The 115,343-nt window shown below is 38.4% G+C and carries 94 protein-coding genes and 1 tRNA gene (1 of these 95 running past the window's edge); 49 read left to right on the top strand and 46 right to left on the bottom strand.

Features of this window, described 5'->3' with window-relative positions:
• The 4 genes in view from J0A69_RS20305 to J0A69_RS20290 are tightly spaced (at most 2 nt apart) and all read left to right on the top strand, a layout consistent with a single transcriptional unit that may run on beyond the window.
• A protein-coding gene (locus J0A69_RS20305) for a peptidase domain-containing ABC transporter (RefSeq protein ID WP_206588464.1) crosses the window boundary here: on the top strand, positions 1-695 show its final stretch. 1,492 nt of this gene lie to the left of the window's left edge; the window shows 695 of its 2,187 coding nt (coding positions 1,493-2,187); its start codon lies beyond the left edge, outside the window; it ends in the stop codon at positions 693-695.
• Positions 685-1,668, top strand: coding sequence for a hypothetical protein (locus tag J0A69_RS20300; protein ID WP_206588463.1), 984 nt, complete (start codon positions 685-687; stop codon positions 1,666-1,668). The genes J0A69_RS20305 and J0A69_RS20300 overlap by 11 nt, the downstream gene beginning before the upstream one ends.
• Complete coding sequence (locus J0A69_RS20295; protein ID WP_206588462.1) at positions 1,665-2,381, top strand: galactosyltransferase-related protein; 717 nt, start codon at positions 1,665-1,667, stop codon at positions 2,379-2,381. Before J0A69_RS20300 ends, J0A69_RS20295 begins: the two co-directional genes overlap by 4 nt.
• A gap of 2 nt (positions 2,382-2,383) precedes the next feature.
• Positions 2,384-3,070: a capsular polysaccharide synthesis protein gene (locus J0A69_RS20290; protein ID WP_206588461.1), complete on the top strand. Its 687-nt coding sequence runs from the start codon at positions 2,384-2,386 to the stop codon at positions 3,068-3,070.
• Between the two features lie 441 nt (positions 3,071-3,511).
• Here the strand turns inward: J0A69_RS20290 and J0A69_RS20285 are convergent, their stop codons facing one another.
• Positions 3,512-4,648, bottom strand: coding sequence for a 6-bladed beta-propeller (locus tag J0A69_RS20285; RefSeq protein WP_206588460.1), 1,137 nt, complete (start codon positions 4,646-4,648; stop codon positions 3,512-3,514).
• A 54-nt stretch (positions 4,649-4,702) separates the two neighbouring features.
• Positions 4,703-4,936 (bottom strand): hypothetical protein, encoded by a 234-nt coding sequence (locus J0A69_RS20280; RefSeq protein ID WP_206588459.1) that lies wholly within the window; start codon positions 4,934-4,936, stop codon positions 4,703-4,705.
• 868 nt (positions 4,937-5,804) lie between these two features.
• On the opposite strand from J0A69_RS20280, the gene J0A69_RS20275 reads away from it, so the two are divergent.
• From J0A69_RS20275 to J0A69_RS20225, 11 genes are all read left to right on the top strand, one after another.
• Positions 5,805-6,176: a hypothetical protein gene (locus J0A69_RS20275; protein WP_206588458.1), complete on the top strand. Its 372-nt coding sequence runs from the start codon at positions 5,805-5,807 to the stop codon at positions 6,174-6,176.
• 352 nt (positions 6,177-6,528) lie between these two features.
• Positions 6,529-6,900 carry an endonuclease domain-containing protein gene (locus J0A69_RS20270; protein WP_206588457.1) on the top strand — a complete coding sequence of 124 codons (372 nt, stop codon included), beginning with the start codon at positions 6,529-6,531 and terminating at the stop codon, positions 6,898-6,900.
• Between the two features lie 625 nt (positions 6,901-7,525).
• Positions 7,526-8,668: an esterase/lipase family protein gene (locus J0A69_RS20265; protein ID WP_206588456.1), complete on the top strand. Its 1,143-nt coding sequence runs from the start codon at positions 7,526-7,528 to the stop codon at positions 8,666-8,668.
• A gap of 266 nt (positions 8,669-8,934) precedes the next feature.
• A complete protein-coding gene (locus J0A69_RS20260) occupies positions 8,935-9,303 on the top strand; it encodes a hypothetical protein (RefSeq protein ID WP_206588455.1) in 369 nt (122 codons plus the stop codon).
• Between the two features lie 107 nt (positions 9,304-9,410).
• Positions 9,411-9,953 (top strand): hypothetical protein, encoded by a 543-nt coding sequence (locus J0A69_RS20255; RefSeq protein ID WP_206588454.1) that lies wholly within the window; start codon positions 9,411-9,413, stop codon positions 9,951-9,953.
• 174 nt (positions 9,954-10,127) lie between these two features.
• Positions 10,128-11,726, top strand: coding sequence for a hypothetical protein (locus J0A69_RS20250; RefSeq protein ID WP_206588453.1), 1,599 nt, complete (start codon positions 10,128-10,130; stop codon positions 11,724-11,726).
• Positions 11,727-11,947: 221 nt separating this feature from the next.
• A complete protein-coding gene (locus J0A69_RS20245; RefSeq protein ID WP_206588452.1) occupies positions 11,948-12,280 on the top strand; it encodes a hypothetical protein in 333 nt (110 codons plus the stop codon).
• A 547-nt stretch (positions 12,281-12,827) separates the two neighbouring features.
• The gene (locus tag J0A69_RS20240; protein ID WP_206588451.1) at positions 12,828-13,388 is read left to right on the top strand and encodes a hypothetical protein; all 561 of its coding nucleotides are present in this window, start codon (positions 12,828-12,830) and stop codon (positions 13,386-13,388) included.
• Positions 13,385-14,236 (top strand): hypothetical protein, encoded by an 852-nt coding sequence (locus J0A69_RS20235; protein WP_206588450.1) that lies wholly within the window; start codon positions 13,385-13,387, stop codon positions 14,234-14,236. Before J0A69_RS20240 ends, J0A69_RS20235 begins: the two co-directional genes overlap by 4 nt.
• A gap of 595 nt (positions 14,237-14,831) precedes the next feature.
• On the top strand, positions 14,832-15,617 hold the full coding sequence (locus tag J0A69_RS20230) for a hypothetical protein (protein WP_206588449.1): 786 nt from the start codon (positions 14,832-14,834) through the stop codon (positions 15,615-15,617).
• On the top strand, positions 15,614-16,720 hold the full coding sequence (locus J0A69_RS20225; protein ID WP_206588448.1) for a beta family protein: 1,107 nt from the start codon (positions 15,614-15,616) through the stop codon (positions 16,718-16,720). The genes J0A69_RS20230 and J0A69_RS20225 overlap by 4 nt, the downstream gene beginning before the upstream one ends.
• Here the strand turns inward: J0A69_RS20225 and J0A69_RS20220 are convergent.
• A complete protein-coding gene (locus J0A69_RS20220; RefSeq protein ID WP_262897734.1) occupies positions 16,687-17,442 on the bottom strand; it encodes a sce7726 family protein in 756 nt (251 codons plus the stop codon). The genes J0A69_RS20225 and J0A69_RS20220 overlap by 34 nt on opposite strands.
• 427 nt (positions 17,443-17,869) lie before the next feature.
• On the opposite strand from J0A69_RS20220, the gene J0A69_RS20215 reads away from it, so the two are divergent.
• From J0A69_RS20215 to J0A69_RS20205, 3 genes are all read left to right on the top strand, one after another.
• Complete coding sequence (locus J0A69_RS20215; protein WP_206588446.1) at positions 17,870-18,157, top strand: WYL domain-containing protein; 288 nt, start codon at positions 17,870-17,872, stop codon at positions 18,155-18,157.
• Positions 18,158-18,453: 296 nt separating this feature from the next.
• The gene (locus tag J0A69_RS20210) at positions 18,454-20,556 is read left to right on the top strand and encodes a hypothetical protein (RefSeq protein WP_206588445.1); all 2,103 of its coding nucleotides are present in this window, start codon (positions 18,454-18,456) and stop codon (positions 20,554-20,556) included.
• A gap of 302 nt (positions 20,557-20,858) precedes the next feature.
• A complete protein-coding gene (locus J0A69_RS20205) occupies positions 20,859-21,596 on the top strand; it encodes a hypothetical protein (RefSeq protein WP_206588444.1) in 738 nt (245 codons plus the stop codon).
• A gap of 39 nt (positions 21,597-21,635) precedes the next feature.
• Here the strand turns inward: J0A69_RS20205 and J0A69_RS20200 are convergent, their stop codons facing one another.
• Entirely contained in the window at positions 21,636-22,022 is a 387-nt protein-coding gene (locus J0A69_RS20200; RefSeq protein ID WP_206588443.1) for a helix-turn-helix domain-containing protein, read from the bottom strand.
• Positions 22,023-22,396: 374 nt separating this feature from the next.
• Here J0A69_RS20200 and J0A69_RS20195 point away from each other — a divergent pair, with 374 nt between their 5' ends.
• The 4 genes from J0A69_RS20195 to J0A69_RS20180 all read left to right on the top strand — a co-directional run bounded on the left by J0A69_RS20195 (position 22,397) and on the right by J0A69_RS20180 (position 29,467).
• The gene (locus tag J0A69_RS20195) at positions 22,397-22,609 is read left to right on the top strand and encodes a hypothetical protein (RefSeq protein ID WP_206588442.1); all 213 of its coding nucleotides are present in this window, start codon (positions 22,397-22,399) and stop codon (positions 22,607-22,609) included.
• Positions 22,610-23,026: 417 nt separating this feature from the next.
• Entirely contained in the window at positions 23,027-24,856 is a 1,830-nt protein-coding gene (locus tag J0A69_RS20190) for a TlpA family protein disulfide reductase (protein WP_206588441.1), read from the top strand.
• 1 nt (position 24,857) lies between these two features.
• Entirely contained in the window at positions 24,858-28,049 is a 3,192-nt protein-coding gene (locus tag J0A69_RS20185; RefSeq protein ID WP_206588440.1) for a SusC/RagA family TonB-linked outer membrane protein, read from the top strand.
• 101 nt (positions 28,050-28,150) lie between these two features.
• Entirely contained in the window at positions 28,151-29,467 is a 1,317-nt protein-coding gene (locus J0A69_RS20180; protein WP_206588439.1) for a RagB/SusD family nutrient uptake outer membrane protein, read from the top strand.
• 36 nt (positions 29,468-29,503) lie between these two features.
• Here J0A69_RS20180 and J0A69_RS20175 read toward each other — a convergent pair whose 3' ends face one another.
• Both J0A69_RS20175 and J0A69_RS20170 read right to left on the bottom strand, forming a co-directional pair.
• Positions 29,504-29,791, bottom strand: coding sequence for a hypothetical protein (locus J0A69_RS20175; RefSeq protein ID WP_206588438.1), 288 nt, complete (start codon positions 29,789-29,791; stop codon positions 29,504-29,506).
• Positions 29,792-31,590: 1,799 nt separating this feature from the next.
• Entirely contained in the window at positions 31,591-31,980 is a 390-nt protein-coding gene (locus J0A69_RS20170) for a MauE/DoxX family redox-associated membrane protein (RefSeq protein ID WP_206588437.1), read from the bottom strand.
• A gap of 435 nt (positions 31,981-32,415) precedes the next feature.
• Between J0A69_RS20170 and J0A69_RS20165 the strand changes: the two genes are divergently transcribed.
• The 3 genes from J0A69_RS20165 to J0A69_RS20155 all read left to right on the top strand — a co-directional run bounded on the left by J0A69_RS20165 (position 32,416) and on the right by J0A69_RS20155 (position 34,736).
• Positions 32,416-32,622 carry a hypothetical protein gene (locus tag J0A69_RS20165; protein WP_206588580.1) on the top strand — a complete coding sequence of 69 codons (207 nt, stop codon included), beginning with the start codon at positions 32,416-32,418 and terminating at the stop codon, positions 32,620-32,622.
• Between the two features lie 307 nt (positions 32,623-32,929).
• Positions 32,930-34,024, top strand: a complete 1,095-nt coding sequence (locus J0A69_RS20160; RefSeq protein WP_206588436.1) for a histidine kinase — start codon at positions 32,930-32,932, stop codon at positions 34,022-34,024.
• Positions 33,996-34,736 (top strand): LytR/AlgR family response regulator transcription factor, encoded by a 741-nt coding sequence (locus J0A69_RS20155; protein WP_206588435.1) that lies wholly within the window; start codon positions 33,996-33,998, stop codon positions 34,734-34,736. The genes J0A69_RS20160 and J0A69_RS20155 overlap by 29 nt, the downstream gene beginning before the upstream one ends.
• On the opposite strand, the gene J0A69_RS20150 is transcribed toward J0A69_RS20155, so the two are convergent.
• Complete coding sequence (locus tag J0A69_RS20150) at positions 34,730-37,261, bottom strand: thiopeptide-type bacteriocin biosynthesis protein (protein ID WP_206588434.1); 2,532 nt, start codon at positions 37,259-37,261, stop codon at positions 34,730-34,732. The two genes, J0A69_RS20155 and J0A69_RS20150, sit on opposite strands and share 7 nt — an antisense overlap.
• 342 nt (positions 37,262-37,603) lie before the next feature.
• Here J0A69_RS20150 and J0A69_RS20145 point away from each other — a divergent pair, with 342 nt between their 5' ends.
• The 7 genes from J0A69_RS20145 to J0A69_RS20115 all read left to right on the top strand — a co-directional run bounded on the left by J0A69_RS20145 (position 37,604) and on the right by J0A69_RS20115 (position 43,527).
• Positions 37,604-38,350 carry a hypothetical protein gene (locus J0A69_RS20145; RefSeq protein ID WP_206588433.1) on the top strand — a complete coding sequence of 249 codons (747 nt, stop codon included), beginning with the start codon at positions 37,604-37,606 and terminating at the stop codon, positions 38,348-38,350.
• A 3-nt stretch (positions 38,351-38,353) separates the two neighbouring features.
• A complete protein-coding gene (locus J0A69_RS20140; RefSeq protein WP_206588432.1) occupies positions 38,354-38,800 on the top strand; it encodes a DUF5675 family protein in 447 nt (148 codons plus the stop codon).
• Positions 38,800-38,991 carry a hypothetical protein gene (locus tag J0A69_RS20135; RefSeq protein WP_236033043.1) on the top strand — a complete coding sequence of 64 codons (192 nt, stop codon included), beginning with the start codon at positions 38,800-38,802 and terminating at the stop codon, positions 38,989-38,991. The genes J0A69_RS20140 and J0A69_RS20135 overlap by 1 nt, the downstream gene beginning before the upstream one ends.
• A gap of 482 nt (positions 38,992-39,473) precedes the next feature.
• A complete protein-coding gene (locus J0A69_RS20130) occupies positions 39,474-39,725 on the top strand; it encodes a hypothetical protein (protein WP_206588430.1) in 252 nt (83 codons plus the stop codon).
• A 169-nt stretch (positions 39,726-39,894) separates the two neighbouring features.
• Positions 39,895-41,364, top strand: a complete 1,470-nt coding sequence (locus J0A69_RS20125; RefSeq protein ID WP_206588429.1) for an NAD(P)H-hydrate dehydratase — start codon at positions 39,895-39,897, stop codon at positions 41,362-41,364.
• A 60-nt stretch (positions 41,365-41,424) separates the two neighbouring features.
• Positions 41,425-42,612: an MFS transporter gene (locus J0A69_RS20120; RefSeq protein ID WP_206588428.1), complete on the top strand. Its 1,188-nt coding sequence runs from the start codon at positions 41,425-41,427 to the stop codon at positions 42,610-42,612.
• A gap of 72 nt (positions 42,613-42,684) precedes the next feature.
• Complete coding sequence (locus tag J0A69_RS20115; protein ID WP_206588427.1) at positions 42,685-43,527, top strand: DUF3667 domain-containing protein; 843 nt, start codon at positions 42,685-42,687, stop codon at positions 43,525-43,527.
• Between the two features lie 44 nt (positions 43,528-43,571).
• On the opposite strand, the gene asnS is transcribed toward J0A69_RS20115, so the two are convergent.
• Positions 43,572-45,023 (bottom strand): asparagine--tRNA ligase, encoded by a 1,452-nt coding sequence (asnS, locus tag J0A69_RS20110; protein WP_206588426.1) that lies wholly within the window; start codon positions 45,021-45,023, stop codon positions 43,572-43,574.
• A 176-nt stretch (positions 45,024-45,199) separates the two neighbouring features.
• Between asnS and rpoN the strand changes: the two genes are divergently transcribed.
• Positions 45,200-46,654, top strand: coding sequence for an RNA polymerase factor sigma-54 (gene rpoN, locus J0A69_RS20105; protein ID WP_206588425.1), 1,455 nt, complete (start codon positions 45,200-45,202; stop codon positions 46,652-46,654).
• A complete protein-coding gene (locus J0A69_RS20100; protein WP_206588424.1) occupies positions 46,654-47,277 on the top strand; it encodes a PA-phosphatase in 624 nt (207 codons plus the stop codon). Before rpoN ends, J0A69_RS20100 begins: the two co-directional genes overlap by 1 nt.
• Before the next feature lie 70 nt (positions 47,278-47,347).
• Here J0A69_RS20100 and J0A69_RS20095 read toward each other — a convergent pair whose 3' ends face one another.
• Entirely contained in the window at positions 47,348-48,085 is a 738-nt protein-coding gene (locus J0A69_RS20095) for a porin family protein (protein ID WP_206588422.1), read from the bottom strand.
• A 179-nt stretch (positions 48,086-48,264) separates the two neighbouring features.
• Here J0A69_RS20095 and J0A69_RS20090 point away from each other — a divergent pair.
• Both J0A69_RS20090 and J0A69_RS20085 read left to right on the top strand, forming a co-directional pair.
• Positions 48,265-48,338 (top strand) — tRNA-Arg (locus J0A69_RS20090).
• 213 nt (positions 48,339-48,551) lie between these two features.
• Positions 48,552-48,800 carry a YgdI/YgdR family lipoprotein gene (locus tag J0A69_RS20085; RefSeq protein WP_206588421.1) on the top strand — a complete coding sequence of 83 codons (249 nt, stop codon included), beginning with the start codon at positions 48,552-48,554 and terminating at the stop codon, positions 48,798-48,800.
• Here J0A69_RS20085 and J0A69_RS20080 read toward each other — a convergent pair.
• The 6 genes from J0A69_RS20080 to J0A69_RS20055 all read right to left on the bottom strand — a co-directional run bounded on the left by J0A69_RS20080 (position 48,797) and on the right by J0A69_RS20055 (position 64,247).
• Positions 48,797-50,152 (bottom strand): glycoside hydrolase family 140 protein, encoded by a 1,356-nt coding sequence (locus J0A69_RS20080; protein ID WP_206588420.1) that lies wholly within the window; start codon positions 50,150-50,152, stop codon positions 48,797-48,799. The genes J0A69_RS20085 and J0A69_RS20080 overlap by 4 nt on opposite strands.
• 31 nt (positions 50,153-50,183) lie before the next feature.
• Positions 50,184-51,413 (bottom strand): MFS transporter, encoded by a 1,230-nt coding sequence (locus J0A69_RS20075; RefSeq protein ID WP_206588419.1) that lies wholly within the window; start codon positions 51,411-51,413, stop codon positions 50,184-50,186.
• A 121-nt stretch (positions 51,414-51,534) separates the two neighbouring features.
• Entirely contained in the window at positions 51,535-54,270 is a 2,736-nt protein-coding gene (locus J0A69_RS20070) for a hypothetical protein (protein WP_206588418.1), read from the bottom strand.
• Positions 54,271-54,383: 113 nt separating this feature from the next.
• Positions 54,384-57,830, bottom strand: a complete 3,447-nt coding sequence (locus tag J0A69_RS20065) for a T9SS type B sorting domain-containing protein (protein WP_206588417.1) — start codon at positions 57,828-57,830, stop codon at positions 54,384-54,386.
• 155 nt (positions 57,831-57,985) lie between these two features.
• Positions 57,986-58,738, bottom strand: coding sequence for a peroxide stress protein YaaA (gene yaaA, locus J0A69_RS20060; RefSeq protein ID WP_206588416.1), 753 nt, complete (start codon positions 58,736-58,738; stop codon positions 57,986-57,988).
• Position 58,739: 1 nt separating this feature from the next.
• Positions 58,740-64,247, bottom strand: coding sequence for a T9SS type B sorting domain-containing protein (locus J0A69_RS20055; protein WP_206588415.1), 5,508 nt, complete (start codon positions 64,245-64,247; stop codon positions 58,740-58,742).
• Positions 64,248-64,341: 94 nt separating this feature from the next.
• On the opposite strand from J0A69_RS20055, the gene J0A69_RS20050 reads away from it, so the two are divergent.
• Complete coding sequence (locus J0A69_RS20050; protein WP_394369897.1) at positions 64,342-65,376, top strand: PorP/SprF family type IX secretion system membrane protein; 1,035 nt, start codon at positions 64,342-64,344, stop codon at positions 65,374-65,376.
• A gap of 83 nt (positions 65,377-65,459) precedes the next feature.
• On the opposite strand, the gene J0A69_RS20045 is transcribed toward J0A69_RS20050, so the two are convergent.
• Positions 65,460-66,872: a Gfo/Idh/MocA family protein gene (locus J0A69_RS20045; RefSeq protein WP_206588413.1), complete on the bottom strand. Its 1,413-nt coding sequence runs from the start codon at positions 66,870-66,872 to the stop codon at positions 65,460-65,462.
• A 197-nt stretch (positions 66,873-67,069) separates the two neighbouring features.
• Between J0A69_RS20045 and J0A69_RS20040 the strand changes: the two genes are divergently transcribed.
• The 3 genes from J0A69_RS20040 (at position 67,070) to J0A69_RS20030 (ending at position 69,970) form a co-directional block, all read left to right on the top strand.
• On the top strand, positions 67,070-67,948 hold the full coding sequence (locus J0A69_RS20040) for a phytanoyl-CoA dioxygenase family protein (protein WP_206588412.1): 879 nt from the start codon (positions 67,070-67,072) through the stop codon (positions 67,946-67,948).
• Positions 67,949-68,012: 64 nt separating this feature from the next.
• On the top strand, positions 68,013-69,035 hold the full coding sequence (locus J0A69_RS20035; RefSeq protein ID WP_206588411.1) for a ThuA domain-containing protein: 1,023 nt from the start codon (positions 68,013-68,015) through the stop codon (positions 69,033-69,035).
• Between the two features lie 83 nt (positions 69,036-69,118).
• Positions 69,119-69,970 carry a sugar phosphate isomerase/epimerase family protein gene (locus J0A69_RS20030; protein WP_206588410.1) on the top strand — a complete coding sequence of 284 codons (852 nt, stop codon included), beginning with the start codon at positions 69,119-69,121 and terminating at the stop codon, positions 69,968-69,970.
• An 89-nt stretch (positions 69,971-70,059) separates the two neighbouring features.
• On the opposite strand, the gene J0A69_RS20025 is transcribed toward J0A69_RS20030, so the two are convergent.
• The 5 genes from J0A69_RS20025 to J0A69_RS20005 form a co-directional block, all read right to left on the bottom strand.
• Positions 70,060-70,530, bottom strand: coding sequence for a hypothetical protein (locus J0A69_RS20025; RefSeq protein WP_206588409.1), 471 nt, complete (start codon positions 70,528-70,530; stop codon positions 70,060-70,062).
• 70 nt (positions 70,531-70,600) lie between these two features.
• Positions 70,601-71,293, bottom strand: a complete 693-nt coding sequence (locus J0A69_RS20020; RefSeq protein ID WP_206588408.1) for a hypothetical protein — start codon at positions 71,291-71,293, stop codon at positions 70,601-70,603.
• 146 nt (positions 71,294-71,439) lie between these two features.
• Positions 71,440-72,750 (bottom strand): alpha/beta hydrolase family protein, encoded by a 1,311-nt coding sequence (locus J0A69_RS20015; protein ID WP_206588407.1) that lies wholly within the window; start codon positions 72,748-72,750, stop codon positions 71,440-71,442.
• A gap of 144 nt (positions 72,751-72,894) precedes the next feature.
• Positions 72,895-73,521, bottom strand: coding sequence for a response regulator (locus J0A69_RS20010; RefSeq protein ID WP_206588406.1), 627 nt, complete (start codon positions 73,519-73,521; stop codon positions 72,895-72,897).
• Between the two features lie 89 nt (positions 73,522-73,610).
• A complete protein-coding gene (locus J0A69_RS20005) occupies positions 73,611-75,605 on the bottom strand; it encodes a tetratricopeptide repeat-containing sensor histidine kinase (protein ID WP_206588405.1) in 1,995 nt (664 codons plus the stop codon).
• Positions 75,606-75,716: 111 nt separating this feature from the next.
• On the opposite strand from J0A69_RS20005, the gene J0A69_RS20000 reads away from it, so the two are divergent.
• The gene (locus J0A69_RS20000; RefSeq protein ID WP_206588404.1) at positions 75,717-76,718 is read left to right on the top strand and encodes a hypothetical protein; all 1,002 of its coding nucleotides are present in this window, start codon (positions 75,717-75,719) and stop codon (positions 76,716-76,718) included.
• 57 nt (positions 76,719-76,775) lie between these two features.
• Here the strand turns inward: J0A69_RS20000 and J0A69_RS19995 are convergent, their stop codons facing one another.
• From J0A69_RS19995 to J0A69_RS19975, 5 genes are all read right to left on the bottom strand, one after another.
• Positions 76,776-77,300, bottom strand: a complete 525-nt coding sequence (locus J0A69_RS19995; RefSeq protein ID WP_206588403.1) for a redoxin domain-containing protein — start codon at positions 77,298-77,300, stop codon at positions 76,776-76,778.
• Between the two features lie 353 nt (positions 77,301-77,653).
• On the bottom strand, positions 77,654-79,327 hold the full coding sequence (locus J0A69_RS19990) for an N-acyl-D-amino-acid deacylase family protein (RefSeq protein WP_206588402.1): 1,674 nt from the start codon (positions 79,325-79,327) through the stop codon (positions 77,654-77,656).
• A gap of 239 nt (positions 79,328-79,566) precedes the next feature.
• Positions 79,567-80,490 (bottom strand): alpha/beta fold hydrolase, encoded by a 924-nt coding sequence (locus J0A69_RS19985; protein WP_206588401.1) that lies wholly within the window; start codon positions 80,488-80,490, stop codon positions 79,567-79,569.
• Between the two features lie 107 nt (positions 80,491-80,597).
• Positions 80,598-81,533, bottom strand: a complete 936-nt coding sequence (locus J0A69_RS19980) for an FAD-dependent oxidoreductase (protein WP_206588400.1) — start codon at positions 81,531-81,533, stop codon at positions 80,598-80,600.
• 38 nt (positions 81,534-81,571) lie between these two features.
• On the bottom strand, positions 81,572-82,579 hold the full coding sequence (locus tag J0A69_RS19975; protein ID WP_206588399.1) for a metallophosphoesterase family protein: 1,008 nt from the start codon (positions 82,577-82,579) through the stop codon (positions 81,572-81,574).
• A 210-nt stretch (positions 82,580-82,789) separates the two neighbouring features.
• Here J0A69_RS19975 and J0A69_RS19970 point away from each other — a divergent pair, with 210 nt between their 5' ends.
• Together J0A69_RS19970 and J0A69_RS19965 are read left to right on the top strand one after the other, a co-directional pair.
• Complete coding sequence (locus tag J0A69_RS19970) at positions 82,790-83,554, top strand: cytochrome b/b6 domain-containing protein (protein WP_206588398.1); 765 nt, start codon at positions 82,790-82,792, stop codon at positions 83,552-83,554.
• Positions 83,555-83,556: 2 nt separating this feature from the next.
• Entirely contained in the window at positions 83,557-84,300 is a 744-nt protein-coding gene (locus J0A69_RS19965) for a molybdopterin-dependent oxidoreductase (RefSeq protein WP_206588397.1), read from the top strand.
• 53 nt (positions 84,301-84,353) lie between these two features.
• Here the strand turns inward: J0A69_RS19965 and J0A69_RS19960 are convergent, their stop codons facing one another.
• From J0A69_RS19960 to J0A69_RS19920, 9 genes are all read right to left on the bottom strand, one after another.
• Positions 84,354-85,781 (bottom strand): M20 family peptidase, encoded by a 1,428-nt coding sequence (locus J0A69_RS19960; protein ID WP_206588396.1) that lies wholly within the window; start codon positions 85,779-85,781, stop codon positions 84,354-84,356.
• Positions 85,782-85,876: 95 nt separating this feature from the next.
• Positions 85,877-86,824, bottom strand: coding sequence for an ornithine cyclodeaminase family protein (locus J0A69_RS19955; protein ID WP_206588395.1), 948 nt, complete (start codon positions 86,822-86,824; stop codon positions 85,877-85,879).
• 186 nt (positions 86,825-87,010) lie between these two features.
• Complete coding sequence (locus J0A69_RS19950) at positions 87,011-87,781, bottom strand: hypothetical protein (RefSeq protein ID WP_206588394.1); 771 nt, start codon at positions 87,779-87,781, stop codon at positions 87,011-87,013.
• Positions 87,782-87,797: 16 nt separating this feature from the next.
• Positions 87,798-88,544: a DUF6090 family protein gene (locus J0A69_RS19945; protein WP_206588393.1), complete on the bottom strand. Its 747-nt coding sequence runs from the start codon at positions 88,542-88,544 to the stop codon at positions 87,798-87,800.
• A 277-nt stretch (positions 88,545-88,821) separates the two neighbouring features.
• Positions 88,822-89,889: a sensor histidine kinase gene (locus tag J0A69_RS19940; RefSeq protein ID WP_206588392.1), complete on the bottom strand. Its 1,068-nt coding sequence runs from the start codon at positions 89,887-89,889 to the stop codon at positions 88,822-88,824.
• A gap of 361 nt (positions 89,890-90,250) precedes the next feature.
• Complete coding sequence (locus J0A69_RS19935; protein WP_206588391.1) at positions 90,251-91,330, bottom strand: alpha/beta hydrolase-fold protein; 1,080 nt, start codon at positions 91,328-91,330, stop codon at positions 90,251-90,253.
• Positions 91,331-91,649: 319 nt separating this feature from the next.
• A complete protein-coding gene (locus J0A69_RS19930; RefSeq protein WP_206588390.1) occupies positions 91,650-91,964 on the bottom strand; it encodes a hypothetical protein in 315 nt (104 codons plus the stop codon).
• A gap of 89 nt (positions 91,965-92,053) precedes the next feature.
• Positions 92,054-92,476, bottom strand: coding sequence for a hypothetical protein (locus J0A69_RS19925; RefSeq protein WP_206588389.1), 423 nt, complete (start codon positions 92,474-92,476; stop codon positions 92,054-92,056).
• A gap of 297 nt (positions 92,477-92,773) precedes the next feature.
• Complete coding sequence (locus tag J0A69_RS19920; RefSeq protein WP_236033055.1) at positions 92,774-93,565, bottom strand: sugar phosphate isomerase/epimerase family protein; 792 nt, start codon at positions 93,563-93,565, stop codon at positions 92,774-92,776.
• A 413-nt stretch (positions 93,566-93,978) separates the two neighbouring features.
• On the opposite strand from J0A69_RS19920, the gene J0A69_RS19915 reads away from it, so the two are divergent.
• The 4 genes from J0A69_RS19915 to J0A69_RS19900 all read left to right on the top strand — a co-directional run bounded on the left by J0A69_RS19915 (position 93,979) and on the right by J0A69_RS19900 (position 98,944).
• Positions 93,979-94,272: a hypothetical protein gene (locus tag J0A69_RS19915; protein WP_206588579.1), complete on the top strand. Its 294-nt coding sequence runs from the start codon at positions 93,979-93,981 to the stop codon at positions 94,270-94,272.
• A gap of 197 nt (positions 94,273-94,469) precedes the next feature.
• Entirely contained in the window at positions 94,470-95,381 is a 912-nt protein-coding gene (locus J0A69_RS19910) for a hypothetical protein (protein WP_206588388.1), read from the top strand.
• Positions 95,382-95,697: 316 nt separating this feature from the next.
• Positions 95,698-97,233: a DUF1593 domain-containing protein gene (locus J0A69_RS19905; protein WP_206588387.1), complete on the top strand. Its 1,536-nt coding sequence runs from the start codon at positions 95,698-95,700 to the stop codon at positions 97,231-97,233.
• A gap of 325 nt (positions 97,234-97,558) precedes the next feature.
• The gene (locus tag J0A69_RS19900; RefSeq protein WP_206588386.1) at positions 97,559-98,944 is read left to right on the top strand and encodes a sulfatase family protein; all 1,386 of its coding nucleotides are present in this window, start codon (positions 97,559-97,561) and stop codon (positions 98,942-98,944) included.
• A 125-nt stretch (positions 98,945-99,069) separates the two neighbouring features.
• Here J0A69_RS19900 and J0A69_RS19895 read toward each other — a convergent pair whose 3' ends face one another.
• The 5 genes from J0A69_RS19895 to J0A69_RS19875 all read right to left on the bottom strand — a co-directional run bounded on the left by J0A69_RS19895 (position 99,070) and on the right by J0A69_RS19875 (position 107,012).
• On the bottom strand, positions 99,070-100,650 hold the full coding sequence (locus tag J0A69_RS19895; protein WP_206588385.1) for a sulfatase-like hydrolase/transferase: 1,581 nt from the start codon (positions 100,648-100,650) through the stop codon (positions 99,070-99,072).
• 128 nt (positions 100,651-100,778) lie between these two features.
• Complete coding sequence (locus J0A69_RS19890) at positions 100,779-101,912, bottom strand: FG-GAP repeat domain-containing protein (RefSeq protein WP_206588384.1); 1,134 nt, start codon at positions 101,910-101,912, stop codon at positions 100,779-100,781.
• 239 nt (positions 101,913-102,151) lie between these two features.
• On the bottom strand, positions 102,152-105,304 hold the full coding sequence (locus J0A69_RS19885) for a PVC-type heme-binding CxxCH protein (RefSeq protein WP_206588383.1): 3,153 nt from the start codon (positions 105,302-105,304) through the stop codon (positions 102,152-102,154).
• A gap of 209 nt (positions 105,305-105,513) precedes the next feature.
• Positions 105,514-106,116: a DUF2911 domain-containing protein gene (locus J0A69_RS19880; protein ID WP_206588382.1), complete on the bottom strand. Its 603-nt coding sequence runs from the start codon at positions 106,114-106,116 to the stop codon at positions 105,514-105,516.
• 59 nt (positions 106,117-106,175) lie between these two features.
• Positions 106,176-107,012, bottom strand: a complete 837-nt coding sequence (locus J0A69_RS19875) for a sugar phosphate isomerase/epimerase family protein (protein WP_206588381.1) — start codon at positions 107,010-107,012, stop codon at positions 106,176-106,178.
• 181 nt (positions 107,013-107,193) lie between these two features.
• On the opposite strand from J0A69_RS19875, the gene J0A69_RS19870 reads away from it, so the two are divergent.
• Together J0A69_RS19870 and J0A69_RS19865 are read left to right on the top strand one after the other, a co-directional pair.
• Complete coding sequence (locus J0A69_RS19870; RefSeq protein ID WP_206588380.1) at positions 107,194-108,237, top strand: twin-arginine translocation signal domain-containing protein; 1,044 nt, start codon at positions 107,194-107,196, stop codon at positions 108,235-108,237.
• A gap of 28 nt (positions 108,238-108,265) precedes the next feature.
• On the top strand, positions 108,266-108,646 hold the full coding sequence (locus J0A69_RS19865) for a VOC family protein (protein WP_206588379.1): 381 nt from the start codon (positions 108,266-108,268) through the stop codon (positions 108,644-108,646).
• A gap of 44 nt (positions 108,647-108,690) precedes the next feature.
• On the opposite strand, the gene J0A69_RS19860 is transcribed toward J0A69_RS19865, so the two are convergent.
• The 6 genes from J0A69_RS19860 to rhaD form a co-directional block, all read right to left on the bottom strand.
• Positions 108,691-109,251 carry a LutC/YkgG family protein gene (locus J0A69_RS19860; RefSeq protein WP_206588378.1) on the bottom strand — a complete coding sequence of 187 codons (561 nt, stop codon included), beginning with the start codon at positions 109,249-109,251 and terminating at the stop codon, positions 108,691-108,693.
• Positions 109,248-110,606: a lactate utilization protein B gene (locus J0A69_RS19855; RefSeq protein ID WP_206588377.1), complete on the bottom strand. Its 1,359-nt coding sequence runs from the start codon at positions 110,604-110,606 to the stop codon at positions 109,248-109,250. The genes J0A69_RS19860 and J0A69_RS19855 overlap by 4 nt, the downstream gene beginning before the upstream one ends.
• The gene (locus J0A69_RS19850) at positions 110,603-111,346 is read right to left on the bottom strand and encodes a (Fe-S)-binding protein (RefSeq protein ID WP_206588376.1); all 744 of its coding nucleotides are present in this window, start codon (positions 111,344-111,346) and stop codon (positions 110,603-110,605) included. The genes J0A69_RS19855 and J0A69_RS19850 overlap by 4 nt, the downstream gene beginning before the upstream one ends.
• A gap of 78 nt (positions 111,347-111,424) precedes the next feature.
• Positions 111,425-112,765 carry an FGGY-family carbohydrate kinase gene (locus J0A69_RS19845; protein ID WP_206588375.1) on the bottom strand — a complete coding sequence of 447 codons (1,341 nt, stop codon included), beginning with the start codon at positions 112,763-112,765 and terminating at the stop codon, positions 111,425-111,427.
• Positions 112,766-112,803: 38 nt separating this feature from the next.
• On the bottom strand, positions 112,804-113,838 hold the full coding sequence (locus J0A69_RS19840) for a GntR family transcriptional regulator (protein ID WP_206588374.1): 1,035 nt from the start codon (positions 113,836-113,838) through the stop codon (positions 112,804-112,806).
• Between the two features lie 40 nt (positions 113,839-113,878).
• On the bottom strand, positions 113,879-115,343 hold a 1,465-nt coding region (rhaD, locus tag J0A69_RS19835), incomplete at its 5' end, for a bifunctional rhamnulose-1-phosphate aldolase/short-chain dehydrogenase (RefSeq protein WP_206588373.1).

Here is a 115,343-nt window from a genome sequence, read left to right as displayed (position 1 = left end):
CAATCGATAATGAATATGCCCTTTCAAATGTTAGTGTTAATATTCCTTCAAACAAAAAAATTGCTATAGTTGGTGAAAGTGGTTCTGGAAAATCTACATTTGTTAAACTGATGCTTGGTTTCTTTCAAAATTATGAGGGAGAAATTAATTTACTTGGTAATAATATTAAATCTTTAAAATTGTCATCCATTTACCAATATATTGGTGTAGTTAATCAAGATGGTCATATTTTCGAAGCTTCTTTGAAAGATAATATTGTTTTAAAAAGAGGAGAATCTTTTATAAAGGAGAAATTTGATAAGATATTAAGAATTATTGGTTTTTTTGAATTTGTTTATAGTTTAAACGAAAAGGAAAATACTATGTTGGGTAATTCTGGTTATAAATTGAGCGGGGGACAAAAACAAAGGATTCTAATTGCTAGATCTTTATATAATAATCCTAATATTATAATATTTGATGAAGCAACTTCTTCACTTGATTCTTTAAGTGAAGTGAATATTCTTTCTAATATTTATTCTAATTTCCCAAATATCTCTTTTATTTTTATAACTCATAAAGTTAATTTAATTAAGGACTTTGATATGATTTTGGTATTTAAAAATTCTGAATTAATCTCTTTTGGTACTCATAGCATTTTAATTGATACTTGTTCTTATTATAATAAATTGTATTTCTCCAATAATGATAATTGATTTAAAATCTAGTTCCTCTTTTGATACTTTATTGTCTAATAAATTAATGGACTTTGATAGCTTTAACTTTTACACTGGGATTGTTGGTGTAGGTTTATATTGTTTATCAGAAAAGAAATATGATGTTTTAGGGCTAGAATTTTTAACTGTTTTAGAAGATAAAATTAAGCAATCAAGTTTTTCCTATGATATTTATAATTCTAGTTTGAATGTTTCTATCTTATTTTCTAGATATTATAATAAATTAAATAATTTGTTTGATGTAGCTAATGTACTAGAAGAATTAGATCTTTTTTTTCTGAAAAAATATCTTCATTTCAATTCAGACTTTATAAATTTAGAAGAGTTAATTTTTGTTTTATCTTATTCTGTTCATCGCATTGAAAAATGTGTTGAATATTTAAATTTTTCATTTAAAGCATTGGTTCATTTATTTCTTAATCATTTATTCCATTATGTTGAAAATAATAAATTGAAAGAATACGAGTTTATGGCATTTAATAATTCTATTGTTGTAGTAAGATTTTTCCAATTGTTATTGAAAATTAGTTCATTTTCCGAGTTTCACAATAAAATTAAAATTATTCTTAAATATTGGATTTATAATAATAGTTTTTTTGTTCCTTTCAATTATAAAAGTGTTTTGTTTTTAAGAAATGTTTTTTTTAACTTTTCAAGTTTATTTAATGATGACATATTTTTATTATATTATAATAAATTAAAAGATTTTGATTTTTTAAACATTATTAACGTTAGTTCTGATAATTTGACTTTTAATAACGGAGTGGCTTGTGATTTAGATTTGCTTTTCCAGTTATATAATAATGAGTATTTTTCCAATAATAATTTTTTTAATTCAGAATTGAATGTGTTTAAAGAAAAGGATTTTTCATTAAGTAAGGATTTTAATGATTTTAGTTTTTATTTTGGTTTAAGTGGTTGGTTTTATGTTTATTCAAATATTGGTTTATGAAATATGATATGGTTTCTGTTCTTTTGATTTTGAAGCCTGATTCTTTTATTCGGGTAGAGAATTTTATTTGTGTTTTAAAATATCTTAAAAAGTATTTTTCTTTTAAGATTTATTTATACTATATTAGTTCTAGTGGTACCTGTTTTTTTAAAGATTTTATATCAGATTCTTGTAACGTTGTTATTTTCCAGGAATTTGATGATGTATTACATAGGACTTTTTATATTAATCATTTTATAGAAAATTGTACAACATCTCATCTTGCAATTTGGGATGTAGATGTCCTAATAGATCCAAGTCAAGTTAATTTTTCCCTTGAAAGATTGTTTAAGTTTGATTTAGATTTTGTATATCCTTATACCGGACCTTTTTATGATATATCATTTATAGTTCGAGATTTATTTCTTTCTAATTCCGATTTTTTAGTTTTAAAGAAATATGAAAGTACATATCAAATGCTCTTTGAGCCAAATCCAGTTGGAGGTGTGTTTTTTGCCAAAAGAGAGTCTTATATAAAAATTGGAATGGAAAATTTAGATTTTTATGGATGGGGTGTTGAAGATGGTTATCGATTTAATAAGATTAAAGAATTTTGTTTAAAGCTTTATAGAGAGTTTGGTCCTCTGTATCATTTAACTCATCCTACCTCTATTTCAAGTAGATCCCATTCGGAGTTTTCTTTGTTCTATAAAAATCTCATTCTAGAATCGTGATTGTGAAATCCTTTTGGCATGGTAAACAATTGTCTTCTATGCATTTGGCCTGCATTAACTCTTTTTTAAATCTTGATATTCAATATGAAATTTATACATACAGTGATATATCCAATATTCCTGATGGAGTTATTGTAAGTGATGCTAATGAAATTCTTAAGGAATCCTTTTTGTTTTATGATAGTAAAAATTCTTTAGCTTCTTTTTCTGATCTTTTTAGATATTCACTTTTATTTTTAAAAGGTGGGGTCTGGGTTGACATTGATTTTTATTGTCTTCCAAAATTTAAAACTTTATCCTTAGATTTTCCTTTTTTTGCAAGTGAAAAAACTCTTTCTGGAGATTTTATAATATCTAATTTTATTATTTATTTTTCTGCTGATCATCCAATCATGTTACATTTGGTCCAAAATTGCTTGAGAATGTTAAATGAGTTGGAAGTTATACCTTGGGGTGATTTCGGTTCAAATTTGATTTATAAAGTTTTGGATAATTATAATTTGGATTGTCATGTTTTTAATCCATTAAATTTTGCTCCTTTAAATTGGTTTGATTTATATGATTTTAATAATAAGATTAAAAATTTAAATTGGTCTAAATCATATGGCATTCACTTATGGAATGAAGTTTGGAGCAAAGAAAATATTTCTATTGAATCTTTTATTTCCAAATTAAATTCTGGTATCTAACCATTTTCTTTTATTTCATATTTTTTCCTTTAATATCATTCATTAATAAGTATTTTTATTTTATTAATTTTATACTAATATTTATATTAATAGATAATTGGTCTTTTCTTCTTTTTATTTAATATTTATTATTAATTTAATTGTATTTCCTATTTATTTTTCATGTAAATCAATCCTCTTTTTTTCAGCTTTCGGTACATGATGGGAGAATAGCTAGAAATATATAGTATTATCTTAATCAAAAAGTTTTATTTGGTCAACTTTTAAATTGTCTAGGACTATTTTAAATTGGATGTAAATTTCAATCTTAGGTGATTTTAAAAATATATCTGTAGTTGAATAAATTTTAAGTGAAATTGGAGTTACTTTTTTTTATAAAAAATATCTAGCATTTTTAAACTTTTTAAAATGTAAGTTTAATCTTAACTATAATTTGTAACATTATCTGATTTCTGCTTTGACTAAATAAAGGACATCTTTGTTTTCATCAATGTTGATCATATTGAAGATGTCTTTCATTAATCCAGTTTTTTCTGTGTCTGCATATGATTGAAATTTTTCAGGTCCAATAGGAAATAATAGTTCATTTTCATTTGATAATGAAAATGGTTCTTCTATGAATTTAAGAAATTCATTGTTTACACTTTTGCCGAGGACTATCGGTGAATAATTATCTTTTATGTTTATTAAAACAGACCTTATGTAGGCATCATATGTAAAATCCATAAAAATATATTCATCATTTTTAAGGAATTGACTTCCTCCAAACCGAATTCTATTTTCAGCTATAGGCATCATGCTGGTAAAATAATCGAAGTTTTCCCGATCTTCCTTTATAATATCTGATACGAATTCAAGTGTATATGTTAGGTCAAAATCATTGGTTTTAGCATTGAATTTGTAGATTTTATACCCAAAAGGATCACAATAATAGATGCCATCATTGGTCTTAGATAAAAACCCGGTGTACATAATAATTGAAGAAGATCTATTTGGGTCAAATGGGAAATATTCCTGAAGGAAGTTGCCATTTAAATCACATCGATAAACATTGAAATTAGTATCTGTAGGATTATTTGAAACATAAATCAAAAATTCCGAATCATTTATTATTTCAATTTTTTGGGGAAAGGCAACCAATTTTGTTTTGTTAATAAAATTTCCAGTTTCTATTTCATAAGAAAATAATGCTAAATCAGCTGGTGAAAAAAGAAAAATATTGTCTTTGATTATGAAAATATCATAAACCGATCCAAATTCGCCCGGACCTGAACCAAAATTCCCATAACTTTGTATGTAATTTCCATCCAAATCGTACCTTTCAACTTTAGTTGAAGTTTTATCAAGTACAAAATAGCCTAATTCGTTTTCTATTATTCTTGTCACCCCTAATAAAGGGCTGTTCGGATTTTTAAGAGAAATTACTGAGTTTATTTTAAATAATTCATCAATTTCCTCAGTGGGTCTTGGGATGTTTTTTAATAACTCAATTGGCTGATTATCAATTTCCTCTTTGGATTTAATTGAGCAATTTTGAAAAACCAGAATAATGATAATTACATTAAATATTTTTTTCATTTCTCTTGTTAAAAATTTTAGGGTGAATCAAAAGATCCACCCTAACTTATTTATTTAATCTCCTATAGAAGGTCCATCATATTCTACTCTTGTTCCATCTGGATGTGGACATTCATTGCTGATACAATCTGTCCAACCGAAATCACATCGATTTCCATTAGCCAAGACCATACCGTTGACATCAAGGGTTCTACATTCTACTCTTTTTTTAGTTCCCGCGTCTGCTGAAAGGGAAAAATAGAAAGAAAAAAGAGCAAATGAAAAAACTGAAATTAGGATTTTTTTCATTTTAAAATTATTTAAAGAATAAACTCATTTCAGGTTGAGTCTTTAACCTTAGAAAAAACCGGTATATTTTCTTTCAGTGATTATAGGTAAAAATATTTTTACTTCAAAAGTATTTATTAGGTTTTTAATTAAAATATTTTCATTTAATATTAATGCTTAGTTGAAATAATAGAAATAACTAAAAATAGAAATAAATTTTTCCGACTTAATCATATTTATTTACCTTAGTAAGGCAAGCTATCTTTTTGGAACAGCTGGTTGAATCATCGACAAATTTTGTTAATTGGTTTTACTAGGGCAGTCTGTGACAATATTCTAAAATAGGCTAAAATTTGTTTGTGAGATTAAGTGGTAAAAATATTCCATTTTTTGATTTTTCTAATTTCTGAATTCCCGACTTAAAAATTTATAAAAAAGAATAATTGATCAGCCTCTCTCAACTTCTGTTCATATGAGGAGAAAGACTGTCTTGGAGAATAGATCGTTATCTTTATGGATAGTTTGCTATAATGGATTAATCTATAGGATGTATTTATTAGGAAGCACAGCGATTCCGGAACCACCCACCATCTCCTTTTCTATCTTTGTTTTACTAAGTAAAAAGAAAATTGACTCATCTTTCAGAGGGGGAGGGAGGAGGTAAAAGCTAACTTTTATGCAATCCTTCCGGGCTTGAATCTGGAAACCCAACATATACCTTTTGATCAATAAAAGCATCAGTTGCCAGGGACAATCCCCTGTACTAAAGAGCCTGCCATGAGTAGCAGGGAATGAGGTCCAAATATACCCAGTAATAGGTGTTTTTTCTCTTTTCGGAGTTCCTGAACTTACAAAACAGTAAATCCAAAAACCACCAACATCCAATTCCTTGCAAAAGAAAGCCCTTCATTTACTCTTATTTACAGCTCTTTTTATTCTGATTGCCCAGCTTCAGGCTCAGGCAGTCTATATAACCAAGACAGGAGCAAAGTATCATAAGGAAACCTGCCGCTATGCGAAAACAGGCAGGGCTGCAACGCTTACAGAAGCTAAAAAGAAAGGATTAACAGCTTGCCTGGTCTGCAATCCAAGTGCTACAGATAATAAATCAGCTACACCAACCCCAGCAAAATCCAAGACTTCAGAAACCAACAAAGCCCAGAATTCTTCTTCTCAATGCATCGCAACAACTAAAGCCGGATCCAGATGCTACAGAAAAGCTGCATCAGGTAGTAAATATTGCTGGCAACATGTTGGATAGAAAGCGATATAACCAATTGCTCCCTATTACTTCGGGATTGGTATTGATATTATGGTGGAATTACAAATCCCATCCAGTGCCGAGAATATTGTGACTACACCCAGATGGGGGAAAACTAGCATATTAAAAACCTTATTCCTGTGGACCATTACAGTATTCAACTATATATTTTTATAGATTGAAGCAAAGCGATTTCGGGAGCAGTGGGAGCAGTTGAATTACAATTAAATCCATTTTCCCAATCGATTTGACTAAACTACGTACCTGTTTTTTTTCTTCTATTGAGTATTAATTTGACAAAAAATCTATTGTCAAAATACTTGACAATGGTTTTTTTGTCATTAGTTAAATTATGTCCTATTCATCCAATCTTTTCTACGGAGCCCCATCTACCACACTCCAAAAAGCCAAAGAGCTAAGAAAAACTCTTACACCAGCCGAGCGAAGACTTTGGGAAGTCCTTCAAAACAGGAAGCTAGACGGGTACAAATTCCGTCGCCAGCATCCCATATACAAGTACATAGCTGACTTCTATTGCCATGAATTAATCTTAGTTATCGAACTGGATGGAGGAGTGCATGATGGCCTGGAACAAAAGGAACATGATCTTAACAGAGATCAAGTGATTCAGGAATTTGGTATGCGGATATTAAGAATCAGGAATGAGGAAGTGATGGCGGATGTAGGAGAGGTGATTAGGAAGATTAAAGAATTTCTGGTTTGAGTCACCTCACCCTAACTCCCGATACGCTTCGCTATCGGGACAGGCTCTCTCCTTTAGAGCCAGTCCCGATTTTTCGGAAAGAGGGCATTTGATTCGTTTCAGAAAAATGAAATTGCTTCTATTACACTGTTTGTCATTGGGAGTTCCGTTTTTTTAACATGCAGTTACCAACTTTTAGCAGAATCGGTCGCCCTCTCCTAAAGGAGAGGGAGGGGTGAGGCCCAAAAATACCCAGTACTGGGTATTTTTTTTTATCATTTTTTCCCTTCCTTACAATAGTTCTTTTTCACCTGAAAAATTCGTTTTTTTTGGATGGGAAGAGTCTTAATTGTTCTCCAGACAGGGTATTTGAGTTAAGTAGAAGTAGGGTCAATTGAATATTCGTGAGGATAATTGTGTGGAATTAAAAATCCCACCCAGCCTTAACTATAGATTTGACTACACCCAGAAGGGCGATGTGAGAGAGTTTTACGAACTACTATCAGCAGGGAGATTACCATTCCATAGATCTGAATATAAGTTCTATTTTTTAACAAGAAACTGAACAAATTTAAGGGGATAAATTTCACTCATTCAGCAAAATTTAACTGAATTCAATACAGAAGATGAGATAAGTTTAATCGCAATGAAAAGAGTTATTTTAATACATGGAACTTTTGCAAAAAATGCTGAGTGGATTCAAAAGGATTCTTCATTTCAGTTAGCTCTTATGAAAAGCCTGAAATCAGATGTAATTTTTTCAAAATTCGACTGGGATGGCAAAAACTGCCATAGTTCAAGGATAAATTATGGCGATAAACTTAGAATTGTTCTTGAAAAATCCCTATTAAACAACCCTAATGATGAGCACATTTTAATTGCACATAGTCATGGAGGTAATGTTGCTATGTATGCACTATCAAAAATGAAAAATTCATTTTCGAACGTTTCTCTAGTAACCTTAGCAACTCCCTTTATTAGATGCGAAAAGTTTGAAATCAGTGGAATCTCAGGGATTCTAATGATTATAGGAATAATTAGCTTTTTTACAGCCATGTTCTACTTACCAAATCAAATAAGTTTGGAAATAGAAGGACCATTTTCCTTTTTAAATGGGCCGATTCGCTTCATAAAATTTGCAATAGCATTTTTAATTGCCAAAGGATTAATTAAAATTAAAGCTTTTATAATTTCCGAATTTCAGGAATATGTAAATCTATTTTATAAAAAAATAGATTATAGAAAAACTGAGTTAAAAAGAATGTTAGTTGTAAGAATTGAAGGTGATGAGGCCTTGCTCTGGCTCAGAATATCATCGTTTCTACAAAAAGTCACATCAAAATTTGGAGAAAGAGCAACCAAACTATCTTTTCTTTCATTTGGATATCTATACGCTTTACTTTTTACAATTAGTATAATTGTTATTTTACTAGGTGAATTAACTTTCAATAAAATTAATTTATCATTTTTGGATTTAGAGGAAATGCAAATAGTGTATCTAATAATATTTGTATTATTTCTTATTCTATTAATTTTTCCAGCCTTAGTATTCATCATATCCTTACCCATTCTATATCTTTTTAGAGGAAACCCATTGATTTTCGGGTGGGAGAATTTTTTTAAAGGATTATCGTTAAGTATTTATCCTTCTCAGAACCCTCCTGATGAAATAACCTATGATGTGTTATCATACCCTTCAGATATTAAAAGAGTTAAAGGATTGTTGCATTCACAGCCATATTTAAATAGTGAAATTATTACAAAAATAGGATTATGGATAGAAGGCTAGGAAGTTACAAACTTCACCAAGTCACTAGGAGCAATTTGCCTACTCCCAGAAAGGGCGAAACCACCAAACAACAATTGATACTGATAACTTGAGGATAGCACAAAACGATCTCCTTCTCCTTAAGAGCTTGTCCCGATGAGCATCGCGATATCGGGAAGAAGGCAGGGAATGAGGCCCAAATATACCCAGTACAGGGTATTTTTTCTCTTTTCGGATTTCCTGAACTTACAAAACAGTAAATCCAAAAACCACCAACATCCAATTCCTTGCAAAAGAAAGCCCTTCAATTACTCTTATTTACAGCTCTTTTTTTTCTGGCTTTTCAGCTTCAGGCACAGACGGTCTATATAACCAAAACAGGAGCAAAGTTTCATAAGGAAACCTGTCGCTATGCTAAGACAGGCTGGGCTGCAACGCTTACAGAAGCTAAAAAGAGAGGGTTGACTGCTTGCCTGGTCTGCAAGCCAAGTGCTACAGAGAATAAATCAACTACACCAACTCCTGCCAAATCCAATACCCTAGAAACCAAAACAACTCAGAATACTTCTTCTCAATGCATCGCAACCACTAAAGCCGGATCCAGATGCTCAAGAAAGGCTGCATCAGGAAGTAAATATTGCTGGCAACATGATTGATAGAAAGCGATTTAACCAGTTGCTTCCCGATTACTGTACTGAATTGGTAAGGATATTAGGGTGGAATTTTAAATCCCCCCAGTCTAGTCAGTTTTTAAAAAAGAAATATGCGTAACATTTTGAAATCTAGGATGATTAGATATTGCTTAGCTTTAATTGGAGGGATATTATGTCCCTTCTTGATTTCTTGCCAATCTCAGCCACAAGAAGCAAAAAATACTGATATTATTGTCGAAACAAGTAATGAGGCAGTTATTACTTTAGAATACCTAGAACTGCTGTTTGAAAACAGGGCTAAAGAAGATTCTTTGCTGAGATTATTAAAAATGAATTTTTTTAATAAAAAATTTAATGGCGTGTTCATTTCAGAGGAGATGATTAACTATAATGAGCCGAAACATTGGATTCATGTTAATAATTTTGGTGAGTTATCTAGCGTTTCATTCTCAACTACAGATAAAAAGTATTGGGATGATTTAAACAAGGAGCTCAATAATATCACTAAGGGCCAAGAGTTCGACGATAAGACTAGCGATAAGACTCTAAAGTATTTAGGAGAGAAGTATATTTATGAAACGTATGAGCCAGCTAATGGTGTAAACGTTTCTAAAAATTCTCTATATCAGGTATTTGTTCTGAATAGAAAATAAATAGTAATTAGAGCAGAAAAAATACACTTGATTTACTTATAAAAGAAGATTTTGAGAAAGATAGGCTAATTGCCATTTGACTAAATCTTCATTTTCTCAATTCTTTCTTTGGATTGATTATCTCTAAGTTTTGTATTTTTAGTAAGGAGATTAAATTCAAATAAAATAGAGATTATGCCAAATGTATTTTTTAATAGAATCGAAGATGAGACAGGTGGCATATGGGGGTATGAGTTCAATAAAAATGCCGATTGGACATTTTTTACCTTAATAGAGGATAAGTACGCAGACCTGGACTTAAGTAAGCCGATATATTTTACCTCCAGCGAATTTAACTTACATGAGTTTGAGTCGATCTTAAGAAGAAAAGTGGACAACGAGCTTGTTGAAAAGCCTTATATAATTTTTAAAGATTGTAGATTTAGAATTCAGGAACCTGTCTCCTTCAATAATTTTTTAATTGAATTCAGTAATTGCCAGACTTTAACAAGTAGTTTCTCATTTGAGAATTGTTCCAATTCAAGCATACGAATTACTAATCGTACTGCTTTTGGAGTCATCTTATTTAAAGAGAGTACTGAAATTGAATTACAATTTAAGGATGTTGAATTTCGAGAATTGAAGCTTAGAAATTTGACAAATATGAATTTCAATGCTGAAGACGTAACCCATCCAAAAATCAAAGTTGAAAATTGTGGGTTTAGAGATTTTTCCATCTATAACTCTAAAATTCAAAAACTAATTTTTGAGAACTCAGAAGTAGGATTTCTAACATTAAGTGGAGTCCAAGGAGGAAACATCAGTCTGTTTGCGGATCACAAATCAAGGATTGGTAAAAGGAAGATTTTTGAATATGGAAGACTGAATATCCAGAGTTGTAATTTTACTAATCTGTCCCTAAGCGGAACTGATAAGGATATTCTTTTAAAAAGCCTTGAAATAAATGATACTTCAAATTTTACTTTGGCTTCAATGGAAATCGATAGCCTAACCTTAATTGGGGCCGGCCTTTCCAATATTCTCATTTTTTCATGCATGATTAAAAATTTGAGATTTCTCTATTTCAAAATAAAGGAAAATGTGGTCTTTAATCTTGGTGAATATGGTGACGGAGAATTGATCTTAGACAACGCAATTTTGAAGGGGGTAGAAGCAAACCCTAGTTTCTTGCACAATTTTAAAAGTCTAGTACTCAAGGACTCATCAATTGTGGGCTTTGTTGCTCATTCCTATAAAATGGTTGAACAAGAAACTATAAGGGAGATGAGGGGAGATTATGTGAGCAAAATTGATTTTTGTAGGGAAATGAATGCATTGATGATCGAACAAAACAATAAGCATTATGCTACAATCTATAGAGCTTTGGAATTGGAATTTAGAGCTAAAGTCAAGGACTCTTCCTTAAGTTGGTTTGATAAACAAGTATTGAACCTAAACTATTGGTCTAATTTCCATGGTACAATGCCCCAAAAAGCATTGTTTTGGATTTTATTGCTGATGGTTATACAATTTGGAATTATCAATCTTGACCTTTCTTTCCAAACGAATCTTCCTTTTGAAGCCGGTCTTGACTTTTTGTCACAAAACTATTCATACTTTATCAAGCCATTTACTTTTTTAACTGAAGTAGAAGAAAACTATAAGCCGTTTCACAGCGAGAATATGAAAGCTACCTTTCATCCCGTCACTAAAGGATTTGACTTTTTATATAAGATCTTATTTGCCTACCTGTTATATCAGTTTATTGCGGCTTTTAGGAAATTCAATAAGTAATCTAGGGTCATGGTGAATATGCAGATAAACAATAAATAAATAAAGTGAATACCTTAACTCTCATACTAGGTATATTTTCCGCCATCCTTCTACTTTTTGTACTACGTTGGATTGTTCTTTTCTTAAGAACAAAAAGGCACAATGCTATTTTTCCGCTGAGAATCAATTATGTACGGAAAGATATTTCACGACAAGGCACATTTCTTTATTTGGAACTGGAAATGAAAAACCTATCAGGAAAGCCAGTATACCTTTCAGAAGTTCAGCAACGAAATATCAAAGGGCCATACTTCACATTTTTACTTCAAAATGATCAGGGTAAAATCAAAAGAAGCTTATATGAAATCCGGGAGGCATTTCCGACCAAGCTAGAGATCAAAGAAGGACAAAGTCTTTTCCGGTACTACCGAATGAACCTTGAGCCTTCTATCATGACAATAAAGCTTTACCTCCAATATCGTGTTATTATAAAAAATGGTATGGCAACTGAAACAAAAGGAATCTGGGTAATCCCATCAGAACTAGAGAATATTCCTTTTAAACCGAGAAAATAAATAAACCTTTTCCCTTCTGGTAAGATCTTTTTTTAACAATAATTTCCACTTTCAGCAGAATCGGTCACCCTCTCTTCGAGGAGAGAGCCTGTCCCGATATTTTAATCCCGAGCGGTTGCAATTCGGGAGTGCAGCGTATCGGGAGAGGGGTGAGGTCCAAATATACCCAGTACAGGGTATTTTTTTATATCCAAAAATACTTTTCTTGCCGATGTTTTTTTAGTTTTCAAAAACAACCAACTCATTACGTAGTCATATCTTCCAATTAGTGACGAATCGCTCGCTCCTATTTAACAGCTCGATACCTGGAGAGGAGTGAGGTGGAAAAGAAAATTGCATATTAGAGTGAAGTTGGAAACTTCACCCAATGCTACCTCAAAATAACTACAACCCTTGGAGCTAAATAGACTAATTTAACTGCAAATTGATTTGATGTATGTGGCTTTAAAATTGAATCTAAAATCTAAAGACAATAAAAATGTGGATCCTATATTATTTGAATGAAAAGAGGGTTGAAACAATTTCGTATCAAGTCACATCTGCAATTTTGAAAAAGGAAATTAAATCTAAGAGAAAACAACTAGGATTAATGGCTAAAGGAAAAGTTGGATTTAATAAACTAATTAGTAAAATATTTAAAGCTGAAGTGTCTGTTGAATCAGATTTTGGTAATCAAACTGAAAAGGAACAGTTTTATGAATTTTCAGAATTAGATCAAAAAACTAAAAACGCTTTAGAATTTCTTGCTAACAATGACAATTATCAAACGATAAATGATAAAACAACTAGATTAATTTTTGATCGAAACAAACTGGTGAAATTTTCAGGAATGTTCAGACCTCATATTAAAGGTGATACCTACTCTCAAAGACTCGCAAATTATGAAGGTATGAAGAACATTAGTTGGTCGGGGAAATGTGGCGATGTACAATTGTTTCTTTACACTGGAAAAAACTCATTGATTAGTAATACCCCAATTCATCCAGCATTAGAATCTTCCAATGGAAAGATATTTATAGAAGGTTTTGGGCTTTATTCAAAGCATACAGGGATGAAATTAACAATTATCCCAATTCTTTTTGGGACTCAAATAAAAAATTATAAATGAGTGTAATAATTAGTGTGCCTAGTAGATTAACCTATTTTAATATTCAAAAGGTTATATTTAATATTGAAAGCTTGACTGATCATGAAATAGTATTTGATCTTTCAAAGCTAAATTATGTTGATCCAGAGGGGTTGAATTATATAGCCTTGATGCCATTTTATTTGCAAAAAATTTTACTAAAGAAGATCAAAATTAGACTTCCTGAAATTGAGGAAAGTATCTCTTATTTACATTTTACTGGTTTGCTAGATACTTATTTTAGGAATTTTGAAGTTCAATATTATAACTGTGTAGAAGATGTAATGTTTCTTAAAAAGACTTTTAATCGGAGTGGTTGGCAAAAGGCTAAAATTGGAATTATTACTCCAAATACATTTCAATCTTTTTTAGCAAACGAATTAGCGAACGTTGAAAGGCTAATTTCTTCTTCGAATATTAGTAGTACTTTTTGTTTTTGTTTTTACGAACTTGTTCGAAATATTTTTGATCATTCAGGTGAAACAATTGGAGGTTTTTCTTTTCATTACAAAACAAATGGACAAAAAAGTCTTTCCCTTTCTATTGCTGATATAGGGAGGGGAATTCGAAATACAATGTCCGAGGTTTTGGATTTTAATGATTCTATTGACGATCACATGTTTATCCAAGAAGCTATTAAGCCAGGTGTAAGTGGGACTGGGATAATTGGTAGAGGATTGGGATTGGCAAAAATAGTTGAAATCATAGATCAAGTGCAGATTACTTCTGGAAAAGGTCAAATTAAAACTTTTGAAGGAAGAGTTAAGCAATCTGAAGTTTTGAATTATAGTTTGAAAGGGACAAGCATATTTTTAAAAATTCAATTTTAATTTTAAGTTGTATATAATTAAAGTAGGAGAGAAAAAAATCAAGGGATAATAGTATACTAAATCCTTATAAGATATTCCAGTAGATATAGACCCGTCTTATTGACGGGTTCGTTTTTTTTGGCCGACATTTTCGATAAAAGATAGCTCTAGTAAAATGGCTTGAAAACCTAATCCTATGAGTCAAATAATACAGATAATCAAACTCAGTAGGCCAGTGATGGGCAATTAATACAATTGCCGAGTCATAGAATCGGAAATTAATCATCTGGTTTGCGTTCTATTTCTTTGGAAAACACACCGTAAATCATTCCTATCGCCCATCATTTTCTAATAAATACCCAGTACTGGGTATTTTATTAACTTTTAGTTTTCCCGATCTTACAATCTATAAATTTGAGCAGGATCGATTACCATCTTTTCTATCAATTTTACCAGTCAAAAAAGGAATAGAAATAAGGGTAAATAGACTAATTCCTAAAATGAATGTGATTTTAAGGAAATAAACATTTTAACTACTCCAACAAGAAGAGAATAAAGAGAAAAAATACAGTATTGAAATTCAAATTGATTGTATTTTGAACCTTTTTGTGAAAAGATGAGTGTGTCTGCTATAAAATATCAGAAAAGGATAGTCTGTTTTTTGGATGTGCTTGGTTTTGCCTCCCTCCTTAATGAATTTGAGGAAGATGCCGATCTGGACAGTGAGACACTCTCACCTGAGAATTTAATCTCTGAAAAAGCAAATGAGTTTATTGTTGCTTTTAAATCCGTAGTAGATTTAATTCCCAAGAACTATTGTAGGTATTATCTCTTTAGTGATAATATTTGTATCTCTGCAGATATAGAGGAAGATAGAAATATTGCCAATGAAATATTGTTTGTAGTTTCAAATCTCTTCCAAAGAATGGCTTCTTTGGGATATTTCCTAAGAGGGGGTATAGATTATGGGTGGATGCTAGATGAAGAGGATATAGCTGTTGGGAAACCATTGGCCAATGCCTATTATCTTGAGTCTAGAGTAGCTATGTATCCACGGGTAGTTATTTCAGATTCATTTTGTGATTTGTTAAAAGACATTGAAGCGGATTTTGATTTTCAGCTAAAAACAGAGGACAAGCTGACTTTTATTGACCCCTTCTATAACGCTGTTAAAGCAGCCGATAGGGTAGAGTTTTTCGAAACCTACCGTATAAAAATCCTGGAGAAATTGGGAATTAAATATGAGGAGCCAAAAATTGGGTTAAAGTATAAATGGCTGGCCCAAACCTATAATTGCTTTCTTGAAGAGTTTATTGAAAATAATGGGATCTTGCTTGAGGATGAAGAAGTCGGAGAGGAAGAATTGGATAGATTGAAAACCTTATTAATCGAATTGCCATGAGTTCAACATTAAAATATGTGCCTGTTTTTAGAGCAAGACAGCAGGAAATTCTTGTCTTAAAAGAATCTGATTTTGGGAATAGAATCTATCCTATGGTGGAGGTTATAAAGGAAAAGGATAGAAAAAATAACCAACAAAGCTCATTCGAAATCTATAATGAGCTATTCAATTCAATTACTTCTGATTATGTTTTTTTGAGTTTACCCAATTATATTAAACTTTCTAATAGTACCCAATCAGATGTAGTTACCTTTTCTCGATTGGTCTTGGAGTCTGTGGCTGGCAGGGTGGAATTTTTCGAGCAATTTAAAGCAATTCAAAAAGTGATTCCGGTGGTTTCTTCTCTTTTGAATCTTTTAGGAGAAGCAGATACCATTAGCAGACAAAGTAAGAGCTTGGTGGGGATGTTTTCTAAAGTTGCTTTCATAACAAATCCTGATTCTTTCGAGGAAGATCTAATTGAAATTGAACAATGGATAAGAAGTGATTCGGATTACTTTATTTATGATTTGGGTACAGTCAGTCCAACAAATCCAATCTTCAGAAAGCATAATCGCATTATAAGAAAATGTTTCCAAAGCGTGACGAAAATCATTATCCGAAGCGCATTAAACTCCGATATTAAGAATGTAGAATTGGATCATAATGATGTGATTTCTGAAGCCGATAATAGCCTGATTGAATCCTTTGAAAGAGAATCTTTTGATGCATTCGGTGATTATGCAGGTATTAAAAAGGATGATATGACTGCTGGAGGCACAATTAGTCCAGGATTTATTTTTTATGATCCCTATGACAATCTTTATTATGGTTTTAAGGCAGAAGTTAAGAAACTTGAACAGTTTAAGGATTTTATTGTACCAGCAGTTTTACAAAGCATTCCATTTGTAAGACTTGAAAAAGATTATAATTCATTTGTTGAAGGGAATCCAGGAGTCCAGATGCTTCGTGATATCTTGACAGGGGCAGAGAATGGAAGAAATCAGGCTAAATTCAAAAAAATAGCCATGCTCCACTATCTTTATTGTATGAAGGTTTGGATAGATGAAGGTCGAACAATACCACTTTATCAAGAGTATACCAAAGACGGACTGATAGGGTGATTAAAGAAATATTGGTAGTCCAATGGGAGTATTTCCGAAGACCTATCTTTTATAAAACCCCATTTTTTTGAATAGCGTTTTTTCAAAGCTTTTTTTACCCCTTCGTTAATTTGTCGCGGGGAATACCTTTCCAAAACCACCTCAAAGTTATTTGATTGAAAGGTTGATTTTAGCTCTTTTGTAGTTAAAATACCAAGTTGTGATTGGGGATCTATATTCTGGTTTTTCTTCGCAGCTCTTACTCTTTTGAGGGATTTATCCTTAAGGGTATAGATTCCAAAAATTCCAGGGATAATCCTTTTTGATTTTTCAAGATGCTTATTAGCTACTACCAAATAATTGTATTCAAATAATTTTAAATAATCCTCACTTTGTTTTTCTAATTTTTCAAGGGAATCAAATTCAGATTTTATTTCATAAGCTGTAGTTACTCCATTGATTTTTAGCAGGTCAAGCCGTGATCCTAACGCACTGACTTCGTAGGCTCCAACGATTTCCTCTTCAAACATAGACTGCGTTAACAGCTGTTTGAAAAATAGCTCATCTTCGAAATAAGTAAGTGCCAGTGAATTCAGTTGGCGAAGCAATTCAAGTTTTGAACCACTTATTAGACTGTGTTTTGGAATAAAACTCCCAAGCCAGTTGACAAGCTCTTTCTCACTTTTAAGAGGGTGGTAAGTTTTGAAGGATTTGGCATTAAAAAATTCCCTAAGGTGATCCATATTTTCCATAGGCAAATAAAGGTCTTCAAAACTGATTGAGCAAATCTCAAGCCATTAAACTGCATGATTTTTCCTGTGGATAGTGAACCTCTTCCAGTGAGCCTAGAGATATCTGTTAGAAGGTGGAGGGTGAAATAGTAAAATACCCAGTACTGGGTATGTTCTCATATTATTTTTTTCCCTTTCTTACAAAAGTCTATTAGTAACTGAAAATGACTAATTAACTCATTTCTTATCCTTTACCTCCATCTGGATCAGGATCGAGTGCATTCTCTTTCAGGAGGAGGATGGGAGGAGGTGAAATTGCAATTCCCACCAAGTGCCGACTCATTATGTGAGTACGCTGAGGGGAGATTGAGTAGCTATTTTAGGTATCTGAAATGATATTGTCTTACCCTGAATTTTAACTTGTATAAATTTTAAAGAAATGAATCAACAAATTATTACAGCAATTAAAAATCAAAATGTAATAGAATTTTATTACGATGGCGAACTGAGAATTGTAGAGCCACATTGTTATGGTGAGACTACGGCTGGAAATGAAGGCCTTCGAGCTTATCAAATTGATGGATATTCTTCATCCGGTAAAATGGGATGGAAAATGTATGATTTAGGTAAAACCGATGATATTGAAGTTTCAGAAAATACATTTGAAGTAAGAGATGGCTATAAGAGAGGTGATAAAGGGATGGCAAAAATCTTTGCTGAAATCTAAATATGGAAATTCAGGAGGTGATTCTGGTGTCTCGTCCTTTGAAATAGGGACTGATTTTATTGTTCTGAAGTTTGCAGGTTCTTTTCGTACATATCGATATAGCTACCGAAAAGCAGGTCAACACCACGTCGAGACTATGAAAAGGTTAGCCTGAAATGGTAGCGGTTTGAATAGTTACATAAATCCATATGTGAAAAATTCATATGATTAAAGTTAAGCAAAAATGTACCCTTACATTTTGTGCCGGTATAACAGTACTAATTTGTCATAAATTGACAAAAGGTTAAGTAAAAATTATGGAAATATCACTTGTGAATTGTAATAACATTGATGAAGGATCAATGATAATTACTCCTAATAAACTAAATATTAGATATGGGATTAATGGAACTGGAAAAAGTACAATTACAAAAGCGATTGAGCTAAAGATAAATGATCCACATAAATTAATTGAATTAAAACCTTTCAAACTCATTGATTCTAATAGTGAGTTAGAGCCTCAAGTTTCCATTCCTGATTCGATAAATAGTGTTCTTGTTTTTAATGAAGAATATCTTAATAAATTCCTTTACAAAGAAGATGAACTTATAGCCAATAGTTATGAGATTTTCATTAAGACTCAAGAATTCACAGCCTCAATGGAAGAGATTGAAAGGTTGTTATCTGAGGTAAAGAAAGTTTTTGATGAGAATCAAGACCTAGAACAAATAATTATTGATTTTGAAAGCCTATCTAAAAGTTTTTCTACAACTCAATCAGGCCTTTCCAAATCCTCAGCCTTATATAAAGGATTAAAGGAAGGAAATAAGCAAGAGCACATCCCTGCGCATTTAATTGGGTATTCGAAATTGATAAAAGACAGAAGCTGTACATCATGGTTGGATTGGCAGATTAAGGGAGAACAATTTTTAGAGATAGCAGAAGACGATTGTCCATATTGTACATCCTCAACAGTTGAAAAGAAGGAAATGATAAAAGCTGTAACCAAAGTGTACGATAAAAATGTGATAAAGAATTTCGGTATCATTATTCATGCTTTGGAAAATTTGGGGGATTATTTTAGTAGTAGTGCTAAAGAAACTCTCAAGAGTATCACCGAAAAAAAGAGTGGATTAGAAAAGGGGGAAGAAGACTTCATTGTAGAAATCAAAAAACAAATTGATAATTTACTATCAAAATTAAAGTCATTAAAAAGTATTTCTCCTTCAAGTTTTGCAGAGGATGAAAATGTCATAGATAAATTAAAGAGTTTAGTCATTAATATAGCTCTTTTTGATCGACTAAAATCTTCAAAGACAACTCTTATTGTCGATTCATTGAATTCCTCCCTAAACATCATTTTAGAGAAGGTAGGGCTTTTACAAGGAGGAATAAATAGACAAAAAATACTAGTTCAAAAACTTATTGAGCGTCATAAAACGAGGATCAACTCATTTTTAGAAAATGCAGGGTATAAATATCAAGTTGAGCTGATCAATCAAGTTGATGATTATAAGTTATTGTTGAAGCATGTTGACTCCAATAAAATGCTTAAAGGAGGTAGACAGCATTTAAGTTTCGGTGAAAAAAATGCTTTTGCCCTCGTGCTTTTTATGTATGAAGCTTTGTCAAGGAAACCTGACTTAATAATATTGGACGATCCAATCTCATCATTTGACAAAAATAAAAAATATGCGATAATGCACATGCTGTTCAGGAATGACAGCAATGCATGCTTAAAATGTAAAACTGTTTTGATGCTGACTCATGATCTAGACCCTGTAATTGATACTGTTAAAATTTTAAAGGAATTCTCTGGTATTTCCGAATCAAAATTTATTTATAGCAAGGATGGAAAATTGCTAGAGAAAAGTATAACTAAAAATGACCTTCTAACTTTTTCGCAAATCTGTAAGAAAGTTATTTTCTCAGATGCTGACGAAATAATTAAGTTGATTTATCTTAGAAGGCATCATGAAGTAATAGATGATCTCGGAAATGAATACCAAGTTCTTTCAAATCTATTTCATAAGAGAAGTTTCAGTGATTTAAGAGATACTAGGAAAGAAATTGGAAATGACATGATGAATGCTGAAGATTTTGAAAGTGGCGTGGAGTCAATAAAGAAAGATATACCTGATTTTTTGTATGATCATTCATTATCAAAAATACTTGATGAGAGTTTTTTAAAAGATTTGTTCGAAAGTGCTCCTAACTACTATAGTAAATTGAATGTATTTCGATTAATTTATGATGATAACCTTCATGAGTTGTCCAGTGTGTTAAGGAAATTTATAAATGAGTCTTATCATATTGAAAATGAGCTTATTTGTCAACTTGATCCAAATGACTATGAGGTGGTTCCACAATTTATAATTGAAGAATGTGAAAAATACATTGATGAAAAATTTCCCAATTGATTTTGTCTATTTTATACCCATCCACTATTTGCTCAAATCGGTAAAATGAAAAAGATTTGTATAAGATGACAGCAGTCAGATAGCTGAGACTCTAGTACAAGTCCAGCTTGGGCTTGTTAAAGAATTTGTAATTTGTTAATCATAAGTACTTTTAATATGAAGTGATTTAAAACATGAAGAGCTCCCACAGGTGCTAGACAGGCCTTGGTGGGCAGAGTTTCATACATCGTGTAGTTATGTGAGGGTGAAAATTTCTGGTCTTAGCTAATTATTCATCACTTCAGACAAACAACTAAACAGATATGATTACAAAGAAAGACATACCTTTAGACTTACTTAAAACAATTGAACCAATTGCTCAAGCAAACCTTGACTTAATTCAGTTTAAAAGGGAAGATAATACTTTTTACTGTTTTGTTGAAAATGACAGTAATTCGAAAAATTTTTTCAAAATATTTATTGACGGGTCTAAACGAATTGGTAATTATGACAAGTCAAAATATGGTTTTGAATTTAAGCCAGCTAGCGCTTCTATTGCAAAACACCGTGTTTCCCAAACGAATTCAAATGAACTTGGCGAGCAATTCCAAAATTGGATAAACTTAATTCGTGACATTCACGAAATCCCAAGCGTTCACGATGACAATTTCGTCAGACAGTATGCAGAGTTTTACTACAATGAATTCAAAATAGTAGACGAAGATGCGGACATCTCTCCATTTGACCCCAATCAACAAGACTTGGTTGAAGTTTATCTTCTTTCACTTTCATCTGCAATTGAACAATCGAGTGACAAATTAAGTGACGCAGTAAAAAATGAGTTGATCTATGACATTCAAATAATACAAGCTGCATTACCAACAACAACCAAAGGCCAAGTAATGAAAGGAATTACGAAAGTTTTTGGGAAACTATACAAGACAAGTAAAACACTTGCCAAAGACATTGTAGCAGAAGCGAGAAAATATTTAATAAAAAAACTAATTGAGTTGGGAATTGAGTATGGGCCAAGACTTTTAGAAATGTTCAATAAGGATTGATAGCATAAAGCAACATATAATATTCAAAGATTTTCGAAGTTATTTTTGGTTTTGATTTTTCGTTTCTACTGATACCACTTCAAGTATTTTGTATTCAAATTTATTTTGTGAGAGTTCACCATTCTTTTTTGCCAGAGGAAGTTTTTCGAGAATTATCTTAACAAGATCCTTCTTTACAATTCCTTTTGGGAGAACTTCACCTACATTTTTAAATCCTAAGGCTTTGGCTATTAGAGGTAAATGGCGAATATTGTATTTGGCACTGTTACCAAACATTTCAACTTTCCCTACAAATCCTGATGCTAACCCCATTTTTTGACTTAGCTCTACTTGTGTCAATCCTTGATCTTCTCTGAGTTCTTTAACGTGAAGAATCAGCCGAAAATCCATCTCTGATATTTCTTGTTCAACTATTTTACTTGGCATGGAAGTTTTTTTATACCAAGGGACATTAAAATCAACATAAAATCACCTCCATATATGGAAGTGTAAAATAAATGCTTATATTTAAAGCAGTTAAAATATCAGCGGTATCTATGCCGCACCGAGTATTACGATTCTCTCGTACAAAAACCGCCAGTATTGACCACGAGAGGATGTGATGACTCGCCCTGTTCTGGACTTAGAGATTCTTTCGATATCTTTGGGTACAGTTGGGCGGGCTTTGCATCAGTCTTTAGTGGTCAACTTTCCGAAAGGATGCGGGTTACCTGGCGGTTTCCTGTACTAAAGCAGTAAAGCTCGCCCTATTTTATGGCGATTTTTACAATAGAGACTCGTTTTACCATTTTTCATTCCTAATGAAAACGAGCATGATTGATTTACTTCCTTTTCTGTTGCATAGAGTAGCCTGTAGGATCCACAGGCTGGGAGGGTATGCTCTGTCGGTAAACGGGTCATCTTGTTCTCTTCCTATTCCGATTCCTATCGGAGCCTATTACACAATACCTGAGGAACTCGGCATCGCCGCGGTAGATCGCCTGTATCCGCTGAAGCCTAAAAAGCCTGTTTGAGGCTTAACCCACTTTTTCTCCCTGATTGCTCCCGAGTGGTTTTACCGATTCGGGACTATCCAACGAATCAGGGTTGACTTTTCGGTGGACTGTAGACCATGGTCCGCCGCCTGATCGATAAGCTATCCACTGCAGGGATTTCCGCTTATCCCATTACTTATTTCTTAATGATGGAATACTTGATTGAAAGAATGATTCTTCTGAAGGTTAGGGGAAGTATTGACTTAAAATTTTGAGAAAATACTTTGAAATACTATAGAAATAGGGCCGCCTGTGGCGTCCGAAATATTTCGCTCTGAGGTACGAAGAGCCTATTTCGCAGCCTACCGAAGGTAGGTAGCATATTTCACGACCCTAGGGAGTGTATTTCTTCCCCAAGCCCCTTCAAATTCAAGTAGCCCTTTAATCACTTAAAGCATGAAAAAAAATCTATTCACATGCTTCCTGGGAAAGCTATGTCCTTATCCCAATAGAAGCAGATCTATCTCACGATCATTTGTTTCCTATTTCAGCAATAAAGGAGCTGTATTTCGTCAGCCACAGGCTGACATACTTCATGAACGAAGCGACTTTATTTCGCAAGCCATGGGCTTGCCTATCTCTATAATTTTTATTCCTCTCATTCTATTCTTTGGTACCATAGTAGAAGCTAGTAGTCAAGTTGCTGACTCACCCATGGGATTTAGTTTAGTTGATACCTCTTTATCCCCAAGGCAGAAGGGAGCGATCCCTTCTGCCTCCCATGTGGATCTTCCACAATCGCAAAACTCCTTTTTATATATCGAGATTCCCGCTTCCCAGGCTCCGGATACGCTTTGGCTTCGCTATTGGACAGATTTCTTAAAGCAGGACAGAACCATGACCCCGGGAATTCAAAAACCCTTTTTACCAAGTCTGGGCAATTTCTTCGAAGGAAACGCTGGGTTCAAACTTTACCGCATCGAATTCCCTGAGCAATCAGCACCTTTCACTTTCAGTCTCAGGGACAAAAAAAACTACTTGATCCATTATTGGACTTTCTTTCCAGGGGATCAAATAAGAATTAGAGCTGATCTGGAAAATGGTAAAATGCTTTTTATGGGAGCAGCTGCGGATTATTACAGTGCCCAGTATGAGATTTCCCGTCTGGCGGAAGAGCTACAGTTCCAAGCCAATCCCCTGATGTTTACTGCTGATCCCGGCAGAATTCTCTCTGATTCATTGACATCAGCCCTTTATAAGCGCTCACTTGACTTGCCAAAGAATCTGTTCCCATCCATGCAGTTTTGGATACCTACTGAGCCAGACGAAAAACTGCTCGATTCTCTATTGACTCAGGATCCTTTACAGCTACCTATGATCCAGTATTTGGAAAGGATAACCATAAACTTTCCTTCTGACCGCCTTGAGCAACTTAGGCAAAGAGCATGGGGAGAGTACCTGGTTCAGATCCTTCAAAAGCTAAACCTAGGTAGAGGCTTATTGTCTCAGCCTAAATTCTACCAAAAGTTTGAATCATGGCTATCAGAAATCCCATTATCAGAATCAAATTGGCTTGACCCGCTTTACTTGTCAGGGATCAATGACCTGATTCTGTTAAGGTCCTCTGTCCGTGGAGAAAGCTTATTGGAAGGTATTGCCGATCTCAGTCCGGCTTTACAGGATCGCATACTGGGACTTTATGTGCTTTCAAACTTCAAGAAAAAAGAGAATGGGAGGAAGGAGATGATCTCCATGGCAATGAACAAGATCCAAAGCCCTTGGATAGCCAATCTGATCCATGACCTGGATTCCAAAAACTCAGAAGGAAGCCCTTTCTATTCAGGCCAGCTCCAAGGCTTAAATGCACAGCCCATTTCTTTGGACCAATACCAAGGCAAAACCCTTATCCTCAGCTTTTGGATCTCGGGTTGCAAGTTCTGTATGAAGTACTATCAATCCACGCTCAGGCCTGTTTTTGAGCATTTCAAAACACGGGATGACATCCGGTTTATTGCGGTAAATGCCGATAAGGACATGAGTACCTGGAAAGAAAATGCGCTCTCAGGACTTTATTCCCATCCGGATATGCTCCAGTTACACGAAGATTCTGGCGAGGGTATCCTAGCCTTCTATAAGATAAGCGCATTCCCACAAAAAATACTGGTGGACTCAGACTTCAAAGTCGCTCAGACTACGCTGACCCAATACAGCCCGGAGGAATTGATCCATAAAATCGAACAACTGGCAGCAGACCATACTACCCACTCAGAATTAAACACCAAATAACATGACAAAAAAAATACTAATCCTACTATGGTTCGGAATCTGGAGCGGGATGCTCCAGGCACAGAACAGCACTTCCCTGATAGGGAAAGTAATTTCTCAGGAAGACGGGGTTCCCTTACCTGGAGCGCTGATCACCTTAAATACAGATCAGCACATGGTTTTGACAGATGAAGATGGAGGCTTCAGGATAGATGCCGCACCAGGAGGCTATTCCTTAAGAGTATCCTACTTAGGGATGAAACCTTATGAAATAAGCATTACTCTTCCATACTCGGAGGAACTGTTGATTCAAATGGAATCCGATCAAAGAAACCTGGAGGAAGTCACCGTCATGTCCACCGGATATCAGGAGCTTCCGGCAGAGCGGGTGACCGGGTCATTTGTCTCCCTAGATCGAAAGCTTATAAACAGAAAGGTCAGCACCAATCTTATCGATAGGTTGGAGGATATTACACCGGGTCTGATCTTCAACCGAGGCCCCAGTGTAGGGAATAATCAGATTTCCATTAGAGGAAGATCTACCTTATTTGCCAATACCGCCCCTTTGATTATCGTGGATAATTTCCCTTACGATGGCCCATTGGAAAGCATCAACCCAAATGATGTGGAGCATATTTCTATATTGAAAGATGCCGCCGCGGCTTCCATATGGGGTGCCCGGGCCGGAAATGGTGTGATCGTCATCAGTACCAAATCAGGATTAAAATCCTCTGCCCCTAAAGTATCATTGAATTCGAATGTAAATATAATCCAGGCTCCAGACCTCTTTTATGTACCCCAGATGAACATGGGGGATTTTGTCGACATTGAAAAAAGTTTGTTTGAAAACAATTTCTATAGGAGTACAGAATCAAACCCAAACCGTCAGGCTCTACCTCCAGTGGTAGAAACCCTGATCTCCCTTCGCGATGGGAAAATAACAGAGGAGGAAGCTTCCAGTCGAATCCAAAACTATAAAAATGCAGATCTAAGAACCGACCTGACACAATTATACTACCGTCCCCAAGTCAATCAACAGCATTCTATTTCAGTCGCAGGTGGAGGTCCCGCTTCCACCTACCAATTTGGACTGGGCTTTGACAAAAACCTTCATTCGATTAATGGCAATGATGACGACCGTTGGACCATTCAGGCAAAAAACTCCTGGGATTTAATTGACAGCAAGCTTACCTGGTCTGTTGGAGCCTATATTTCCAAGGCCCAGACAAACACCCGAACCCAACTGCCACAAAACAGCCCTTATTCAAGCTTAATAGATCCATCTGGAATTCCCCTTCCCATATTCACTAACCTGTCGCAGCGTTTTATCGAGTCTGTACAAGGACAGGGATTACTCGATTGGTACAATGTACCGGTAAATGAGATCGGCCAACTAGACTATAAGAATGAACGGCTTGACGGCAGGTTCCAGACTGCATTAAACCTAAAAATCATCGAAGGTCTTTCCGCGGATATATCTTACCAATATTGGACAGGTAGAACGAGGAACAGGGAGCGGAATCCTTCCCAGTCCTACTTTGTCAGGGACTTGGTCAATCGATATTCTCAACTGGATGAAAATGGACTTATTCGACAGGTGATTCCTTCAGGAGATATCTTGGATTTTGCAGAGTCTTATTCCTTTTCCCATACCCTTCGTGGCTTGCTGAAATACCAGAAAAACTGGAAGGGTCAGCATAGTTTAAATTTACTTGCCGGAACCGAAGTCAGGGACCTGAAATCAGAGTCCAATTCCATCCTCTATTATGGATATAATGATGCTTTGGCTACCTCCGCAATTTTGGATTACCTCAACCGCTACCCCTCTTTTTACAATCCTTCATCCATGCAAACCATTGATGCAGGAACTTCCCATTCTGGATTGACGGATCGTTTTATATCCTTCTATTCAAATCTAGGCTATACTTATAGGGATAAATGGGACTTGACACTCAGTATCCGAAAGGATCAATCCAATTTCTTTGGTGTCAATTCAAATAAAAGAGGAGTCCCCCTTTGGTCAGCAGGCCTGGGATGGACCTTAAGCCAGGAAAAATTCATGTCCTTTTTAGGCAATGCCTACCTGAAATGGAAAACCAGCTACGGCTACAGTGGAAACTTGGACAAGAGCTTATCAGGACTGATGACCGCCTCTTATTTCAATCAACCCTCCAGCAGATTTGTACCGAACATTCCCGGAGCCCAGATCGTCAATCCTCCCAATCCAAATCTGAGTTGGGAAAAGGTAGGGATTTGGAATACAGGCTTTGATTTTGAATCCGGTAACGGCAAGTACACTGCCAATCTGGAATTCTACAAAAAGAGAGGGATGGATTTAATCGGTGAATATGGAGTTGACCCAGCCAGTGGCTTTTTTACAATCACAGGTAACAATGCCGAAACGCAAACCAATGGAATTGACTTGATCTTAGGTGCAAACTGGCTAAAAGGATCAGTAGGATGGAGAACTGACTTATTTTATTCCAAAGTAAAAGATCAGGTAGTGAAGGTGGATGTCACCCAGACTGCAGGAGGATTATTGAATTCTTTTTACCAAGCTACTCCTATACCGGTGGTGGACAACCCGCTTTTTGGGGTCTATTCCTATGACTGGTCTGGCCTTAATCCGGATACAGGTGACCCAGTTGGAATTTTGGATGGTGAACCTTCCGAAGATTACTTGGCTATCATCAATTCCGCCACTCCGGAAAATCTGAAATTCCACGGATCTGCCAGACCAACTGATTTTGGTGCACTTAGAAACACATTTACCTGGAAAGGCTTTAGTCTTTCATTGAATATTTCCTACCGCTTTGGATACTACTACAGACGTACCTCCATTGATTACTTCAGTTTACTCAGAGGGCAAATCGGACATGGAGATTATGGCAAAAGATGGCTGGAACCAGGAGACGAACTAACTACTCAGATTCCATCCCTTCCGGCAAATGCAAATGTGCTGCGCAACCTCTATTATTCCAACTCTTCTATTCTGGTGGAGCGGGGGGATCATATTCGCTTACAGGATATCCGATTGGGATACAGTTTTGACAAATTAGCCAACCCTTGGCTTCCCTTTGAAAGTGCCGAACTGTATGGCTATGCCAATAACCTGGGAATAATCTGGAAAGCATCCAAAGATGACCTTGATCCCGATTTTCAATATTCCTCGCCTCTCAGAAGCATGGCCTTTGGACTACGGATCAACTTCTAAATCAATCTATAGGGTGGAAGAAAATCCAATGAGCCTTTTCATTTAGACTTGGGACTCTCCGGTAGATTTTCTCCCACCCTTACAAATCAAATTATATACTCATGAAAAATCTTATCAAACTAGTTTTGCTTACATTGATTATTACTGCTGTAGGCTGTGAGGGGTTTCTGGATGAAAAACCTAATAAGTCGATTTTGGTCCCTGAGACAATAGAAGAATTCGAGGCTATCATAGACAATTACGACCGATTGAATACAAGCCCGGTTTTGAGTTTTATGTTTGCTGATGATTATTGGGTGGATAATTCCACCTGGGCCAATTTCTCCCCTTGGCAACAAAATGCCTATAAATGGTCGGATGATCCTTACCTGCCCAATGAATCTACCTTGGACTTTTCTGTAATGTATAGAAAGATATTTTCTGCCAATGTAATCTTGGATAAGATAAATCAGAAGCCTGATTGGGATCAAAACAGGATGGCACACCTGAAGTCCAGGGCTCTATTTTGGCGGGCACATGGTTATTTTGAATTGGCGGTCTTGTTCCTTCCGATCCCTGAGCAAGCAGGGGACTCACAGGAGATACGTATTCCATTCCGTACCACAGCAGAATTTGGTGTCCAAAAAGAAATGGAAGAATCAAGTAAGATATTTGATCTGATTTTGGCTGATTTGAATGAAGCATTGCCTAACCTTCCAAAAGCTACAAATTATCCCACCCAGCCTAGCTCTTATGCTGCACATGCATTGCTGGCAAGAATCTACCTTTATCTGGGAAATGAAGAACAAGCGATTTTTCACGCAAATAAGATATTGGAAGGCAATTTCGAATTATTGGATTACAATGATTTGAACTTTGGTAATGCTTTTCCAATCCCTCTTTTCAATTCTGAAACGATCTTATTTACAAATATGATCTCCCAAAGTTCTGTATCCAGAAATACAGTTGCTTTCATAGACTCTACTTTAGTCAAGAGTTTTAAAGAGAATGATCTGAGAGCAGCTTTGATTTTTGAAAATAACAGAGGGGCTTCATCCTTTAAAGGGAATTATACTGGTAGGCAAGATATTTTCACTGGAATTGCCTTAGATGAGATTTTCTTGATCTTAGCTGAAGCAAATTTTAGAATGGGAAATAACGAATCAGCTACTGAAAACCTCTTGAAGTTGATGATTAAAAGGTATCAAGATTTAGCTGACCCAAGTGAATTGTCAATTGATCTGGAATTCATTTTAGAGGAAAGAAGAAAATCCCTGCTTTTCAGAGGACAGCGTTGGATGGATTTAAAAAGACTTTCAGTGCATGACTCTTTCTTTACAACTTTAAAAAGAGAGGTCAATGGAGAGATGATTTCATTTGAGACACAACCGGAAAACTTCATTGTAAAAGTACCTCAGAGACAGTACGATTTGCAATAAGAAGGGGCCGGGTTTTAATCCGGCCCCTAACTTCACTTAATGTGCAATCGGAAGATTGCTGGCATTTTGGACTACAAAAACCTTGTCCTGCTCAGAAGAAATGGGAGTTCCCATTCCAAAAGGCTGATCAAAAAGACAGTCTCTTGTTTCATCTTCATTGCAGACATAGGTGTCTTCATCGGGATTAATGCCTGTCACATCGTACCAGACACTTCCTGAAAGTCCATATTCTCCTGTTGCAGGTTGAGGCGAAGTGAACGCCACTGCTGCAAAAGCTCCCAGAACCAATGCAAGTGCCGGAAGTAATTTTGATAATTTATTCATTGTTATGTCCCGTTTTTTAACAGATCAAAAACAGGGAAACCGTTTCAGGTTGTTTGCCTACTCTAAAAAAAGGGTTTTCGGCATCTCCCTTTCGGAGGCTCATCGGCATTGGCTTGTCTCTTAGCCCAAACCATTAAGAGAAATGAGCCTCTTTTTACAGTCATCGTGTGCTTTAGCAAAGTGTGGCGATCTCGTTCATTTGTTCTCCAACCGTGGTCTGTGCCTGCCCGTCCGCAGGCGGGCCCCACCGACCATTTAAAAGATTAATATTTCAGCCTCCGCAGGAGGCTATATTTCGGCAGCAAAGAGCTGGCATATCTCGCAGCCATTGGCTGCCTTGACATTTTTTCAGCCCTTTTTCTAATAATCGGGCTAGGGGTGGTATTACAGCAGCCACCCCTTTATATTTTTTTTTCCAAAGATTAAGTATTTGAAAAAATTAGTTAAATTATGTTTAAAGTTGCTTAATACCGATTGACTTAACGCCGAGTACCTGAACCTTTGGGGTTTCCAAACCCCGAAGGTTTTTGATTCAATAACCACACATTTAGCCCAAGCGAGTGTCACCAGTCAAGTCTTCCCAATCATGGTTTGTGCCTATCCGTCGCAGGTGGATCTTTTTAGACTATTTAGCCATAGCGAGTGTCTCCACTCGCGTAAATGATTAAAATCCTAACCATGGTCTGTGCCTGCCCGTCCGCAGGCGGGTCTTCACAGACTATTCTCACAATGCGATTCGTTTTCACCTTGCTGGCAAAACCTTTTCGTTTCCAATTGCTGTTCTCGAGCCAGCGCTTTTGAAATAATATTCCTTCATACCCAGGGTTAAAACCCTGGGCTATTAATATTTGACCCCGTTGGGGTCAGTCCCCCAAGCGAGCCTTGGATCATTTGATTTCTAAATGGTTGCCCTAGCGAGTGTCCTCACTCGCGTACATGATTAAAATCCTCCCAAATCATAAATATTATTTCTCATGTCTAATATCTCTTTGAGTGCCAGAGGCACGATAGCTAGGTATCCCCAAAGCCAATCCTTAAATCAAAGAGCCGTAGGTACGACCCAATTTCTTGCTGTTCGGGTCCCGGTAATTACCGAGGATGTAATCCCGAACCTTTACTATTGGATTTCCAATCCAATTTGTAGTCCATCTTGCTGGCGCCACGCCTTCCTCTCCGAATGACGATCGCGGGCCAGCGCTGGAAAATCAACACAACCTTTAACCCAGGGTTGAAACCCTGGGCTATTGATATTTGACCCCTTTGGGGTCAGTCCCTCAAGCGAGCCTTGGATCATTTGATTTCTAAATGGTTGCCCTAGCGAGTGTCCTCACTCGCGTATCTTAGAGGATTCATTTTGTCCAGAATTCAAATCTTAAATCATCTGGTATTCATCTTGCTGGCAAATAGATCCTTCTCTTATTAAAAATTCCGAGCCAGCGCTAGAATAAATGATAATCTTTCAATCCCCGGGTTACGTCGTACCTCCTTACCCGGGGCTACTACATTTGACCCCTTCAGGGTCAGACTACCAAGTGTTATTTGAACCATCCTTTTTCAGCTTTTTCACTTTATACTTCTTCCTTTCTCTCGGTGACTTTCGGGATTCATCATTTTTAATTCTCCATTCTACATTCTTAATTCAGGCTTCAGACTTCTGAATACACTACCCACTGCGACTGCCCACTGTCTCCTGCGACTGCCCACTGAATTTTAGCTTTCTCACTTTATCCTTCTGACTTTCACTCCTCATTCTTCATTTCTCATTATCATTCCCCAAACCTCCAATTCATTTTAAATTTCTAATTCTTACATTTTAAATTATAAAGTCCCCAAACCCCCACTCCAATAAATCCCAGGTTCAAAACAAAATGTTCCCCCCAACCCAGACTTTCCAAGATCCCCGCACAATTGCACGGTACCCTTGGAAAAGCTCCCACCCAAATCAATCCCACGTAGGTGGCAAAGACCGTAAGGAGTAAAATACTCCCGAGATACCCCCACCATCGGGTTACAGAAAAGAGTAGGAGCAAGGCGAGAAGCAACTCAATTCCCGGAACTGCAAATGCTAAGATTTCTTCAAGTTCATTTGGCATAGGCTGATTTAAAAAAGCTTTCTTACTTCCCTCAAACCGAATCAGTTTATCCAGACCAGTATAAGTCCATAATAGAATGAGCCCAAAGCTTATCATTTGATCTATTCTATCCCTTAGCGAAATATTATTAGAACTGGACATATCACATTGATGAAAAATTACTTGACTAAACCGCTAGACCAGAAAATTCCTTTCTGAAACCTGTATTTAAAGTCATCTAGATAAATGCTTTTTCAAATGTTTCTGGACGAAAAGCCAAAAAACCAGGACGAATAGAAGATTGGCAAGGACTGAAATAACAAGCCATGCAAGATTCCTGGTGATTAAAATTGATTAAAAAGGGATAGAAGTATTGCGAATTAATCAATAAAAGTGTCCATCCATTTAAAATAAGTCATCATTAAATCCTACTTGGAACTAAAAAATAACTTATTTAAGTAGGATGTAGTTGAATTTTTAGTAGCTTTAATAGCTTTGATATCTTTAGTTAATGTTTAGGCCTAAGCATAACTAGTAATTGCTGTATAGGGTATGATTGTTCTTGAAAGAAGGATTATCTATGCCAAAGATATCATGGTATTGACCGGGAGAAGTAAATCGTATGCTTACAAAAGCCTTAAAATCGTTAGAGAATGGCTTGGTAAGTCAAAACACCATTTGGTGACATTCGATGAATACGCCCATTTTCATGGTATCCAGGTATCAGATGTCTACACATCTGCTTTGGGTTCACAATAAAAAACGGATTCAATTTTTGAATCCGTTTGAGATCGGGCCTTGCCCACCGGAATTTCGATCCGGTATTAGTCTTTTTTAAACACTTTCTAAAACAGGAAAAAATATCCTGCACCTGGTAGGTTTTCCTACTTCAACAAAATAATGACTTACCTAGCCCTTGTGAATGGAGGTAAGCATTCCCGGAAAAAACTTGTCGTAGTTCTTTCCTTGTTCCGGTCTGGAGTATTGGCTTTTTTTAATTCAAAATGCTCAATCTCCGGTAATAAGTCCTGTGCTTTTTTCATAGAATTGAATTTTTCTTAAAGCTATGAGCCGATCTTATGCCTTTCAAAAAAAATTGATATTCAGCCATTTTGAATGGACTAATGCCCTTTTCTCTTGGATCATTAATAAACCCAAACACTTTGTTTTGGTAATGTGGCTGGCATATTTTCTTTATGACTTTATTACCTCTCTATTCCTTCCCTATGATTTAAAAATCATCATACCCTTGATGCATTTTTTCTTTGGAATACCCCTGATTCTGTTTCTTTTTTTAGAATTCTATCCCTCCTGTAAGGGAAAGAAAAACCTTGCTGTCATTTCTATTCAATTGATCGACATCATACTGCTTCTGTCTTTATTGAAATACCTCATTCTATATCAAAATCAATTGATTTCAATATTGGACAGATCTGAGGCCTTTCTCTTGGAAACCTACAGATTGATGCATTTCGCTTTCTTCACTTTGGTTTGTTGGAGCTTCCGGGAATTTATACTTGGTGTCAAAAAGAACTTCGAAATCCGTCTGATGCTTTCCGAAGTTCAGATTTCCCATGACCATCTCAGTTTGAGTCCACATTTCATGTTCAATGCACTCAATAATATTGCAGGTAAATCACTGATATATTCTGATGAGTTGTTCCAACATGTTTCTGCTTTCTCAACGCTTATGAAGGAGGCATATAAAAATCCCCATGCACCTCACTTTTTGGATGAAGAATTAGTGATAATTGATACGCTCCTGTTCTTTGTTAAAAGGCAGTCAAAAAAAGTATATCTCCAAATCCAAATCGAGCCTGATTTTCCATTGGAATATTTTAAAATTCCTAGGCTGCTTTTGGCCACCTTGATTGAAAATATTCTGAAATACGGGGAATATTCAGATCGTAATAATCCTGCAGTCCTTACCATCAAATTATGTCAAACCAAGAATGGCTATAAATACTTGGTTTGCACCTCTTTCAATCTGATCAAACCAAATGTTTCCAAAGTCCATTCAGGTCATGGATTGCAGACTTTAACCAGGATCATTAACCATTTTTATAAACACCATGGCTTTTTTCAATGGAGTAAAACTGAAGATGAATTTTCAACCTTATTAATAGTTCCCTATGAAAAAGATGAAGATAGCACTGATTGATGATGAATCAGATGCACTGCAAGTTCTAAAGAGATTTATCGAAATATCACCGGATTTGGAATTGTACTCCATGACCACTGATCCACTGGAATTTCTGGAAAAATTGGAATCAAAAATTCCTGATGTATTGATTACGGATATAGTGATGGATAAAATGAATGGAATCCACTTGGCAGAAGTTATTGAAAAGCACAAAATTCCAGTGATTCTATGCTCTGGTTATCAAGAGTTTTGCTATGACGGGTTTAAAGTAAACGCAGTTGATTTCATTAAGAAGCCGGCAAACTATTCAGAGTTTTTAAAAGCTATTAAAAAAATAATGCCTTTGGAATCACCCCAAGTAATATCTACTGAAACGAAAAGGCCTGATTATCTGACAATCAATGAAAATGGATCAGCTACATTGACAATTATTAAAATCGATGACATTAAATATATCCAGCAGGATAAAAATTACGCGGAGATTTTTACCACAAAGCGCAAATACCTGGTTCTATCTTCTTTGACAGCCTTGGTGGAAAAACTTCCAATGGATACATTTTGCAGGGTTCACAGATCTTATGTTGTAAATACAAGTTTGATCCAATCCGTAAAATATGACAGCATGATTATCAATCCTGATATCTCGATTCCAATTTCAAAAAACTACAGTGCTGATCTCATTCAAACCTTAAAAAATGCCTCACTAAACGGAAGCTCTTCAGATCATTGATTTTTGGATTTTTTGATTTCAAATTTTCTTCGTTTGAGTATCCTTGTCAAATGCTTGTGTACGACCACTTCCATTGCTCCAGCCTCTTCCCAAAATAGCCGGTTGACAAGCATATGGAGATGGTTTCCCAACAAATGCCATCTTTTTTCTGGATTCCTCTCCCAAGAATGCCTTTCTAAAATAGCGCTGTACTTAGAAAGCCAATCTTTGTCAATAAGAAAAGCTTCTAGAATAGACCCTTCCATATTCAAATACTCCAAAGAATCTTCTTTTGATCGATGGTCTAATACTGAAATCCACTTTTCTATATGTTCATCCCCATTGATGATAATTTCACCTATCTGTACCGCAATGGAAAGCTTTTGATAATTATCCTTGGGGCTAAGTTCAAGAATAAGCTTGCTTTCCATATAAAAAAGTCTTTCTGATATCTCAATATCTTCAAATCCATACTTTTCATTTTCTGGATAATAGGTATGGAGCTTAATAAGGTCCACGTCCAAACCAGGATAGAAGAAAAAAAACAGCTTAGACCATATAATTTCTTTTTGTTGTGGAGACCTGGCTTTAATCCTCACTCTTATTTCTGGCAATTCAAGACTGTAATAAAGAAAATAATAGGGTCTTATTTCCTCCAATTCAAGGTCCATTGTAAATCCTTTCAATAGCTCTAAAATAGTGTCTCTACGGAAATCCGGACTTAGTATTATCTTGAAACAAATCCAATTGCTATCAATTTGACGACATAGGTTGATTCCTGATTCAATTAATGGCTGACTGTTCCATGCTGCTGTGTTTTTCCCCCATAGAAATTGTTCCGAAACTTTTGAATCAGCATGATCTGGGTACCAAAGCCATTCACTGATGCTGACTGATTCCTTAGATTTAATTTCATCCAAAAAAAGTTTTCTATCAGCTGGGCTAGTCAAATCCAAAGCCAACTCCTGATCACGGATTCCAATTAAGACATTTCTTGGCAATTCACTTTTTTCAATCCTTTTTAAAATATCTCCATCATTTAATAATCCCCATGATTTAGATGTTCTCCACATCCGTGGCTGTAAAATAATATCATCCCAGTTTAATTGCGGCAAGGAATCAGCAAGGCTGAAAGTAGGATTTACATAAATGATAGGTTTGACAAGATTCTGATGGGCTATTTCCCACAGCATCCTGCAAAGTGGATGAGTAATATATTGGGGATTTAAAGGGTGTTGAAAAATTGGGAAAATTTCTTTCCCAAGCCTAGGACTATACAGTTTAAAGCCCTTGGAACCTAAGCCAACAAAGAGTTCTTGGCTATCTATTTCAAATGGGTTGACACTTCCCTGAAAACAGATGATCTTGTGCTGGACAACACTTTTATGGCTTGATATATATTGGCTCCTTCCACTTTCCTTAATTAAAACATCTGCAAATATACCCTCAGATAAATCAGGGATTTGGCCTTTAAAATAAGAGTGGATTTTCGGATGATTTGTAAACCTTCCACTGTAAACAAATGGGCGGTTGAAAACCAGATTGTCGATCAAAATTCTTCCATCTTGAAGAACCCGGAATAGGGCCTGGCTATGCTTGACTGAAGATAAATGAGTATTTCCAGAATCAATTTCTCTTAAATTAATGGAGCGTTCATTTAAGTTTTTAACAATGATTGGAGCCTTGTCTGAACCAGTTTTAACTCGATTATAATCAGCAAGGCTATTAAGAAATGGAACCAGTTTCCATAGAAAACTCAGAGGAACGAATCGGTCGTCAAATTCTTCCCTAAATCGCTTGGTGAGATTGTCTAAATAACCATTATTATTATGAACCGCTATTCGACCTATTTCATCAAGAAACTTGTCCATTTTTTCTTTTATTCCCAAGGAAACTGCAGCTTGGTATTTAATGAAAATGGATATTTCCGATGAATGATTGCTCCATGAATCACTGTGATAATTTACCAGTAACTGACTTTCAAGCAAGTAGTCCCAAATGATTTCTTTGTCATGGGACGTTACATCAGAGAAGGCTTTATGCACCCGTTCTTTGTCCAATGCAGGATCATGAAAGGCCAATTCCTTAAGTTTTTGAATCAAGGGTCCATCTTGGACTTTTGAGTACCTCCATACTTCCTTTTCTCTATCGAAGTTCCAAAATCTCCATCCATCCGACCATGGCTGTATACTAGGGTTGAGCCAGTAAATCCCCGAATTATCTTTATACTCTTTGATTTGTATTTCTTCAACTGAACTTTCAGATGGAGTTTCAGAGCTCTCACTCAATTCATTTTCCCAATTTGCAATTCCTACCCCGGCCCATTTTCCAAACGGAGTGGGTCTATATCTCCCTCTTATAAGATACTTATAAACTGACTTTTGTTCCTTATCAGAAAGCTGATCCGGTAGTTTTTTGTGAATGCTTTTAAAAAGATCTTGACTGGATATCTTAATTCTTTCAAGGATTTCAGGCCAATGTTTTTGAATGACTTCAGAATTATGAATGTCAAAATTTATAAGAGGGGATCTAAATAAGAGAGACATGCTTTTTTCTCCCAATCCTAAAAGTTTTGGATTCGATTTTCCAGTTCATTGGATTTATCATTGAAATCAAAGGACAAATCCGAAATCTCAAAGGATAAAAGAACTGCATGCTTTACAGATTTTGCAGATCATGACAAGATCCTAAGGATTGAAAAGCTATAGTAAAGGGGATGCATCCTAATAGCTCCTTTACATATACGCTATAGCTAAGCTGGATTTAGTCTATATTTTCTACACAATGCTCAAGTTTTTCTTTGTTTCCATAGATTCCACTTTCATTTTGATTTACAGATAGATAGCTCCAGATTTCTGCCATGTTTCACAATTAAATCATAGAATGATATGGCAAAACAAGCTGGATATATCAAACTGGAAGGCACCATGGGTGACCTGACATTTTATAAAAACCGTGATGGAAAATTCATCGCAAGGCGTAAAGGTGGAGTCTCTAAAAAAAGGATCCAAAATGATCCTCGCTTTCAAAGGACTCGGGAAAACCTGAAGGAATTTGCGGTCGCTGCCTCATCAGCCAAATTCCTCAAAAATGCTTTCAGGGAAATTGAATTAAAGTCCAATGGAGGCAAACTTCATAACAGACTTTACTCAAATGCGATGAAAGTCGTCAAATCAGATCCTGTTTCACCAAGAGGAGAAAGAAAATTTGAATTGGGAAATATGGATCTCTTGAAGGGATTTGAGTTCTCTGAAAAGTCCGTTTTGAGAAACGTGCTTAAAGTCAATTTGGACGTGATCGAGGATGCTGCTTCAGTAACAGTGACCATTGAAGAATTGGTCCCGTCAAAATACCTGGTCTATGCACAGGGGTCTACCTATTACCGGATTTCATTGATCAGGGCAGGAGTTGACTTTACTCTTCAATCTTACGATACAGAAACGGCTTCCACTCCTGCAATGGAAATAGTCAATGTTTCTGTTCCTGAGGTAAGCTTGACTTTGCCCAAACCAGGTGTCGCAGGCAAGAAGTATTTCTTCGCTCTTGCAATAGAATTCTTCCTCGATGTTAATGGAGATCAGTACGACATGAACGACATCTCCCAAAATCCGGCAGCAATCCTAGCTGTCAGCTAAACCATGGACTTGGTATTGGACCGGGAATATTATCCCGGAGGAACGAACGGTGTCTTTTTGCTTGATGGGAAAATTCTTTGCTATTGCATCGAAGCCCCATCTGACTTCTTCAGACAGGGAATATCCTGCATACCTGAAGGGCTTTATGAACTGGATTTGATTTCAATTAAAACATCAAAGGAAATCAGACTCTTCAATTGTCCTAATGGGATCAGATCCCAAGAAAGCTCTGAGGTAGCAATAAGCACCAGAAACCTGGATCAAAACATCATCCTGGTGTCTGAAATTACAGGAGAGGGAAGGGGTAGGCCCAGTAAAAAGGCGGAATCCAACTTCCTTCACTTGATAGAGCAGGCACTAATGAAAGGTGAAAAGGCCACACTGGAGATAAGGAGCTGTCCAGATAATGCCTTGAACCTGACCTGCCATCAAATAGAATGGATGGATTGATGTTTCAGGCAGTAGGAGGGGTCATCGCACTCCTCCTCACTGTCATTGCCTACTTCCTGAATCTCCTTATTCAGGATTTCAGACAGCTGAATAAAGAACTTTCAAAACTGAAGGAACTCTTTATCAGGTTGGAAGCCGAGCAAATTCTGCTCAAGAGCATGGTTCAACACACCCGCAGTCCGCCAAGTTAGTAATCAGCCAACGTCGTTGCGATCCCGAGAATCGAGAGAAGCAATCTCGTTCTTCTGGAGCTTGATTAGAGTGAGCAGCTTGCCTGCCGTAGGTAGGTTTCAGTCACAGTAGGCAGAGAGCAGTCGCTATGGTTTAGCTCCTAAAAACTTTAATTGGACCATTTGCCATTGAGGATATGCAGTTTTTGGAGTGAAGTCTGAGCCGTTAAGAAAATTGGCTAGCTCGCGAGGGACATGCCGTTAATAAATCTTCCAGTGGAAGATTTTAGGCATGAGACTGGTTGAAGGGCAAGAAGAGATCCGCCAATTTTTAGGTGAGGACAAACTTCAAAAATCAAATCGGTGAAAGGAATTTTCCTTTACCTAAAACGAAGTCCGATTTGAAGCATAGACTCTGGTAGAGGCTCCACGATAATTATCGGGATGGATACTTTTGGCCTTCAAAAGTATCAGGAAAATCTCCATTTAAAACTCAAACAAAAATGAACATACTAACAGAAATAAAACAAAGGGCAACAGCCCCAACACCTCCGTTTTTCCAAAAAGTAAAGAAAATCGGATTGATCATCGCAGCAGTAGGAACCGCTGTGATCACTGCACCGGGCAGTATCCCGGCAGTCCTGCTGACCTATGCAGGCTATGCAATCACAGCAGGAACTGTGCTGGTCAGCATCGCCCAACTCACAGTAGATGAGGAAAGGCTGGAGGAACAATTACTTCAATCAGAGAAGTAGGATTATTTTTAAATTAAACTAGATATAAACCTAAACAGAACTCCTGTTTGGGTTTATTTTTGAACAATTAAAAGCTTGTAACCTTGGAATCCTATCTGGTTCTTTGTGGTTTCATAAAGAAAACCTGTTTCTTTTATCGCCTTTAAGCACATAATTCCTTTTATTTAACATGTTGAAAATTCTTAATGGTAATAAAGTAAAAGAACTGGATGCTAGCCACCTTCAATTGGTCGGTCATTCCAGTCATGAGTTGATGGAAACTGCGGCTTTAGGCTTTGTGGGTTGGTATTTACATCAGAAGCAGTTTGAAAAGGAATTCATTTATATCTTTTGTGGGGCTGGAAACAACGGTGGGGATGGATTGGCAATAGCTCGCATTTTGACAAATCATGGATATAACATTCATGTTGTTTCCTGCTTTGAAAGCATAGAAAAGTTGTCTCATGATGCTCGGATAAATTGGGATTTACTCCCTGCTTCTGTTAATAAGATTCCCATTGAAGACTTTATTTTGCCTTCAGAAGGAGTTTTAATTGATGCTTTTTTAGGAGTTGGTCTCAAAGGAACTCTTAGGGAAGGTGCTTTACAAGTGATTGATAAAATCAATTCTTTTTCCGGTCCAATTGTGTCAGTAGACCTTCCGAGCGGGATGCTCTCGGACGAGATTTTGACAGGAGCCTGTGTCAAAGCTGCTTTCACAATTACTTTCGCATTTCCAAAATTGGCATTGCTACTGCCGGAACATGCAGATTTCGTTGGGGAAATTGAAGTTGTTGATATCGGTATTCAGGATCCAACCTATTCTAAGTTTGAAACTGATTTCTTTTATGTCAACAGAAAGTCCATTCCACCTTTACATAGGCATTTCAACAGGTTTGCATACAAAGGAAGTTACGGGAAAGTATTAATTGCTGGAGGTAGTCCTGGAAAGATGGGGGCTCTCATTTTATCCGCCAAAAGTGCTTTAAGGACTGGCTCTGGGCTTGTGACTTGTCATTTGGAAGATACTGAGCGGTATATTATTCAAACCGCCGTACCAGAGGCGATGGCAACCTGGGGATTGATTGCTAATCTCGATTTTTATGATGCATTGGGAATTGGTCCGGGTTGGGGTCAAGATGGAAGGAAGCATCTTTTAAAACAGATCTTGGAAGAGTTTACAAAACCGGTGGTTATAGACGCAGATGGACTGAATATTTTGGCTAAGAATCCAGATCTTCTAGAATTGGTGCCGAAGAATTCGATTTTAACTCCGCATATCGGTGAATTCAATCGACTGGTAGGAAGTTCTGAAAATCATTTGGACCGACTAAAGTCAGCCAAGAGCTTTGCTATAGAGCATGGTTTGATTTTAATCTTAAAAGGAGCAAATACTGTGATTTCTTTACCGGATGGCAGGCAATTGTTTAATTCCACCGGGACTAAGTATATGGCAACTGGAGGTTCGGGAGATGTGCTTACCGGAATGATAACATCTTTCTTGGGACAAGGTTATACTCCAATAAACGCTGCAATTTGTGGTGTGTATCATCATGGATTGGCTGGAGAAATTGCGGGGAAAATGAAAAGAAAAGGCCTGATAGCCTCCGATTTGATCGAAGCAATTCCTGAAACCTATATTCAGTTAGATATTTCTTAATAAATCCAATTACGAAAATCAGGATTGCTGAGGCGTCCCATTTTTCTTGTCAAAACTAGAATGAAGAACGAGAAATTTTTATTGTGGACTTTAGCGGCCATCAATTTTATCCATATAGTTGACTTCATGATATTAATGCCTCTTGGGCCTCAGCTCATGAGAATTTTCGATATCAGTCCTAGAGAGTTTGGACTATTGGTGTCTTCGTACACTTTTAGCGCTGGGATTTCAAGCTTTTTTGGCGCGTTCTTTTTGGACCGCTTTGATAGGAAAAGAATTTTAATGTGGGTTTTTTCAGGTTTTACAGTGGCAACATTGGCCTGTGCTCTTTCTCCTGGATATTCTGTTTTATTACTTGCCAGGGTGCTTTCTGGGTTATTTGGTGGCTTGACTTCCGCCTTAATTTTGGCAATTATCGGGGATGTTATTCCTGATGAAAGAAGAGGTAGAGCCATGGGTTTAGTAATGGCTGCATTTTCAGTTGCCTCTGTTTTGGGAGTTCCTTTAGGTTTGTTTTTGGCTAGCTTATCCAATTGGCACACGCCGTTTTTTATTTTGACAGCAACTTCCTTTTTAAGTTTAGGGATGATTTTCAAGTATATTCCATCTATCACAGAACATTTGGAACAAGGCTATTCCAGACCTAATCCTTTACTTGTTATTTCCCGAGTTACTGGAGATTCCAACCAGATGAGAGCCATCTCATTATCAGTCATGATGATGTTTGGACAGTTTATGATAATTCCATTTTTGAGTCCCTACAATGTGGCCAATGTTGGTTTTACTGAGATTCAGCTGACCTATATTTATATCGCTGGAGGTGCATTTACCATTTTTACTTCTCCCTGGGTTGGTAGGCTTTCTGATAAGTATGGAAAGCTGAAAGTTTTCACAGTTTTTATGACACTCAATGTGATTCCTATTGCCATTATTACTCATTTGGGAGTTACTCCGGTACCATTGGTTTTAATGGTTACCACCATGTTTTTTGTCACTTCAAATGGAAGATATGTGCCTGCAGCTGCAATTATCACTGGAACTGCCAGGCCTGAAAACCGTGGTAGTTTTCTGAGCTTCAATTCGGCAATACAGCAATTAGCAGCCGGTTCAGCGTCCTTGCTGGCAGGTGTGATGATTGGTGAAAGCGCCACTGGTCAGCTGACGAATTTTAACATGGTGGGTTATTTGGCAATTTTCTTTAGTCTACTTTGTATTCCTCTGGCTAGGAGGATCAAAGTCGTGAGTTGATCTATGATCGATGGAAGTTTGAATTAATAGAATATTTCAGGAAATTACTTGGAAAAGGAATCTCCGAAAAATATGGAAAACAGCTCTTTACGATGTGTAAGATGCGGTACAGAATTGAAAGGTGCTTTTTGTTATAGCTGTGGAGAAAAGCGGATAGAACCTAAAGACAAGAGAATCGGTCACTTTTTAGAAGAAGCTATTTCATCTGTTTTTGTGGCAGATGGAAAGTTTTTCAAAACAATCAAGGAACTGGTCACTAATCCAGGAGAATTGACGAATAGTTTTATTAAAGGAATTCGAAAAAAATACCTTACTCCACTCCAGCTATTCTTCTTCGCCAACCTTGTCTATTTTATCTTTCCCTTGATTTCTACATTCAATACCTCACTGGAGGTTCAGATGTATCAATTGCCTTATAGTAGTTCGATCCGGCCATTGGTGGAATCATATATTGAGGAAAGTGAGTTGGGGTTGGAAAAATTCACGGCAGAATTTGAAGCAGCATCCTCTTCGAACGGTAAACTATTATTAATTGTCTTGGTAGTCCTTCAGGGCTTTTTTCTAAAAGCTTTATTCTGGAAAAATAAAAAATTCTTCCTTGTAGATTTCTTTGCTGCTTCAGCGTATTTCTATGGCTTTTATATACTTTTTATTTTAGTCCTATTCCCAGCTACAGTGTTTCTTTTAACTAGTTTATTTAATTTTTCTATGGATGCTTTTTTCTCTGAACTGACTATGAGCATTTTGTTTCTGGTCGTAATTATTGGTTATATGTTTTTTCTTATCCGACGAGCATTTGATATAGGTAATGTCGGCGCACTATGGAGAAGTTTATTATTGGGAATGTTTATCATCCCGAGCTTTATCATTTACAGATATATCCTGTTTTGGGTGACTTTCCTGATGGTAACTTGATCAAAGTCAAAAAAAAAATCCCGACATTTCTATCGGGGATTTTTTTAAAATTCTGCATTTCCTGGTGTCCGAGGGAAAGCTATCACATCTCGGATATTCCCCATTCCTGTCACAAAGAGCACCATTCGTTCGAAGCCAAGTCCAAAACCTGCGTGCGGAGTGGACCCAAATCTTCTGGTGTCAAGGTACCACCACATTTCTTCTTGTGGAATATTCATCTCTTCCATTTTTTTGGTAAGTACATCCAGCCTTTCTTCTCGCTGAGAACCTCCAACAATCTCACCTATACCTGGGAAAAGAATGTCCATTGCAGCAACCGTCTTTCCATCCTCATTTTGGCGCATATAGAAAGACTTGATCTCTTTTGGATAATCTGTTAGGATCACTGGCTTTTTGAAATGCTTTTCTACCAAATAGCGCTCATGCTCAGATTGCAAATCTGCTCCCCATTGGTCGATGATGTAATTGAACTTCTTCTTTTTATTTGGATTGGAGTTACGAAGAATGTCAATAGCCTCAGTATAGGTTAGTCTGACAAATTCGTTTTCTACCACGAATTTCAATTTGTCCAACAATCCCAATTCACTTCTTTGATCTTGTGGCTTAGATTTTTCTTCGTCAGCTAATCGCTGATCTAAGAATTTCAAATCTTCGGCGCAATTGTCTAATGCGTATTGAATGACATATTTTAAGAAATCTTCCGCAAGGTTTTGATTGTCTTCTGCATCATAAAATGCCATTTCCGGTTCAATCATCCAGAACTCCGCCAGGTGTCTTGCTGTATTGGAATTTTCTGCTCTGAAAGTTGGTCCGAAAGTATAGATCTCAGACAAAGCCATAGCTGCTAACTCACCTTCTAATTGACCGGAAACAGTCAAATTGGTTTCTCTTTCAAAGAAATCCTGCTTAAAATCAATTGATCCTTCTTCAGTTAAAGGAGGATTTTTCAAGTCCAAAGTTGTGACTTTGAAAGTTTCTCCAGCACCTTCAGCATCCGATGCAGTAATGATCGGTGTGTGGATATAGAAAAAGCCCTTGTCATTGAAATATTTATGAACAGCATAAGCCAATGCATGTCTGACTCTGAAAACAGCTCCAAACGTGTTGGTTCTCATTCTCAAATGAGCAATCTCTCTCAAGAACTCCAAAGAGTGTTTTTTAGGCTGCAAAGGGTATTTTTCTGGATCAGCTTCTCCCAATATTTCGATTGTGGCAGCATTCAATTCAGAAGATTGACCTGCGCCTTGGGATTCTACTACTGTTCCGGTTATTTTCAGACAGGCTCCTGTAGCACATTTTTTTAAAACATCTTCTGAGATCACATTGGGATCAGCCACGATTTGGTAATTGGTAATCGTAGATCCGTCATTCAAAGCAATAAAAGATACATTTTTATTACTTCTCTTGGTGCGTACCCAGCCCATGAGTGTCAATTCTGTTCCTATCGGACTTTCATCCAGGATGGTCTTGATTTTGACCCGTTTGTTAAATGCCATTAGGAGATTTTATTTAAGGAAAACCTATTTTCCGAGTAATTTTAAGTGGAATGCAAAAAAACGATTAAATAAGCTTTTTATCAAAAATTTGCTCGTTTTTCCTAACTTTGGCATAGGGGCTTTTTCAAAAGAAAAGTCCTTTTTTGAACCCAAATGCAGGTTTTATCTGATTACAAATGCAAAAGCTAAATCTTAGCCAGTCACTTTCTCAAAAACTATCTCCTCAGCAGATACAATTTATCAAATTGCTGCAGGTGCCAACTGCTGAATTAGACACTCGAATTGAAGAGGAATTGGAGATTAATCCCGCTTTGGAGGAGGGAAAAGAAGAAGATTCTGAGAGTACTCAAGATGAGTTTGAAGATAACTATGAGGAAGAATCCATATCTGATGACAGGGATGTAAATATCGACGATTACCTGGATGATGAATATGGGGGATATAAAATGCAAGGAGATGGAAATTATAATCCTGATGAGGAAGATCGAGAGATGCCGATTTCCAGCCAGTCATCCTTGCATGAGCAATTGGTATCACAACTCAATTTTCTAAAACTAGATGATCGCCAGCGTATCATCGGACAACAGCTAATCGGAAGTATAGAAAATGATGGCTATATCCGAAGGGATCTTGAAGCTATTATCAATGACTTGGCTTTTAGCCAGAATATAGAAACAGATATTGACGAGTTAGAAGAGATCCTTAGAAAGATCCAGACTTTTGATCCAGCAGGTATTGCTTCCAGAAATTTACAGGAATGCCTGACCCTACAGCTTGAAAGGAAAGAACATCCGGATGATCCAACAGTAGTTCATGCCCTGATGATCATCCATGATTGCTTTGATGAGTTTACGAAAAAGCATTATTCTAAAATCCAGAAGAAATGTGATCTGACAGATGAGGAGACCAAAGATGCGGTCAACTTGATCACGAGGCTAAATCCAAAACCAGGAGGAGTTGCGGATGGATTGGTAAGGACTCAATACATCATACCTGATTTTATTCTGACCAATACTGGTGGAAAAATGGAAATTAGTCTGAACTCCAAAAATGCTCCAGAACTTAGGATTTCAAGATCCTATTCTGAAATGTTTGATGCATATGATAAAAGTGATAAGAAAGACAAGAAGCTGAAGGAGACTGTCACTTTTGTTAAACAAAAATTAGATGCGGCCAAATGGTTTATTGATGCCATAAAGCAGCGTCAAAATACCCTATTGAGAACCATGGAAGCAATATTGAACTATCAGAAAGAGTTCTTTATTGATGGTGATGAAACGAATTTGCGACCTATGATCTTGAAGGATATTGCTGAGAGAATCGACATGGATATTTCAACTGTTTCCAGAGTCGCTAACAGCAAAGCAATTCAAACTGAGTTTGGTGTTTATCCTTTGAAATATTTCTTCTCTGAAGGAATTGCAACAGACAGTGGAGAAGATGTGAGTAATAGGGAAGTTAAGTCAGTGTTGCAAGGAATGGTTGATGAAGAGGATAAAAAGCGACCGCTTTCTGATGATAAATTGGTGAAGATGCTGAATAAAAAGGGCTATAATATCGCCAGAAGAACCGTGGCGAAGTATAGAGAACAATTGCAGATTCCAGTAGCCAGATTAAGGAAAGAATTATAGTGCTCAGATACATTGCCCTTTTCATTTCTGTAGTTTTTCAGCCCTTATTGATTCCAACACTTGTTTTTGGGTTAATTCTTTACTTGGTACCTGAAGCCAGTAGCATTCCATTAGAAATAAAAAGCACCATTCTATTATTAGTGGTGCTTTCTACCTTGGCAATTCCGATGATTACCATCTTCGGATTGCGACTCAGTGGTACGATTAAAAGTATCCATATGGTTGAAATAAAAGACAGGGTCATTCCTTTTGTGATAACCTGTATCTATTTCCTCATGACCACTTATTTTTTGCATGAAAAGGTAGAAATCGATCCAGTTCTTTGGCAGGTATTAGCCTTGATTTCATTAACTATCGTTGGGTTGACAGTAGTTACTTTCTTTTGGAAAATGTCTGCTCATATGACAGGAATGGGTGGCTTAGTCGCGATTGTAATCGTGTTAGGAATCAAATTCGCTACTTTTATGCCTTTGTATCCGCTATTAGGGGCTTTGGTTCTTTCTGGAATCGTTGGTACTTCAAGACTATATCTTAATGCACATAAGCCATTAGAAACGTACATCGGCTTTTTTTATGGATTCGTGTGCTGCTTTGTGGGATTTCTATACATCTATTCTTGGTAAAAAAACTGTCGGTAAAGGACATAAAAAAAGCCGAGTTTTAACTCGGCTTTTTTTATGTGTTTTTGAATTCTTAGAATACATTAACTGCAATTCCAAAATTCACTTGGGTAGCTTCAGTAGCAAATGGACCTTGTCCAGCTTGAAAGGTTTTGTTTAAACCATAATAAATCCAGGTGTAAAAGCCAGGAGATCCTGCTTTTAGAGTCAACCCATATCTAAATTTCTCAAGTCCATAGTTCTGCGTGTCTTTAACTTTTCTTTTTAGACCATCCGCATCTTGAAATTTGTTTTTCGTATGAGCTTCATAAAGAACACCGAATTTGGCTCCCAAACTAACTCTGAAACCCTTGGTGTAATTTGTTTTGTTGATATGGTAAACAAAGTCAACTGGAATGTCAAAGTAATTGGCTGCAAGGGAGTTTGTTTTGATTCGAATGTTATCCCCATAAATTTCAGTCAGGTCTACAAGTTGGCTCGATTCAGTTCCCAATTCAGGATTATTTACCAAATTCTGATTGTCCTTGAATGCGTACTTGTCTGTTCCCACACCAATTCCTGGATTCATAGTAAAACCAGAATTCTCTCCAAAAATATTGATAGGATGCTGGTAATAAACATTGAATGTTCTTGAACTAAAAAAGTCCAGTCCCATAGTAGATGGTCTGTTGTTAAGCTGATTGAAGCCAAATTCAAAAACCAGATCGCTTGGGATATTTGGTCTGCCACCAATTGGAGTTTTTGGTGTTTCTTGAGCAAAAGCCGTTTGGAATACTACCAAAGCGACCAACAAAGTGTATATTTTTTTCATTAATTCGGGATAGAATTTATCATTCATCGCGGGCAAAAATAGGAAATCCCCAAGGATTTACCCTGTTTTTACTCTTAATTATTCTTAAGGAATAGAAAGGATTTTAAAAGAAAAATTACTTTTCTGAAATCGAAGTGTTTGGAAAAAATCTAATTTTAGATACCTTTGCATTCCATTTCGGCTTCGTAGCTCAACTGAATAGAGCACCTGATTACGGCTCAGGAGGTTTCAGGTTTGAATCCTGACGAGGTCACAAAGCTCAGCCCCATCGGTTGAGCTTTTTTATTTCCATAGAGACGTTAAAGAGGTTTCAGTCCACGATGGCTATCGGGATGAATCCTGACGAGGTCACAAAGCTCAGCCCCACCGGTTGAGCTTTTTTTATTTTCTAAAGGGACCTTCAGTTTTATTAGAACAATTTTTTAAGCATTTTTAGAGTTCATTCTTTAGAATGATTGATTTATTCATGAAAAAGATATTCCCTTTACTATTTCTGGCATTTGTGAGCTGTAGTCTTTTTGAAGACACCAAATTGGTGGATGTTCAAAAGTTTGATGGTCCTTGCCAAATAACGCTAAAGGATGGGTCAATCATCGAAACGAACGGAGGCATTGAAGTTTCAAAGCGGTACGGCGGGATCACTTACCGGGATGAGGATGGAAAGATCTGGTCCCTTTTTAAGGAAGAATATGATTCCTATACCTGTGGAAATTAATTTATCGAGTCCAGGATTAATACCCAGTCATTTCCTCTTCCTTGACTTGGAGGAGTTACTATATTTTTTTTACCCTCTAATATCACCGAACCAAAACTCACGCCTGTTCTAGGATCAAACCAATTTCCTTCAAATTTTTCGCCTTGTAAATTGCTGAGATCGAGAGCTGTTTCTTTACCTGTTGGAAAGTAAAACATGGCATATTCTCCTTGATTGCCTCGAGAGGCAACAACAAACTCATCATTATCTTCCTGAGAATTCGCGATTAAAGATTGGTCATTGATTCTGTCGAAGTAATTTCTACTTAAAATCACTTCTTTAAGATGCTTCACCTGATTGGCCATTTCAAGATCCAACGATAGATTCCAAGGCTTCAAAGGTGCATTGACCGGAGTTTTATCCAAATCATACATTTGCCAGACTGCATGGCATCCATAACTCTGACCTGCCGCCCCTGCAAATACATTCCAATACATGATTCTTCTGATATCAGCAGCTTCACTATAGCCTAGTTCCTTAGCATTAAAACATTTTGGATGCTCCTCATACATGGGTTCTCCATCAATACTTGGTTTAGTAGGTGAAAGAGAAAGATCATGCAATATTTTTTGATAAGTAGGCTGATTAGGACAGTGTCCTGTCTGGTGCATATTGAAATCCAACCAAGATTCTTGATGAAACCAATTGGAGCTTCCTCCTGGAGAGGATGGCTGCGGATGAAATGTCATTAATTGGCTTGCTCCTGAGTCTTTTATTCCTCTTGCCATTTCATTCCAGACATATATATCTTCGGAATTTTCTCTTGGGTTTCTATCCCCTCCAATAACCCAGATAAGATTGGTTTGATCTTTATATCGCTTTCCAATCCATTTGCCATAATTATAGGCCGATTCAGGAGTGAAAATTTCAGGCCCGGTTCCCCATGAGTTTTTGAAAAGTTTATCTCCCCAAGTCGGAAGAAAAGCTATGTAAAAGCCTTTTTCTGCAGCAAGCTTAAAAACTTGATCTATATGCTGAAAATAAGCTTCATTGTATTCCCAAGTTTGAAGGCTTTTAAATGGCTTTTCTCCATAGGCATTAGGGTCATTGATTCCGTCCAACTCAGCCAGCGCTACAGCTTGAATGACATTAAAGCCTTGTTTTTTTCTAGTTTCTAAATAGAATTCTGTCTCTTCAAGATCAAGCCTATGTAATAATTCCCAAGCTGTATCTGCCAGCCAAAAGAACGGTTTTCCATCGGCTGTCATCAAGTATTTTTGATCTGGATGAACCAGTACTTTGGGTAGGTTCTCCTGAGCATTTGCTTGGAAGAGAAGTAAGACAAGAAAGAATGTAGATAAGGATTTAGACATAAAAAAAGCAGCCCGAAGGCTGCTGTTTAAATTAATGTGCTGCTGCTGTCGCCGCTGGTTTTGAACCTTTTTGCCAGAAAAAGAAAATTGTAAACAGTGCAATTAATACAGCTGGGAACAACATCAGATTTTGAAGAGTTGCTTGACCTGCTGCAAGCTCTAGTGCATCTCCTGAAAGACCTTCAGCAGCTTTTGCTGCTCTGGAATCATCGATCCAGCTTCCAATAACAGGTTGCCAAATTGCAGTAGAGAACATACCAACTCCACCTATAATTGACATTCCTAGCGCTCCACTAAGAGGTACTCTCTGTGCAGTTGCTCCAACCATTACCGGCCAGAAATAACAAACTCCTACAGCAAAAATCACAGCTGCAATATAAGCCATTGGGCCAGTAACGATGCTAAACATGTAGATACCGATGGTTGCTAAAATTGCTCCACCTAATAGAACTCCTGTCTGACCAAGTTTAGCTACTATAGGGCCTGCGAAGAATCTTCCAACTGCCATTACGCCTGTGGTCAGAGCTAGAATCAACATTCCGCTTGCTCCTGAATTATTCAAAATTACTTCAGCCCACTGAGTGGTTCCAAATTCGGTGATTGCTGTAATCGACATCGCTACAAAAAGGAATATGAAAACCGGAGAAATCATTGCCTTTAAGTTTTGAGAGATAGACATCGCCTCGTCTGCATGCGGTTTTGGGAAAGTTTTTCCAAAGAATAAAACTGCATAAATGATTGTAGGAATCATCAATACCCACATCTGCATTTGCCAGCTAGCACCGAAGTCAGTCATGAATTTAGAAATTAAACTTCCGACTACGATACCTCCAGGGAACCACATGTGAAATCTATTAAGCATTTTATTCATTTTGACACCGGTGTACATATCGGCAATCATTGGATTACACGCCGCTTCAGTACAACCATTTCCAAATCCAATAAATAATGTGGACAATAAAAGAGTGGTGTAGCCCCCAGCATAAATGGTCAGGACAATCCCTAAAGTGTGCATCACAAATGCGATCCGCATAATATTAGCAGGACCAACTACATGGTAAAACAGGCCTCCAAGAATCATGGAAATTGGGAATCCAAGAAACCACATAGAGTTAATGAAGCCTAGTTGCTCTCCGGTTAATCCAAATTGTTCTCCAAGTTGAGGTAAGATTCCCGCACGGATTGCGAAGGTAAATGCAGTGGTGATAAGTGCGAAACAGCTTGCGTTGAAGAGCGCACTTTTGTTGATGGTTTGAGTCATAAGCTAGGTATTTTGGTTACAGGGTCAGATTTAAGTTAAAGATATGGCTTTGAAAATAGGAAAAATATTGGATTCGGGCTTTTCCAATTATATAATATTTTCAGCTATCCTAATATAAAAATTACTGTAACACTAAAAGTGAGCTGGTTAGCTTGTCCTCAAAACCAAATTCTTCATTTCTTAAAAGTAAAATCAAGACGTAGGTGCCTTCAGGTATGAACCGATCTCCTACTTTTCCATCCCACTGCAATACAGGTGACTCAACTGGTATTTCAGAAGTAAGGTCATGATATATCAATGCTCCTTGCCTATTCAAGACAAATAATTCCGCTTCATTCACGCCTTCGCTCAAGATGACTCTGAAGTCTTTATCTGGATTCCCAAGAATCATAGCATTGGGATAGACAACATTAAATTTACAAGCATCATAAGTGGTAAACTCCTTGGTGAATTCACAACCATCTTCGGTAGTTACTACCAGAAGATAATTTCCGACTTGTTCAGGTTTATAAGTTGAAGCAGTAGAGACAAGCTGGTCCTCAAAATACCATTCATAAGTAGCATATTCTCCTGGATCGATTGCTGGAATCCTATTGTTTTCTACCGTACAATATGCATATGAATCTTCAACAGCAGGAGGAGTAGTAAATTCACTTGCTTCAACTTCTACCAATCCTCTACCGATTTCACAGCCCAATTCGTTGTAAGCGATGGCCTCATAGGTTCCAGCTAAATCTACTTCAATTTCAAATTGCCCATTAAACTGGGCCAGTTCAGTTCGATTATTTAATGAATCGTAATAAATCCATTCTGTATTGAAGACTTCTTCTTCATCAGTAGCCAGCGTCACTAATCCTATACTTGGACTTGGACAAAGTTTGGTTGCTTCTAATTCCATCGGTACGGCTACGATCTGAGGAACTACTTCAAACGAAACTGGTTCCACTGGGCAATAACCACTTTTTAAAGGCTGAACTTGAAGGGAATAGAATCCTAAGTTGGTAGGGTAAAATTCAGCTCCTCTTCCTACAATTTTACCTTGGTCATTATACCAACGAATACTTGCCTCTTCTAATGGGATTCCTGTGAGCTCAATTTCGTATTTGATGGGATCAAAGCACTTTTCTACTGCCAAAACCGGAGCAAAAGTGATGTTTGTTGAATAGGTAGCTGTAAAGGCAATAGTTCTGGCGCAAAGCGGAGAACTAGGGTCTTTGGTTTCTCCTAAAATGGAATAGGATCCAGCATCTACTAAAGTATAAGAATCTCCGGACTCAATCACTTGGGTGGAGCCATCAGGGAAAGTCAATGTAAATATCAAATCTTGACCTGTATCTGGAATCAGTTCAAAAGTCTCGCAGATATTCAACTCCGTCGGAATGGTAAAACTAACCTGCGGTGCGTCTATTATTTCAAACGCCTCTATAGGATAGGTACAATCGCCTACAATAGCTTCAAAAAGGTAGTTTCCATTCGAAAGATTAACTGTTACTGAGCCTGAATCGGGAATGGCGCCAGATTGAATTTCTCCTCTTCCTTCTGTCAATATTCTGTATTTGCCATTTGTGATTGCAGTCCCAAAATCAAGGGTAATCGATCCTGGATCCACTCCATTATCATTACATTTTTCAGAAATTATGGTGTAAACAGGTGAAAGTTGCGTAGGAGACTGGGCCGCATCTATACTTAGTAAGCTTGTTGTTTGGCAACCATCTTTCTCCAATACAATGGAATATACCTGAGGTAAAAGATTGGAAAAGGTCTTTAAAGTTCCTGAAGCTGAAGGGCCTTCTACAATGTTTAATTCAGGGATATAAAGTGCGTCTACATCTGTGTCTAAAGTCAGTTGAAAGCTTCCATTTGATGCTGAGCAATCACTAGGTTGTGCTAAAATCTGAGTAGTAGCAGAAGGAGATTCTTTCAATTCAAAACCAATTATCCTTTCTGAGATACAGTCTGGAAAATCTTCATTCGTTGTTTGAAATGTAACAAGATAAAGTCCAGGGCCTGATAATTCGCTAGAGTTAAATTCAATCTCAAAACCTTCTCCTGCAGAACTTCTCACACCCGTAAAATCTTTCTGAATAAACCATTCACCAGAAAGTGGAGTGTCTAAACCAATCTGAATAGATTCCCCTTCACAAATAGTCGTGGATGAAGGAATAATTTGGAAATCAATAGGAGGGCCTACAAAGGTAGAACCGGTAATTAAACATGCCTGACTTCCATCTGCATTGGTTTTAAATAACTCAACAATATGGTATCCAGCATTATAGGTTTCATATTCATTTCCTTTCCCTAATTCAACACGTTCTCCATCATTGTCTAGTGCGTACCAAGTAATATCATAATCAGATAAATTTGGAGTATTTGGGTCTAAGGCTGTTAACAATGTAGTAGAACCAGCGCAAAGTAAATAATCAGGCAGAAGGGCTAAATCAGGGCCCTTTTCAACACGAACGGGTTTGTTTTCTTCGTAAAAATTAGCATCTGTTCCGCGCCTTACCTTTAGATTGACATTGTAATCCCCAACTTCTGAAAAATAAAATTTGAATGTTTCTAACTGGCCACTTGACTTCTGCTCTAGAATTTCTCCTGAAGGAACTCTAGTCACTGTCCATTCATAGACATCTCCTGGTTCACCACCGGCATTGAATGTGCCTAATACTCCTCCAGCAACCATGCATAGGTTTTCAGGACCATCCAATTGCAGGTCCGCATATTCTTCAGAAAGGAGGTTTAAATTTCTTTCGAATGAAATCAGCTCTGCTGCAAATGAAGCTTGGCAGCAAAACAAAACAATCCAAACGAAGAGGACCCCAATCTTCCAATCAGGAAATTGAGTCTTAGCACACAAGGGTTTATTTCTTTTAGGGTGGGGGCAAAAATTGCGCTTTTGCCATTACAATTTTATTCTGTGCTAAGCAGGCAAAAAATATTCCAAAGAAAAAGGTAGTCTTAAAAATCTTGCTATTCGATAACCATCAATGATCCTAGGTATTCTTCATTGATGTTTTTAGCATAATTTCTATAGTTTACTCGAATAGAATAGGCCCCATTGGGTATTTTTTCCCCATTTAGAGTGCCATCCCAAGCACAGGTAGATTCCTCATCTATCAGCTCTGTGTTTTTACAATGGTAGATCAATTGACCCCACTGATTAAAGATCCATAGTTCAAGTTCATCTACTAGGTAATTTGTATAGATTAAAAAGTTCTTATCCGGATTATCAAGCTCAATAGCATTCGGGAATACCACTTTCAGCTCGCATTCTTCCAATGTCTCAAAAGTTGTAGAATACGCGCATCCTTCAGCACTGTAAACAATCAATTCAAAATTTCCAACAAGCAAAGGCTTATAGGCTGCACTAGTCGAAACCAATTTGTCTTCGTGGTACCATTCGTAGGCTGCAAAATCTCCAGGGTTAATGTTAGGAGCAATTTCATAGCGAGGGCATACCTGATAACTTTCCTCAACAATAGGCCGAACCTGATCCATACTTCTAGTAAGTAAAACTAGATCAGAACCTATCAAACAAGGAACATTATTAAAAACTCTTGCTTCATAAGTACCTTCTTGAGTTGCTAAAATCTCTGGTTTATTTTTTTGGTTGGTCAATTCTGTTTGGTTTCCATTGAGGTCCGTAAACCACCATTCGATAAAGGTTACTTTATCAAAATCTGTTTCAATAGAGATAGCTGCATCAGGTGCATCAGGACATAAAGCCGCTGCTATTAGGCTTACATCTACATTAAAAATTGGTTCTGGAACATCAAATTCCATCGGTGATAAATCACACCGCTCACTGTTTTTTGGCTGTACTTCTAAAGCATAAGTTCCAAAAACATTATCTAAGGTTAAGAATTCATCTGTTCCGACAAGCGTTCCATTTGGGTCGTACCAAGAAATGTTTGCGTCGGCAGCTGTTGCTCCGGTTAGTTTTGCTTGATAGACTTTGACACCATTACAATCTTCACTAAATAAAACGGGTTCAAATGGGATAGGCTGGTTAACCTGAACATAAAATTCTTTGATTTCCGGGCAATTTGGAGAGCTTACTTCTGGGTCATATCCATAGAGGCTATAGATTCCATTTTGATCTAGTGTAAAGGGCTCTCCAGCATTCTTTTGTACAATAGATCCATCCGGTTGAGTCAGTTCAAATAGCAGCGGCTGTGTAGTTTCAGGAATGATATCAAATGTTTCACAGATAGAAAGAGAATCAGGAATTGTAAATTCAACTCGATCTAAAGTGAAATTTAATTCAATCGAGTTTCTTCCCAGTTCACAATCTTTCCCGATTTCTGGGATAATACTGAATACCGAAGCCTCATAAACGCCATCATCAAAAACTGTAATTTCTTTGAGATCTTTAAATTGATCCAGATTTTCTATTGCTCCCGAAGCATCGTACCTCCTCCAATTGATATCAGTGATCTCATCAGGAAATGTGCTTTCTAAATTAAGAACTGCCCCTGGTCCCAATTCGCAGAGTTTAGTGCTTGTAAGTGTCACATCAACTTCAAGAATTGGTTCCTCAATCAGAAAGGTTTTGGGAGGGATCGGACAGGCAGCGCTATTTGCTGGTTGAACATCTAGTTTAAATTCACCGAGGGAAGTTGGGAATAAATATTGCCCTCTTCCAACAATTTCATCTAATTCATTATACCAAGTAAAAATGACAGTTGAGGGATCTCTCCCAAAAATGTTTGCTTCGAATGTTCGGGTACCAAAACAGTTTTCCTGGACAAGCCTTGGTTCAAATTCAACAGGATCAACTAGTTTAACATTGAATTCCTTTAATGTTGGACAAAAATCTGTTGCTGTTCTTGTTTTCCCAAGAAGAATGTGGGTGCCCGCTTGATCCAAAGTAAAACCATCTCCTGCTAGTTTGATTTCCACACTACCATCTGGTTTGGTTAATGTAAATTCCAAATCTTCAGAGGTTTCAGGGATCAAATCAAAGGATTGGCAAATAGAAAGCTCTGAGGGAATTATAAAAGAGACTTGATCTTTTCCAGGGATTTCAATGAATTCTTTTTTTGGAACATTACAACTATCAAGATTAAATACTTCAATCACAAAACGTCCTCCTGGGAGAGAGATAGGAATGGTGTCTTGATTTAAAAAACTATCGCTTGTAAAAGTACCTCCTTTTTCATTTAAAACGCGGTAGTACCCATCTTGATTACCGTTAATGAAATTCAATGAAACGCCTCCATTCAACTTACCTGTTTCTGAGCAAGATTCTCCAAAATCATCAATCAATTGATACTCTAAATCACTTGGGGGATTTGAAAGTGGAACAACAGAAGCATATGAATTTATACAATTTCCTAAAACAGCAATTAAGTTGTAAGCTCCTGATTCTAAGCTGGGTATTTCAAAAATTTCTCCTGCTTTAATTGAAGGTGTTTGATAAAAAGTCCCTTCTATATACACATAGTCTAAGTCAGTAATCGCTTGGATTCTAATTTTTCCATCAAGAACATTGCATCCACTAGAAGCTATAGGTGTTAATACAGTAAAATCTGGTAGTGGATAGTAGGTTAAAACTTTGGATTTACTATTAACACAACCAGAAACGTCATCATTAGTTACTTCTAAGATAATTTCATATTCTCCTGGCTCCACCAAATTGACATTTGGGTTGATAATTATTTGTGAATTTGTTTCAATAAAGATTTTATCTGATGTGCCTACTTTTTGGTAATACCAATCTCCAATAATTCCTGAGTCTGAATAAAAATTGACAGTTTGATTAGGACATAAAATATCTTGATCACTTAGAACTTCAAAATCAGATGAATCAACAATTGTTGTTGTTAATGTTCTTGTACAGTCTTTTTCTCCAAGAGAATTCAAAATATAATACTCTACAGAATATGTTCCAGGAGTAGAAATATTTATTGTGTTTGAATTTCCAATGATTTGGTCATTTTCATCCCGCCATTCAAAAGTAAATAAGGGTGTCTCAGGGTCAGAATTATCAATTGCTGTTAGAGACAATGGATCATTTCCACAAATTTGATAATTCGGATTTAGTTTACTTTCTGGAGAATTTAGGACCGATATGTTCTTTTTGAGTAAAGGGAAAAATTCTATGCCTCGGTTGACTTGAAGTTCAATTGAATAATTACCAGGTTTAGAAAAGGTATAAGTAATCGTTGGATATCCTCCGTTTCTTGAAAACACTTTTGTACCCGAAGCATCTTTGATTACCCAAGAATAAACATCTTCAATTGGATTGCCCCCACCGGAGAATTCACCAATAACACTTCCGAACACCATGCATAGTTTTTCAGGCCCAATGAGTTCAGGGTCTGCTAATTTGCTGTTTGAAAAGTCTCTGTTTTCTGGGTTTTTCGCTATAACATAAGAAAAGCACAAACCAATACTTACTATTGCAAGAAGCATTAGGGGAATAGTAACTCGTATTGATTTTTTTCTGACGAAATCCAATTTCTTATATAAAAAGAGTGAGAATCAGACCTCTAAGCTACTACTTAATACAAGCCAAAAAAAATCCAGAGACTGATTTCAGCCTCTGGAACAACTTAAAATTAGATTATTTACCTAACAAATACCCAATCAAATTCTGAACTCAGATTCTCAGAAAATTCATAACGTTCCTGATTAAAGGCTTTGAGTTGCAATGGATCTGTAATCCTGTTTTTAATTGCATAATTAGTCATCATACCTCTTGCCTGTTTTGCAAAAAAGCCTACAACTTGGTAACTGTCATCTTTAAATTCCTTGAAGTGGATCGTGATCACTTTTGACTTGAGGCTTTTTTGATCAACAGCTTTGAAATATTCTTGCGAAGCTAGATTAACAATAGGTTTACCTTCTGCTACTTGATTTATTGCCTTTGCTATTTTCTTATCCCAAAATTCATAAAGATTCTTTCCTTTTTTATTCTCTAGCTTGGTTCCCATTTCAAGGCGATAAGGTTGGATCAAGTCCAAAGGCTTAAGAAGTCCATATAAACCTGAAAGTATTCTCAAATGATTTTGTGCAAAGTCAAAATCATGTTCCGTATACTCCTCAACTTCTATTTTGGTGTATACATCTCCTTTGAATGCTAACAATGCCTGTTTGGAATTGTCAAAATTGAATTCCTTTTGAAAAGTCTTGTAGCGCTTCTCATTCAGCGTGGCAAGAGAATCACTGATATTCATCAAACTGGAAATTTCCTTGGCAGATTTCTTTTTCATGATCCTAACTAAAGAATGTGCGTCAGTTTGAAAATCTGGTAATGTGTGGTCTTTTAATGTGGGGACGCTGTAGTCTAAAGTCTTAGCAGGGGAAATAAGTATTAACATGTTATTGAATTACTGTAATCGCTTTGGTGATTTTTTGAGTGATATTTTGGTCTTCACTAGTCAACTTCACAACGACTGCATATGTTCCGTTTGGCACAAATTTTCCATTCAATTGTCCATCCCAAGGGCAAAATGCCTGAGCCGGTTCCACATTTTCGTGATTACAATAGAAGATCAATTCACCCCATCGGTTGTAAATATAAACCTCTACATAGTCTATGTATTCATTGGCATACAAAATGAAATTTCTTGTTGGATCATCTAAGACAACTCCATTTGGAAAAGAAATTTTAAGAGCGCAATCTTCAATAACCTCCATGGTAGCAATGTATTCGCAGCCCAGGTTGTCAGAAACGACAAGCGTATAAATCCCTGGCAAGGTAGGAGTGAATATTGCGTCCTGAGAGATTTCCTCTCCATTTAACTGCCAAGAATAATTATCGTAATCTCCAGGATCTATACTCTCGGTTACTCCTTCTAAAGCACAGATCGTAATTGAAGTAGGTATCACAGGTGGAATAATAACAGATTTGGCAACTACTCCATTTGCTCTTCCCAAATCACATCCTGCAGCACTTCTCAATAAAACTTCATAGGTGCCTTCTTGAGATACTTCAATGATAGGAAGATTGTCAAAAGCAGGAATCCTTGTTCGCGTATTTCCCTGAACAGAATACCATTCAATTTCTGCCACATTACTCAAATCAGCAACAACTGTAATGGTGGTGCTGGTTTGATCCGCACAGAAAGGAACCACATCGAGTGCCACTTCAAGACTTTCGGTCAAGACTACTGCCTCAAATGGTTTTTTATCAACTGGGCAAAGACCTCCAGCGATTGGCTGAACCTCTAAAGTATAATTTCCGGATCTGCTTGGAGTAAATGTTTGTGAGCGACCGACAATGATTCCTCCCTCATCTTTCCATAGGAAAATAACATCTTCAGGAAGGGCGTTATTCAAAATGGCTTCATACCTGACACCTACTTGACAATCAATGATTGGTTCTGAAACCTCAAAGTCAATAGGCTGGGTAATGTTTGCGATCATTTCTAGCTCCTTCGGGCAATCCTCTCCCGTCGGATCTTCTGCTAATACTGTATAGGTGCCACTCTGGGTTATTGTAAAACTTCCATCATCATTAGGAGCTACAGTACCTCCGGAAATATTGGTTACCGTATAATTAAGCGTCTCTGGAGAATCTGGTGTAAAGGTGAAACTTTCGCAGGCGGTAAAATCTGATGGCACAGAGAATACCACTTGGAACTTCTGATTGATCGTATAAATGTCAGGATCAGGAATCGCACAATTGGTTGGATCTTGGATCTCCACAGCATATTCACCATAAGGTACATTTATCAAGACTTGAGAGGTGTTTGTAAATGTTCCTGTGAAAACCTGTCCGTCCCCTTGTCTTGTTACAGTATAGCTTCCAGATTGAGGAGATGTTGTGAAATCTATGATAAGAACCCCATTTTCTACACCCAAAGGACTACAGACTTCATCTTGAGTTGAAACTGTGTATTCAAAACCTGCCGGTGGATTACTGTTTTCTATGGTGACTGTCCCGGTATATAGACATCCAAAACTGTTTTCTGCTTCGATGGTATACACCCCAGGAAGCAAATTGCTTACAGATACGGTATTGCCTGCAGAAATATTGGAGAAGGTTTCTCCGGTTTCCAAAACTGTTAAAGTCTGCGCCGTACCCTGCATGGTAATTTCAAAAGATCCATCCGCCGAATTACAATCAGTGGCTGGAGTTGTTTGAACAGCCGTAAATATGGGTAGTTCATTTACGATTAAGTCCAGCTTTTTCTCTACAGTACAGCCTTCCAGAATTGGATCTTGTGTGACAAAAATGATTTCATATTGGCCTGGACCTGGAAGTGTATTGATGAATAATTCCAATTCGAAAAATACTCCCAAAGAGGTCCTGTTAGGATCACCATCCAATGTATAAAACCATTCGCCGGAAATAGGAGTGTTTGGAGCAAAAACTACCGTTGTTTCCTCGTAACAAACTTCTGTTGAAGTTTGGGTCAAATCAAATTCAAATGCAGGACCAACGAAAACCTCAGCAGTCGAAGGACAGGTTTCATAAAGCAATGCTTCTTCTTCAGAAAGGCCTTCAGGAAGTCTGTAAGAAACGGTCACAGTGTAAATGCTTTCCTCCTCAACAGTGATTTCATTTGAGTTTTCATCTCCAAAAACCTGACCTGCAGCATTTGTCCATTGAAAGTCATAGATTCCTTCAGCTGGGTCATATCCGTCGATTGCTGTCAAAGTAACTGGTGCTCCCGAACATAAAGTAACATCATCAACTAGCGTTAAAACTGGAGGAGCATCAACCCGTACTTCCATACTTGCTTCATAGTAAGTTGGATCTCCGCATCGATCAACTCTTAGGTCAACAGTATATAGTCCAGGTTCAGTGAAGATATGTTCATAGGTTTGGAACTGATCACCTGGTCCACCAAAATTATCCAGCACTACTACACCATTTTCATCGGTGATTGTATAGAAATAACTATCAATATCAGGCTCGCCAGCACCTTCGAAAAGAGCTCCGCCTCCCAAGTCCGGGTCTAAACAAATTCTCGGAGGCCCTGAAAGTGCAGGCTCTGGAATTGAGCTTCCAGAATTCTGGACAAAAGAGGGAAGACCAAGATTGGATGTTCCTGGCATTGGTTCTACTCCGTCTAAAGTAAAAGTGCTTGAAGAATTACATCCTGTTCCAACATTGATTTGACCTATCCTATTATCTCCAACTACAGCCACATAAATCTGACCGTTAGGGCCTATTTGCAAAGCTCCTAAATCCAGTCCTGAAGTTTGACTTACTGTCTTTTTGGTACTGTTAATACAAGCTTCAATTTCTGCTCTGGTGCTTGCCCCATCGAAACAAGAAGGGCAGACTGCGGCATCTGGATCATCGTTATCCACAGGTTTTATATTGAATTCCTGGATCCCAGGTCCACCATTTCTAAAGGAGACCAATACTTTATCTCCATCTTCCGAAAATTCCAAACCATAGACATCTCCATCACACCCCAAATCAATCCGGGCATATTCTGTCATTTCTCCGGTATCTTGATCGAAGTTGAAAATTTCCAGCTTGTTACATCCTCCTTCTGAAATAGTAACCGCCACTTTGTCCCCATCGGAATTGAACTTCATCGCCCCAACTCCTGAGTTGAATCCGTGATTACTTCCAACAGAACTTAAAACAGGTTGTCCAATCCCCAAGGAAGAGACTGGGTAGGCTCTAAACGTATTGTTTCCTAGTTCATGGAACATCATCCAAGTAGTGTCACCTGCATTGAAAGCAGCGGTATGCTCAGTGGATGGGCTGAAAAGGAAATTATTTTTGGTAACTACATTTCCAACACCAGTTTGATTTTCGGCTTTGATATCAACTAAAGAATAGCTGACTTCATTCGTGCCGTTTGAAGATTGTTGGGTAGTGAATAAATAAAAGAGCGTTTGTTCGTCAGGAACTGGGACAGCAAGTACGGATTGGCTGGAAGTATTATCTCCGCCAATGGAATCGCCATTTTCCATCACATTACCATTCAGGTCCCATACAGTTGCCCCATCTGTAAAAAATAGTACTTGGCCAGTTTGGTCCGAAATGGTAGTCGTTCCTGCAGGGATATTTTGTGGATGTCTGTTGGCGATCGGTCTTGGAGTAGGAGCATCAGGATCATCTGGATCAGGATTGAAATCCAACCCAGCCCCATCTCCAAAATACCAGATGTTATTGCTTTGATCATCCATGTCCCAGATTTTGATTCTGATCTCTGCATAGGCATAACAAGATGAACCTGGTTCTCTAACCAAAGCCCAATATAAACCCGGTAAACAAACTTCATTCTCTTGTCTGGTTCCCCACCCTTCATCCCTATAATTAGACCAGAAATATTCGTAATTGGAGCCTCCCCCAGTATCAGGAGCTTCACCATCCTGACCCGCAGCTTGTGCCATCAAAAGAGGCCCAATATCTATACAGGTCATACATAAAGTAGTGTCTGAAGGAGTGAAATTTGCTTCTAGGTTGTTTTCAGTCAGAGGAATGGTTTTGGTGGAGGTTTGGGTTTCTCCATCTTCATATGTAACTGTCAGAGTTACCGTGATATCAGTTCCTTGTGCTGCATCAGCAGGAATCAAGAAGTGCTGTTGTGTGTAATCCGCATCAATGGGATTGCCATCAGAATCGGTAAGAGGTGGGCTAAATTCCCAGCTATAGCTTGCTGGACTGTAATTTTCTGGAGTGACAGTGCTATTTAACTGAACTGGATTGTTTGCACAGGGCATTTCTGGATCCCAAGTGAAATCCACGCTTGGGTTGATATCAGCATTGGGAGCAAAAACAGGGAAAATCCTCCCACAAAAATCAGCACCCATAAATGGATCTTCTTCCAAAGTAAAAAGACTTAAATCCGGTTCATCAGGATTAGTGACTCTTCCAATCAACTGAGGTCCTCCGGCTGTTTCCTCGTAGATATAATACAAGCTCCCATCCGGACCAACTTTCACATCGTACACCGCTTCCAAACCAGCAGTTAAAGGAATTTCTTCAGGAGCCGCAGATAAATTATCCGCAGGAACTCGGAATAGTTGATTTCCCAAAGAATAATAAATATAACTTCCGTCTGGACTAAAATCTGCTCCACCGTAGTTTCCAGAACCAGTAATATTGCTGATTGGGGTAGGGTTACTAAAGGTTCCACTTCCGGTATTGAAATCCATCACAGTGATCGGGTCACTGCTGTCTGCAGGAATTAAAATCAGTTTGCCGGTCTCCTCATTGAAAATGATTCTTTCAGGCATAAATGGTAAACTTTGAGTGTCTGTGGTGGTGAAATTTCCCTCACCGGCATCTAATCTTTGGGATACTAAATTCCCTCCATTAAAACTTATCAAATAAGAAGGTGAAGAAGAACTCTTCACAACAAGTAGCGCTCCGGAAGCATTGCCCATGCTAATGTCTTTGGAAATCACTTCACCCAAAGGTCTTTCATTTCCAGTTGCCTGACCTGGAGCATTCATGTCCACCAGGGAATATTGAAGTTCACCGCCAAGTGAGATGTAAAAAATGTAGAATAATTTATTCCCGTTCGGATCGTATTCCAAAAAACCTGTTGCGACTTGTTGCGCGCTGTCAACATTTCCATTCAAGCCAGGTGCTGAACCTTCGATGGGGGCTTGGCTAAAATCGTAGACTAATTCCCCATTTGTCTGAAAGAGTGGCTGTCCCGTAATTGGATCAATTGCAATTGCGCTATTGTTTTTACCAAGTAGCACGGTATTTGGTAAAGATTGCACCGTTGGTGAGCCACCCTTGCCAAATGACAAATAATTACTGGCACCAGTGTCGCAACTTCCGAAAATCCACTCATTTTCATTGAAACCTTGGGAAAAGACTTTTGATTCTATTCCTAAAAGTGTAAATAGAGCTAATAGGGTAAAAATATACTTGAACCTTATGGATTTAGGGTTGCTTTTCATAATTTTCGAACTGCTTTTAAAACAACCAAAGAGGTTAATCGTTTTAAAAGCCAACTGAATATTCAAATAAACGAACAAAACCTTGTTACGGTCTCTGGCTTTTATTGTTTTTTTTTCAATCTGCACTTTATTGTTGCAGTTTAATGCCTATGGGCAAGACCCACAATATAGCCAATATTATGCAGCCCCTCTTTATCTAAATCCAGCGATGGCAGGGGCTGAATTAACTGGACGTATTGGATTTAATTATCGCAACCAGTGGCCAAGTATTGATGCGCAGTTCAAGACTTTCTCTGCATACTACGATACTTACTTACCAAATTATAACTCTGGCATCGGTGTAATGGTTATGCAGGACACAGAGGGAGCTTCCAAATTGCGATCAACCACTATCTCTGCTTTATATTCTTACGAATTAAAAATCAGTGACAACGCCTATTTTCGTCCTGGTTTTCAAGCTTCTTATATCAGAAGAGAGATTGGTTTCTATGAAAATTTAGTATTTGCAAATCAGATTAATCCCAATGATCCTTTTGGACCGATTTTCCCAGGGACTGATTTGGCTGGACTTGGAGATCCTGTGAATATGCTTTCCTTGTCCTTAGGAGGCATGTTTTTCACCGAAGATTTTTGGGTGGGGGTATCAGCACATCATGTTAACGAGCCTAACCAATCTTTCTTAGATGGAGTCAGTAAATTACCAGCCAAGTTCTCTTTGCATGCTGGCTATCGTTTCGACTTGGGCGAAGGAAGTATGAGACAGGATTTTACGCACATGCGTCGTCAGAGATATTTGACTCCAACTATAAATTATAAGAGACAGGGGCCGTTTGAGCAGTTGGATGTAGGAGCATATTTTTATGTAGAACCTATTGTATTTGGCCTTTGGTATAGAGGTCTTCCTTATAAACCTGTTGAAGAACAAAGCAATCGTGATGCTATTGTGATGATGGTAGGAGTGAATTTACTTAGCGGATTGAATATCGGATATAGCTTTGATTATACGGTTTCCCAGCTTGGAATTCAATCTGGTGGAGCACATGAGCTTAGTTTGTCTTGGACCCTTCCAAACAAATACGAAGGAAAACCAAATAGACGAGATACCATTCTCCCTTGTCCAAAATTCTAATAAGAAAGAACACTTAATTTATAGACAAAAAAAAAGCTGAAACAGGAATTGTTTCAGCTTTTTTATTTTTAATGCGAGTCTTTTTAAAGTGTATAAAACTCTTCCCAACCTTTTCTTGGAGGATCACCTACCAACATTTCATTGATCATTGCATTGTTGGTGACAACTTTCTTTTTACGGTCAAATAGGATCTTCTCTCCAGTTTGCTGGGCAAGAACTCCTAGACAAAAGACCTGACTCAAAGGACCAGCGATCTCAAAAGGAGAACGGGTTTCTTCTTCACCTTTGCAGGCTTTTAGGAAGTTTGCAAAATGGTTGGAAGGGCTTTCAGGAACTTCAGGAAGTTTTGATTCCCATTCTTGGGCCTTCTCACTTGGGATGATCGAAAGCGTACTTCCGTGAGATCCACCTTTGAAAGTCAACTCTTTACTATAAATGATTTTTCCAGGATTCAGTCTTGCAGGCTGGATCTGACCATTGCTTGGTGGTGGAATGTTTGGATCCAATTCGGAAACCCCATAACCTTCCGGAACAGGAGGGATATTGTCTAATCCATCATACCAATTAATTTCCATTGCAGGCATTTTACCTCTTTTTGGAAATTTAAAGGATAAAGTGGTTGACATTGGGAAGAAAAAGTCATTGTGATCTTTCAATAAAATAGGGTCTACTTCATAGGGAAGCCCAAGGTCTAAAAACTGATGGGCTGTGTCCATGATATGAGCTCCCCAGTCGCCTAAAGCTCCCATGCCGAAGTCATACCAGCATCTCCACTGACCATTAATGAAATCTTTATTGTAATCGTGATGATCTCTTGCCATCAACCAGGTATTCCAGTCCAAAGTACTTGGGATTTGCTCGGCAGGGGGGAAACTCTTAATGTTTGGATCCCAGCCATGCCATCTTCTTCGGCTATTCATGTGGGCAGTCATAGACGTCACATCTTTGATGATTCCAGCATCTACGAAAGCCTTGAATTGAAAGTAATTTCCTTCTGAATGCCCTTGGTTCCCCATTTGAGTGACTACCTTATGCTTTTTGGCACCTTTCATCATCAGCTCGACTTCGTTGAAAGTTCGGGCCATTGGTTTCTCGACATAGACATGCTTGCCTTCCGACATCGCCAGCATGGTAATAGGGAAATGCGCAAAATCAGGAACTCCGACTGTTATCGCTTCAAATCCGCTTCCGAATTCATCAAACATCACGCGGAAATCCTGGAATTTTTTGGCATCTGGGAACATTTTCATGACCTCCAATGTATGTGGAGCTCCCATGTCGGTATCGCAAAGCGCCACTACATTACACAGCCCTGTAGCGTGAAGGGCTTTGATGATTTCTCCTCCTCGATTTCCGATTCCACAACAAGCCAGATTGACTTTGTCACTTGGAGCCACGTAGCCCAGTGGTTTTCCGAGAACGAAGGAAGGTATAAAGGATACCCCTGCGATCCCCAGTGCACTGGCTTTCAGGAAATGTCTTCTCTTTTGATTCATATCTTGATTATTAATGGGTTCTTTTCTTAATCTCAGGCAAAAAGTAAGAAATAATAGCTTAAAATTTCTTTTGCAAAGCCCCTTCCGAACTTAAAACTAACGGAATGGATTTCGGAAAATTTCTTCGTTTTTAATCCCTTTCATCTTTTCCTCATATACTTTTTTTAACTTCAATAAAACTTAACGCTGTTGAAATTATGAGAGATCTTTCTGATTATTCTCAACCCCTCACTGATCTTTTTGATCAACCAAAAAATACTGAAGAATGGGAAAAATATAAGCTGAGCAAAGAGCAAGTGGAGTTTTTTCATGAGAATGGCTATGTTTCAGGAATAAAGCTATTGGACGAAGATCAGATTAATGTATTGAAAGCTGCTTTGGATGAAGTGGCTGATCCTCAACACCCGATGCATCATTTGTTTCATGAGTTCCATAGCAATGAATCTTCAGATCCCAACAAAGTACTTTTCCATTCTTTAGGCCATTGGAGAATTCATCCGGCATTTCATGATGTGATATGGAATCCGGCTTTTCTTATGGCAGCAAGCCAATTATTAGGGGATAAATCCGTTCGCTTTTGGCATGACCAACTTTTTTGCAAACCTGCCAGACATGGAGGGAATGTCGCTTGGCATCAGGATTACTCCTATTGGACCAGAACTGTGAAAATGCAGCATCTTACCTGTTGGTGTGGATTGGATGATGCCACCGACGCAAATGGTTGTTTGAATTATATTCCAGGCAGTCATCGCTGGGGTTTGCTTGACAAACCGGCTTTAGCTGGTGAAATGGACGGACTTAAAACGATGCTAAATCCTGAGCAACTGGCTTCTTTTAATCCGGTTTCAGTTCCATTAAAAGCTGGATACGCCACCTTCCACCATCCTTTGATGGTTCATGGCAGTTTTGCAAATACCTCGGATTATTCCAGAAGAGCTTTCGTACTCAATGTCTTTGCTGATGGTACAGTTTCGGATTCTGATGAGCCCTTGCTCCAAGGTGTTCCGGTCATTCCAAAAGGAGAAAAAATGGATGGAAAGTTTTTTCCTTTGATTTTTAAGCATCAAGAACCCTAATCTCTAAAATCGTTTGGATTGGGGTTATTATTTTTATTTCTTCCCTAATCAAATCCAAAATACCATGAAAACCACTTTTATAAGGAGAATAGCTGCCTTAATTGCGCTTATATTACCATTTACCATCTCTTTGGCTTGTGCTCAAAATGGTGAAACTTTTCTTCAATTCGAGGGTAAATCAGGTCCCGGAAAAGGTAAAAAAGTTGTGCTGATCTCGGGTGATGATGAATATCGTTCTGAAGAATCCATGCCCATGTTGGCCAAAATTCTTTCTGAAAAATATGGGTTCACGACGACGGTCTTATTTCCAATAGAGCCAAGTACCGGAGACATTGTTCCAAGTTTTCAAAATAACATCCCAGGGTTAGAACATTTAAAAGATGCAGATTTGATGATCATGCTGATCCGTTTCAGGGATCTGCCTTTGGATCAAATGAAGCATCTGGAGGATTATTTTAAAGCAGGAAAACCATTTATAGCCCTTCGGACGTCCACACACCCTTTTGCAATAAAAGATAAAGATTCACCTTATTTCAAATGGACTTATAATAGTAAATTCCCAGGTTGGGAAGGTGGTTTTGGTCAACAGGTCGTAGGCGAAACTTGGGTAGCGCACCATGGAATCCACAAATCTGAAGGAACCCGTGCATTAGTAGATGGAGTGGATAGAGATGCGGATCATCCGATTCTTCGGGGTGTGGATGATATTTGGGCTCCAACCGATGTGTATTCCATCAAAAATCTCCCAGCTTCGGCCAACGTCTTGCTTTTTGGACAATCAACCGCTGGAATGACCGCGGAAGCACCTTTGATGTATGATAAATCCATTATGCCTATTGCCTGGACCAAGGAATATTCGCTGGAAGGCGGAAAGAGCGGGACAGTTTTTGGCAGTACTTTAGGATCTTCACTTGACTTTGAAAGCGAAGATATGAGACGACTGATTTTAAACGCTTCCTTTTGGTTGCTGGAAATGTCGGATGTGATCACTCCTGAGCTTTCGGTTGATATTGTTGGGAACTACGAACCAACCATGTTTGGCTTCGATAGCTTTCGAAAGGGGATGAAAGTGGAGGATTTTAAATAAAATTTGGTAACAGTACACGTTCAGCAGCTCACCGATGAGAGGCTAACGACCATGGACTGTGGTCCATTGACAAAATAGAAACAATGAACAAAATAGGATTTAACGTGCTGGCATGGTCAGCGGAGATGTCGGAATCTCTTTTACCCATTTTGGATAGATTGAAAACTATCGGGTACGATGGAGCCGAATTTTTTATTGGTGGATCACCAGAAGAATCTTTCAAATTAGTAGGGAAGCATTGTGCAGATATCGGATTGGAGGTAACTGCTGTAACTGTGATGGGCCCAGATCAAAATCCCATTTCACCAGATGCTAAAATCAGAGCCGCAGCAAGCGAGCAACTCAAATGGGTAATCGATCGCGCGCATGATTTGAATTCACAGGTTCTTTGTGGTCCCTTTCATTCTGCGTTTACTGTTTTTGCTTCCAGAGAACCTATTGAGGATGAATACAACTGGTCAGCCGAGGTCTTGAATGGGATAGGGGATTACGCCAAAGATGCCGGGGTTTTATTGACTCCAGAGGCTTTGAACCGCTTTGAATGCTATTTATGCAATACCATGGAGCAACTTTCTTATTTGCTGAAGAAAACGGCTCATTCGAATGTTCAGGCAATGTTTGATACCCATCATGCTAATATTGAGGAGAAAAAATTGGGTGATGCAATTAGGTTTATTGCACCTCAATTAGGTCATTTTCATATTTCTGAAAATGATCGAGGAACTCCGGGTTCAGGGCATGTCAACTTTGATGAAACTTTTAAAGCCCTAGCGGAGGTGAATTACAAAGGTTGGCTCACCATTGAAGGATTTACCAGAAATGACCCTGCTTTTGCGAATTCCATAGGTGTGTGGAGGAATTTTTCTGAACCTTGGGATATGGCTGAGAAAGGATATGAGCTGATCCGATCCATGGGTGAAAAGTATGGGATATAATCAGTTTTTGATTCTAGGATAGAATTAAAAGAAGGTGTCTGGGAATGTAACCCTTCTAATTGACGCAATTGAGCCAATTAGGTCAATATTCAGTTATTTTGATTGTTGATCTCTTCAATCCATTCCTTAGGATTTTCCACTACAAATTTGTGAGGTTCCAGTTTTCCAGATTCAAACTCAAAACTGTTTTCAATAACATACATGGATTTTGCAGGCCGAAGATTTTTAATCTGTTCGTGAGTAAAGGAACAGGGTAAGTTTGAGTTATAATTTTTAGGGGATTCAAAAATCAAATGTCTATCAGTTAAAACAAGTTTGCCCATGGCAACTTTATTTTTAAAATGGTAATTAGCCCCTCCAACTTTTAAAATTGTCTCCTCTTCAGGTACTTTAACTTCAATTTTTTTCAACTGCAAGTCAGAGTATCGCTTAAACCACCAAGCTAGTATAAAACCAAAGAGAAATCCACCAAGAATTTTGAATAGAATTCCTAGAGCAGTCAGCTCAGTGGAAAAAATATAAGAGAATAAGATATCTCCTAATCCGTAAATTAAACCCATTATCAGGGCAGGTTTAATATGTTTTTTGAGGTTCATTTATCTTTCAATTTTATGTAAGAAGATTACATTTTTAGGTGCAGTCATAAGATGAGACTTCAAAAATTCCATTCTCTTTTATTTCAATTTTCAAATCTTCGGTTGGTCCATCTTTTACCTGAAACCGGAGGACATTCCCCGATTTTTCAATAAAAATAGGACTTGAGAATTCTAGGTTTGAAGAATATTCTGAATAATCATTGAGCATTTGGTGGTAAACTTCGCTCAAGCTTAGATTTTTGAATTCCCAGAGATGATCGAAACATCCGTCGAAAGATTTCCTGGAATAGGTTCCATTTTCATAATATTCATAAGTCAAATGAACAGGGAACTCTCCTTCTTCGTTCTTGATTTTTTTCTCTTCCTCTTTTTGATCCAATATTTTTCCCTTTATATCAAACTTGGTTTCCTCGAAATCATCCAAGGTGAATTCAACTTCTTTATCTGTTAGGTCCGAGCTGAAAATATAACCCTCGATTCCTTTTGCTTTGATCCAATTTCCTTCCAAGCCCCAATCTGGTCCTACATAATATTTCTCTCCTGTGGGTATTGATTTTTCGACTTGAATTTTTTGTCCCAAAGAAAGGGTGTCGATTATTCCAGATTCAAAAGTATGGGCTTCAAATACCTTGGCACCCAAGCTATTTATCACGAGAAAGTCAGAGTTTTCTTTGTGTGATTCAAACCAGAAAAAAAGAATAGAAAGAAAGGTGATCAATAATTTCATAACCGCAGTGCCTCGCTGATTAAGCAAACCCATACCTGAGTTCCTTAATTCTAAGAGCTATCCAAGATAATTATTTTTTGATTTTTTAAGTCTTAGTTTAGAGAAATTAACTACCCTATGGCTTTCAAATTACAAGTTGAAGAATTTTAGTTTTTTGGACTTTGATGTTCCAGCTTTAGACCAACTGTAGTTCTCGGTTTGAAACCAGGCCATTCTTTGGCTTCAGGATCAGCATCCACTTCCAAATATTTCTGATAGCTACTTTCTCCCTTCAGGTATTTGCCTAAAAAAGCGGTTACAAAATGCTGGTTGATATTATTCATTCGGCGGGAATCCCAGACTGAATCGGCATATCTAAGGTATTCATCCAAATGTCTACCCTGAGCCATTGATTCCATTGGGGCTGGATTTGGAGCAACATTATGTCGGGCATTTTCATAGGTCAGGAGGATTCTGTCTGAATTGATAGCACCATCATAGATTGCTTTGATTCCATCTTCATAGCCTGAAATATCATCCTTACTTCCTGCAATGAATAAGGATGGGATTTTGATGCCAGCCAAACCTTCAGCATTCCAAACACCTCGTTGCATGCCCAATGGAGCAAAAGCCACGATGACTTTGATTCTTGGATCTATGGATGCCTCATATTCAGGATTCCCAACACTTCGTTTTAGCAGAGCTTTGCTTCCTCCGGCCATCGTTCCAAAAAGTTGGGCAGCCTGAGGGCTATAGCCAGCTCCAGCGACATTCACCGCTCCATAACCTCCCATGGAGTAACCAATCAATGCAGTATTGTCAGCATCTACCAAACCATTCAGGAAAGAAGTCTGATCTTCGCTCAATCTGGCCATTTCATTCAAAACAAAAAGGTCGTCCAAAGACCGATTTAGCAAGGTGCTTTGAAAGCCTCCTGCATCTCTAAAAGTTGATTCCGTATGGTCTATCGCCACAACAACATAGCCTTTGGAAGCCAGGTTTTCTGTCAGGTAAGTCATCAAGTATCGGGAACCCGTATATCCATGAGATACAATTACCAAAGGAAATGGCTCTCCATCTAGCTTAGGTTTGGCAGCTCTCGTGGCTCTTCCAAGAAAGGTAAAAGGAATAATTGGTCTGGTTGGAGAGCCGTTTTGCCCCATCACTTCATCATAAGAAATGATTTCATTTGCTCCTTCCATTGCTTCTGCTGGATACCAAATTTCAACTTTCAAAGGACGGTTGTAAAGTGAATCACCACCTTTACCATAATTGAGAATATCCAGTTGGTCTTTATTAATCAAATCCAAAGTCTGCACACCTACAGCATATTCTCCTCTAGCTGCCAATTCAGGAGCATCTGGTAATAAGTCTCCATAAATAAATTGCTTGGGAGCAGTTTGGGCAAAGTTGGGATAACTATTGCCTAGCAGTAAGGCAAAAACAATGAAGGCTAAAAATTTGGGTTTATGAAGCATGTTGAAATTTGAAAGGTTATCGCCCAAGATATCTTCAAATTCTCAGTTTAAAAAGAGCAAATTGATAAGTGTCGGATTGAATGAAATCGAATTGCCAGGAGTTTATTGGAATCTTAGTTTTAGATATTCGTATTTCTTGAAATTCTAAACTAGACTGTGCGCATGAGCATAATTTACCAGACTAACTAGGCTGGAGCAGTCCGTTTTTCTGAGGATGTTTTTCCGATGTGTTTCTACGGTTTTCTTACTGATAAATAAAACCTCTGCAATCTGTTTGGTAGAAAAGTCTCGAACGACAAGCTTTAGGATTTCCATTTCTCTGGGAGAGAGCTCGTTTTTTTCGCTTGGCTCATTGATTTGACGAACCAAAATTTCTGAGATGTCATCACTGAAAAACTTCTTCCCAGCAGTCACTTTGTCCAGCGCCTGCATCAGAGAGGAGGGAGCATCGTTCTTTAAAATAAAGCTATCAATATTCGCCTTCAATAACTCCTTCACCACAGATGGATCATCATGCATGCTCAATACAATGATTTTCATTTCAGAATTGACAGCATGGGCCACTTTGATGATATCAAGCCCAGAGTAATCTGGAAGCTGGTAATCAGTCACCACGATGTCAAAATCCTGAGACTTTAAAAGCTCGATAGCTTGTTTTCCACTGCTGGCAGTTGCAGTAACTTCATAGGCTTCCAGCCCACTCAAAAGCCGTTGAGTGCCTTCCAGTAGAATTTTATGGTCGTCTATTAAAAGTATCTGATGTTTTTTCATCGTCAGTTTATCTGTCCTACTTTTAAATAAGCGCAACATTTTTTTATGACAAAGAACGCAGGCTCAAAAGTAGCTTTCAATACCTATCGCTAGGTATTTATCATTTGTGGATTGTTTTGGAGCGCTAATGATTTATCGATTGTCAGGAGCAAAGTATTGTTTTTTCTGCCGGACTGGGTGTCAATTTCCATTTCCCCTTTGATCAAATTCAGTCGGGTATGGATGTTTCTCCAGCCATTTCCCTTGCTGTTTTCAAAAGTGCTTAGATCAAAACCCATCCCGTTATCCTCTACGGTAATGATGATTTCTTCCTCATGTGCTTTGAATTGGATAAAAAGCTCAGTGGCATCAGAATACTTTAGAACATTCGAGATCCACTCCTGCAAAATTCGATAAAGAGAGATTTCAAAAACTTCATTTAAGCGTTCCCCTAATCCAAACACCTGAACTTTTGCTTGTATTTGATGTGATTTGTTGATCCGCGCAATCAATTCCTCCAAAGCCGAAATCAGCCCTTCATTTGTCAGGACCTGAGGCATAAGGTTGAAAGCGATGTTCCGAATTTCCCTTTGGATATCATCTAGGATAGTGGCTGAATTATCAACAATTTCATTGCGAACAAGCGGGTCATTGGAGCTACTTTTCAGACCTTGAATATTCATATTCAAAGCACTTACCAATTGTCCCATGCTATCGTGAAGATCTGCTGCAAATCGTTTTCTTTCTTTTTCCTCACTTGAAATCACCGCTTGGATCTGAGCTTCTCGCAATCTGGTTTTCTGCTCACTAAGTACTTTTTGTTGATTGATTTGACTTTGTTTTCTCCAAAGATAAAATACCAATAAAAGCAGCAGGACCACTAAGAAAAGAGCTCCAATGATGATGCTGTTTCGTTGGTTTTTCGCCTGCTGCAAACTGTTTTGCTGATCCAAAAGGAGAATCTGTTGGTCTTTCTTTTCAGTCTCATATTTTGTTTCCAACTCGGCTATTTCCTTATTGGTTTCCAAATTCAAAAGACTGTCTTCATATACTCTAAATAATTTTTGAGCTTCCAGCGCTGGTGCAAATTGTCTATTTGCCTCATAGACTTCTGCTAAAAGGCCATAACTATCTTTCAGGCGGTTGGGATTTTGGATTTTCTTGGATAGCTCAAGACTTTGCTCCGCCAATTTTACGGCTGCGCCGATGTTTTTTCTTCTCAGTTCATTCTGAGCTAAGGAATAAAGAAGAATGGAGTAATCGTAATCATTTTCATAAAAACCATTAGAATAAATTGACATAGCCTTATCAAAATAGTCATTGGCCAGATTAAATTCTCCTTTCTCCGAAAAGGCATGACCCAAATCTGTGTAAATCAATGCCTGGCTTTTTGTATCATCACTATCTATGGCATATGGCAAGGCTTCTTGAAAATAATAAATCGCCGAATCTGTATTTTCCATACGATCATACACATTTCCGATATTCAAAAGAGTTTTATGGAGGTTTTGCCGGAATTGATCATCAGGTAAGGACTTCTTAAATTCCAAAGCTTCAAAGTAATAGGTTTTCGCCTTGTCAAACTTTTCATTCAGGAAGTGCACATTCCCAATATTGGTTAACACACTTCCTTTTGATCCCTGATCTTCCAGACTATTGATGATTCGAAGGGCTTCTAATTGATATTCTAAGGAAGTGTCATAATCGCCCTTATTTTGAAGAATCAAGCCTAGATTGACAGAAGTTACCGCCACACCACGTTCATTGTTGAGCGATTGATAGATTTTCCGGGTTTCTTCTAGATAATAAGTTGCTGAATCGTAATCCGATTTCGCCCAAAATACAACTCCCACATTATTGGATGCATAGGCTTGTAAAGCATCATATCCATTTTTGGCTGCAATAGAAATGGCTTGATGCCCATATTCCAAAGCTTTGGAAGGATCTGAATATTTGAGATGCCAACAAAGATCCCCAAGAACCGAAGCTCTGGTTGAATCATCAGGCTGGGATTTCAATATATTTTGAAGGCTGTCCACCAATTGAGATTGTCCGTAGCTTACAAAACTTAGTAGGCAAAAAAGGAAGATTCCGATAATTCTCAATGTGCTGGAGTTAATGTCATATACCTACCATTAGGTATGCCAAAATACCTAATCAACTGTATTGAAACAAGGTGTTGAAACAGAGTTCTTTGTAAGAAAAAGACAACAATCATGAAAAACTCTTTATTAATCCTTGCCTTTTTTGTCTGCATGGTAGCCAATGGGCAAATAGTCACTGAAAAAAATATAAGTGACAATAGCTATGGGGAGAAAAAATTAAAAAGTGCTCCCAAGAAAATATTTCTCAATCAATTTTTTGTCAATTATCAGATGCTTGCAGCAAGCTCTGAAGCAAGTACAGGAGGAAAGACCAGGGTAGAAATGGCTGTTGGATTGATTGGGGTGGAATTAGAGGATATGCAGGAAATCACAGACAATGCCTTTGCGAAGGTGGTCAAAAAACTGCAGGACGCAGGAATTGAAATAGTGGGTTTTGAGGAAGCAGAGAAAACAGAATTCTACAGTGATTGGACCAAGATGACTGGGGGTACTCCTTCCCAGGCCCAGTTGATGGGATATGTATCTACTGTTCCTTCAGGGTTTGATTATTTTGTAAAGAAGATCACTAACAAAGGAAAGACCAAGGGAACATTTTTGGATTCCACACCGGCTCTTTCAAAGCAAATGGGAGATATTCCTGTTTTTGAAGCAAATATCAGTTTCCAGTTTGTGACAATCGAAGGGCGCAGTTCATATGTAACTGATGCTACTAAAATGAAAGGAGTGGTAGATTACCAGCTTCCAGAGGCGGCTATAGCCAAATCCGCTGAGGGTATTTTCGGTTCCAAGATAGAAGTATCACCAGTGGTTGCACGAATTGTTTGGAAAGGTGGCATGACAGGAGCAGGAGCAAATACGATTCTCTCTTATTCTCCAAAAGGCTCTGTAGAAATCCCGGGAGTTGTAGAACAAAAGAAATTCACAGAGTATGTTTCACCAGATAGAAGCTACAATACTTCTTATTCTGGAATTGTTTACACAAGAGATAAAGAATTGGAAGTATCGCATCAAGTGAAGGCGGATAGAGAAGCTTTCAAAACCAAAACCCAACAGGCATTGGATGAATATCTGGATTTAGTAGTCGAGAAATTTATAGCGAGTTTGAATAATTAAAAATAAGGGGAGGTCATTCGACTTCCCCTTTCTAATTATTTTTTTTCCTATCTGTTTTTACTCTATGATGGAGCCAATTTCCTGATATTCGCTTTTTTCCAAGAATTTGTACAAGGTTTGATCTGGAGCAATCAGCATAGTTGTAGGGAATTTTCCGATTTGATATTTAGCACTAAACCCTTGTCCATCACTGACTAATTCAATCTTTTTAGATGATTTACCGAGCTCTTTAATTACATTTTCTTTGGTATCTAAGGAACATAAAATAGTGGTGATCTTTGAAGATTTTGGGATTTGGTCTATTGCATCTACTAGCATAGCATAATCTTCTTTATTCATCATATTTGTAAAAAAATCAAACCTTACTAAAATCCATTGGCCATTTAATTTTTTCGATTCGATTTCATCTCCTTCAACTGTTTGAAAAACAAATTCCGGAAATGGCTCTCCTACTTTTGGTTTTAATTCAGGATCTCGTTTCCCAAAATTTGCCGGGGGATTAGGGTGGTAAAAAACCTTTTCGGGTACACCATATTTGTTATAAACTTTTTCTAAAGGAATCGATGGATTTTCCTTAATCATTTTAGCAAAGTCCTCCATGGGAATAGGCTCTCCAGTGATTTTGTTAAATAATTTTCCATCTAGGCTAAAGCGCGTAGTTGAGGCTACGGTAGTTACTGTCGTGGTGATTTTTGGATTTTCCTGAATCGGAGCGCTTTTTTTAGAGCAGGAAATTAAAGAGGTTAATAAAAATAGAGAAAGGATATATTTTTTCATGAAAGTTTAAAATAGCTTGTAGGGCAAATTACAAGATGCATTCATTTAGTCAAACTAAATTTTTTTAAAAGGAGTTGGCTTTATCTTTTATCGAAGCAGTGCATTATTGATTTTGTTTTACAAAAAACGTCTGCTTAACTATTAGGCTCCAAGGTTAATTATTCCTTAAACCCTGGCCCTTTGACGACCTGTCCAGGAAATGCTCCTGTATGTTCACCTTCTTTTAAAACTTGGGTTCCATTAACAAAGACATGCACCATCCCCGTCGCATACTGCATAGGTTCTTCAAAAGTCGCATGATCCTGAATTTCATTTGGGTCAAAAATTGCCAGATCAGCAAAGAATCCTTCTTTCAAAGCGCCCCTCTTTTTGATTTTTAGATTGCTGGCTGGTAAAGTGGTCAATTTGGAAATAGCCTCTTCTAAAGGAATCACTTTTTCATCTCTAACATATTTACCCAGTAACCTGGAAAAATTTCCAAAAGCCCTAGGATGATAGCTGGACTTCAGAAATACTCCTTCGATAGAATAGGAACCCGCATCAGAACCAAAACTCATGTATGGAAGTGCGATTTGCTTTTTGACATTTTCTTCAGACATCAGGAAATATATCGTTCCCACTCGGCTACCATCCTGAACCACCAAATCCATGGCAGTTTCTTCAGGGGAAAGATTTCTCATGGCAGCTACTTCGGCCAATGTTTTTCCTGTCAAATATTTCAGACTATCGTTTTTAAAACCAACCAAAATAATTTTTTCAGGGCCTTCCACAGCTTGCATTAGACTTTCCCATTCATTGGTTGGAGTAGTCATTTCTTTCAATACCTGCTTCCGAATGGCTGGATCCTGAAGTCGCTCAGCCCATTTATTATAGCCACCTTCTTGTACCCATGGTGGCATGGAAGCATCCAAACCAGTTGCTCCAGCTACATAATTGTACATGTCAGTAGTTATTTCCAAACCGGCAGCTCTAGCAGAATCGATTTTAGCCACTACTGCTTCGAACTTGCCCCAATTATCCTGACCGCTCATTTTGAGATGGTAAACTTCTGCTCGGATATCGGCTTCATCTGCGATTCGGATCAGTTCGTCCAAGCTTTCCAGAAGTCTTCCTCCCTCGCTCCGCATGTGAGAGATATACATTCCATCGTATTCAGCAGCTACTTTGCAGAGTTCAATAAGTTCCTCCGTGCTGGCATAAAAAGCCGGAGCATAGATCAAGGAAGATCCTACACCCAAAGCACCTTCTTCCATAGCTTGTCGAACCAGTTTTTTCATGGATTCCAATTCTTCAGGAGTCGGAGCTCTGTCCTCATATCCCAGTTCATGTATTCTGACAGTGGTTGCTCCAATAAAGGAGGCAACATTCGTAGAAATCCCTTTTTCAACCAAGAAATCAAGGTACTCAGATAAAGTGGTCCATTCTATGGGAAATTTGATGTCACCCTGAGAATTGAGGTAATCATTTCTCATGAAATCACTAAGAGGACCCATTGATTCACCTTCACCAAAAACTTCCAAGGTAACTCCCTGTTTGATGTCACTGATGGATCTTCCGTCTTCAATAAGGGATTCCACAGCCCAGCTTAGCATATTGATAAAACCTGGAGCCACGACCAATCCTTTAGCATCAATCTCCAATTTGCCTTTGGCATCTTGAAGATCACCGATTGCAGCAATGGTATCTGCATTGATTCCAACATCTCCGACATAAGAAGCAGTGCCAGAGCCATCAACGATTTGACCGTTTTTGATTAAGACATCATAGGTTGGAGGATTGGAACAACTTCCAAGAATAAGGGTAGCACAACAAAAAAGAAAAATAGATTTCATAGGTTTGGTGGTTAGCCTATTAAATTAGTAAAACATTGGAAGTCTTTACAGGATGTTAGTGAAAACCCCTTGAAAAAGACTAATTATCATGATTATCCGCAATGGTGCCAGTAGTTTAAGAATGAGTCTAGAAAGTCGCGGATAATCGTCCACTGACGACAGTCCACTGTCCGCAGCACGTTGAATTATACTTCAAACCCTTTTTTCTTTGGCTACTAGTAAGAAAGTGGAAATACATATTAATTATTGTTCTTTTCTTCCTGTAGTATATAATAATCCTGCATGACCATCCGAATACTTGAAATCACTAATTCTGGGTCATCCCATTGCACAAAGTGACCTGCATCCCCACTATAAAGTAACATGCCTTTTTCTACTGACTGGATCACATCCGTCCAACGGGCAATGCGGTGTTTAATTTTGGATCGGAACAGTGCTTCATCATCATATTCTTTAGATTGAAATTCTGCTGGCATATCAAATCTTCCTCCGGCGATCATGTGAACAGGAATGTTGGGAAGTTGAGTGCTGGTTATTTCCTTGAAATTATTTTCTCTGAGTTCTTCCAACACCTGCCCCTCTCTTCTAATTGGTGCGGGGGATTTCTCATTTCTGGAAACTCTGATGTCAATAAATGATTGAATCAAACTATCAACCTTTGAAGATTCCCAATTGAGAATATTGTAATCCTCATTCCGGTTTTCTTGGGTTTCGGTAAAATCCCCTGGGTCAATGATCACTAAGCCGGCTAATTTTTCCGAAAAGTAATTGGCAAATCCTCTGACATACACTCCTCCCAATGAGTGTCCGACCAAAATATAGGGAGGAGCTAACTCCAATTTATCCAAGAGGTTCACCAATTGCTCAGAGACGTTTTTTAGGGTAGGCAAATAGTCTGTTGCTTCAGATTTACCTATTCCAGGTCTGTCATAGGTTAGGATAGGGGCAAATTCAGCTACTGTTCCGATTACCTTATCCCAATTTCCCATAGGTGTTCCATGACCGCTTTCAAAAATCACTAAGGGCTGACCTTCTTCCCTTTGTTCTATGCCTTTGGTATTGATCCAGATTTTAGATCCATTCAATTCTACAAATCGTTCCTGAGCGGTAGCTTGGAATATGAATAGGAAAGCGAGAAATAGAAAACCGAAAAAGTGCTTCATCGTAATTATTGTAATGGTGTATTTCTTACCAAGTTAAATGAATTCAGGCAAAAGGACTTAAAAGCTATATTCTCTTCTGCTTTGGTCTGTTCCTTCTCAGACCATTTTTATCCCCTTTTTAATACCTCTGCCAGTTCCAACGAACATCCCCAAGCCACTGTAAATCCTGCTCCTCCATGTCCGTAATTATGGAAAACATTTGGGAAATCTTGATCAAACTCAAAGCGAACAGAAGTTCTCTTGGGTCGTAAGCCAACTAATTCCTCCAAGATTTTGGGAGACTTAGATATTCCTGAATCCTTGATCCGTTTCAGAATTAAAGCAGTGTCTTCTGGGTTTATTTCAGGATTCCAATCATTCTCATAATCCGTTCCGCCGATGATGGTGTCATTGCTACGATTGATAATGTAGCGCAAAGCCCCTTTTTTAGTTGGATCAGCAAAAGACACTTGTTCCAGTTTTTCGCATCGCAAAATCTGCCCACGAATTGGGTAGAGTTCGGGATCTTCACAAATTTCTTTTGCTCCAAGTCCTGTACAATTCACTACGATCTCATCAAGTGTTGCCATTTCTTCCAAAGAGGATATCAAAGCCAGTTCAAATTGACCTCCATTGGCTTGGAATTGCCGGAATAAAAAAGGCAGATAAAGTCCGGGTTCGACCAAAGGAACTTCCGCATAAAGTGCTTGATCCATTCCTTTGGGAAGCTCTTCCTTTGTCGCTTCTCGCACCGTTCCAGGAGGTAATTGTTCTTTCCAATCCGTATTCGAACCTTCGGTATAGGCATTGATAAAAGGGATCATTAAAACTCCGGAAGGGTGGATCAAATCCAATAAATAGCGAGAATAAGATTGGGAAGCCCAAGTATTGGTTTTTTCTTTAGGTGCTATTTCAAAAGGAAACCAGATAGCACCGACTTTATTAGAAAGACTCTTTTCGAAGTGTTCTTTAGCGATGATTTTTACTACAAAGCCCGCTTCTTGTAGGGCAATAGCGGTTGTTAAACCAATGATCCCAGAGCCTACGTCAGTGACTGATTTCATTTTGAATGTTCGCTTAAAAATTTTCGTAGCTAGTTTTCTTAAAACTCTTTTTTCCCTTGATACAAACTATCATAAACCACATCAACTTTTCCTGTTTCATCCAGAATGCCAGCCATTTTTAAAGTAGTAATTACAGGTTCTTTGTCCATCCTAACCAAAGTGACCTCATCAAAAGCCATGGAATCTCTAGGGTTTTGAGAGCCACCTGTAGTGCCCAACATAATGTAGTCTTTTCCTAATCTTTTGCGATGGGAATAAGAATGTACGTGTCCATTAAAAACAGTATAAGGTCTATCTGCTAATAAAGCTTCCAATCTCTCCAAACCTTTATTATCCTCATGCATCCAGAGTGGTTTGTGCATCAATAAGAAGGTCCATTTGACTTCTGAATATTTTTCAAGGACGCTCTTGAAATAGGCAACCTGATCATCACTCATGCCTCCAAGGTTTCTCTCAGGCATCTTATAATAGTCTGATTCTTCATAAACTCCCTCAATTTCACCATTGATAATCTGAAGTGCTTTTGCCCGGGCTTCATAGATTTCCATCATTCGCTGCTCCTCGTAATCTTCCGAATCAAGCATCAAGAACAACACGTTCTCATATACAAAATGATAGTATCTCCGGCCAAATCGGTTTTCCCAAAATCTACGCATCACAGGATTGGTGAGGTCATGATTTCCACCCAAGTGAAAAAATGGCATGTTTAAGAAGGACGTTCTTCCATCAAAGGATTCCCATTCTTTTTCTAGCTGTGCAGTATCTTCAGTTCCCCCTTCAATCAGATCCCCAACACTCAATACAAAAGTGGGATCCAGACGATTTAATTGGCCAACTGCAGTGGCATAGATATTTGGACGCTCTCCTCCGGTAAGGTCTGATATGATCGCAAAAGTGAAGTCTTCCTCTTCCAGTTCAAAGGAATCGCTGTTCCAAGGAGTTGGTCCGCTTGGAATATCATGTTTGAAAATCGGTTTCTGCTCTTTTGGAGTTTCACATCCAAAGCTGACCAGTGATAGAATAAAAAGAACATAAGGAGCTTTCATATCTGGAGATTTTGCGAATTATTGATCCAACTCGATCTCTCTAATCTAGCGATATTCCAATTTAAAAAACTTGTTTCAAATCGAATACCCTCCTCTCAATTCGATTATTTCTATGAATAAAAGTGGTTTAAGCTTGTATTTTTCTGATATTCAAATAAAATAGTACATTTATTTTCAGTGATTTAGGTCAGAAGCACTTCATTTTATCCTATGGATTATTCCGAGTCTAGCCAAATAGAAAAAGCAAAACATAAACCTTGGGTCAAAACTTCCCATTGGATAATTACTCTTAGTTTTTTGATTTTGGTTTTTACCGGGATTGAAATCTTGATGGTTCATCCCAGATTGTATTGGGGAGAAGTAGGGAATGAATTGACACCTGCTTTTTTGGAATTTCCGATTAGTAGAAATTACCAACGATCTGACTGGGAAGAGCAAATTCCTTTTTTTGATAGTGAAGACTCTCCTGTAAGTGCAGGTAGACTTGGAGAAGAGGAAATGTTTAACCAAAATGGATGGGGTAGAAGCCTTCATTTATTGGCGGCTTGGTTTCTGGTTTTGACAGGACTTTTTTACCTGATTATTGGCTTACTCAGTGGGCATTTTCAAAAACATATTTGGCCTAAGCTGAAGGAATTGACACCAAAGAAGTTCTTCCGGGATTTGAAAGAACATTTCAAGCTTAAAATTTCACCTCCTACTGGAGGTCCTCAATACGGGCTTTTGCAAAAGCTATCCTACATGGGCATTATCTTTATCGCTTTGCCTATGGCAATAATTACAGGCTTTACCATGTCACCAGCGATTACTGCGGCATATCCTTTCTTACTGGATATTTTTGGAGGATATCAATCCGCTCGAACCATCCATTTCTTTACCTCGACGTCTTTAGAGATTTTTATGGTGGTTCATGTGCTGATGATAGTACTCTCAGGTTTTAAAGCTCAAATCAGATACATGACTATAGGAAAATAGAAATGAAGAAGAAGCAGATCATAACAAGACGGGCAGCAATCAGCACAGGAGTGGCTGCTTTGGGAGCATTACTTATTCCAGGATGTAATCGGCCAATGCCACCGAATTATGGGAATATCCTGCGAATGGGTGATAATTTCACTTACGCCGCACATCGAGCCTTGTTGTCCAGTAAATCCTTGGCCAAAGAATATAGCTTCAGTGATATTTCCTCCATGCCTGCCACTGGTACCATCAATCCTGCGGATACTTCAAAAGACTATTTTAGTGAAGCTTACGATAAGCATTTAAGGACTGGTTTTGAAAACTGGCAGCTTCCAGTAGAAGGACTAGTGGCTAGACCAGGATCTTATTCATTGAATCAACTCAAGAAATTTAATGCCCGAACCCAAATCACAAGGCATACCTGTGAGGAAGGTTGGACAGCCATTGCAGAATGGACAGGAGTGCCTTTGCGGGCTCTTTTGGAGCATGCGGGAATCATGCCCAAAGCACGCTGGGTAAATTTTTATTCCTATGATGGATGGTTAGATGGCTTGGATTTAATAGATGCTTTTCATCCACAGACTATTTTGGCTTATGGCATGAATGGGAAAAACTTATCCATCCCTCATGGAGCGCCAGTTCGCTTAAGACTGGAAAGGCAAATAGGTTTTAAAAGCATGAAATACATTGAAAAAATCGTAGTCTCGGAAGAGTACATCGATCCAGGAGATTATGGTTGGGCCTGGTATAATGGCTTTTAACAAAAATAGCCCAATCAAAACTGATCGGGCTATTTTATTGACAGCATTAAAAATCAATTGAAATTCTTGATAAGCTGATAGCTGAATTGAAGGATTTCCAGATAGTTTGACTTACTTATTTTTTCATCGATACCATGGAATTTCGTCATGGACTCAGAGTCCACCCGCATAGGATAAAAGCGATAAACCTCTTCCGAAACTGAATAGAAATACCGGGAATCCGTAGCTCCTCCTAGTAATCCAGGTACTACCACAGTGTTTGGATGAAGGCTACGAATTGTCTTTTCCAGCGTTTTATAAGCTTCTGAATTTACGGTGGAAACTTGTGGAGGATCAGTAAGAAATCCCACTGGCTCCACTTTTACTTTATCTGAAATAACAGATTCGATATGGGCTTGAACAGATTCTATAGTTTCTCCTGGAAGGATTCTAAAATTTATCGTTGCCTCCGCAACAGTAGGGATAACATTGTTTTTTACCCCTCCATCAATAATCGTAGGTGCAGTGGTTGTATGAGCATTAAGCCCTTCCAAAAGCTGCTTTTTGAATAGCCAAGGGTTTGCAAATGCAAGTCGGGTCATAAAAGGGAGTTCAGGACCCATATATTCCAATTGAGAATCGATAGGAGGTACAAGTTTGTAAGGCAACTGATTGTTTTCCAGATCTACGATGGCTTGGGCTAACATCCCGATTGTGTTTTCCCGTGGAGGCGCGGAGCTATGGCCTCCCTTTGTTTCCACGATCAAGCGGAAAGAGGCAAATCCTTTTTCTCCTAAATTAATCATGGCTACAGGTACGTCTACACCGGGAACCATTCCTTCGGCAATAAAACCGCCTTCATCCATAGTCATTGCTGCCTGAACTCCTTGAGCTTTCAGATGCTCAGCGATTTTTGCTGCACCTTTTCCGCCACCCACTTCTTCATCATGTCCTGAAGCGATGTAAATGGTTCGCGTAGGCTTAAAATTTTCAGAAAGTAGTCTTTCAACTGATTCAAGCACGGCGATCAAAGTACTTTTGTCATCCATCGTTCCTCTACCGATGATATGCGTATCGGTGATTTTTCCTTCAAATGGAGCTGCTTCCCAGTCACCAAGCGTAGGTTGATCTACAGGCACCACATCTTGATGGGACATCATGATGATTGGTTTTTTGGATGGATACGAACCTTCCCACTTGTATAGAAGACTGTAGGTGTTGATTTTCTCCAACGTAAGATTTGCATGGGTTAATGGAAAAGTTTCTTCCAAAAAGCGATGAAAACCAAAGAATGCAGCTGAATCAGGAATAGCATCTTCACTTACAGAGATAGTCTGGTAAGTGATAGCTTTGGAGAGATTTTCGAATACCTGATCAGAGAAGCTCACAGGTTCTATAGGTTCCGGCTCCACCTGCTTGGATGTGAATCGAAACGTATTGATAAGCAAGATGGCTGCTAATCCTATGAGAAGAATAAGCAAGCCAAGAAAGATTTTTTTCATGGGGTGGTGGTTTTTCGATTATAATTTAAACTAAAAAGAATACAAAGCGCCTTTCCCTATGGCTTTTCGTAAAAATTCTCCTGTTGATATTTTTTTTAAACTGGGTTGGTATTCAAACTTTTATAAACCAGAAGCGCTGCAGCAAGATCTTCGATCGCTAGGCCGGCAGATTTGAAAAGTGTTATTTCTTGAGCGGAAGTTCTTCCAGGGTGAATGCCCTTTACTAATTCCACTATATCAGCTTTGACATCTTTTTCTGAGATGATTCCAGCTGCAATTGGAAGTGCTAGTTCCCCTGTTTCGTGTAAGGCTCCTGCTCTTGAGTCCACGAAAATAGAACTCTTGCGAATTGCATCATCGTCGGTTTCTCTGGTGTCAGGTTTATGGGAACCAATCATATCCATGTAGGTTCCTGGCTTGATCCATTCTCCTTTGATGATTGGAGTTTTGGAGAGTGTAGCGCATGAAATCAAATCCGCTTGACGAGCTGATTCTTCTAAATTAGTAACAGCCTCAGCGGGAATCCCCTGCTCCTTCAAACTAGCTATGAATGCCTCAAGCTTGGAGGGATTTCGCATCCAGACACTAACTTTTTTAAAATTCCTGACAGCCAAATGTGCCTGAATCAGATGCTGGGCAACTTTTCCGCCTCCAACAATCAAAAGATTTTCGGCATCCTCTTTACATAAAAAAGATGCGGCCAAAGCTGAGGTGCAAGCAGTTCTTCTAGCTGTTAATTCCGTTGCATTCATCATTGCCAAAGGCTGGCCAGTTGTTGCATCACTGAGGATGTATTGTGCAAAAATAGAAGGCATGTTTTTAGAGGCATTTGCCTGAGCCACCGTCACTTGCTTCATGCCCATGAACTGGCTGTTCCAAACAGGCATCAAAATCAAAGTGTTTTCATCGCCTTCTGCCGTTTTATAAAAATGATGATGCCTGACGGGCATGGTATAATCAGTTTGAAAAATTTCTCTTAGTGCTTCAATCAGTTTTTTGTAATCGAGTAATTGGATGATCTCGGCATCTGGAATAATAAGCATGGTGGTGGATTAAATAATATGAAAGGTTGAAGTTCGGGAATTTCTGGAAATTAAGGAGGCAATGAACTTTCGATACTGAATCAAATTTTGAAGTCAAAAAAAATGTCACAATATAAAAATTGAAGAAACTCATTTTAGCCTTGAAATGAATCAATTATCCAAATTTTCAAGTTGTAGTTATAATCTTCAGGGAGTTACATTTTTTTCTTCAATCCTTTTGATCAGTTCATCCGTGGTTTGCTTCAGTTCTTTCCAATAGGTTTCATTAACGGAATTGTAGGAATAGAATTCGGCAAGCCTCTTTTTATTGTCCTTATTTTCTTTGAGATATTCGATAAAGCCCGGATCATATGTTCCGATAGCCCAGTTTTCAAACCAATCATACTGCTTGTATTCATGGATGTTCCTTTTTGAAATCTCAACAGTAACTTTATTATATTCTGGCAGAACAGTTTCCAGCTTGGAATAATAACTGATGATGTCATTGGTCAATGAGTCGTTGACCAATTCCTGGTTGTTTAGCATTTTGAGTAAATCGTATCCTTTTGTATTTGGGAGAAAAGCAATAAAATCAGTGCACAAGCTCCGGATGGGTCTGATTTTGTCATCATCATATGAGATCGAATCAATGCTGGCGTAAAAGGAATCTGGAATTTTATTTCCAAGCATATCGAGGATAAATCGATTAGTAGTTTCGATTTTTTCAATATCCTGAATCAGTTTTAAGTTATCATTTTGAAGGTCTTTTTGGATTTGTTCAAATACACTCGCTGTGTATTGCTCTTTTAAAAAATCTTCTCTGCTCGTGTTTATGTAAAGTGCTATCAGGATACCGATTACTACCAGTAAAATTTCTCCAATTGCATAAATCAAATACCTGCCAAATTTGCCTGACTTTAAACTGGATAAGTTTTCTGCCAATATTTTTTGTCGGAGTTTTCTAAAGAAATTGATCATGATAGCTGTCTTTCTCTTATTGATTTTTTTGTAGTTCTGATTCAATCAGCATGGTCAACTCGCTGATATCTTTGTCAAGATTCTCCCGGTAGTCCAAAACATCTTCAGTCATATTCAATTTGATCCCTAAAAGATTTCTTATTCGCCGGTCAGTAAGAATTTGTGCGTAATCATTTTGCTTTTCTTCTTTGATGACAATGGAAGGGATGGCAGATTTGATAAGTGGGATAAAATTGATCTCGTTTTCAGCGATTACATCAATTCGAATCTGCTGCACGTTTAAGCGATCTTCAAGCATCCCTTTTAATTCATTTAAATTCACTTCCAAGCTGGTGAATTTCTCTTTGATTTGCTGATTTTTGATAAGTACCAGTTTATTGGTGTTTTTGAGATCTGTATAGGTATTGATGACAGGAATATCATTTTCCAAATTCCAAAAGGCATCTTTGAATAACTTATCAGTAATTGGTTGCTCGCTAAAATCGGATTGGAGAGAATCCAAGCCTAAAACCAAAAGCAGGATTTTCTTTGTATCCTTCTCAGAAGTGACTAAGGTTTTGGACTGCTTTTGAGCAAGAATTAGATTTTTATCGAGACTTTCTAGAATTGCGATTTCTTCCAAGTTGTTTTTTCTCTCTTCATTCCAATTATTGATCTGTAAGGCTATCAATATTCCAATGACCACCAAGATGATTTCACCAAATGCATAAAGAAGGTATTTGCTGAGTTTTCCAGCGGGTCGATTTGCAATGTTATCACTCATTATTTTTTGGCGGATTTTTCTGAAAAAATTTATCATAAGGTGGCAATCGGGCAATAAAAAACAAGATCGAAGTGGGATGAATGATCTTTTAAATCTCATCCTTTCTTTCAGCTTCAAAACCCAAAAAACATTGGGTTTTCTAATTGTTTGGTTTACAATATGCTAAGTATGCCTTTCCGAGACAATAGCACAGGGAAGTAATTTCAAAAAGAAAGGATTTCAATATTATAAAAGTAAAAGCCAAGGCTTATTCTCTTCCTAGAGAGAAGAATCAGATTTAGGACTTTTTCAAAGGAATGCTAAAGTAGAAGTTGGAGCCCTGGTTTTTAGCACTTTTGACGCCGATTTGACCTTGGTGAAGGCTGATGATTTGTTTGGAAATAGCCAAACCCAAACCTGTACTTTCTTCTCCTTCTGTTGGTCGGGAACTTGTCTTTTGGAAATAATTGAACAGGTTTTGCTGCTCTGCTTCCGATATCCCTATTCCATTATCCAGCACTTCTGTCAGCAATTGATTAGGATTTGGAAGGCTGACTTTCACAGTGATTTCTGTATTTCGATTGGAATATTTGATGGCATTGGAAAGCAGGTTTCCGATCACCTCACTGAAATAATGCTCGTCAAAATCCACCATTACAGATTCAGTAGGGGCAAGAAGCTTGATTTCAATGTCCTTATTCTTAGCCAAGATTTGGTTGATGTGTACCTGGTTATTGATAAATGGAATGTAGTCTTGGGTTTTGTAGGTTAAAGCCAATTTTCCAGATTCAATTTTTGAAACATCCAAGAGGTTTCGCACGACAGTAATGCTATCAGTACTGGTCTTTTTGATGATTTCCACAATCTCAATAACCTCAGGTTTCAACTCCTCTTTATAATCTTCCACTAGGATTTCCGAAAAGGCTTGAATGATTCCCAGTGGCCCTTTAATATCGTGTGCAGCTATTCCGATAAATTTGTTTTTTTCGTTGTTAATAGCTTTCAGATGGGAATTGAGAGAGATGAGCTTCGTTTCATTTGCTTTGAGGTAGTATAAAAGCAGGCCAATGGAAACGAAGAAAAACAAGCGCACACCTGCATTCCAGATAGGAAAGAATAGCATCGTATATTCTCTGGTCAGGTATTCAGATACAAACCATTCGATGGATGCCAAAACCGAACAAAATATAATTGCAGAAACATTGGTCTTGGGAGAAATAGATAAAGCAGCGATGGGTAATAGATAGAAAAATGAAAAGGCAAACTCATCACCCGTCATGTAGTCAATAAAACCAATCAGTAAAATAATGAAAAGTGCCGCTGGAAGATTGATGGATTTGGTTTTTAGACTTGCTATCCAATTCATGTGAATCAAATTTTAATGATCAATCCCAAGGATTGAATCTTATGCGTTGAAATAAATGCTAGAAATAGACTCCAACCGATAAGATTTGTTCACCTGATTTGATTCAATAGCTTAGTAATCTTCGATTTAGCGCGCGAATATCTTCAGATAAATTCAATTTCAATTGATTTGCCTCTGATTTTTTTGACAAGAATTTTAAAAATTATGATTCACCTTGAAACTTTGGATTTTGAGTTGCTCAAAGTATAATAGGATTGCGGGAAATGATAAATTTTGACAAGGATAAATTTCAGTTTAAAGTCTTTCATTTTCCTTTGTAGGACTAAATAATCTTTAATTGAAATGACAGGAATATTTCACTTTAAGGTTTTTGAAACTTCAAATACTGATCAAAAAACGGCAAGAGCTCAGTATAAACCCTCCCCTCAAATCCATCCAACATACTCCCATGATCTCCGATGTATTCTTCAGCAAAATGCTTGATTTTGTAGGACTCTAATTTCTTGCTGAACTGCATGCTGGTGAAAGGTATATGAGAAAACTCCTCATTTCGCCCCCAGTCCATTTTCAAAGCTGTAAGGCTCCTTAACTGCGGGAGATGATCGTCGATCATATTATAGGGAAACTCTGAATCCCATTTTTGTATTACATCCGAATCATAAACCGCACTGTCTCCTATGTAAGAAACAGGGAAGTCGGCCCACAACTCCTTGTTTGAAATATTAGGTGAATAAACCTGTGCCATAGCAGTAAAAACCGCCGCAAAAAAACCATTGAAATAACCTGTCTCATCTGTTTCAAAAATGCCCTTGAGGATGGCATCTTGAGTTTTCAGTTGGCTGATGCGCTTGAAGGCCGGACTGGAAAGCGATAAGTCTCCATACCAATTTAGAACAGCTGGGCTGAGTGCATAAACCGCGCTGAAAGTATCTGCATAAAGCATCCCTAGTTTTAGTGCGCCGTTTCCTCCCATCGAATGCCCACAAAGTCCTCTGCTTTCCCGCTCTGGAATGGTTCTGAAATTGGCATCCATGTATTGGACAACATCTTTTCCGATATAGTCTGCCCAATTTCCCGACGCAGCTGAATTGGTGTAAAAACTCCCCTGCATATGGGTCATACTATTTGGTGCAACCACAATCATGGGGCGCATTTTACCAGTCTTGATTGCTTCATCCAGCAAAGGCTTAAAATCAATCCAAACATTCATCATCAGACTGTCAGTACCACCATAGCCATGCAAAACATAAATTACCGGATAGCGCTGAGTTCCATTTTCATAATCCGGGGGCAGGTAGATTGATAATTGACGCAGGGGATCTTCTCCGGCGGGATTGTTTTCCAAGGAAGCAGCTACAAACTCCCTTCTTTCAAGTTTCCCTTGAGCAATACCGGCGAATGAAATGCAGAGTAGCAAAAAGCTGAATACAATCTTTTTCATGTTGAAATGATATTAAAGAATCACTGAACCTATCCTAATTTCAACATTTAATTTCTTATGTTTTAGATGGTTCTGAATTTTCTTTTGCTCTAATTTTTAAGTAGGGCACCTTTACTTCTCTATACATAATTCAACATCCATCATTTATTATTCTACATTTCTTACTCAGTGCCTGTATTAGGTAAAGTTTATACCGCACACATGGGAGAGATTTCAATAGAAAAAGGCTGAACTCTTTAGAATTCAGCCTTTATAGACCTAAGATTGATTCTTTGTCTATTACAAGATGGTTTAGATTTCAGATTTTTATAAAAAATCCTCAAAGAGGGATTTTCAAGCTTAAGGATGGAATATTTGGGTAAGGTTGCCCAAGAGGAATAGGTTGGTACAAGCTGTGATTTTGAAGGGATAATCTGGCAGCAAGCCTTGCATTTTGCCCAGCACTTAAAAACAAGGGTACGCTTGTAATTACTGCAAGTGTACCTGTCCAAGCTAAAATAGAAATTAGTCTACCATTATTTGTTCCTTCATAATAATCATATTTGTTAGGTATTACCAGTGCGGTTACAATTAACGCCGTGCCAGTACCAAGAAAAATCAAGCCTCCGGTGTATTGGTCGTCACTTTTTTCCATTAACCTAGTTTGTTCGCTAGTCGAGTTTTCTGATTGAGCGCTAGATTGGAATATGATTCCAATAATCAATAATGCTATGAATAAATATTTCATCGTCTTGAGGAGTTGAGTGGAAGAGAAATTTTTAAAGCAGGGTAAATCGTCTTTGGGGGATTCTCTGGGTTTAAAACTCTTGCTGAATTTAATTCCAAACTCAGTCGTCCTGCCTTTCGGGCATTGGCCGCAGAACTGACAATAATTGGTATGCCAATTAATACAGTTGCCGATCCTGCGAAGAAGAGAAAAACCCCTCCTTCAAAACCTGGACTATTCCAATCATCTGCTGTTAGAGCTAATAGAAAACTGAGTGCAATAGCGCCACCACCTGCGCCCATTAAGATTGTAGCAGTCTTTTTCTGCCTTTCACTTTGCTTAATGTATTCTTCAATTAAAAACTTGGTGTCTTGGGTTTGAGCAATAAGCTCAAAAAAAGAAGAAAAGAGTATTGCGAAAATAAGAACGAGTTTCTTCATAATTGAGTCCCTTAAATTGATTTATAAAATCCCTGATACTTTTACCTTATTAAAGTTCTGGATTATTAGCTTATATAGATCCTGAAAAAATCCTAATGGGATATTCAATTTTGGCAAATTTTACTAAAAGAATTCTGCGCTAGGCGTGGTTAGAAACTGCTGTTGATAGTGGTAAAGACAAAACAAATTCTAGCCAAAAAAATATGAAAGCATTGGACAAGATTAGAAATCCCAAAACAAAAAAAAGGCTGAACTCTTTAGAATTCAGCCTTCTTAAAAGGGTGATCAATTCGGAAGCTATTCCTTGGTTGTCTCAATAACTCCACGGAAATACCCGAGCGATTCGGCTATTCCCATAAACGGATTATCCATATTTCGCTCGTGTTCCAGACTGCAAACTCCAGTATAGCCAACTTTTCTGATCATTCGAACCATAGAAGGAAAGTCGATGATCCCACGGCCTACTTCGAGTGAATATCCCTGTTTTGTCGGTCCTGTCACATCCTTGATGTGCATATCAAATACGCGGGTATGATATTTTTCCATATCAGCAACAGGGTCTTTGCCATTTCTTGTGTCATGTCCAATATCCAGGCACATCCCAATTCTAGGATCGAGATCTTTGGTATGATTCCAAACATCGTCAGCATCTTGGTAGATATTGATATCTGGTCCGTGCAAATGGATGGCGAACTTAAAGTCATATTCCTTCACCTTTTTATCTACATAGGGAAGCAGTTCCACATTGGGCACACCCACAATCAGCTTTACCCCAACTCGTTTTGCATAATCAAACGCTCGATCAATTTCTGCTTCGGATTTCATATAGATCGGACCAACAGCATATCCTGTGATATCATGGGCTTTCAGCTTCTCATGAAAAGCAGCAATTTCGGCATCAGTACTTGCCATCGGCAAATGAAAATCTTTGATGCATAGATAATGCACATCCAAGGCCTTCAAAGTTTCCAGTGTCTTATCCAGGTCGAATTTCACGAAGGTATAGCCGGCAATTCCTACTTTGAATGTTTCACCGGTTTCAGGTGGAAGCTGCGGTCCTGGTCTGCTTTCCTGGGCTTTGCAAACCATCAGGGAAAATGCAAATAAAAGGGTTAATAAGGTTTTCATAATGTCATTTTAGGAGTTATTGTCATCCAATTTAGCAAATGCAAGCCAAAGAGAGGTCTTGAGATTCTCCAAGACTACGGAATCGTTTTCTTTGACAACGAAGGTCATCTTTAGGGAAGCAATTCCAATCTTATTTCTTCAGGAGTAGAATCAAAAAGGCTTTCACCTATCAACTTTTTAACATCCATAACAGGCTCAACTGCCCATTTTGGGCAGATTTATTCACATCAACTTTAGTGTTATACCATTTTTTCGATGCTTTACCAGATTACTTAATTGCTCTTATTCCTCTTAAAATGGGATTGATGGTTTTTTCCTTGGACTAGCCACTGAAAGGCAGGCAAGTTGCATCTATATAAGAAAAACGAAATATCATGAAAACGAATAAAGCACAAAACCCACAGAATTCTAAAGATAAAACCGCCGAAGAACTAGCAAAAGAAGCTAAAGTGACGAAGGAAGATCTACAGGCTTTGGGGCCAAAAGATGCAAATCTGAGTCATGATGGTGGAGATGATGAGCAATTAATAGAAAGAAAAAGGAAAGTCGATTTTTCAGGTGATCAATTGGACGTTCCAGGAAGTGAATTAGACGACGAGCAGGAAAGAATCGGCTCTGAAGATGAAGAAAACAACCTTTATAGCAACGCAGACGAAGAAAAGAAATAGAGAGTTTAGGTCCAGTGCTAGACTACATCCTAGCTAACACGGTTTAATATATCCGGCAAGTCTGAATTAGGTTGATTATTGGTAATGATATTAAACCAATTGCATCAAGACAGCCGGTCGAGATGGTTAAAATAGGTGGGGCTAAGTTTTATCCTGAATTTTTCACGAAATTCGAAACATACATTCTAATTTATACGATGGATAAGAGATTTTTTCTAAAAAGAGATTATTCAAATAATCAGCTCGTTCTAAGTGAAGAAAGATATAATTCTTTAAAAAAATCTAAATCTCAGCTCCTAGAAGCGATGTATTTAGAAGAAAAGTATGATGCTTTTTTATCTAATTATTTGGTTCTTGAAAATGAAATTATATCAAGGACAATAGAAAAGTATTTTTTGAGAAATGATGTTTATAAAGAATCAAATGATTTGCGGAATACAATGAATAGGTTGTTTTTAAATCTTTTGAGTAGTATAAAAATGTATCAGGACCAAGCTCCAAGTCATGTCCGCAATTGTTTAGGAAATAGTGGATTGTTAAATGAAACTAAGATTATATTTTCTAATGAATTTGATAATTATTTAGAGTATCAGTTTATGGAAGCATTGAGAAATCATACACAACACGGTGGTCAAGCTGTTCACAGTGTTTCCTTTCAAGCAAATAATTTGAAAGTAGGTGATTTAATTAGAAATGAGTATTCAATTTCTATTTGGGCTTTGAAATCTTTTTTAATTGAAAACTCGAGATTTAAGAGAGGAATTCTTTCAAAATTTGATGATAAAATTGATTTAATTTTCTTGTTAAGAAAGTATATAGAGTGTTTAAATAACTGCCATATCCAAATTAGAGATATGATTTCTAAGATAATTGAAGATGCAAGGATGGATATTCAAACAATTTTGGAAGATTACAAGAATAGCTTTAATCAAAATCCAACCAACTTGTATCTTGTAAAAAAAAATCTAAATGGACATGATTATGAAGAGAAAACATCTTTATTTCTCGAATATGATAATGAAAGAATAGCGCTAGTAAATAAGAATAAACGATTAAGTAATCTACAAATGGCTTGTTTTTCAAGTAATAGCTACCCGAGTTCCCAATGATTTTTCAAAATGATATCCCCATCTTGGGCGAAGTCAAATATCGGTTTATACTATGAGGGATTTGTAATTCCACTCTTATCGCTTAACCATTTTTTAATTGGTTTAATATTCTTTCAATTAAATCAAAAGCAAGACAATTTCTTTGTTCAATACCAATATCCCAACTCATTCCCCTCATAATACCCAGTACAGGGTATTTTGCCTTAAACTTCCCCTTCGTTGGTCTTATTAGCCATTACATTTCAATACCTTTTGGTTCAGAGATTGATTTTCCAGCTAGCTTTCCTATTTTGAACTTCCATTAAACCCAAGCCTAATGAAGTCATTCCCTTGCTACTCCTTCTTTGCTTTTTTTCTTTTTTTAGTTCTGAGTTCCTGTGAGCAGAAACCTGAAGTTCTTGAAGAAACAAGTCCAGAGATCAGCAAACCCAGAACCATTGTCACTACAGATGGGGAGATTGACGATGTGGATTCTTTTATCCGAATGCTGCTTTATGCCAATGAGTTTCAGATCGAGGGTCTGGTAATCAGCAGTTCCATGTGGCATTACAAAGGCGATGGAAAAGGCACGCTTTTCACCTCCGAAATGGAAATGACCAAAACTATGTATGGTGCTATCCCAGATCTGCGTTGGCCGGGAGTGAAGTGGATGGATCCCTTGCTGGATGCCTATGGGGAAGTTTATCCGAAACTCAGTCAGCATGCAGAAGGCTTTCCAACAGCGGAATATCTGGAAAGCCTAGTCAAAGTTGGGAATATTGATTTTGAAGGGGAAATGGAAGAGGATACCGAGGGTTCGGATTTTATCAAAGCCAAATTATTGGATGATAATCAGGAACCGCTGTATCTGCAGGTTTGGGGTGGTACGAATACCATTGCCCGGGCTTTGAAGTCCATTGAAGATGAATACAAAGACAAACCGGAATGGGAAGCTATTTATAAAAAGGTAATTGATAAGGCGATCATCTATGCGATTTTGGATCAGGATGCGACCTATAGAAAATACATTGCTCCCAACTGGCCGGATCTGAAGATTTTCTACAATTCCAGTCAGTTTTGGTGTTTTGCATACGCCTGGAAAAGGGCCGTTCCAGAATCCCAACATTACCTTTTTGAAGGAGAATTTATGGGCAATGAAATCATCAACAATCACGGGCCTTTATTGAAGCAATATTACAGCTATGGAGATGGGCAAAAGCAGGAAGGAGATGATGAACATATCCATGGAGATCCGACCAAGTTGGAAAATGCACAATGGGGTACTTTTGGTGTCTATGACTTTATTTCAGAAGGTGACTCACCGGCCTATCTGCATTTGATCGATGTGGGATTGAATAACCTCAATCATCCCGAATGGGGTGGATGGGGAGGAAGATTGGAGCAGTCTGACTCGCTACCTAACCGTTGGGAAGACGGGCAAAACGTCTTGGATTACAATCCTTTTACAGAAAAGTTGGATGCTACCTACCCCCAAATCCGTTGGGTGAAGGCGATTCAGCAGGATTTTGCGGCCAGAGCAGATTGGTGTGTGATGGATTATGCGGATGCTAACCATTCTCCTATAGTAAAAGCTGTTGGTTCCAATCAGGTAAATGCCAAGGCAGGTGAAAGTTTGACTTTGCAGGTAGAAACTTCAGATCCGGATGGAGATGAATTGGAAACTAAGTTTTGGATCTATCAGGAAGTGGGAACCTATCTGGGAGACGCAACACTCAGTGTGGATGGAAATCAAGTGACCGTTTCCTTAGATCCTAGCTCTCTCGGCCAACTCCATGTTATTGCAGAAGTAACTGATAATGGAGTTCATCCGATGACAAGATATCAGAGATTTGTAGTTGAGGTGGGGAAGTAGGGAAGCTGGGAAGCTGGGAAGCAAGGAAGTAGGAGGTTGGAAGTTGGGAAGAAGGAGGTTGTTAAATTTAGTAATGTCACCCTGAGCACTTGAGAGAAGAGAGTCTCGAAATCGAAGGGTGAAGATTAGCGTTCGTGAAGACAGGAACTTGGGCAAATTCCTAATTCCTCATTTTTCATTCCTAATTCTACATTCTTAATTCCTCATTCCCCATTTCGTAATTCGTCAATCGTACTTCGTCTTTCGTAAATCCCAATCCCCTTTGAGCAGGATAGTTAATCGGTTTTTACCTCTTTCTTGCAGAATAACTCCTAGCAATAACCCCATGAAAAAAGCCTTTTTCTTATTTAGTATCGTTTTTTCTTTTGCCTTTTCTCTCTTTGCCCAAAGCGAAAATCCAAACATCATTTTTATCCTCACCGATGATCAGCGTTGGGATGCCTTGGGTTTTTCGGGAAATGAAATCATCCAAACGCCGGAAATGGATCGTTTGGCAGGAGAGGGAATTTACTTCAAAAATGCTTTTGTTACCACTCCTATTTGCGCAGCGAGCAGAGCTTCGCTATTGACAGGACTGTATGAACGAACTCATGGCTATACTTTTGGGCCAAATGAACTCCAAGAAGCTTATGCAGCTAATTCCTATCCAAATCAGCTTAAAAAAGCAGGTTACAAAACCGGGTTTTTTGGAAAGTTTGGGGTTAGGTATTCAGGATTTGAAAATCTCTTTGACCAAGGAGATAGCTACGATCGAGATGTGCAATATCCAGATCGCAGAGGCTATTTTTACAAAACCATCAATGGCGATTCAGTCCATTTGACCAAATACACTTCCTATCAAGCTCAGGAGTTTATCAGGAATTCATCGTCTGATCAGCCATTTATGTTGTCTTTGAGTTTTTCCGCACCTCATGCCCATGACCCAGCCGAAGATCAATACTTCTGGACAGAGGATGTGGATCATTTGTACGAGGAATTTAAGTTTCCAAAAGCTCCTTTGAGCAGTAAAAAATATTTTGAAGCACAACCTGAATATGTTCAGAAAGGGGAGAACCGAACCCGCTGGTATTGGAGATACGATACCCCTGAAAAGTTTCAGCATAGCATGAAGGGTTATTATCGTATGATTTCGGAAGTGGACTTAGAGATTGGAAAAATCCGTAAAACCTTGGAAGAAAAAGGGCTGGATAAAAATACAGTCATCATCCTGATGGGGGATAATGGGTATTTTCAGGGAGAGCGTCAACTCGCAGGAAAGTGGTTGATGTATGATAATTCCATCCGGGTGCCATTGATTATTTATGATCCAAGGAATCCCGGACATCGCACGATCAGTGATTTTACCTTGAACATAGATGTGGCTCCAACGATCTTGGAATTTGCAAATGGGATAATTCCAAACACTTGGCAGGGGATCAGCCTAGCAGATTATGTGATTGGGCAAAACCCGGCGCTGGAGCGAAAAGATTTTATTGTGGAGCACCTTTGGAAAGTGAATATCATTCCAGCAAGTGAGGGATTACGAACCAAGCAATGGAAGTATTTCCGATACCAGGATGATTTGGCACATGAGGAATTGTATGATCTGGAAAAGGATCCCATGGAGACAAAAAACCTTGCGAAAAATCCAAATTTCAAAGAAATCCTAGAGGAAATGAGAGAGGTCTTCGAAAGACAAGCTGCCGAATTGGAAGCTGAGAAAGTAAAGTAGGTTTAAAAGTAAACCTCATATTTCCCTAAATTCTTATCCAAAAACCTGGAAGTCAAAAAAGTAAAAAGGCAGTTCTACGGATGATAGAACTGCCTTTTTTATTTTTACCAAAGTGTCATAAGTCTTTAAAATCCCAATCCCAAATCAGTATTTGGATATTTTTTCATGGTTGCCAAGTGTCTTTTTTGAAAAGCGATGACGGCAGGCATTCCCCATTCAAAATAACGGTGACCCTCACTGCTCATTTCTTTAGGATCTACATTTAGATTGAATACCCAAGGAGCGGTTCCCACTCTAGTCATTGTTGTTGCATCTAAATTTCTTCTTGGCACATGCGTTTCAAAAATCTGGAAATGTACTTTATAATCTTTCCATCTCACTGCGCAGAAATCTGTGCTGTTCCACAAGAAAACAGCTTGCCTTTGAGAATGGCCATTTTCTGCAAGCAGATAGGCGGTTTGATCTATACCATCAAAATAGAGATTGGAGGGAAGCTGGTCTATCACTCCTCCCAGCCTTAAAGAGATCATATACAAGTCGGTCAGGTCAATCAATTCGTTGGTTTCCTGACCTGGTTCAATCATTCCTTTCCAATAGGCGATTCCAGGAACTCTCACTCCACCTTCCCAAGTAGTTCCCTTACCACCTCTCCAAGGATGGTATCCTGAATCAGGAAAAACGTCTTCATTTGCACCGTTGTCAGAAGTAAAGAAAACCAGCGTGTTCTCCAACTGTCCTGATTTTTCCAAAGCATCCATTATTTCACCTACATAAGCATCCATTTCTACAATGGCATCTTTCACAGGCATGGCAGCTGGGCTTTTTCCTATAAAGTCTTTTCCTGAGTAGGTATCATTGTGAATCGCGGTGAAAGAGTGTACCAGAAAGAATGGGTTTTCTCCAGCATTTTCTTGGATGAACTTGATGGATTCATCCTTCAACTTTTCATCGATCATTCTTAATTCGTCAATTGTAGATATCTCAAATCCAACTTCTCTGGGACCACCTTTATGTCCCATGATCAAACCTTCTGGTTGCAATTGGAATGCTTTGTCATGTAGGTCTTTGTTGCGGATCATGTCCGCATACTGTCTTTCAACCAAAAATTGTGTGTAGTCAGATTGTACAGCAGGTAGTCCATAGAAATAATCAAAACCTACCTCATGTGGAAGCATATTTTCGGCTTCTCCTATATGCCATTTTCCAATGAGTGCTGATTTATAGCCTGCTTTGGCCAATAGCTTGGCCTGCGAAACTTCGATCTCCCATGGGTTGGTGGAGACCTTATCCCCACTCAAAAGAGGACGAGTCAAGCCACTACGGATAGGAAGTCTGCCTGTAAGCATCGCCGCTCTAGAAGAGGTACAAGTTGGCGTGGAGTAAAATGACTTGAATTGTTTGCCTTCTCGAGCGAGCTTATCTACGTTTGGAGTGGGAGCCCCCACTGCTACACCGCCACCATTGACGCCGATATCTCCCCATCCCAAGTCATCTGCCAAAAAGATAAGAATGTTAGGTTTGGTTCCGGTTCGGCTTTCCAACGAGGCAAGTTTCTTTTCTGCAATGCTTTCTTGGTAAGGTCTTGGAATCACGGGTTCCAAATTGTCTTTGACCACTACCGTTTCATCAAAAACGCTGATTTTTTCTTGACTGTAGCAAACTGAATATAGTACAAGAAAAAGTACTGTGATTATTGATCTTTTCATATTCGAAATATTGAAGATTTTAAAAATGATTTAAAAATGTATGATAATCTACAAAAAATATGAACTTAAAACATGTTTGGAAAAAGTAATAAAGCCCTAGGGAGCTTACCAAAATTTAATCAGATATCTTAATTATTTGGTCTCCCAAGATTTTTAAAAACAACCAAGCCATCTTTTCCTGCTACTGCAATATCCTTCCAACCGTCAGAATTCAAGTCTGCAACCGAAAAGTAAAGCCCAGAACCTTTTCCTTCTCCAATAGGTCCATAGCTTATGATATTTTTGGAAAAGCTTTCTCCATTCCATTTGAAATAATACAAACCTGCGTAATCTTTTCCTCCCGGATCTTTTCCATTATGGGCTCGATAGCGCTTGCCTGTGACCAATTCATTTTGTCCGTCATTATCGATGTCCACCCATTCCATCGTGTGGTATTGAGATTGAAATGGATCGATTTCATGTTTCACAAAGCTGATGGAATCGCCGGATTTTTCCTGCTCCAGCCAAAAGAGTCCAAATGCATGCGCCTGTCCTACGATGATGTCATTCAGTCCATCTCCATTCACATCAGCAACGATCATCGGAATGCTGGCATCGCCTAAATCAAAATCCTCATGAAGGGTCCATTTTCCGGTTTTTAAATCACTAGGAGCTTCCAGCCAACCTGTAGAAATAACCAGGTCTTTTCTTCCATCACCGTTGATATCTCCCAAACCCAATCCATGTCCATGCATCTCTGCAACAGGGTATTTTTCGAAATGGTCGGGGCCGGTTTTTTTGTAAAAAGCGAGTGCTTTTCGGGGAGTGTTTGGGAAAATCTCCAATACCCCATCTCCATCAATATCCCAACCTCGGGTAGTTTCTATATTTCCTGTTTTGGCGATTTCGTGAATAGGCCATTCCGAACCGTCTCCCGGATTTTCTTTCCAGATGAGCGTTCCCTCAAACCATCCTCCACTTACAAAATCCATTTTTCCATCCTCATTCACATCCATTGGAATGGTAGAAAAATCCTCGTAATATTCCCCGTATCGCTTCACCTGTCCAATCAGAGATCGATCAATAAATTGCGGTCCTTTGTACCAAAAACTACCCGATATCAAATCCAAAACCCCATCATTATCCACATCAAAAACACCAACCGATTCCGTGCTTTCATAGGCAATTACCTGCTTCTGAAACTTCACGGTTGTTTCCTGAGCAAAAAGAGAGAATGGAATTGCTGCCAAAAAAAATATAAGACTGTGTTTGATTGGGTTCATGTTATTATTAGGTTATTGAACAAAGTATCAAGTACCATGTACAAAGAATTGAAGATTAAAATCAGGATTCATAAATCTGGATCTTCGTCGGTTTTTTGCCTTCCCACATCGATGTTTTAAATCTTATATCTGAAATCATAAATCTTAAATCAAAGAATGGATTGCTTAGTCGGCTTTTGGCCTTCTCGCAATGACGTTCGAATAAATCATAAATCTTATATCTGAAATCATAAATCTCTTTACTTTTCCAACGGATGTTCTTTCAGCAAATCAGCTGGTTTATAAAAGCCTTCCATATCCTTGATTTCTTCTCGCACCTTTTTCACCAATTCAGGAGAGATGGCAGAAGCTTGGTTGCCAAAGGAGTTTCTTACATAAGTCATCACAGCAGCCACTTCCGTATCATCCAGCATTCCCTCAAAAGGAGTCATCGGTACCTGTCCTGGATAATCTTGTCCCAAAACTGTGATTGGTCCCATCAGTCCTTTCAATACAATCTTGATCATACGTTCCTCGCTACCTGTAACCCATGGCGTCCCAGCCAATGGAGGGAAGCCAGAAGCTACCAAGCCATTTCCATTGGGTTGATGACAGGTGGAGCAGAAGCCTTCTCTGGCATAAATCTCTTTTCCTAAGACAAAAAGCTCTCTATCCGAACCAGTTAAAGAAGACTTGATATCTTCTTCTTTTTTCTCTGCAACGGAAAGTCCGTTGATATGAGCGATGGCTGTTTCGAGAGTTCTAGGGATCCAGGTATTGTCCTTTTCCTGTTTTTCGGCTTCCGCCAAAATCGGAACTCCGGTTTCGGCAGGGAGCCAAGAAGCTGCTGCGATGGCTTCCATCCTCACTCTTCCATGAGGGTCTTTGACCGCTTGCATCATTAATTCCGCTTGATCTTTTACCTGATGTCTGGTATATCTCAAAGCTCTCACAGAAGCTGCTCTCACTCTGTAATCATCCGATTTTAGGAGTTGCTTCAGGAGATCCTGATTGATTTTATTGATGCCCCAAGTGACCCAAAGGGCTTCTAAACGATGGTGCTCATAGCGGGGATCATTTGGATCCAGCTCAGAAAGCCATTTTTCAACAGCCTGATACACTTCTTCCGCATCTCTTCCTCTGAGTTCTCTTCTGGTTCTGTATCGGGACCTGTATTCTGGTAGTTTTAGGTTCTCCAGCAATTCAGGAATACTTGCACCATCTATTTTTGCTGGTTCTACCAAAGGTCTGGAAGGGTACGTCAATCGATAAATCCTTCCATGCACATGATCTCTGTAAGGATCTCTGGCATTATGCTGCATGTGGCCGATCAGGATATTATGCCAATCTACCACGTAAAGTGAACCATCAGGAGCGATTTCCATATCCACCGGACGGAAATTTCCGTCTGTCGAAGTAATCAGATCCTGGGCCCAATTGGTGGTAAAACCTACTGTATCCTCATGGACTTTATGTTGCTTGGTACCCAAGAATCCGATGGTATTGTTGATGATCAAATCACCTTGAATATCATCCGGAAAATGGCGGCTGTAAATAAATTCTAAACCTGATGTAGGGCGAACCATATGCTTCGGTTCAATCAAATTTGGACCTTTGAAGTTGGCATTTCCATACCTCGGCAGTACCGAGCCAGGAAGCATCCAATTGACATTTGGACCAGAGGTTTCTGCGTAAAAGTTCTGTCCCCAATCGTCGAATGCAATTCCCCATGGATTCGGGATACTGACCTGATTGACCCGCTCCAGCTTATGTCTTTTTGGTTCGTATCTATAAAATCCCCCATTCGTTCCTCTCACAGGACCATAAGAAGTTTCCACATTGGTATGAAGAAAAACTCCTTCTGCCATATGGATAGCGCCACTTTCATCTGTAGTAAAAGCTGAAATCGCATGGTGCGTGTCGTGATCGTCAAAACCACTCAGTAGGATTTCTGTCTTATCTGCTTTATCATCCCCATCGGTGTCGGTCAGTAAAACCAAATTAGGCGCTTGTGAAACATAGACTCCTTCCGGAGCAATCTCAAAACCTACTGGAATCGAAAGGCCATCAGCAAAGACAGTTTCTTTATCGGCTTTTCCATCCTTATCAGTGTCTTCCAAAATGATCAATTTATCATTTGGTTTGGAATCTCCCGGCTTGTAATGCGGATAACTTGGCATCACTGCTACCCAAAGTCGACCTTTGTTGTCAAAGGACATTTGAACTGGGTTGGCTAGTTCAGGAAACTCTTCTTCCGAAGCAAACAATTCAATTTTGTAGCCTTCTGGAACAGTAATAGTTTTGAGAGCTTCCTCTCCATATTTGTATTCCAAATCCCCATTTGCATCGGGATTGTAATTAGTTTTGACCTCTGGCAGACTTCTGGTCAAAGCATCTGCTGCTGCCAAATCTTTCTTTTCTCCTTTGGTTGCCATCCAGATCGCAGTATCTCTGATAGCGGTCATCTGGCGGATTTTCTCCAATTCAAAAGGGTAATTGTCGGGACCGAAAGGATCGTATCTCCTTCCAAAAACATGAACTCCATTCGGGATTTTATAGTCATTGTGCCAGATCCAGTTTTTCTCCATCACGGCTTCATGAATCAACTCCTCATGCGCAGTGGCTACTTTATTTCCTCCAAAAAGTTCATTGGCAAGAAATTCCGAAAACATCTTATAGCCTTTGTCATTCAATTGCGAACCATCAATTGTCAGGGGCTCATCTTCCAGCGCATACCATTTTTCACTTGGTCCAAAAGCATCCACAAAAATGACATTTTCGTGTTTCGACGCGACTTCTTCCATCGCTTCGGTATACATCAATAGGTTTTTGTTTTCCTTTTCACCATTTGGCACATCCAGCTGGTCGCTTAAGTCTTCAAAGGCAATAGGGGAAACCAATGCTAGCTGCGGAGCAATGCTGTCATTGTATTTCTGGGCTAGGGTATGACGGATAAATGCATCCAATTCAGCTTTGTAATTTTCAAGTCCTGCTTCTCCTTGAAAGCTTTCATTGAAGCCAAAAAAACCGATGATAATATCAGCTTCTAATCTGGTCAGCCATTCATCAGGCTTTTCAAAAAAACCGATACTTCCGGAAGGTGTAGCGTATTCCTCTTGAAATTCTTCTGCTCCTGGAAATGCCCAAGGGTCATTCGTACTGGATCTAGGCCTGAATCCCGGCGTATCACCCGGGTCACTCATGTTTCTGATGATCAGTTGTTGATCAGGAAAGCGTTCATAAATTTCTGTTTCAAAATAACCGAAGTTCATCATTCTCGAACCAAGGTTATTTCCCACCATCATGATGTGGGTGTCTTTTTGGACATCAAAAACTCGATCAGGTTTACAGCTAGTGGCAGCAAGTCCCAGTACCAAAAGCAGCACGGGAGCTAAAGAATTTATTTTTCTCATTTTCAAAATTGTCATCCAAATGTAGTTTAGCCAGAAAATCAGTTTTTAACAAGGCAAAAGTGTCTTTTGGATGGTTTTGGGTTAAGGGTAATTGACCCGCATAATTAGTTTTTTTTAATTAGCCCGCATCCTGTACTGGTAGGTGATTCTTATAATTTGGGCATAAAAAAAGCGCAGCTTTTGGCTGCGCTTAATTCTTTTCAGTCCTTTTAGAAGATAGATTTAAACTGTTCCATTTTCTGGTCCACTTGCGTGTCAACATAGAAAGTAAGCATCACATCGGCCCACATAAAGGTTACAGATGCTACTTTGTTGTCTTCTGCAGAGACAAAATAAGCCAGTCTTTCAAAGTTTTCAGGTGCAGGAATCGGTGCAGTTTTAATAGTTACTGCATCATCAGCTAAAACTGCTGCCTCATCGATTTTGCCATCTTTCATGTATTCAAAAACTGATTTTCCTTTTGCATTCAAATGGATAGTCCAGTCACCTGTTTCCATAGGCGTGATGAAAAGTGAATACTTACCAGCTGCCAAATTCTTACCTCCTACACTTACAGGAGTGCTGAATTCAATGAAAGTTGGGCCGTTTGCACCTGCTCTCCAAGTGACTCCATACTTTTCAAGTTCACCGAATACTTTTCTACCTTTCACAGCAGGTGCTGAGTAATCAATGCTGATTTTGGTGAAACCTACATTTGCAGAAACTGATGCTGCAGGGCTTGGAGCCGGAGCTTGAAGCTGTGCGAAAGATTGTGTGCTGAATGCCAGGCATAGAGAAAATGCCAAAAGCATGAAAAAAGATTTTTTGTTCATAAAATAAATTGGGTTTAAAACGGTAGCAATCTAACTCATTTTCATCAAAAGAGGCGAATTTATTTAGCTAGCTCCTTTTTGATGAAGGCTACGCTCAAAGGAATTTGAGCCACAGATCTGGAGCTTTCGTCCTCAATAGTCAAGTATTTTGTTCCTTGTTTTTTTGCCTCTTTGATGATGCCTGCAATATTCACATCCCCAGTTCCAAGGACCACATTTGCTTCCACATCCGCATGGCCGTCGTTGGTATTTTGAGTGCCTATCAAACGGTCTTTTAGATGCAGCATTGGGAATTTTCCTTTGTGCTTTTTCATGATTTTGAGAGGATCACCACCACCCATTTTTATCCAAAAAACATCCATGTTGAAAGCAAAGTCAGTTGCATTTTCCAACATGTAATCCAGTACCACACCCTTTCCGGCTGGAGCAAATTCATAGCCATGTGGATGATATAAAAACTCCAAACCATGCTTTTTTAATTCCTTGCCTGTTTGATTGAAAAGGGCAGTGGCAACTTTGATTTCATCCAATGAGATCGGTCCTTCAGTATGTGGAATCCAATAGCAAGTCACGTACTTGGCTCCGTATTTTTTAGCCTGATCAATAATTGGCTGGAGAGTTTTGGTCAGCTGAGCGTAGTCAGCACCTACACCTACAAACTGCAGATTATTGTCTGCCAGAAGTTTTTCATATTCAAAATCCGACATCCCATAAGTTCCTCCTCCTTCGAGATTTTTGATACCCCATTCTGAAATCATCTGATGGTATTTGACGGGGTCTTCCTTCATTTCATTTCGAAGGGAATAGAGTTGTAAGGCGATTTCTTGCGCGAAAGTTTGGGAAATAGGAAGTATTCCCAATAGGGCGAATACTAAAAGGTAAAACTGCTTATTCATGTGTTTATAGTTTATTTTTCAATGGGCACATGGAATCTTGCATAATTGTTAACTGATCTAAAATTTTTACTGTTGTTTAAATGCTCGATTTCATCTGGGTTTAATGTTTTGTTTCTCGTAAATTACAAAGATTGTTCGGCTAATAAGCAGAATTTATTCAATACCTCAATAACCTGAAATTATGAAAGCAAGTCGCAGAGACTTTGTCAAACAAACCTCCCTAGCGGGATTAGCCATGAGTATAGCACCATCATTTTCTTTCGGATTTAATACAGATGAAATCATCGGACATGGTGATTTTCAATACAAAGTAGATGCAAAATGGGGTATGCTGGACCCTGAAAAAGTACCGGTTGTCAACTGTCATGAAATGGTGATGGACCGCAAAGGTCGGATGATCATGCTGACTGATGAGGCAAAAAACAATGTCATCATCTATGACCAGTCTGGGAAGTTGTTGAAAACCTGGACGCTTGGTTTGGATCGTGCGCACGGCCTGACCTTGGTGGACGAGGGAGATGCAGAATATTTCTGGATCTGCGACAATGGTGGAAGAGTAGTTAAAACTACCCTCGATGGAGTTGTTGTGGCCGAGATTGTTTCCCCAAAGCAAGAAGGGATTTATACTGATAAAATGAATTGGGTTCCTACCGAAACAACTGTCGCACCAAATGGTGATTTATACATTGCCGATGGCTATGGCTCCCAGTATTTTTTGCAATACGATAAAGATGGGATCTTCAAAAGAAAATTCGGAGGCCCGGGTTCTGGAGATGCCCAGTTCAGCACTGCCCATGGGATCACGGTTGATCAAAGAGGAGGCAAAGCACCTACCTTGCTTTGTACTTCAAGAGGACATAATTCATTCAAGCGATTCAGTTTGGATGGAGAATATATGGAGACGATTTTTCTTCCGGGTGCTTTTGTATGCCGCCCTGTAATTCATGGAGATAATCTTTATGCTGGTGTTTGCTGGTCACGATTGAGGTATTTGGAGCAGACACCGGATTCTGGGTTTGTTACCATTTTGAACCAAGAAAATAAAGTAGTTTCCAATCCGGGTGGAACAGCTCCGGAATATAGAAATGGAGAATTACAGCTAATGGTACAGTCTCAGCCGATTTTCAAGCATTGCCATGATGTCTGCATAGATCAAGATGAAAATATCTATGTCTGCCAATGGAATGCCGGCAAAACTTATCCGATCAAATTGACAAGAACTTAATTATTTATAAAACCTAACCCCACCCACTATGGAAAGAGTAACTGTTGGATGGTTTGAGATACCTGTAGCTGACATGGATCGAGCCATCGCTTTTTATGAGAAAGTTTTCGATTGCAAGCTGAACAAACAAGTCATGGGAGATTTTCAAATGGGCTGGTTCCCAGGAGATCAATCAGGCATGGGAGCTCAGGGAAGTCTGGTTTATCACAAGGATTTTTATGCTATTAGTAATTTAGCAGGGGTCTTAATTTACTTTTCTTCAAAAGACTGTAGCGTTGAGTTAGGGAAAGTGGAGGAAGCAGGAGGGACAGTTCAGATTCCCAAAAGACTGATTGCTCCAGACATTGGATATATGGGGGTATTCTTGGATTCTGAAGGAAATAGGATTGCGATCCATTCCCAAGAATAAAATTCTGAAATCCCAGTGAGTGGATCTTGCTGGGATTTTTTCTTTTAGACTAATACCACTCGAAGGCTTTTTGCTCCATGAGCTCCAATCACCAAGGATTGTTCTATATCCGCTGTTTTGGAAGGACCTGCGATAAAAAGTCCGAACCCTGAATAATGTGCTCCGATCATGCCATAAGCTTCATGCATATTTCCAAGGATTTTGGACTGCTCTAACACGATAACCAAGTGTTGGGTGATAAAAGGAACGGCTCTCAAACCCAGGTTATCATCTTCCAGCCAGATCGCTGCATTTTCTGCCACTCCCAATTGACCGTCAATAATAGCCAAATCCAGATCGTTCAGATCTTTTGGATGAGCTGGAAGGTCAAATGTTTTTAGATCTTCAATCAATTTTGATCCTGAGTAGACTTTTGGATAAGCTCCTGAATTGACCAGATCCTGTAATTCCATCGCTGAAATTACAGTTCCTTTGTTCATGGCAACAGAATTCTTAAAAGTCTCCACCAAATCTCCAACGACTTCAAAAGATGGGATTTCAGGCAAAGGTTTCTCCTCCTGAGCCAGTTTTTTGATTTTCGAAAGTATCATTGATTTGCTGCTCATGATCTGTTTTTTTGATACCATTCTTTAAATGATTCTTTCGGCACTTCAGGAACATTCCTTCCTTTTCCCCAGGCATTCAAAGGATTGTAAATAAGGCTGTCTGGCAAGGTCTTCAAAGTAGCTCTCAATACTTTTCCGGAAACTTTATAAGCCAATGGACTTTTGAAAATCCCATTTGCCATTTTCATAGACATTTCTTTCGCAGACCAGCCTTGGGCCTTGGTTATTTCCTGACGCCATTCATAGAGCTGCTCATGGATATTGATTTTTACAGGGCAGACATCCGAGCAACTTCCACATAAGGTGGAGGCAAAAGGTAGCGTACTGTATTTTTTTACATCAATTCCCGGAGATAAAATCGAACCGATTGGACCGGGAACGGTACTTCCGTAGCTGTATCCTCCGCTTCTTCTGTAAATCGGGCAGGTATTCATACAAGCACCACATCTGATGCATTTAAGAGAATTCTTGAACTTTTCCCTTGACAGCTGTTCTGTTCTTCCATTGTCCACAAGGATCAAATGGATCTCTTTGCCAGGTGCGGGACTACGGAAATGTGAATTGTAATTTGTGATGGATTGTCCTGTGGCTGATCTTGCCAAGAGTCTGAGAAAAACCCCGAGGTGCTCTCTTTTTGGGATGATTTTTTCAATTCCCATGCAGGCAATATGTACATCCGCCAGATGAACACCCATGTCGGCATTTCCTTCATTGGTACAGACTACAAACTCACCTGTTTCCGGAATTGCAAAATTGACTCCTGTGATCGCCACTTTGGCTTTCATAAACTTATCACGAAGATGGATCCTCGCCGCATTAGTCAAATAGGCAGGGTCTTCATTTCCCTTTTCAGTTTGAAGTTTTTCGTGGAAAATTTCTGAAATATCCCTTTTTTTCAAATGGATCGCCGGAAGTACAATATGGCTCGGTGGCTGATTTAAAAACTGAACGATTCGCTCTCCAAGATCCGTATCGACTACTTCTACTCCATGTTTTTCCAAAAAAGGATTGAGATGACATTCTTCAGTGAGAATGGATTTGCTCTTCACAATCGCTTTGCATTTCTTTTCCTGGAGAATGCTTAAAACTATCTCATTATGCTCAGCAGCATCTTTGGCCCAATGAACTTTGATGCCGTTTGCAGAGGCAGTTTTTTCCAGTTCCTCCAGGTAATAATCAAGTTTGGACAAGACATGGTCTTTGATTCCAGAGGCAAGCTTTCGGAGTTCTTCCCATTCTGGGATGCCTTTGCTGGAGATGTCTCTTTTTTCTCTGACAAACCACAGCGTCTCATCATGCCAATGGGCTCTTTTTTCATCCTTCAGAAAATTGGCTGCTTGATTTGGATGGCTCATGAGATGGCTTGATTTAAGATTTCTGCCAAATGCATAAATTTGACGGGTTTGTTATTTCTTTCTGCAATGCCCTGCAAATGCATCAGGCAAGAGGTGTCCCCTCCGCAGATGATTTCAACTTGATGGGCTAAATGATCAGATAAACGATCTTTTCCCATTTGAATGGAGAGTGCTTCTTCTGTCACTGCGAAAGTTCCACCGAATCCACAGCACTCATCTTTTCTGGTCAATTCCACCACTTCCAATCCCTGAATACCTGCAAAAAGATCTTTTGCTTTGTTGAAGGGTTTTTCATTGAGTTCTGAAGAAGAACTTAAGCGCAATCCTCTTTGTCCATGGCAAGAGGAATGGAAACCGATTTTGTGGGGGAAGGATCCTTTGATTGTGCCTATTTTTAGGATATCGATAAGAAATTCACTGAGTTCGTAGACCTTGTGTTGAATTTCTTTTTGCTCTGCTTCCTGACGTTCAATTTTCGGTTGATGTTCCTTCACATGAAGTACGCAACTGCCTGATGGAGCCACGATGAAATCAAAATCCTTGAAAGTCTCTAAAAATTGTTTGGTGGTGCCTACCGTTTCTCTTTCAAAACCGGAATTTGCCATAGGCTGACCACAGCAGGTTTGATCCATTGGGTAACTGACATCGCATCCAAGTTTCTCCAGAAGTTCCAATGTAGCTTTTGCCACATGAGGATAAAACTGGTCAATGTAACAAGGGATAAATAAAGCTACTTTCATGGAAGTTGAAATTAAATTCGACGCTTCTCCGAAGAGTCTCAAAACTAAAATAAGGAGGTAATCCTACAGAAGAAAATTTTAAATTACCGGAGGTTTAAAATCTGGTTGAACAAGCAAAGCTGCTCCCAATGCGGTTCCCAAAGCAAAATCACTCGTCAGGATCTCCAGATTTGGAAGTTTCTTTCGCAGCATTCCCACAAAGATTTCATTGGCATTAAACCCTCCATCAATAAACATCCTGGAAACAGAAGTATCTGCCCAGACCAATTTTAGCGCTGCGATTTGCAAATCAGTCAGTTCGTGAATGAAGCTATAATAAGCATCTTCAAAGTCTTCAAAATCCTTGAAATCCATAGACTCCGCCTGAGATAATCCATAAGCCTCTGGTTTCAGATAATGGAATTTAATACGTTTTGGCTGGGATTGGACCTTACTGAATCTCTCCTGATCAAATTTAAGTTTTTTATAAGTTCCCATCGGTTTTTGGAAAAACTCATACATTTTTTCCACTTGGTATTTATGCTCTTCCCCGATAAACAAGCGGCTTATTTTGATCGGATCGCCAGTAATCCCGATAAATTGCAGGCAGTCTTTCAATAGTTCCGATTCTGTGAGTGGGCTTTTATTGAAAGGATTGATGCTGATCGCCCAAGTTCCGGTTGATAGCAACATAAAGGGTTCATTTTCCCTTTTCAAATATGGCAATAACGCAGAGGAAGAATCATGTACCCCGATTCCTGAAGGAATGCTTCCAAATTCAGGTAGGGTGCTGAAAATCGTGGAGCTTGCCATGGCTGGAAGTAGCAAATCCAGTACTTCATTTTCAGTCAGCCACTTGTGGTAATCCTGCTCCTGAAAATTCCAAAGGCCAGTATGACAGCCGATGCTGGTAAAGTCAGAAACGAATTTGCCTGTGAAAATAGAACTCAGATACTGAGGTAAATGAAAGGTATGCCTGATTTTCTTAAAGAGCTCTGGCTTTTCGTTTTTGATAAAATAAAGCTGCAAACCTGAGTTCAGCATGGCCAAAGGAGGAGAAGCAGTCCTGGTGCAGAAGTTCATTTTTCCGCCTTGCTCCTGATAGAACCTCTCCAATAATCCCTCTGGAAATGGTTTTAGGTAATCATATAATGGAGTGACAGGAATACCTTTTTCATCTGTATGCACCAAAGTGGCTCCATAGCTGGTGAAATTGATTCGGACGATTTCATAATCTTGGATTCCCCTAGCTTGATTGAAGGTATCAATCATCCATGCTTTCAACTCATCGATTGGTTCGGATTGAAAACCGTCCTCATCTACTCCCGCTTCCAGCCTATGATAGGTTTGATAGACAACCTCCAGATTTTCATCAAAAAGGAAAAATTTCTTATTGGTCTTACCAATATCAAAAATAGCTGTAACAGGTGTTTTATTCATGAAATTTCAAAGCCTAAAATCTGGCAAAAGACAGGGTTTTAAAGTGATTTTCTCACAATTAATCGGAATGGGTTTTTGATAGGAATTTTGTCTTCGCTTCCTAAAATCTGGTTCGCTATTGACTTGCCCATATGGATGAAATCAGTGGAAATCGTCGAGATACCTTTGTCCAGAATCTCTTTCAAAGGCGTTTCATTGTAAGAAATCAGCCCGATATCCTGACCCAAAACCAGTAATTGCTCTCTTGATTTTTTGATGATGTTTACCAAATCAGATTCAGCCATCACCAAGAATAAATCTCCATCATATAAAGGCTCATCATCAATACCGTCCAGGATCATATTTTCAAAATCATGGAAGAAGCAGAATCGCTTAAAGCCATCGATGATTTCAAGAGGGTACATGTCTCCTTTAGGAAAAACCAAGATCATGCGCTTGTATTTTCGCAAATGGTCGAGCCCTGATTCCAAAGCTGCAAAGATGTCTTTTGCAAAATCCTGGAAAATCCCAGGGAACTCATTTTCATGACCCTTTACCGCTCTGTCTATAATCAGAATCTTATCTTTTGGAATCTTTTTCAATAACTCATAACCGCTAACCGGATGGGTTTCTTTGTCAAAGAAGTGGGGAGCGACAACATAATAATTGTATTTACCAATACTCTGGCTGATCAAATCCTCACACAAATCGGCATTGTAATGATGCACCTGCATATCCACGGTGGCATTGTCTCCGAGGGTCTCAATGATGGAATAATAAATGATCTTTTTATAGGAACTCAGCTTATTGAAAAGCAAGAGTACCTTGATCTTGTTTTCCACATTAGTCGAACTAACATAGAAACCTTTGCCTCTTACAGAGGTAATGATTCCACGATCTTTCAGCTCGTTATAAGCTTTCTCCACCGTATCTCTCGAGAGTAGAAAATCAAAGCTGGTTTCATTGATGGAAGGTATTCGATCCCCGATGTTTAGTTTTCCTTTTTCAATTTCATCGAGGATCAAATTCACCACTTGCAGATATTTAGGGGTCCTTGAATCCGTGTGGATTCTTTCCGATTTGTCCACTAGCATGATATTTTGGGTTATGTTGGGTATGGGTAATCATTCTTTTCTATCTAGGGAAAGCTGCCGCGAGTCCACCGTCGACATTGAGCATGTTTCCGGTTGATTTGTCAAGCATTCCGGAGACGAAAGCGAAAGCAGCATCTGCGATATCTGAAGTCTTGACGGATTCTTTGAGCAGGGTTCTGTTGGCATAGTAGGCAGGAAGGTCCTTGACCTCGATGCCATAAGCCTTGGCCCTGTTTTCAGCCCATCCGCCTTCCCAGATGTTGGAGTTTTCGATGACCGCATCGGGATTTACCACATTGACGCGGATCTTGTCCTCTCCGAGTTCGGCTGCCATAAGCCGTGACATGTGGAGTTGCGCTGCTTTGGCAGTTCCATAAGCCACGTTTTTAGGCCCTGCGACCAAAGCGTTTTTGCTGACGATGTTGATGATGTCTCCACCGAGTCCCTGCTGTCTGAGGATCTTGACCCCGGCCTGGGAAACGTCAAACTGACCTTTGACCAGGATATCCAAGAGCTTGGACCAATCTTCTTCGGTATGTGATTCAAAAGCCTTGGAGATGGAGATGCCTGCATTGTTGACGATGATGTCCAGTCCTCCGAATTTCAGACAGATTGCCTGCATGGCTTTCTTCAGACTTTTCGGATCAGTTACGTCCAAGGTAACCCCCAGGAAAACATCCTTTCCGTATTTTTTCTGCATGGCAGCTTCAGTTTCTGCCAGACGCTCCGCATTGATGTCAGTGACCACCACACATGCTCCTTCCTGGATATATCTTTCTGCAATTCCTTTTCCGATTCCCCCGGCACTTCCCGTGATCAGGGCTATTCTTCTTGAAAGTGGTTTTTCCTTAGGCATGCGTTGTAGCTTGGCTTCTTCGAGCAACCAGTATTCAATGTTGAAAGCTTCCTGCAAAGGCAAAGAGACATAAGAAGAAACCGCTTCAGCACCACGCATCACGTTGATGGCGTTGATGTAAAACTCAGAGGCCACTCGGGAAGTCTGCTTGTCCTTGGCAAAGGAGAATAGCCCTACTCCCGGCCAGAGAATGATCACCGGATTGGGATCCCGCATGGCAGGGGAATTGGGATGCTTGTGCTTTTCGTAATAATCCGCATACATCTCCCGATAAGCCTGGAATTCCTTTTCAAGATCAGCCTTCAGGGAAGTTGGATCAGAAAGATCAATATCTGCTGGAATATCAAGAACCAAAGGAGAGATCTTGGTACGCAGGAAGTGATCAGGACAGGAAGTTCCCATAGGAGCCAACTTACCCAGATCATTTGAATTGATGAACTGTAAGACCACGTCTGTGTCGGTGAAAGTACCGACCATTTTTTTATAGGAAGAAGCCAATCCGCGTAGTACCGGAGCAAGCAATGCTGCCTGTGAGGCACGCTGTGCTGCAGGAAGAGATTCTGTTTTCTGTCCCCCGAAGACAGGTCTTTTCTTGCCGTAGTTTTCTTCCAGATAAGCGGAAGCCGTTTCGATTACCTCCAGACTGTTG

Origin of the sequence: Algoriphagus pacificus (assembly GCF_017254845.1) — a bacterium.
Taxonomy (GTDB): domain Bacteria; phylum Bacteroidota; class Bacteroidia; order Cytophagales; family Cyclobacteriaceae; genus Algoriphagus; species Algoriphagus pacificus.
The sequence above is the reverse complement of the archived record's forward strand: the minus strand, read 5'-3'. Positions and strand labels throughout refer to the sequence as shown.

Bases quoted from the DNA above. Each gene is read 5' to 3' on its own strand.
- J0A69_RS19890 (WP_206588384.1), bottom strand. From the start codon at position 101,912: ATGAACCCAATCAAACACAGTCTTATATTTTTTTTGGCAGCAATTCCA.
- J0A69_RS19970 (WP_206588398.1), top strand. From the start codon at position 82,790: ATGGATTATTCCGAGTCTAGCCAAATAGAAAAAGCAAAACATAAACCT.
- J0A69_RS19865 (WP_206588379.1), top strand. From the start codon at position 108,266: ATGGAAAGAGTAACTGTTGGATGGTTTGAGATACCTGTAGCTGACATG.
- J0A69_RS20280 (WP_206588459.1), bottom strand. From the start codon at position 4,936: ATGAAAAAAATCCTAATTTCAGTTTTTTCATTTGCTCTTTTTTCTTTC.
- J0A69_RS20225 (WP_206588448.1), top strand. From the start codon at position 15,614: ATGAGTTCAACATTAAAATATGTGCCTGTTTTTAGAGCAAGACAGCAG.
- J0A69_RS20020 (WP_206588408.1), bottom strand. From the start codon at position 71,293: ATGAAATTATTGATCACCTTTCTTTCTATTCTTTTTTTCTGGTTTGAA.
- J0A69_RS19860 (WP_206588378.1), bottom strand. From the start codon at position 109,251: ATGAGCAGCAAATCAATGATACTTTCGAAAATCAAAAAACTGGCTCAG.
- J0A69_RS19980 (WP_206588400.1), bottom strand. From the start codon at position 81,533: ATGAAATCAGTCACTGACGTAGGCTCTGGGATCATTGGTTTAACAACC.
- J0A69_RS20015 (WP_206588407.1), bottom strand. From the start codon at position 72,750: ATGCTTCATAAACCCAAATTTTTAGCCTTCATTGTTTTTGCCTTACTG.
- J0A69_RS20125 (WP_206588429.1), top strand. From the start codon at position 39,895: ATGTTGAAAATTCTTAATGGTAATAAAGTAAAAGAACTGGATGCTAGC.
- J0A69_RS20165 (WP_206588580.1), top strand. From the start codon at position 32,416: ATGATTGTTCTTGAAAGAAGGATTATCTATGCCAAAGATATCATGGTA.
- J0A69_RS19840 (WP_206588374.1), bottom strand. From the start codon at position 113,838: ATGCTAGTGGACAAATCGGAAAGAATCCACACGGATTCAAGGACCCCT.
- J0A69_RS19990 (WP_206588402.1), bottom strand. From the start codon at position 79,327: ATGAAATCTATTTTTCTTTTTTGTTGTGCTACCCTTATTCTTGGAAGT.
- J0A69_RS20285 (WP_206588460.1), bottom strand. From the start codon at position 4,648: ATGAAAAAAATATTTAATGTAATTATCATTATTCTGGTTTTTCAAAAT.
- J0A69_RS19910 (WP_206588388.1), top strand. From the start codon at position 94,470: ATGGATAAGAGATTTTTTCTAAAAAGAGATTATTCAAATAATCAGCTC.
- J0A69_RS20195 (WP_206588442.1), top strand. From the start codon at position 22,397: ATGAAAACGAGCATGATTGATTTACTTCCTTTTCTGTTGCATAGAGTA.
- J0A69_RS19915 (WP_206588579.1), top strand. From the start codon at position 93,979: ATGAAAACGAATAAAGCACAAAACCCACAGAATTCTAAAGATAAAACC.
- J0A69_RS20255 (WP_206588454.1), top strand. From the start codon at position 9,411: ATGCGTAACATTTTGAAATCTAGGATGATTAGATATTGCTTAGCTTTA.
- asnS (WP_206588426.1), bottom strand. From the start codon at position 45,023: ATGGCATTTAACAAACGGGTCAAAATCAAGACCATCCTGGATGAAAGT.
- J0A69_RS20055 (WP_206588415.1), bottom strand. From the start codon at position 64,247: ATGAAAAGCAACCCTAAATCCATAAGGTTCAAGTATATTTTTACCCTA.
- J0A69_RS20295 (WP_206588462.1), top strand. From the start codon at position 1,665: ATGAAATATGATATGGTTTCTGTTCTTTTGATTTTGAAGCCTGATTCT.
- J0A69_RS20220 (WP_262897734.1), bottom strand. From the start codon at position 17,442: ATGGATCACCTTAGGGAATTTTTTAATGCCAAATCCTTCAAAACTTAC.
- J0A69_RS20235 (WP_206588450.1), top strand. From the start codon at position 13,385: ATGAGTGTAATAATTAGTGTGCCTAGTAGATTAACCTATTTTAATATT.
- J0A69_RS20115 (WP_206588427.1), top strand. From the start codon at position 42,685: ATGGAAAACAGCTCTTTACGATGTGTAAGATGCGGTACAGAATTGAAA.
- yaaA (WP_206588416.1), bottom strand. From the start codon at position 58,738: ATGTTAATACTTATTTCCCCTGCTAAGACTTTAGACTACAGCGTCCCC.
- J0A69_RS20130 (WP_206588430.1), top strand. From the start codon at position 39,474: ATGAACATACTAACAGAAATAAAACAAAGGGCAACAGCCCCAACACCT.
- J0A69_RS19925 (WP_206588389.1), bottom strand. From the start codon at position 92,476: ATGAAGAAACTCGTTCTTATTTTCGCAATACTCTTTTCTTCTTTTTTT.
- J0A69_RS20180 (WP_206588439.1), top strand. From the start codon at position 28,151: ATGAAAAATCTTATCAAACTAGTTTTGCTTACATTGATTATTACTGCT.
- J0A69_RS20170 (WP_206588437.1), bottom strand. From the start codon at position 31,980: ATGATAAGCTTTGGGCTCATTCTATTATGGACTTATACTGGTCTGGAT.
- J0A69_RS19960 (WP_206588396.1), bottom strand. From the start codon at position 85,781: ATGAAAAAAATCTTTCTTGGCTTGCTTATTCTTCTCATAGGATTAGCA.
- J0A69_RS19985 (WP_206588401.1), bottom strand. From the start codon at position 80,490: ATGAAGCACTTTTTCGGTTTTCTATTTCTCGCTTTCCTATTCATATTC.
- J0A69_RS19845 (WP_206588375.1), bottom strand. From the start codon at position 112,765: ATGAATAAAACACCTGTTACAGCTATTTTTGATATTGGTAAGACCAAT.
- J0A69_RS20230 (WP_206588449.1), top strand. From the start codon at position 14,832: ATGAGTGTGTCTGCTATAAAATATCAGAAAAGGATAGTCTGTTTTTTG.
- J0A69_RS19930 (WP_206588390.1), bottom strand. From the start codon at position 91,964: ATGGAAAAAAGTGACGACCAATACACCGGAGGCTTGATTTTTCTTGGT.
- J0A69_RS19995 (WP_206588403.1), bottom strand. From the start codon at position 77,300: ATGATTAAGGAAAATCCATCGATTCCTTTAGAAAAAGTTTATAACAAA.
- J0A69_RS20205 (WP_206588444.1), top strand. From the start codon at position 20,859: ATGATTACAAAGAAAGACATACCTTTAGACTTACTTAAAACAATTGAA.
- J0A69_RS20300 (WP_206588463.1), top strand. From the start codon at position 685: ATGATAATTGATTTAAAATCTAGTTCCTCTTTTGATACTTTATTGTCT.
- J0A69_RS19880 (WP_206588382.1), bottom strand. From the start codon at position 106,116: ATGAACAAAAAATCTTTTTTCATGCTTTTGGCATTTTCTCTATGCCTG.
- J0A69_RS19850 (WP_206588376.1), bottom strand. From the start codon at position 111,346: ATGAAAGTAGCTTTATTTATCCCTTGTTACATTGACCAGTTTTATCCT.
- J0A69_RS19965 (WP_206588397.1), top strand. From the start codon at position 83,557: ATGAAGAAGAAGCAGATCATAACAAGACGGGCAGCAATCAGCACAGGA.
- J0A69_RS20040 (WP_206588412.1), top strand. From the start codon at position 67,070: ATGAGAGATCTTTCTGATTATTCTCAACCCCTCACTGATCTTTTTGAT.
- J0A69_RS19945 (WP_206588393.1), bottom strand. From the start codon at position 88,544: ATGAGTGATAACATTGCAAATCGACCCGCTGGAAAACTCAGCAAATAC.
- J0A69_RS20095 (WP_206588422.1), bottom strand. From the start codon at position 48,085: ATGAAAAAAATATACACTTTGTTGGTCGCTTTGGTAGTATTCCAAACG.
- J0A69_RS20140 (WP_206588432.1), top strand. From the start codon at position 38,354: ATGGACTTGGTATTGGACCGGGAATATTATCCCGGAGGAACGAACGGT.
- J0A69_RS20145 (WP_206588433.1), top strand. From the start codon at position 37,604: ATGGCAAAACAAGCTGGATATATCAAACTGGAAGGCACCATGGGTGAC.
- J0A69_RS20155 (WP_206588435.1), top strand. From the start codon at position 33,996: ATGAAAAAGATGAAGATAGCACTGATTGATGATGAATCAGATGCACTG.
- J0A69_RS20215 (WP_206588446.1), top strand. From the start codon at position 17,870: ATGAATCAACAAATTATTACAGCAATTAAAAATCAAAATGTAATAGAA.
- rpoN (WP_206588425.1), top strand. From the start codon at position 45,200: ATGCAAAAGCTAAATCTTAGCCAGTCACTTTCTCAAAAACTATCTCCT.
- J0A69_RS20010 (WP_206588406.1), bottom strand. From the start codon at position 73,521: ATGAAAAAACATCAGATACTTTTAATAGACGACCATAAAATTCTACTG.
- J0A69_RS19955 (WP_206588395.1), bottom strand. From the start codon at position 86,824: ATGCTTATTATTCCAGATGCCGAGATCATCCAATTACTCGATTACAAA.
- J0A69_RS20200 (WP_206588443.1), bottom strand. From the start codon at position 22,022: ATGCCAAGTAAAATAGTTGAACAAGAAATATCAGAGATGGATTTTCGG.
- J0A69_RS20190 (WP_206588441.1), top strand. From the start codon at position 23,027: ATGAAAAAAAATCTATTCACATGCTTCCTGGGAAAGCTATGTCCTTAT.
- J0A69_RS19905 (WP_206588387.1), top strand. From the start codon at position 95,698: ATGAAGTCATTCCCTTGCTACTCCTTCTTTGCTTTTTTTCTTTTTTTA.
- J0A69_RS19920 (WP_236033055.1), bottom strand. From the start codon at position 93,565: ATGGTTTGCAAAGCCCAGGAAAGCAGACCAGGACCGCAGCTTCCACCT.
- J0A69_RS19855 (WP_206588377.1), bottom strand. From the start codon at position 110,606: ATGAGCCATCCAAATCAAGCAGCCAATTTTCTGAAGGATGAAAAAAGA.
- J0A69_RS20245 (WP_206588452.1), top strand. From the start codon at position 11,948: ATGAAAAACCTATCAGGAAAGCCAGTATACCTTTCAGAAGTTCAGCAA.
- J0A69_RS20065 (WP_206588417.1), bottom strand. From the start codon at position 57,830: ATGCTTCTTGCAATAGTAAGTATTGGTTTGTGCTTTTCTTATGTTATA.
- J0A69_RS20270 (WP_206588457.1), top strand. From the start codon at position 6,529: ATGTCCTATTCATCCAATCTTTTCTACGGAGCCCCATCTACCACACTC.
- J0A69_RS20160 (WP_206588436.1), top strand. From the start codon at position 32,930: ATGAGCCGATCTTATGCCTTTCAAAAAAAATTGATATTCAGCCATTTT.
- J0A69_RS19940 (WP_206588392.1), bottom strand. From the start codon at position 89,889: ATGAATTGGATAGCAAGTCTAAAAACCAAATCCATCAATCTTCCAGCG.
- J0A69_RS20035 (WP_206588411.1), top strand. From the start codon at position 68,013: ATGAAAACCACTTTTATAAGGAGAATAGCTGCCTTAATTGCGCTTATA.
- J0A69_RS20000 (WP_206588404.1), top strand. From the start codon at position 75,717: ATGAAAAACTCTTTATTAATCCTTGCCTTTTTTGTCTGCATGGTAGCC.
- J0A69_RS20150 (WP_206588434.1), bottom strand. From the start codon at position 37,261: ATGTCTCTCTTATTTAGATCCCCTCTTATAAATTTTGACATTCATAAT.
- J0A69_RS20045 (WP_206588413.1), bottom strand. From the start codon at position 66,872: ATGAATCAAAAGAGAAGACATTTCCTGAAAGCCAGTGCACTGGGGATC.
- J0A69_RS19900 (WP_206588386.1), top strand. From the start codon at position 97,559: ATGAAAAAAGCCTTTTTCTTATTTAGTATCGTTTTTTCTTTTGCCTTT.
- J0A69_RS19885 (WP_206588383.1), bottom strand. From the start codon at position 105,304: ATGAGAAAAATAAATTCTTTAGCTCCCGTGCTGCTTTTGGTACTGGGA.
- J0A69_RS20075 (WP_206588419.1), bottom strand. From the start codon at position 51,413: ATGACTCAAACCATCAACAAAAGTGCGCTCTTCAACGCAAGCTGTTTC.
- J0A69_RS19950 (WP_206588394.1), bottom strand. From the start codon at position 87,781: ATGATCAATTTCTTTAGAAAACTCCGACAAAAAATATTGGCAGAAAAC.
- J0A69_RS20265 (WP_206588456.1), top strand. From the start codon at position 7,526: ATGAAAAGAGTTATTTTAATACATGGAACTTTTGCAAAAAATGCTGAG.
- J0A69_RS19975 (WP_206588399.1), bottom strand. From the start codon at position 82,579: ATGAAAGCTCCTTATGTTCTTTTTATTCTATCACTGGTCAGCTTTGGA.
- J0A69_RS20210 (WP_206588445.1), top strand. From the start codon at position 18,454: ATGGAAATATCACTTGTGAATTGTAATAACATTGATGAAGGATCAATG.
- J0A69_RS20120 (WP_206588428.1), top strand. From the start codon at position 41,425: ATGAAGAACGAGAAATTTTTATTGTGGACTTTAGCGGCCATCAATTTT.
- J0A69_RS20025 (WP_206588409.1), bottom strand. From the start codon at position 70,530: ATGGGTTTAATTTACGGATTAGGAGATATCTTATTCTCTTATATTTTT.
- J0A69_RS20030 (WP_206588410.1), top strand. From the start codon at position 69,119: ATGAACAAAATAGGATTTAACGTGCTGGCATGGTCAGCGGAGATGTCG.
- J0A69_RS20175 (WP_206588438.1), bottom strand. From the start codon at position 29,791: ATGAATAAATTATCAAAATTACTTCCGGCACTTGCATTGGTTCTGGGA.
- J0A69_RS20185 (WP_206588440.1), top strand. From the start codon at position 24,858: ATGACAAAAAAAATACTAATCCTACTATGGTTCGGAATCTGGAGCGGG.
- J0A69_RS19895 (WP_206588385.1), bottom strand. From the start codon at position 100,650: ATGAAAAGATCAATAATCACAGTACTTTTTCTTGTACTATATTCAGTT.
- J0A69_RS20135 (WP_236033043.1), top strand. From the start codon at position 38,800: ATGTTTCAGGCAGTAGGAGGGGTCATCGCACTCCTCCTCACTGTCATT.
- J0A69_RS19875 (WP_206588381.1), bottom strand. From the start codon at position 107,012: ATGAATAAGCAGTTTTACCTTTTAGTATTCGCCCTATTGGGAATACTT.
- J0A69_RS20085 (WP_206588421.1), top strand. From the start codon at position 48,552: ATGAAAAAGATATTCCCTTTACTATTTCTGGCATTTGTGAGCTGTAGT.
- J0A69_RS20250 (WP_206588453.1), top strand. From the start codon at position 10,128: ATGCCAAATGTATTTTTTAATAGAATCGAAGATGAGACAGGTGGCATA.
- J0A69_RS20080 (WP_206588420.1), bottom strand. From the start codon at position 50,152: ATGTCTAAATCCTTATCTACATTCTTTCTTGTCTTACTTCTCTTCCAA.
- J0A69_RS19935 (WP_206588391.1), bottom strand. From the start codon at position 91,330: ATGAAAAAGATTGTATTCAGCTTTTTGCTACTCTGCATTTCATTCGCC.
- J0A69_RS19870 (WP_206588380.1), top strand. From the start codon at position 107,194: ATGAAAGCAAGTCGCAGAGACTTTGTCAAACAAACCTCCCTAGCGGGA.